The sequence below is a fragment of the Pantoea sp. CTOTU50773 genome, from assembly GCF_032082325.1.
In the GTDB taxonomy this organism is placed as follows: Bacteria; Pseudomonadota; Gammaproteobacteria; order Enterobacterales; family Enterobacteriaceae; genus Pantoea; species Pantoea communis.
The window spans coordinates 1-115,343 of sequence record NZ_DAMDQC010000001.1 but is presented as its reverse complement, the minus strand read 5'-3'; the positions used below and the strand labels follow the sequence as shown (position 1 = coordinate 115,343).

Annotated in this window: 101 protein-coding genes (1 of these 101 running past the window's edge); 57 read left to right on the top strand and 44 right to left on the bottom strand. The window is 55.4% G+C overall.

The annotated features are described in order from the left end of the window. The 7 genes from RT340_RS00505 to RT340_RS00475 all read left to right on the top strand — a co-directional run. Nucleotides 1–49: the final stretch of an HD-GYP domain-containing protein gene (locus RT340_RS00505; protein ID WP_313373414.1), read on the top strand. Its footprint begins 1,115 nt before the window's first position; 49 of the gene's 1,164 nt are visible here — the last part of the coding sequence; the start codon falls outside the window, past its left edge; it ends in the stop codon at nt 47–49. Nucleotides 50–157: 108 nt separating this feature from the next. Next, nucleotides 158–247, top strand: a complete 90-nt coding sequence (gene kdpF / locus RT340_RS00500; RefSeq protein ID WP_100701897.1) for a K(+)-transporting ATPase subunit F — start codon at nt 158–160, stop codon at nt 245–247. Then, the gene (gene kdpA / locus RT340_RS00495) at nt 247–1,926 is read left to right on the top strand and encodes a potassium-transporting ATPase subunit KdpA (protein ID WP_313373409.1); all 1,680 of its coding nucleotides are present in this window, start codon (nt 247–249) and stop codon (nt 1,924–1,926) included. The genes kdpF and kdpA overlap by 1 nt, the downstream gene beginning before the upstream one ends. A 7-nt stretch (nt 1,927–1,933) precedes the next feature. Then, nucleotides 1,934–3,982 carry a potassium-transporting ATPase subunit KdpB gene (gene kdpB / locus RT340_RS00490; RefSeq protein WP_313373407.1) on the top strand — a complete coding sequence of 683 codons (2,049 nt, stop codon included), beginning with the start codon at nt 1,934–1,936 and terminating at the stop codon, nt 3,980–3,982. 11 nt (nt 3,983–3,993) lie between these two features. After that, nucleotides 3,994–4,566, top strand: a complete 573-nt coding sequence (kdpC, locus tag RT340_RS00485) for a potassium-transporting ATPase subunit KdpC (protein WP_034819833.1) — start codon at nt 3,994–3,996, stop codon at nt 4,564–4,566. Between the two features lie 45 nt (nt 4,567–4,611). Further along, on the top strand, nt 4,612–7,287 hold the full coding sequence (gene kdpD / locus RT340_RS00480) for a two-component system sensor histidine kinase KdpD (RefSeq protein ID WP_313373404.1): 2,676 nt from the start codon (nt 4,612–4,614) through the stop codon (nt 7,285–7,287). A gap of 54 nt (nt 7,288–7,341) precedes the next feature. Beyond that, nucleotides 7,342–7,839: a TIGR00645 family protein gene (locus RT340_RS00475; protein ID WP_034819827.1), complete on the top strand. Its 498-nt coding sequence runs from the start codon at nt 7,342–7,344 to the stop codon at nt 7,837–7,839. Between the two features lie 39 nt (nt 7,840–7,878). Here the strand turns inward: RT340_RS00475 and RT340_RS00470 are convergent, their stop codons facing one another. Beyond that, entirely contained in the window at nt 7,879–8,808 is a 930-nt protein-coding gene (locus RT340_RS00470; protein ID WP_313373402.1) for a LysR family transcriptional regulator, read from the bottom strand. A 92-nt stretch (nt 8,809–8,900) separates the two neighbouring features. Between RT340_RS00470 and RT340_RS00465 the strand changes: the two genes are divergently transcribed. The 4 genes from RT340_RS00465 (at nt 8,901) to RT340_RS00450 (ending at nt 13,130) form a co-directional block, all read left to right on the top strand. Further along, entirely contained in the window at nt 8,901–10,109 is a 1,209-nt protein-coding gene (locus tag RT340_RS00465; protein WP_097119416.1) for an MFS transporter, read from the top strand. 53 nt (nt 10,110–10,162) lie between these two features. Beyond that, complete coding sequence (locus RT340_RS00460) at nt 10,163–11,512, top strand: cation:proton antiporter (protein ID WP_313373399.1); 1,350 nt, start codon at nt 10,163–10,165, stop codon at nt 11,510–11,512. A 26-nt stretch (nt 11,513–11,538) separates the two neighbouring features. Further along, nucleotides 11,539–11,886, top strand: coding sequence for a hypothetical protein (locus tag RT340_RS00455; RefSeq protein WP_313373397.1), 348 nt, complete (start codon nt 11,539–11,541; stop codon nt 11,884–11,886). Between the two features lie 398 nt (nt 11,887–12,284). Then, nucleotides 12,285–13,130, top strand: coding sequence for an alpha/beta hydrolase (locus tag RT340_RS00450; RefSeq protein ID WP_034819812.1), 846 nt, complete (start codon nt 12,285–12,287; stop codon nt 13,128–13,130). Between the two features lie 120 nt (nt 13,131–13,250). Here the strand turns inward: RT340_RS00450 and RT340_RS00445 are convergent, their stop codons facing one another. Continuing rightward, entirely contained in the window at nt 13,251–14,168 is a 918-nt protein-coding gene (locus tag RT340_RS00445; RefSeq protein ID WP_097119412.1) for a bestrophin family protein, read from the bottom strand. 254 nt (nt 14,169–14,422) lie between these two features. On the opposite strand from RT340_RS00445, the gene RT340_RS00440 reads away from it, so the two are divergent. Next, on the top strand, nt 14,423–15,064 hold the full coding sequence (locus RT340_RS00440; protein ID WP_034819796.1) for a hydrolase: 642 nt from the start codon (nt 14,423–14,425) through the stop codon (nt 15,062–15,064). A 1-nt stretch (nt 15,065) separates the two neighbouring features. Here the strand turns inward: RT340_RS00440 and RT340_RS00435 are convergent, their stop codons facing one another. Continuing rightward, nucleotides 15,066–15,968, bottom strand: coding sequence for a LysR family transcriptional regulator (locus RT340_RS00435; RefSeq protein ID WP_313373394.1), 903 nt, complete (start codon nt 15,966–15,968; stop codon nt 15,066–15,068). A 95-nt stretch (nt 15,969–16,063) separates the two neighbouring features. On the opposite strand from RT340_RS00435, the gene RT340_RS00430 reads away from it, so the two are divergent. Together RT340_RS00430 and RT340_RS00425 are read left to right on the top strand one after the other, a co-directional pair. Next, nucleotides 16,064–16,885, top strand: a complete 822-nt coding sequence (locus tag RT340_RS00430; protein ID WP_211729207.1) for an SDR family oxidoreductase — start codon at nt 16,064–16,066, stop codon at nt 16,883–16,885. A 134-nt stretch (nt 16,886–17,019) separates the two neighbouring features. Next, complete coding sequence (locus RT340_RS00425) at nt 17,020–18,036, top strand: NAD(P)-dependent alcohol dehydrogenase (RefSeq protein ID WP_313373391.1); 1,017 nt, start codon at nt 17,020–17,022, stop codon at nt 18,034–18,036. Nucleotides 18,037–18,080: 44 nt separating this feature from the next. Here the strand turns inward: RT340_RS00425 and RT340_RS00420 are convergent, their stop codons facing one another. From RT340_RS00420 to RT340_RS00405, 4 genes are all read right to left on the bottom strand, one after another. Next, entirely contained in the window at nt 18,081–18,860 is a 780-nt protein-coding gene (locus RT340_RS00420; protein WP_167142119.1) for an L-threonylcarbamoyladenylate synthase, read from the bottom strand. Between the two features lie 259 nt (nt 18,861–19,119). Then, a complete protein-coding gene (locus RT340_RS00415) occupies nt 19,120–20,052 on the bottom strand; it encodes a nucleoside recognition family protein (RefSeq protein WP_034819784.1) in 933 nt (310 codons plus the stop codon). A 230-nt stretch (nt 20,053–20,282) separates the two neighbouring features. Further along, a complete protein-coding gene (locus RT340_RS00410) occupies nt 20,283–21,896 on the bottom strand; it encodes an FGGY-family carbohydrate kinase (protein WP_313373387.1) in 1,614 nt (537 codons plus the stop codon). Nucleotides 21,897–21,915: 19 nt separating this feature from the next. Beyond that, complete coding sequence (locus RT340_RS00405) at nt 21,916–22,665, bottom strand: SDR family oxidoreductase (protein ID WP_283003403.1); 750 nt, start codon at nt 22,663–22,665, stop codon at nt 21,916–21,918. Nucleotides 22,666–22,773: 108 nt separating this feature from the next. Between RT340_RS00405 and RT340_RS00400 the strand changes: the two genes are divergently transcribed. After that, on the top strand, nt 22,774–23,772 hold the full coding sequence (locus RT340_RS00400) for a substrate-binding domain-containing protein (protein WP_313373383.1): 999 nt from the start codon (nt 22,774–22,776) through the stop codon (nt 23,770–23,772). A gap of 27 nt (nt 23,773–23,799) precedes the next feature. Here RT340_RS00400 and gorA read toward each other — a convergent pair whose 3' ends face one another. Beyond that, nucleotides 23,800–25,152 (bottom strand): glutathione-disulfide reductase, encoded by a 1,353-nt coding sequence (gorA, locus tag RT340_RS00395; RefSeq protein WP_211729211.1) that lies wholly within the window; start codon nt 25,150–25,152, stop codon nt 23,800–23,802. A gap of 125 nt (nt 25,153–25,277) precedes the next feature. On the opposite strand from gorA, the gene rnz reads away from it, so the two are divergent. Next, entirely contained in the window at nt 25,278–26,189 is a 912-nt protein-coding gene (gene rnz / locus RT340_RS00390; protein ID WP_211729212.1) for a ribonuclease Z, read from the top strand. Here rnz and RT340_RS00385 read toward each other — a convergent pair. Both RT340_RS00385 and RT340_RS00380 read right to left on the bottom strand, forming a co-directional pair. Then, entirely contained in the window at nt 26,186–27,001 is an 816-nt protein-coding gene (locus RT340_RS00385) for a CPBP family intramembrane glutamic endopeptidase (protein WP_313373380.1), read from the bottom strand. The two genes, rnz and RT340_RS00385, sit on opposite strands and share 4 nt — an antisense overlap. Before the next feature lie 62 nt (nt 27,002–27,063). Next, nucleotides 27,064–27,906, bottom strand: coding sequence for a 23S rRNA (adenine(2030)-N(6))-methyltransferase RlmJ (locus RT340_RS00380; protein WP_313373378.1), 843 nt, complete (start codon nt 27,904–27,906; stop codon nt 27,064–27,066). Nucleotides 27,907–28,129: 223 nt separating this feature from the next. Here RT340_RS00380 and prlC point away from each other — a divergent pair, with 223 nt between their 5' ends. Next, entirely contained in the window at nt 28,130–30,172 is a 2,043-nt protein-coding gene (prlC, locus tag RT340_RS00375) for an oligopeptidase A (protein WP_313373376.1), read from the top strand. Nucleotides 30,173–30,180: 8 nt separating this feature from the next. Next, nucleotides 30,181–30,930 carry a 16S rRNA (guanine(1516)-N(2))-methyltransferase RsmJ gene (gene rsmJ / locus RT340_RS00370; RefSeq protein WP_283216388.1) on the top strand — a complete coding sequence of 250 codons (750 nt, stop codon included), beginning with the start codon at nt 30,181–30,183 and terminating at the stop codon, nt 30,928–30,930. A gap of 102 nt (nt 30,931–31,032) precedes the next feature. Here the strand turns inward: rsmJ and uspA are convergent, their stop codons facing one another. After that, nucleotides 31,033–31,470, bottom strand: a complete 438-nt coding sequence (gene uspA / locus RT340_RS00365) for a universal stress protein UspA (RefSeq protein ID WP_034819767.1) — start codon at nt 31,468–31,470, stop codon at nt 31,033–31,035. 421 nt (nt 31,471–31,891) lie between these two features. On the opposite strand from uspA, the gene uspB reads away from it, so the two are divergent. Beyond that, complete coding sequence (gene uspB, locus RT340_RS00360) at nt 31,892–32,227, top strand: universal stress protein UspB (protein WP_034819764.1); 336 nt, start codon at nt 31,892–31,894, stop codon at nt 32,225–32,227. Between the two features lie 63 nt (nt 32,228–32,290). Here uspB and pitA read toward each other — a convergent pair whose 3' ends face one another. Beyond that, nucleotides 32,291–33,790, bottom strand: a complete 1,500-nt coding sequence (pitA, locus tag RT340_RS00355; RefSeq protein ID WP_097119400.1) for an inorganic phosphate transporter PitA — start codon at nt 33,788–33,790, stop codon at nt 32,291–32,293. A gap of 243 nt (nt 33,791–34,033) precedes the next feature. Here pitA and RT340_RS00350 point away from each other — a divergent pair, with 243 nt between their 5' ends. Beyond that, the gene (locus RT340_RS00350) at nt 34,034–35,218 is read left to right on the top strand and encodes an NAD(P)/FAD-dependent oxidoreductase (protein ID WP_097119468.1); all 1,185 of its coding nucleotides are present in this window, start codon (nt 34,034–34,036) and stop codon (nt 35,216–35,218) included. A 66-nt stretch (nt 35,219–35,284) separates the two neighbouring features. Here the strand turns inward: RT340_RS00350 and RT340_RS00345 are convergent, their stop codons facing one another. Beyond that, the gene (locus tag RT340_RS00345) at nt 35,285–36,277 is read right to left on the bottom strand and encodes a glycosyltransferase family 32 protein (RefSeq protein ID WP_211729215.1); all 993 of its coding nucleotides are present in this window, start codon (nt 36,275–36,277) and stop codon (nt 35,285–35,287) included. Between the two features lie 280 nt (nt 36,278–36,557). Here RT340_RS00345 and RT340_RS00340 point away from each other — a divergent pair, with 280 nt between their 5' ends. Next, entirely contained in the window at nt 36,558–36,905 is a 348-nt protein-coding gene (locus RT340_RS00340) for a hypothetical protein (protein WP_034820073.1), read from the top strand. Here RT340_RS00340 and RT340_RS00335 read toward each other — a convergent pair whose 3' ends face one another. Further along, complete coding sequence (locus RT340_RS00335; protein WP_160833795.1) at nt 36,906–37,601, bottom strand: cysteine hydrolase family protein; 696 nt, start codon at nt 37,599–37,601, stop codon at nt 36,906–36,908. A gap of 88 nt (nt 37,602–37,689) precedes the next feature. On the opposite strand from RT340_RS00335, the gene RT340_RS00330 reads away from it, so the two are divergent. Then, nucleotides 37,690–38,691: a GlxA family transcriptional regulator gene (locus RT340_RS00330; protein WP_166935218.1), complete on the top strand. Its 1,002-nt coding sequence runs from the start codon at nt 37,690–37,692 to the stop codon at nt 38,689–38,691. 196 nt (nt 38,692–38,887) lie between these two features. Here RT340_RS00330 and RT340_RS00325 read toward each other — a convergent pair whose 3' ends face one another. Continuing rightward, the gene (locus RT340_RS00325; RefSeq protein WP_211729216.1) at nt 38,888–39,376 is read right to left on the bottom strand and encodes a helix-turn-helix domain-containing protein; all 489 of its coding nucleotides are present in this window, start codon (nt 39,374–39,376) and stop codon (nt 38,888–38,890) included. A gap of 322 nt (nt 39,377–39,698) precedes the next feature. On the opposite strand from RT340_RS00325, the gene RT340_RS00320 reads away from it, so the two are divergent. Further along, nucleotides 39,699–40,724 (top strand): alpha/beta fold hydrolase, encoded by a 1,026-nt coding sequence (locus RT340_RS00320; RefSeq protein WP_211729217.1) that lies wholly within the window; start codon nt 39,699–39,701, stop codon nt 40,722–40,724. Nucleotides 40,725–40,764: 40 nt separating this feature from the next. Here the strand turns inward: RT340_RS00320 and RT340_RS00315 are convergent, their stop codons facing one another. From RT340_RS00315 to proP, 3 genes are all read right to left on the bottom strand, one after another. Continuing rightward, the gene (locus RT340_RS00315) at nt 40,765–41,739 is read right to left on the bottom strand and encodes a sensor domain-containing diguanylate cyclase (RefSeq protein WP_034819748.1); all 975 of its coding nucleotides are present in this window, start codon (nt 41,737–41,739) and stop codon (nt 40,765–40,767) included. Between the two features lie 114 nt (nt 41,740–41,853). Next, nucleotides 41,854–42,831: a porphobilinogen synthase gene (hemB, locus tag RT340_RS00310; protein WP_313373365.1), complete on the bottom strand. Its 978-nt coding sequence runs from the start codon at nt 42,829–42,831 to the stop codon at nt 41,854–41,856. 117 nt (nt 42,832–42,948) lie between these two features. Next, on the bottom strand, nt 42,949–44,454 hold the full coding sequence (proP, locus tag RT340_RS00305) for a glycine betaine/L-proline transporter ProP (RefSeq protein WP_313373364.1): 1,506 nt from the start codon (nt 44,452–44,454) through the stop codon (nt 42,949–42,951). 573 nt (nt 44,455–45,027) lie between these two features. On the opposite strand from proP, the gene RT340_RS00300 reads away from it, so the two are divergent. After that, nucleotides 45,028–45,495 carry a hypothetical protein gene (locus RT340_RS00300; protein ID WP_211729218.1) on the top strand — a complete coding sequence of 156 codons (468 nt, stop codon included), beginning with the start codon at nt 45,028–45,030 and terminating at the stop codon, nt 45,493–45,495. Here RT340_RS00300 and RT340_RS00295 read toward each other — a convergent pair. Continuing rightward, nucleotides 45,487–46,446 (bottom strand): D-2-hydroxyacid dehydrogenase family protein, encoded by a 960-nt coding sequence (locus RT340_RS00295; protein WP_211729219.1) that lies wholly within the window; start codon nt 46,444–46,446, stop codon nt 45,487–45,489. The two genes, RT340_RS00300 and RT340_RS00295, sit on opposite strands and share 9 nt — an antisense overlap. Beyond that, the gene (locus RT340_RS00290; RefSeq protein ID WP_211729251.1) at nt 46,421–48,025 is read right to left on the bottom strand and encodes an EAL domain-containing protein; all 1,605 of its coding nucleotides are present in this window, start codon (nt 48,023–48,025) and stop codon (nt 46,421–46,423) included. Before RT340_RS00290 ends, RT340_RS00295 begins: the two co-directional genes overlap by 26 nt. 238 nt (nt 48,026–48,263) lie before the next feature. Here RT340_RS00290 and RT340_RS00285 point away from each other — a divergent pair, with 238 nt between their 5' ends. Both RT340_RS00285 and RT340_RS00280 read left to right on the top strand, forming a co-directional pair. Further along, complete coding sequence (locus RT340_RS00285) at nt 48,264–49,028, top strand: class II aldolase/adducin family protein (protein ID WP_313373363.1); 765 nt, start codon at nt 48,264–48,266, stop codon at nt 49,026–49,028. 9 nt (nt 49,029–49,037) lie between these two features. Beyond that, entirely contained in the window at nt 49,038–49,985 is a 948-nt protein-coding gene (locus RT340_RS00280) for an ABC transporter substrate-binding protein (protein WP_211729220.1), read from the top strand. A 114-nt stretch (nt 49,986–50,099) separates the two neighbouring features. Here RT340_RS00280 and RT340_RS00275 read toward each other — a convergent pair whose 3' ends face one another. The 4 genes from RT340_RS00275 to RT340_RS00260 all read right to left on the bottom strand — a co-directional run bounded on the left by RT340_RS00275 (nt 50,100) and on the right by RT340_RS00260 (nt 54,549). After that, nucleotides 50,100–51,146: an AI-2E family transporter gene (locus RT340_RS00275; RefSeq protein ID WP_097119391.1), complete on the bottom strand. Its 1,047-nt coding sequence runs from the start codon at nt 51,144–51,146 to the stop codon at nt 50,100–50,102. A 90-nt stretch (nt 51,147–51,236) separates the two neighbouring features. Continuing rightward, the gene (locus tag RT340_RS00270; RefSeq protein WP_176505806.1) at nt 51,237–52,889 is read right to left on the bottom strand and encodes an ABC transporter permease; all 1,653 of its coding nucleotides are present in this window, start codon (nt 52,887–52,889) and stop codon (nt 51,237–51,239) included. Further along, a complete protein-coding gene (locus tag RT340_RS00265; protein WP_313373362.1) occupies nt 52,890–53,861 on the bottom strand; it encodes an ABC transporter substrate-binding protein in 972 nt (323 codons plus the stop codon). Further along, nucleotides 53,839–54,549 (bottom strand): ABC transporter ATP-binding protein, encoded by a 711-nt coding sequence (locus RT340_RS00260; RefSeq protein ID WP_313373361.1) that lies wholly within the window; start codon nt 54,547–54,549, stop codon nt 53,839–53,841. Before RT340_RS00260 ends, RT340_RS00265 begins: the two co-directional genes overlap by 23 nt. Before the next feature lie 228 nt (nt 54,550–54,777). Here RT340_RS00260 and RT340_RS00255 point away from each other — a divergent pair, with 228 nt between their 5' ends. Beyond that, on the top strand, nt 54,778–56,001 hold the full coding sequence (locus tag RT340_RS00255) for an MFS transporter (protein ID WP_283216376.1): 1,224 nt from the start codon (nt 54,778–54,780) through the stop codon (nt 55,999–56,001). Between the two features lie 312 nt (nt 56,002–56,313). Here the strand turns inward: RT340_RS00255 and RT340_RS00250 are convergent, their stop codons facing one another. Continuing rightward, on the bottom strand, nt 56,314–57,129 hold the full coding sequence (locus RT340_RS00250) for a TIM barrel protein (protein WP_313373360.1): 816 nt from the start codon (nt 57,127–57,129) through the stop codon (nt 56,314–56,316). 413 nt (nt 57,130–57,542) lie between these two features. On the opposite strand from RT340_RS00250, the gene RT340_RS00245 reads away from it, so the two are divergent. Next, nucleotides 57,543–59,048: a CoA-acylating methylmalonate-semialdehyde dehydrogenase gene (locus tag RT340_RS00245; protein ID WP_313373359.1), complete on the top strand. Its 1,506-nt coding sequence runs from the start codon at nt 57,543–57,545 to the stop codon at nt 59,046–59,048. Between the two features lie 25 nt (nt 59,049–59,073). Further along, nucleotides 59,074–59,892: a 5-deoxy-glucuronate isomerase gene (gene iolB, locus RT340_RS00240; RefSeq protein WP_313373423.1), complete on the top strand. Its 819-nt coding sequence runs from the start codon at nt 59,074–59,076 to the stop codon at nt 59,890–59,892. Nucleotides 59,893–60,051: 159 nt separating this feature from the next. On the opposite strand, the gene RT340_RS00235 is transcribed toward iolB, so the two are convergent. Further along, nucleotides 60,052–60,897, bottom strand: a complete 846-nt coding sequence (locus tag RT340_RS00235; RefSeq protein WP_034819711.1) for a MurR/RpiR family transcriptional regulator — start codon at nt 60,895–60,897, stop codon at nt 60,052–60,054. A gap of 208 nt (nt 60,898–61,105) precedes the next feature. Further along, nucleotides 61,106–63,019, bottom strand: a complete 1,914-nt coding sequence (iolC, locus tag RT340_RS00230) for a bifunctional 5-dehydro-2-deoxygluconokinase/5-dehydro-2-deoxyphosphogluconate aldolase (protein ID WP_313373358.1) — start codon at nt 63,017–63,019, stop codon at nt 61,106–61,108. Nucleotides 63,020–63,566: 547 nt separating this feature from the next. Between iolC and iolD the strand changes: the two genes are divergently transcribed. The 3 genes from iolD to iolE all read left to right on the top strand — a co-directional run bounded on the left by iolD (nt 63,567) and on the right by iolE (nt 67,607). Continuing rightward, nucleotides 63,567–65,501: a 3D-(3,5/4)-trihydroxycyclohexane-1,2-dione acylhydrolase (decyclizing) gene (gene iolD / locus RT340_RS00225; protein ID WP_034819705.1), complete on the top strand. Its 1,935-nt coding sequence runs from the start codon at nt 63,567–63,569 to the stop codon at nt 65,499–65,501. A 149-nt stretch (nt 65,502–65,650) separates the two neighbouring features. Continuing rightward, the gene (locus RT340_RS00220; protein WP_038644253.1) at nt 65,651–66,664 is read left to right on the top strand and encodes a Gfo/Idh/MocA family protein; all 1,014 of its coding nucleotides are present in this window, start codon (nt 65,651–65,653) and stop codon (nt 66,662–66,664) included. A gap of 46 nt (nt 66,665–66,710) precedes the next feature. Further along, nucleotides 66,711–67,607 carry a myo-inosose-2 dehydratase gene (gene iolE / locus RT340_RS00215; protein WP_034819699.1) on the top strand — a complete coding sequence of 299 codons (897 nt, stop codon included), beginning with the start codon at nt 66,711–66,713 and terminating at the stop codon, nt 67,605–67,607. A gap of 99 nt (nt 67,608–67,706) precedes the next feature. Here the strand turns inward: iolE and glpD are convergent, their stop codons facing one another. Beyond that, nucleotides 67,707–69,215 carry a glycerol-3-phosphate dehydrogenase gene (gene glpD / locus RT340_RS00210; protein WP_313373357.1) on the bottom strand — a complete coding sequence of 503 codons (1,509 nt, stop codon included), beginning with the start codon at nt 69,213–69,215 and terminating at the stop codon, nt 67,707–67,709. Between the two features lie 228 nt (nt 69,216–69,443). On the opposite strand from glpD, the gene glpE reads away from it, so the two are divergent. From glpE to malQ, 5 genes are all read left to right on the top strand, one after another. Beyond that, complete coding sequence (gene glpE / locus RT340_RS00205; RefSeq protein WP_313373356.1) at nt 69,444–69,770, top strand: thiosulfate sulfurtransferase GlpE; 327 nt, start codon at nt 69,444–69,446, stop codon at nt 69,768–69,770. 32 nt (nt 69,771–69,802) lie between these two features. Then, nucleotides 69,803–70,627: a rhomboid family intramembrane serine protease GlpG gene (gene glpG, locus RT340_RS00200; protein WP_160833803.1), complete on the top strand. Its 825-nt coding sequence runs from the start codon at nt 69,803–69,805 to the stop codon at nt 70,625–70,627. Nucleotides 70,628–70,668: 41 nt separating this feature from the next. Continuing rightward, on the top strand, nt 70,669–71,427 hold the full coding sequence (locus tag RT340_RS00195) for a DeoR/GlpR family transcriptional regulator (protein WP_034819687.1): 759 nt from the start codon (nt 70,669–70,671) through the stop codon (nt 71,425–71,427). Between the two features lie 187 nt (nt 71,428–71,614). Beyond that, the gene (gene malP, locus RT340_RS00190) at nt 71,615–74,020 is read left to right on the top strand and encodes a maltodextrin phosphorylase (protein ID WP_313373355.1); all 2,406 of its coding nucleotides are present in this window, start codon (nt 71,615–71,617) and stop codon (nt 74,018–74,020) included. A gap of 91 nt (nt 74,021–74,111) precedes the next feature. Beyond that, entirely contained in the window at nt 74,112–76,157 is a 2,046-nt protein-coding gene (gene malQ, locus RT340_RS00185; RefSeq protein WP_313373354.1) for a 4-alpha-glucanotransferase, read from the top strand. A 37-nt stretch (nt 76,158–76,194) separates the two neighbouring features. Here the strand turns inward: malQ and nfuA are convergent, their stop codons facing one another. Both nfuA and gntX read right to left on the bottom strand, forming a co-directional pair. After that, nucleotides 76,195–76,770, bottom strand: a complete 576-nt coding sequence (gene nfuA / locus RT340_RS00180; RefSeq protein WP_034819678.1) for a Fe-S biogenesis protein NfuA — start codon at nt 76,768–76,770, stop codon at nt 76,195–76,197. A gap of 58 nt (nt 76,771–76,828) precedes the next feature. Then, entirely contained in the window at nt 76,829–77,506 is a 678-nt protein-coding gene (gene gntX / locus RT340_RS00175; protein ID WP_313373353.1) for a DNA utilization protein GntX, read from the bottom strand. A gap of 34 nt (nt 77,507–77,540) precedes the next feature. On the opposite strand from gntX, the gene bioH reads away from it, so the two are divergent. Together bioH and RT340_RS00165 are read left to right on the top strand one after the other, a co-directional pair. Continuing rightward, nucleotides 77,541–78,317, top strand: coding sequence for a pimeloyl-ACP methyl ester esterase BioH (gene bioH / locus RT340_RS00170; protein WP_313373352.1), 777 nt, complete (start codon nt 77,541–77,543; stop codon nt 78,315–78,317). A gap of 150 nt (nt 78,318–78,467) precedes the next feature. After that, nucleotides 78,468–78,737: a DUF1471 domain-containing protein gene (locus tag RT340_RS00165; protein ID WP_160833808.1), complete on the top strand. Its 270-nt coding sequence runs from the start codon at nt 78,468–78,470 to the stop codon at nt 78,735–78,737. Here RT340_RS00165 and RT340_RS00160 read toward each other — a convergent pair whose 3' ends face one another. Further along, nucleotides 78,738–80,426, bottom strand: coding sequence for an alpha-amylase family glycosyl hydrolase (locus tag RT340_RS00160; RefSeq protein ID WP_211729231.1), 1,689 nt, complete (start codon nt 80,424–80,426; stop codon nt 78,738–78,740). A 127-nt stretch (nt 80,427–80,553) separates the two neighbouring features. Then, nucleotides 80,554–82,884, bottom strand: coding sequence for a Tex family protein (locus RT340_RS00155; RefSeq protein ID WP_313373421.1), 2,331 nt, complete (start codon nt 82,882–82,884; stop codon nt 80,554–80,556). A gap of 204 nt (nt 82,885–83,088) precedes the next feature. Here RT340_RS00155 and greB point away from each other — a divergent pair, with 204 nt between their 5' ends. Continuing rightward, nucleotides 83,089–83,577, top strand: a complete 489-nt coding sequence (gene greB, locus RT340_RS00150; protein WP_097119380.1) for a transcription elongation factor GreB — start codon at nt 83,089–83,091, stop codon at nt 83,575–83,577. Nucleotides 83,578–83,700: 123 nt separating this feature from the next. On the opposite strand, the gene yjbE is transcribed toward greB, so the two are convergent. Beyond that, a complete protein-coding gene (gene yjbE, locus RT340_RS00145) occupies nt 83,701–83,943 on the bottom strand; it encodes an exopolysaccharide production protein YjbE (RefSeq protein WP_097119379.1) in 243 nt (80 codons plus the stop codon). A gap of 514 nt (nt 83,944–84,457) precedes the next feature. Between yjbE and ompR the strand changes: the two genes are divergently transcribed. Then, the gene (gene ompR / locus RT340_RS00140; protein WP_001157751.1) at nt 84,458–85,177 is read left to right on the top strand and encodes a two-component system response regulator OmpR; all 720 of its coding nucleotides are present in this window, start codon (nt 84,458–84,460) and stop codon (nt 85,175–85,177) included. Beyond that, nucleotides 85,174–86,532: a two-component system sensor histidine kinase EnvZ gene (gene envZ / locus RT340_RS00135; protein ID WP_058960579.1), complete on the top strand. Its 1,359-nt coding sequence runs from the start codon at nt 85,174–85,176 to the stop codon at nt 86,530–86,532. The genes ompR and envZ overlap by 4 nt, the downstream gene beginning before the upstream one ends. A gap of 144 nt (nt 86,533–86,676) precedes the next feature. On the opposite strand, the gene pckA is transcribed toward envZ, so the two are convergent. From pckA to RT340_RS00110, 5 genes are all read right to left on the bottom strand, one after another. Next, complete coding sequence (gene pckA, locus RT340_RS00130) at nt 86,677–88,296, bottom strand: phosphoenolpyruvate carboxykinase (ATP) (protein ID WP_313373351.1); 1,620 nt, start codon at nt 88,294–88,296, stop codon at nt 86,677–86,679. Nucleotides 88,297–88,565: 269 nt separating this feature from the next. Beyond that, nucleotides 88,566–89,438 carry an Hsp33 family molecular chaperone HslO gene (hslO, locus tag RT340_RS00125; protein ID WP_313373350.1) on the bottom strand — a complete coding sequence of 291 codons (873 nt, stop codon included), beginning with the start codon at nt 89,436–89,438 and terminating at the stop codon, nt 88,566–88,568. Between the two features lie 25 nt (nt 89,439–89,463). Next, a complete protein-coding gene (gene hslR, locus RT340_RS00120) occupies nt 89,464–89,865 on the bottom strand; it encodes a ribosome-associated heat shock protein Hsp15 (RefSeq protein WP_160833813.1) in 402 nt (133 codons plus the stop codon). 13 nt (nt 89,866–89,878) lie between these two features. Further along, nucleotides 89,879–90,547, bottom strand: coding sequence for a GMP/IMP nucleotidase (gene yrfG, locus RT340_RS00115; protein ID WP_038644273.1), 669 nt, complete (start codon nt 90,545–90,547; stop codon nt 89,879–89,881). A 51-nt stretch (nt 90,548–90,598) separates the two neighbouring features. Next, nucleotides 90,599–92,740, bottom strand: coding sequence for an intracellular growth attenuator family protein (locus RT340_RS00110; RefSeq protein WP_313373349.1), 2,142 nt, complete (start codon nt 92,738–92,740; stop codon nt 90,599–90,601). A 398-nt stretch (nt 92,741–93,138) separates the two neighbouring features. Between RT340_RS00110 and nudE the strand changes: the two genes are divergently transcribed. Beyond that, the gene (nudE, locus tag RT340_RS00105; protein WP_211729238.1) at nt 93,139–93,705 is read left to right on the top strand and encodes an ADP compounds hydrolase NudE; all 567 of its coding nucleotides are present in this window, start codon (nt 93,139–93,141) and stop codon (nt 93,703–93,705) included. A gap of 50 nt (nt 93,706–93,755) precedes the next feature. Here nudE and mrcA read toward each other — a convergent pair whose 3' ends face one another. Then, nucleotides 93,756–96,305: a peptidoglycan glycosyltransferase/peptidoglycan DD-transpeptidase MrcA gene (mrcA, locus tag RT340_RS00100; RefSeq protein WP_313373348.1), complete on the bottom strand. Its 2,550-nt coding sequence runs from the start codon at nt 96,303–96,305 to the stop codon at nt 93,756–93,758. 242 nt (nt 96,306–96,547) lie between these two features. Between mrcA and pilM the strand changes: the two genes are divergently transcribed. The 12 genes from pilM to trpS all read left to right on the top strand — a co-directional run bounded on the left by pilM (nt 96,548) and on the right by trpS (nt 106,648). Then, nucleotides 96,548–97,357, top strand: a complete 810-nt coding sequence (gene pilM / locus RT340_RS00095; protein WP_097119711.1) for a pilus assembly protein PilM — start codon at nt 96,548–96,550, stop codon at nt 97,355–97,357. Beyond that, nucleotides 97,354–97,899: a PilN domain-containing protein gene (locus RT340_RS00090; RefSeq protein WP_313373347.1), complete on the top strand. Its 546-nt coding sequence runs from the start codon at nt 97,354–97,356 to the stop codon at nt 97,897–97,899. The genes pilM and RT340_RS00090 overlap by 4 nt, the downstream gene beginning before the upstream one ends. Continuing rightward, on the top strand, nt 97,892–98,386 hold the full coding sequence (locus RT340_RS00085; protein ID WP_313373346.1) for a hypothetical protein: 495 nt from the start codon (nt 97,892–97,894) through the stop codon (nt 98,384–98,386). The genes RT340_RS00090 and RT340_RS00085 overlap by 8 nt, the downstream gene beginning before the upstream one ends. After that, the gene (locus RT340_RS00080) at nt 98,376–98,636 is read left to right on the top strand and encodes a HofP DNA utilization family protein (protein ID WP_313373345.1); all 261 of its coding nucleotides are present in this window, start codon (nt 98,376–98,378) and stop codon (nt 98,634–98,636) included. The genes RT340_RS00085 and RT340_RS00080 overlap by 11 nt, the downstream gene beginning before the upstream one ends. A gap of 68 nt (nt 98,637–98,704) precedes the next feature. Beyond that, complete coding sequence (gene hofQ / locus RT340_RS00075) at nt 98,705–99,964, top strand: DNA uptake porin HofQ (RefSeq protein ID WP_160834628.1); 1,260 nt, start codon at nt 98,705–98,707, stop codon at nt 99,962–99,964. A gap of 481 nt (nt 99,965–100,445) precedes the next feature. Continuing rightward, nucleotides 100,446–100,967 (top strand): shikimate kinase AroK, encoded by a 522-nt coding sequence (gene aroK / locus RT340_RS00070; RefSeq protein ID WP_034820046.1) that lies wholly within the window; start codon nt 100,446–100,448, stop codon nt 100,965–100,967. A 39-nt stretch (nt 100,968–101,006) separates the two neighbouring features. Continuing rightward, nucleotides 101,007–102,095 carry a 3-dehydroquinate synthase gene (aroB, locus tag RT340_RS00065; protein ID WP_313373344.1) on the top strand — a complete coding sequence of 363 codons (1,089 nt, stop codon included), beginning with the start codon at nt 101,007–101,009 and terminating at the stop codon, nt 102,093–102,095. Between the two features lie 173 nt (nt 102,096–102,268). Next, nucleotides 102,269–103,309 carry an SPOR domain-containing protein gene (locus RT340_RS00060; protein WP_313373343.1) on the top strand — a complete coding sequence of 347 codons (1,041 nt, stop codon included), beginning with the start codon at nt 102,269–102,271 and terminating at the stop codon, nt 103,307–103,309. A 96-nt stretch (nt 103,310–103,405) separates the two neighbouring features. After that, nucleotides 103,406–104,218: an adenine-specific DNA-methyltransferase gene (gene dam, locus RT340_RS00055; RefSeq protein ID WP_034819614.1), complete on the top strand. Its 813-nt coding sequence runs from the start codon at nt 103,406–103,408 to the stop codon at nt 104,216–104,218. Between the two features lie 65 nt (nt 104,219–104,283). Then, nucleotides 104,284–104,967 carry a ribulose-phosphate 3-epimerase gene (gene rpe, locus RT340_RS00050; protein WP_034819612.1) on the top strand — a complete coding sequence of 228 codons (684 nt, stop codon included), beginning with the start codon at nt 104,284–104,286 and terminating at the stop codon, nt 104,965–104,967. Further along, the gene (locus tag RT340_RS00045) at nt 104,951–105,628 is read left to right on the top strand and encodes a phosphoglycolate phosphatase (RefSeq protein ID WP_313373342.1); all 678 of its coding nucleotides are present in this window, start codon (nt 104,951–104,953) and stop codon (nt 105,626–105,628) included. Before rpe ends, RT340_RS00045 begins: the two co-directional genes overlap by 17 nt. Before the next feature lie 15 nt (nt 105,629–105,643). Next, nucleotides 105,644–106,648, top strand: a complete 1,005-nt coding sequence (trpS, locus tag RT340_RS00040) for a tryptophan--tRNA ligase (RefSeq protein ID WP_034819607.1) — start codon at nt 105,644–105,646, stop codon at nt 106,646–106,648. A 58-nt stretch (nt 106,649–106,706) separates the two neighbouring features. On the opposite strand, the gene cysG is transcribed toward trpS, so the two are convergent. From cysG to nirB, 4 genes are read right to left on the bottom strand one after another with little or no spacing between them, the layout of a single operon-like run. Then, the gene (gene cysG / locus RT340_RS00035; protein ID WP_313373341.1) at nt 106,707–108,071 is read right to left on the bottom strand and encodes a siroheme synthase CysG; all 1,365 of its coding nucleotides are present in this window, start codon (nt 108,069–108,071) and stop codon (nt 106,707–106,709) included. A gap of 43 nt (nt 108,072–108,114) precedes the next feature. Continuing rightward, nucleotides 108,115–108,918, bottom strand: a complete 804-nt coding sequence (gene nirC, locus RT340_RS00030) for a nitrite transporter NirC (RefSeq protein ID WP_313373340.1) — start codon at nt 108,916–108,918, stop codon at nt 108,115–108,117. Nucleotides 108,919–108,948: 30 nt separating this feature from the next. Beyond that, a complete protein-coding gene (nirD, locus tag RT340_RS00025) occupies nt 108,949–109,275 on the bottom strand; it encodes a nitrite reductase small subunit NirD (protein ID WP_038644290.1) in 327 nt (108 codons plus the stop codon). Then, nucleotides 109,272–111,812, bottom strand: a complete 2,541-nt coding sequence (gene nirB / locus RT340_RS00020) for a nitrite reductase large subunit NirB (RefSeq protein WP_313373339.1) — start codon at nt 111,810–111,812, stop codon at nt 109,272–109,274. Before nirB ends, nirD begins: the two co-directional genes overlap by 4 nt. Nucleotides 111,813–112,109: 297 nt before the next feature. On the opposite strand from nirB, the gene RT340_RS00015 reads away from it, so the two are divergent. Next, entirely contained in the window at nt 112,110–113,393 is a 1,284-nt protein-coding gene (locus RT340_RS00015) for a cytosine deaminase (protein ID WP_313373338.1), read from the top strand. A 92-nt stretch (nt 113,394–113,485) separates the two neighbouring features. On the opposite strand, the gene tsgA is transcribed toward RT340_RS00015, so the two are convergent. After that, nucleotides 113,486–114,664, bottom strand: a complete 1,179-nt coding sequence (gene tsgA, locus RT340_RS00010) for an MFS transporter TsgA (protein ID WP_097119703.1) — start codon at nt 114,662–114,664, stop codon at nt 113,486–113,488. Between the two features lie 262 nt (nt 114,665–114,926). Here tsgA and RT340_RS00005 point away from each other — a divergent pair. Next, on the top strand, nt 114,927–115,343 hold a 417-nt coding region (locus tag RT340_RS00005; RefSeq protein ID WP_313373337.1), incomplete at its 3' end, for a peptidylprolyl isomerase.

Sequence of the window (115,343 nt, the reverse complement as noted above, 5' to 3'; positions counted from 1 at the left end):
GTGGCAGAACATCGACCTCAATCGCATCTGGGCACTGGAAACCGCCTAATTCGACAGCATTTTTATACTTTCTTTACGCCGGATTCCCGCCTTTTTACCCCTTCTTTATGCCGCGCCGCGCATGCTTGCAGCACTACCAAATCCTCTGGAGGTTGCTGTGAGCGTGGGCGTGATTGCCGGCATCGTGCTGGTGTTTATCTTGTTGGGCTACCTGATTTATGCCCTGCTTAATGCGGAGGCATTCTGATGGCTGCGAATGCGTTTTTACTGATTGCGGTCTATCTGCTGGTGCTAATGGTGCTGGCACAACCGCTGGGGCGTTTTCTTGCGGTGTTAGTGGCCGACAAGCCGCTGCTGCCGCGTACCGAGCGGGCGCTGTGGCGGCTGGCCGGTGTGGAGAGTGGCGCGATGCGCCGGCCGCACTATATGCAGGCGATCCTGCTGTTCAACGCGCTGGGGTTCTTATTATTGCTGGCGATTTTGATGTCGCAGGGGTCGCTGCCGCTCAACCCGCAACACCTGCCTAATCTAAGCTGGGACCTGGCACTCAACACCGCCGTCAGCTTTGTCACCAACACCAACTGGCAGGCTTATGCGGGCGAAAGCACGGTGAGCTATTTTAGCCAGATGGCGGGCCTCACGGTGCAAAACTTCCTGTCGGCGGCGACCGGTATTGCAGTGGCTTTTGCGCTGATCCGTGGTTTTGCCAATCGCTCACTGGATACGCTGGGCAACGCCTGGCGCGACCTGACACGCATCACGGTGTATGTGCTGCTGCCGATCAGCCTGCTGATAGCGCTGTTCTTTGTTTATCAGGGCAGCATCCAGACGTTTGAGCCTTATCACGCACTCACCACGCTGGAAGGGGCGAAGCAAACGCTGCCACTCGGTCCGGTGGCTTCGCAGGAAGCGATCAAAATGCTCGGCACCAACGGCGGCGGCTTCTTTAACGTTAACTCAGCCCATCCGTTTGAAAACCCGACCGCGCTGACCAACTTCGTGCAGATGCTGAGTATCTTTCTGATCCCGGCGGCGCTGTGCTTCACCTTCGGTCAGCATCTGGGCGACCGCCGTCAGGGCCACATGCTGCTGTGGGCGATGACCATCATGTTTGTGCTGGCGGTGGTTACCGTGATGTGGGCAGAGCTGCGCGGTAATCCGCACTTCCTGGCACTCGGTGCAGACAGCGCCATCAACATGGAAGGCAAAGAGACGCGCTTTGGCATCCTCAACTCCAGCCTGTTTGCGGTGATCACCACCGCAGCCTCGTGCGGTGCGGTGAATGCCATGCATGACTCCTTTACTGCACTGGGCGGCATGGTGCCGATGTGGCTGATGCAGCTGGGTGAAGTGGTGTTCGGCGGCGTCGGTGCTGGGTTGTACGGCATGCTGCTGTTCGTGCTGCTCGGGGTATTTATCGCCGGTCTGATGATTGGTCGCACGCCGGAATACATGGGTAAAAAAATCGACGTGTGGGAGATGAAAATGACCGCACTGGCGATTCTGGTGACGCCTACCCTGGTGCTGCTCGGCACTGCACTGGCAATGATGACGGATGCAGGGCGCGCCGGTATGGCGAATCCAGGCATCCACGGCTTCAGCGAAGTGCTGTATGCCGTTTCGTCTGCATCTAACAACAACGGCAGTGCTTTTGCCGGTTTGAGCGCCAACACCCCGTTCTGGAACCTGTTGCTGGCCTTCTGCATGTTGGTGGGACGCTTCGGCATCATCATTCCGGTGATGGCGATCGCTGGCTCACTGGCGGCGAAGAAAATCCAGCCGGTGGGCAACGGTACGTTACCGACCCACGGTCCACTGTTTATCGCGCTGCTGATTGGCACCGTATTGCTGGTGGGGGCACTGACCTTTATCCCCGCGCTGGCTCTCGGCCCGGTGGCGGAACATCTGCAATTAATTCAGGGATAACGGAATCATGAGTCGTCAACAACTGGCGCTGTTTGATGCAGCGCTGACGAAAACCGCGGTGCTGGATGCGGTGAAGAAACTCGATCCGCGCGTGCAGTTTCGCAACCCGGTAATGTTCCTGGTGTGGCTCGGCAGCGTGCTGACCTCGCTGCTGGCCATCGGCATGCTGACAGGCCATCGGAGCGGTAACGCCGGGTTCACCGCCGGTGTCGCCATCTGGCTGTGGTTCACGGTACTGTTTGCCAACTTCGCTGAAGCGCTGGCGGAAGGGCGTAGTAAGGCGCAGGCCAACAGCCTGAAAGGCATCAGCAAAACCAGTGATGCGAAAAAGCTGGCTGAGCCACGTCATGGCGCGCAGTGGCAGCCGGTAGCGGCAGACACCTTGCGTAAAGGCGACATGGTGCTGGTGGAAGCGGGTGACATCATCCCGTGTGACGGCGAAGTGCTGGAAGGCGGCGCGTCAGTGGATGAGAGTGCGATTACCGGCGAATCGGCTCCGGTGATCCGTGAATCCGGTGGCGATTTTTCGTCGGTAACGGGCGGTACGCGCATTCTGTCCGACTGGCTGGTGATCCAGTGCAGCGTCAATCCGGGCGAAACCTTCCTTGATCGCATGATTGCCATGGTCGAAGGTGCCAAACGTCGCAAAACGCCGAACGAGATCGCGCTGACCATTCTGCTGGTGTCGCTGACCATCGTGTTCCTGCTGGCGACGGCCACCCTGTGGCCGTTCTCGGCCTACGGCGGCACGCCGGTGAGCGTGACGGTACTGGTGGCATTGCTGGTGTGTCTGATTCCGACCACTATCGGCGGCTTGCTGTCGGCGATTGGCGTGGCGGGGATGAGCCGCATGCTCGGTGCTAACGTCATCGCCACCAGCGGTCGTGCGGTGGAAGCAGCGGGCGACGTCGATGTGCTGATGCTGGATAAAACCGGCACCATCACGCTGGGTAACCGCCAGGCGACGCAGTTTATGCCTGCACCTGGCGTCACCGAGCAGCAGTTAGCGGACGCCGCGCAGCTGGCCTCGCTGGCGGATGAAACCCCGGAAGGGCGCAGCATCGTGGTGCTGGCGAAGCAAAAATTTAACCTGCGCGAACGCGATCTCAGCAGCATGGGCGCGAGTTTTATTCCGTTCTCGGCACAGACGCGCATGAGCGGCGTCAACGTGCAGGATCGTCTGATTCGTAAAGGGGCCGTTGACGCGGTTCGCCGCCATATCGAAGCCAACAATGGCCGTTTCCCGGCAGAAGTGAACGCCAGCGTCGAAGAAGTGGCGCGCGCGGGTGGCACACCACTGGTGGTGGCCGAAGGCGCACAGGTGCTGGGCGTGGTGGCGCTAAAAGATATCGTCAAAGGCGGCATCAAAGAACGTTTTGCCGAGCTGCGCAAAATGGGCATTAAGACGGTGATGATTACCGGCGATAACCCGCTGACGGCGGCGGCCATCGCGGCAGAAGCGGGCGTGGATGATTTCCTCTCGGAAGCCACACCAGAAGCCAAGCTGGCACTGATTCGTCAGTATCAGGCGGAAGGGCGTTTAGTGGCGATGACCGGCGACGGCACCAACGACGCCCCCGCACTGGCACAGGCGGACGTGGCAGTGGCGATGAACTCGGGCACGCAGGCGGCGAAAGAGGCTGGGAACATGGTCGATCTCGACTCCAACCCAACCAAACTGCTGGAAGTGGTGCACATCGGTAAACAGATGCTGATGACACGCGGTTCACTGACCACCTTCAGTATCGCCAATGATGTGGCGAAGTACTTTGCCATTATCCCGGCGGCGTTTGCGGCCACCTATCCGCAGCTCAATATGCTCAACGTGATGCATCTGCACTCACCGAACTCAGCGATTCTGTCGGCGGTCATTTTCAACGCGCTGGTGATTGTGTTCCTGATTCCGCTGGCGCTAAAAGGGGTGGGCTACCGTCCGATGAGTGCTGCCGCGCTGCTGCGTCGCAACCTGTGGATTTACGGTGTCGGCGGATTAGTGGTGCCGTTTATTGGCATTAAAGCCATCGACCTGCTGCTGACGCTGTTTGGCCTGGTTTAAGGAGAAGAGAAATGAGTCAGTTACGTCCGGCTATTGTATTGTTAATACTGCTGACGCTGTTAACCGGCGCGGTCTATCCGCTGCTGACCACCGGCTTAGCGCAGTGGTGGTTTCCGTCACAGGCCAACGGTTCGTTGATTGAGCAGGATGGCGCGGAGCGCGGTTCCGATTTGATTGGTCAGGTATTTACGCAGCCCGGCCATTTCTGGGGCCGTCCATCGGCAACCGGCGATGCGCCCTATAACGCATTGGCTTCCAGCGGCAGCAACCTGGCGGCGAGCAATCCGGCACTGGATAAAGCGGTGGCCGAGCGCGTGGCTGCCCTGCGCACCGCCAATCCACAGGCTCCAACTGCGGTACCGGTTGAGCTGGTGACCGCATCGGCGAGTGGGCTCGATCCGGATATTTCGCCGGAAGCGGCACTGTGGCAGGCACCGCGTGTGGCGGCAGCGCGCAATATGGCGCTGAAGGATGTGGAAGCGCTGATTGCCCGTAATACTGAGCGTCCGCTGCTGCCGTTTATCGGTGAAGAGACGGTGAACGTGTTGCGGCTGAATATGGCGCTGGATGCGCTGCAGGGATAATTGATTGATAGCGCGATTTATCGCGCTTTTCTCGACGGATAACTGATGAACGATGAAATCACCCGCCCCGATCCCGATGCGCTGTTGCTGAATCACAGCGACAGCCATCGCGGTAAGCTGAAAATCTACTTTGGCGCCTGCGCGGGCGTGGGGAAAACCTTCGCCATGCTGCAGGAGGCGCAGCGTTTACGTGCGCAAGGCCTCGATGTGCTGGCGGGCGTGGTGGAAACCCATGGACGTGAAGAAACCGCTGCGCTGCTCAATGGCCTGGCGGTATTGCCGCGTCGCGCCACCGGACGTTCGCGGCACGCGGAATTCGATTTGGATGCGGCACTGGCGCGTCATCCGGCGGTGATTCTGATGGACGAACTGGCGCACACCAACGTACAGGGTTCGCGTCATCCCAAGCGCTGGCAGGACATCGAAGAGCTACTGGAAGCGGGCATCGACGTGATCACCACCGTCAACGTGCAACATCTGGAAAGCCTCAACGATGTGGTTGGTGGTGTGACCGGCATTCAGGTACGCGAAACCGTACCCGATCCGTTTTTCGATAGCGCCGATGAGGTAGTGCTGGTGGATCTGCCGCCGGACGATCTGCGTCAGCGGCTGAAAGAGGGCAAAGTCTACGTCGGCGATCGCGCCGAGCGCGCGATTGAAAACTTCTTCCGCAAAGGCAACCTGTTTGCCCTGCGCGAACTGGCACTGCGCCGCACCGCAGACCGCGTGGACGACCAGATGCGTGCCTGGCGCGACCAGCAAGGCCGCGACAAAGTCTGGCACACACGTGACGCCATTTTATTGTGCATCGGCGATGACACCGGCAGTGAAAAACTGGTGCGCACCGCCGCGCGTTTAGCCGCGCGTCTCGGCAGCGAGTGGCACGCAGTATACGTAGAAACGCCGCGTCTGAATCGCCTGCCGGAAGCACGTCGTCGTGCCATTTTACGCACGCTGCAACTGGCCCAAGAGCTGGGTGCGGAAACCGCCACCCTGTCCGATCCCGATGAAGCCCGCGCCGTGCTGCGTTACGCGCGCGAGCATAATCTCGGCAAAATCGTCACCGGTCGTCAGCCGCAACGGCGCTGGCGGCGCGACAGTTTTGCCCAGCGTTTGGGCCAGCTTGGCCCAGACCTCGATTTGCTGGTGGTGGCACTGGACGAACCGGTGCGCGACGCGCCGCATCCGATGGGCGGTAAACAGGCCAACAGTGATAAGTGGCGGCTGCATCTGCGCGGCTGCCTTATGGCGATTGCGCTGTGTATTCTGGTGACGATCGTAGGTCGCTGGCTACTGGTGGAGTTCGATCCGGCCAACGGCGTGATGATTTATCTGTTAGCCGTGGTGTTAGTCGCGCTGCGCTTTGGCCGCTGGCCCTCGGTGTTTGCCACGGTGATCAACATCCTGGCTTTTGACCTGTTTTTTGTCGCCCCGACCGGCACCGTGGCGGTATCGGATTTGCAGTATCTGGTGACCTTCGCGGTGATGCTGGCGGTAGGGGTGATCGTCGGGAACCTGACAGCAGGCGTGCGCTATCAGGCTAAAGTCGCGCGCTATCGTGAACAGCGTGCGCGGCATTTGTATGAGATGGCAAAATCGCTCGGCAGCGCGCTCACGCCGCAGGATATCGCCGCCACCAGCCAGCGCGTGATTGATGTCACCTTGCAGGCACGCAGCCAGCTGCTGCTGCCGGATGAGCAGGGCGAGTTACAGGCGGTGGGTGAGAGCAGTATTGGTACGCCGCCCGATCTCGGCATCGCCAAATGGAGCTTTAGCAAAGCACAGCCCGCCGGTGCAGGCACCGATACCTTGCCAGCGGTGCCGTATCAAATTCTGCCGTTGAAAAGCGGGAATCACTGCCGTGGACTGTTGGTGGTAGAGCCGGAAAATCTGCGCCAACTGATGATCCCGGAACAGCAGCGTTTAGTTGAAACTTTTACGGTGCTGATCGCCAACGCGCTGGAGCGCATGGCGCTGTCACAGAGTGAAGCGGCGTCTCGTTTGGCGGCAGAGCGTGAGCAACTGCGTAATGCCCTGCTATCGGCACTTTCACACGACCTGCGAACCCCGCTGACGGTGCTGTTCGGTCAGGCGGAAATGCTGATGCTGGATTTGGCCGGCGATAACTCAAAATATGTCGGCCAGGCGAACCAGATTCGGGAACAGACGTTAAGCACCATTCGGCTGGTGAGCAATATGCTGGATATGGCACGTATTCAGTCTGGTGGACTCAACCTGCGCGAGGAGTGGGTGGCGCTGGATGAAGTGATTGGCGGGGCGCTGAGCAGTATGGGCCCCTCATTGAAAGGACACGATTTTGCACTCGATTTGCCGCCGGAACTGGTGCTGATCAAAGGCGATAGCGCGATGCTGGAGCGGGTGTTCACCAACCTGATCGAGAACAGCCTCAAATATGCCGGCAACGCCGCGCAGCACGGCATTCGCGCCTGGCGTGACAAAGAGCGGCTGGAGATTGCCGTCTGGGACAACGGCCCAGGGATCGCCGAAGAGAATATGACGCGCATTTTCGACAAATTTGCGCGCGGCGATAAGGAGTCGGCGGTGCCGGGTGTCGGGCTCGGTCTGGCGATCAGTAAAACCATTATTGAATCCCATCGCGGGCGTATTTGGGCGGAAAACCGACCGGAAGGGGGCGCAGAGTTTCGCTTGTCACTGCCGCTGCCAGCGGCCCCTGAAATTTCTGAAGAAGCGCTGAAATAACTTCACACAAGTTCGGTTATAATCGACCACTTGTCTGTTGATTAATGGGAAATTATGGAACGTTTTATCGAGAACCTGATGTATTCATCGCGCTGGTTGCTGGCTCCGGTTTACATTGGACTTTCGCTGGGGCTGCTGGCGCTGACCGTTAAATTTTTCCAGGAAATTTTTCACCTGTTGCCCAACATACTCAGCATTGCTGAGAACGATCTGATTCTGCTGCTGCTGTCGCTGGTGGACATGACGCTGGTCGGCGGATTGCTGGTGATGGTGATGCTCTCTGGCTATGAGAACTTTGTTTCTAAGCTGGATATTGATGAGAACAAAGAGAAGCTGAGCTGGTTGGGCAAGATGGATTCCGGCTCGCTGAAGAACAAAGTCGCGGCTTCGATTGTAGCGATTTCATCGATCCACCTGCTGCGCATCTTTATGGACGCGCGCAATGTCGATGACAGCAAGCTGATGTGGTACGTGATTATCCACCTGACCTTTGTGCTGTCGGCCTTCGTGATGGGCTGGCTGGATAATATGTCGAAGGTCGAGAAGAAGTAATTTGGTGTGCCAGGTGCGCCATTATGGCGCCCTGGCCCCTCACCGCACCGGCTGTGTGCCCGCCAGTTTCGGCATCACCTCTCTGATCATCGCAAAAAACTGCCGCATACGAGCGGGATAATAGCTGGCCCACGGATAGGTCAGCCACACCGGCAGCGGCGGCGCTTGCCACTCGGGCACCAGCTGAATCAAATCCCCTTTTGCTAAGTCCTCCTGTACTACCCACGACGACACAATCGCCGCACCCATGCCCGCCAGCGCGGCTTTGCGGATGGCGTATAAGCTGTCGCTGGCGAGGCGAGGCGCAATCGGCAGATTCATCGGCTGCCCATCACTTAAGCGCTGTAGTGCAAGCTCATTGCGGTAAAAGCTGGTCAGTGCCAGCCAGGGTAATTCGGTGAGCTGGCTGACATCCTCAATCGGCACATGCTGTGCCAGCAGTGAAGGTGCGGCGACCACAAAGCGCGGCACTTCAGCCAGCAGAATCGCCACCAGCGAGGGATCGTTTACTACACCCACCTGAATCGCACAGTCGACGTTTTCACTGATAAAGTCCGGCGTGCGATCATTGAGCATCCACTCCACCGTCAAGCGCGGGTAGCGCTGCAGGTAATCCACCAGCGGATCGATCAACTGGTCTTGTCCAAATGCATGGGGTGCACGCACGCGCAGTGTGCCAATCGGGTCGTCACTGGAACCTGTTAGTTCATCCTCTAGCGCGTGCCAGGTCGCCAGCAACTGCCGCGCCTGCGCATAGCAACGTTCGCCGTCATCGGTGAGTTTTAGTGCATGGGTGGTGCGCAGAATCAGCTTCAGTCCTAACCGCTGTTCCAGTGCCTGCAACCGGCGGCTGATGGTGGGTTGTGTCGTGCCCAACTGCGCAGCGGCGGCTGACAGCGATCCACTTTCGACAATACGTATAAAGGTCTGCATCAGTTCAATGCGGTCAATACTGGTTGGATTGCTCATACGCACCGTGCATAACAGTTCTGTGTTTAATGAGTCTACCGCGTATGGCCGTGACGCGCTTTAATAAGCGCACTTTCACGGGGGAATTCACTATGTCAGCCATTTCGCAATCTACTGCATTGCCAGCTGAAAAACTGCCAGCGCCGCTGGTGTTTACGCTCGCCGCAGGAGCCGGGCTTAGCGTGGCATCGATTTACTACAGCCAGCCGATGCTGGATATCATCAGCAAACAATTTAACGTTGGAATTGGTAGCGTCGGCATGGTGCCGATGCTGACGCAAGCGGGATACGCGCTGGGTATTCTGCTGCTGGCACCGCTCGGTGACCGTCACGATCGCCGCACCATTATTCTGATTAAAGGCCTGATGCTGGTCGCCGCGCTGCTGTTGTGTGGCTTCTCGGGCGGCATCAACGCGTTACTGATCGCCAGCTTTGTCACCGGCTTAACCGCCACCGTGGCGCAGGACATCGTGCCAGCTTCGGCGGCGTTAGCGCCGGAGCGCAGTCGCGGTAAAACTGTTGGCACGGTGATGACCGGCTTGCTGGTCGGTATTCTGCTGTCACGCGTGGTGAGCGGCGTGGTGGCGGAATATCTGGGCTGGCGCACCATGTACATGGTGGCGGCGGTGGCCGTGCTGTTGATTAGCCTCGCACTGTGGCGTGTGTTGCCGCGCTTTAAACCGGGCACCTCTGTCAGCTATCCACGTCTGCTGCTGTCGCTGGCGCACCTGTGGCAACATCATCAGACGCTACGTCGTGCCGCACTGGCACAGGGCTTGCTGTCGGTGGGTTTCAGTGCCTTCTGGTCAACGCTGGCGCTGATGCTGAGTGAGCGCTTTCATTTTGAAAGTGCAGTAGCAGGGGCGTTTGGTCTGGCGGGTGCGGCTGGGGCCCTGGCGGCACCGCTGGCGGGAAGCGTGGCGGATCGCATCGGCCCTGCCCGTGTCACCCAGTATGGTGCCACGCTGGTGATGGTGTCATTTGCGCTGATGTTCCTGCTGCCACTGTTACCGGTTCCGGCTCAGATTGGCCTGATCATCATCAGCACCATTGGCTTCGATTTGGGCGTGCAGGCCACACTGGTAGCGCATCAGACGCTGGTCTACAGCCTGGCACCAGAAGCGCGTAGCCGACTGAATGCGTTGATGTTTACCGTGGTGTTTATTGGCATGGCGACCGGTGCGGCACTTGGAAGCCTGGCGCTGGCGCACTTTGGCTGGACCGGCGTGGTGGCGCTCTCCACACTTGCCGCTGCGCTTGCGTTGCTGATTCGTCTGGCGAGTCGTCACCTGAAAAACTGATCGTCAATCCTGTGCCAGGCTTAAGGGAGAATGTTATTTAAAAACGGAGCGTTATGAACTTCCTGGCCTGGACTGCCGCTACCGGTGGTCTGTTACTTCTCATGTCACTGGCTTCCGGTTGGATTCACCGTGGGCCAGTGACCGCATTTGGACTTTACCTGTTCGCGGGTATTCTCTGCGGCCCATGGCTGCTCAATCTGCTGCAACTCGATATTCTCGGGCACGCCGAACTCGCCGCCCATCTCACCGAAATCGCCATGGCAGCCTCGCTGTTTATCACAGGCCTTAAATTACGCGTGCCACTCACGGCCCATGCCTGGCGCCTGGGGGTGCGGCTGGCGTTTCCTGCCATGCTTCTCACCGTAGGCGGCATGACGCTGCTGGTGCAGTGGATGACCGGTTTTGACTGGGCGCTGTCGCTGGCATTTGGCGCCATTGTGGCACCGACCGATCCGGTGCTGGCCAGCCTGATTTCCGTTAACGATGCGCGCGATGATGACGCATTACGCGTGGCGCTTTCCAGCGAAGCGGGCATGAACGATGGATCGGCGCTGCCGCTGTTGATGCTGGCGCTGCTCATGATGCAGTCCGATACGCTGAGTATCAGCCATTTGAGTGAATGGGCGTTGAGAGATGGGCTGTGGGCCATCGGCGGCGGGGTAGCCATTGGCTATCTGCTCGGTCGCTTGATTGGCCAACTGGCGACCCAGTTGCGCAGCGCGCATCAGGATATTGCACCCAATGATTTTCTCGCGCTGGCACTCATCGCGCTTAGTTATGCGGCGGCGCAAGCGGTAGATGCATCCGGCTTCCTCGCCACCTTTGCGGCGGGTGTTGGGCTACGTCGCGCTGAGCTGCGTGTGGTAAAGCACTATCCGCAAGACGAGTTGTCAGAAGAGGAGCAATACTTGCCCGCTGAGGCGCGCGTCAATCCCAATCAACGACTGGCGCACGGTGGCAGCGGTATGGTCAAATCAATGGGGTTGGTAGTCGGCGATGCGTTGTCGTTTGGCGATACCATCGAACGCCTGCTGGCTGCCGGCCTGATGGTAGTACTGGGTATCACGCTGGCGCATCACTGGAATCTAACTGGCATTGGCCTCGCGCTGCTGCTGTTTGTGGTCGTGCGTCCGCTGGCGGTATGGATCACCACCTGGCGCTGTGAGATACCGCTCATGCGCCGTTTGCTCATTGGCTGGCTGGGGATTCGCGGCATCGGCAGTATCAATTACATTGCTTACGCCTGGGTGCACGGCATGCGTGGCCCACAAGCAGAGCAAATGGTGGATATGGCGTTGACGTTAGTGGTGTGCAGCATCGTACTGCACGGCATCACGGTGACGCCGTTATTAAACTGGCGTGCCGCCCGTCAGGCGGCACGTGCGCAACATAATCAAAAGTGATTTTCTGGAAATTACTGGAGTCTGTTATGAAAGCCATATTAATCGCCCTCGTTGGGCTCTCGCTTTCCGCCCCTCTCTTCGCCGCTGACGGTGATAACACCAGCGAAGAGAATGTGTATGCCAGCCAGCTGTGCCATCTGGTAAGCAGCGAAAAAAAGACCAGCGATCTGGATACCTATACCGCGAAGATGAAGTCTCAGCTGGCTGCCAGCCAGTCTTCTTCGGCGATGGATAAGACTGAATTCAATGAAGAAACGGCGCAGGAAGTGATCAGCGCCTGGATGGAACTGGGCGAGGATGAACGCACGCAGCTGCGCCATAATCAGCAGCAGTGCGAGCAAACAGTTATGACCCAATTCCAGCAACAGGATTAAATCCCCGTCATACTTCGAACTGTAGCGGCGTTGGCTGCGTTTGTTCGCCCCGGTCACTTACTGAAGTAAGCTCCCGGGGACTCACGCACTTGCCGCCTTGCTACAGCTCGAATTATTTAGGGGATTTCAGCGTCTAACCAATTACGTGATCTCGAGTGTTCTCTTTCATTTAGCGGAAAAATTTGGCGGATTCACTATAAAATAAGCGCCTTTATAGGCGCTTTTTCTATGGATCTTTTGTACAAAATGCGTACATAATCGCCAGCGTTGAAAGTTGACACGTATCACATAACGAGACGCAGCCCACAAGGCTGACATGTTTATTTCAATACTGGCTACTGGGCATGAAACTTACACGGCGTCACTTATTGTTGGCAACCGGGGCAACCGTCCTCTCAATGACCACAGGCAAACTGTTTGCCCGTGATGACATCATCCCATTGTGGCCAGACGATCCGCCAGGCGGCGGTGGGCCGTCTGGGCTGTTGAAAGTCAGTATGAACGGCTCCTGGACCAACATCGTTTCTCCGGCGATTCAACGATTTCGCCCCGAGAATCCCAACGGTGAAGCGGTGATCGTGGCGGCTGGCGGCGGCTATCGTTTTATCGGCATGGGACGTGAAGCCTGGCCGGTGGCGCGCTGGTTAAATGCCAACGGTTACACCGTGTACGTACTGAGTTACCGCTTGCCGGGAGAAAAGTGGCAGGCGGGCAATCTCGCGCCGCTGCAGGATGCGCAGCGCGCCATTCGTCTGGTACGTTCTATGGAGAGTAAAGTGCATCTGCTCGGCTTCTCCGCTGGCGGACATCTGCTTGGCATGGCTGCCGCACGTCCTGATTTCGAAACCTATCCGGCGCAGGACCCGCTCGATCAAATCCGACCTACGGCCGATAGCGTTGGCCTGATCTATCCGGTCATCACCCTTGAAGCGCCATATCAGAACACCAAGACGCACCTGATGATGGTAGGCGATCACGCGACACCCACTCAGGAAGCGAACTGGTCAGTGCAGAATTATGTCACCCGACAATATCCACCGACGTTCCTGGCGCAGGCGGAAGATGATCACACCTCCAATCCCCATAACACTGAAATGATGCGCGATGCCTGCCGTCGGATGCAGGTTCCAGTGGAGTTGATTGAACTCAGCAGCGGTGGGCATGGCTTTGGTCTGGGGAAAGCGGGTACGCCTGCTGCGCTCTGGGATCAGGCGTATGTGCGCTGGCTGGATCTGCACAGTTAATCGGGCAAAAAAACGTATTATCCGAAGAGACGGACCACAAAAGTGTTAGCTATGTGGTCGGTCTGATCTGTTAGCCATATGCCCGGCTGTGTTGTTATGCGCGCCAGGCAAATGGACGCATTACGTCAGATTAAAATGCTCATCCGGCTGGCGCGGTTCCGGCAACGGGAAATCATTGTTCATCGCCTTCAAATTACGTTCGATATTCACGCACAGCGCATCCAGTGGCAGATGGTTGGGCGCAGTGCCGAACGGATCTTCCAGCTCTTCCGCCAGTGACTCCAGCGACAGGAAGGTGTACGAGATAAACACCGACACCAACGGCGTCATCAGATGCAAATCCGCCACCAGCGCAAACGGTAGCAGGGTACAGAACAGGTACACGGTGCGATGCAGAATCAGGCTGTAGGCAAACGGAATCGGCGTGCTGGCAAGGCGATCGCAGCCGCCCAGATAAGCCGACAGATGATTGAGATTGTCATCGATACTCTGCCAGACAATATCCGACACCAGACCCTCATCGCGCCGCTGCGCCAGCCATTCGCCCATGCATAACAAGGTCTGTGAGGTCGGCATCGGATGGCTCAATACGGCACTGTGCCACTTCTCCGGCAGCAAGCGCGCCAGATCGGCCTGCGCATCGGTTTTACGCAGCCGATGTTTCATTGCCCAGCTAAATGCCAGCTGCAGCCCTACAAACTCCTGCACTTGCGCTTCACTGATGCCGCGAATGCATTTTATCTGGCGCAGCAGTGAGCGTTGCGTGATGTGCATATTGCCCCACAGCGTGCGCGCTTCAATAAAACGCGCATAGCTGGCGTTATTGCGGAAGCCAAGAAAGATGGCAATCGACACGCCAATCAAGCTGAACGGTGCAGTCGTGAGGTGAATGCCGAAAGTGGAGTACCACGGATAGCCGATAATGGCGATCACCGACATCAGCAGGTTGAGCGACAGGCGAAACACAATGCTAACCAGCACCGAGCCGTGCCAGTCAAACAACCTGATGAACCAGTGTTGACGAGGACGTACGATCATTTTGCGATGGTGTTTTTTTATGATTTTGTTGGCACAGGTTACGCCTGCTGATACACCGGAAGCAATGTGAAAAACAGCGCATTTGAGGCTGAAATTGCTGTGTTGAGTGTTAATTTATCTTTTTAAATCAGTCTTCTAAAAACAGTTTGAATAAGTTGTAAAATTCTTTGCGTTATCTCTTAGCGGCCCCTTTCTCTAAAGTTCATTCCAGCAGCACAACACACAAATTTAAAAACACTTTAGAGGAATACATCATGTCTAAACTCGACCTGCTCGACCCACAGAACTCAACTCTGATCTTTATCGACCACCAGCCGCAGATGGCTTTCGGCGTCGCCAATATTGATCGCCAGCAGCTCAAAAATAACACCGTCGCTTTGGCAAAAGCGGGCAAAGTTTTCGACGTGCCGGTGATTTATACCTCTGTAGAAACCGAAAGTTTTAGCGGCTATATTTGGCCAGAACTGCTGGCGGTGCACCCGGAATCGAAGCCGATTGAGCGTACTTCGATGAACTCATGGGAAGATGCCAAATTCGTTGAAGCGGTGAAGAAAACCGGCCGTAAGAAATTGATTATTTCAGCGCTTTGGACGGAAGTTTGTCTGACTTTCCCGGCCCTGATGGCCTTGAAAGAGGGCTTTGAAGTGTATGTGGTGACCGATACTTCAGGCGGCACCAGCGTCGATGCCCACGAACGTTCCATTCAGCGCATGGTGCAGGCCGGTGCCGTGCCGGTGACCTGGCAGCAAGTGCTGTTGGAATACCAGCGCGACTGGTCACGCAAAGAAACCTACGATGCGGTGATGGATCTGGTGCGTGAGCACAGCGGCGCATACGGCATGGGCGTGGATTACGCTTACACCATGGTGCACAAAGCGCCACAGCGTCAGGCTTGAATTACGACTGGCGCGGCAGGCTGTTTTTCAGAGCATCGATAAACAGCCGCAGCGCCATCGACTGATGCTGGTTGGGCGGGAACCACAAGGCCAGACCTGCCGACTGCACCCGCCAGTCGGCGAGCAGTTCCACTAACTGGCCGGATTGCAGCGCCGCTTCGGCGTAAAGCGACGGTACATAAGCAATGCCCAATCCGCTGATGGCCGCGCGGGTCATCAGCGCGTTATTATCTAAGGTGATCGTGCCCGGTACATCCAGTTCATAGCGTTTCCCCGCATTCTCATACTCCCAGCGATAGCGTTTCCCGCTCGGCAGACGATGGCGAATGCACTGCTGCTGCAACAAATCCTGCGGCTGCTTGATGGGGGCGTGTGCGGCGAGATAGGCCGGTGAAGCCACGGTGATAAAATTCAGCGGGCCGCCCAGCGCAATCGCCACCATATCCTGCGGCACATCTTCAATCAGCCGAATGCCGGCATCAAACCCGGCGGCTGTGATATCCACCAGTTCACCCTGCGCGGCAAAATCGAGCTGAATGTTCGGGTAATCAGCGCAAAATCCCGGCACCACTTTTTCCAGCAGGATGCTAATAGCCGCATCGCTGGCACTGATGCGTAAGGTGCCTGCGTGCTGCTGGCGGCGGGCGCTGACATCGTGTAGCACTTCATCCATTTTATTCAGTAGTGGAGCGAGGCGATCGATTAACTGTTGCCCGGCATCAGTGAGCGATACGCTGCGGGTCGTGCGCTGAAAAAGCTGTACCCCCAGATTCTGTTCCAGCGCTTTCACCAGATGGCTGAGTGAAGAGCGCTTCAGGCCGAGCATCTCAGCGGCACGGCGGAAGCTGCGCTGCTCGCCCAACGTTTTGATGGCCTGAAGTTCATGCCAGGAAGGTCTTCTCATTGGTGGTATTTACTCACCAGGTCATGCGCGATTAGGGAGATTATGACCACCAGTAAAGCGATCTATCATCGGGTTTTCAACCGGAGGACGACAAAATGAAAACCTGGTTAATTACCGGTGCCAGCAGTGGGCTGGGCCGTTTGATGAGTGAAGATTTACTGGCACGTGGCGATCGCGTGCTGGCCTGCGTACGTCGCACTGAGGCAATGGCGGATCTGCAAGCGCGATACGGTGGGCAGTTACAGGTCATGATGCTGGATTTGGCGAACACCGCCAGCATTGCGCCAGCCATCGCGCAGGCATTTGCCAACGTTGAGCGCGTCGATGTGGTGGTCAGCAATGCCGCCTATGGTCTGTTTGGCGCGGCGGAAGAGCTGAGCGATACGCAGATTGATCGTCAGATCGCCACCAACCTCACCGGCTCAATCCAGCTAATTCGCGCCGTGATTCCGCTGCTGCGCCAGCAGGGCGGCGGGCGCATCGCGCAGGTTTCCTCGGAAGGCGGGCAGGTGGCTTATCCCAACTTCAGCCTGTATCACGCCAGCAAGTGGGGCATCGAAGGATTTGTTGAAGCGGTACGCCAGGAAGTTGCCAGCTTTGGCATCGATTTCCTGCTGGTGGAGCCGGGTCCAACCGCCACTCACTTTGGTGCCGGGCTGGATATTGCTGAGGCGCAGGATGTTTATCGGGACACCGCCTCCGGTGAAGTGCGCCGCGCGATTATGTCTGGCGAGTTCGCGATCAAAGGCGATGCCGCGAAATCTGTCACCGCGATGATCGCCACGCTGGATCAACCCGCCATGCCGCTGCGTCTGGCACTGGGCAGCACGGCGTATGACAATATCGAAGCCGCGCTGGAACGACGCCTGGCAGAGCTGCGTTTGCAGAAAGAGATAGCCTATCGTGCGGATGTGTAAAAGCTTTTCGCATAACCGCACGGAGTAACAGGCAGGGAAGCGGCATCGCTGCCAAACTTAGCGCACAAAAGAAGGCATGCACGTTTCGCAGCGGCATGCTTTGTATTGAGCGTTTTGCTAAGGAGAAAGTGGTTATGAAAGCGATGATCCTGAAACAACCCGGCGGTTTAGAGCACTTGCAGCTGGCGGATCTGCCCGATCCCGGTAAACCGGGCGCCGGAGAGATCCGCGTGGCGAGCCATGCCACCTCACTTAACTTCCACGATTTGCTGGTGGCTAACGGATCGATCCCCACCGAGCAAGATCGCATTATGATGGCGGACGGTGCGGGCGTGGTCGAAGAGGTCGGTGCAGGCGTCACCGACTTTAATCCCGGCGACCATGTGGTGTCCTGTTTCTTCCCACAGTGGCAGGATGGGCTACCGTTTGCTCAGGTCGGCAATTTCACCCAGACACCCGGCGATGGAAAAGACGGCTTTGCCGCCGAAGTGGTGGTGCGTCCTGCGCATCACTTTACCCTCGCACCGCGCGGCTGGCGGCATGCCGAAGCCGCGACGATTACCACATCTGGCCTGACGGCATGGCGCGCACTGGTAGGCGATGCGCAGATTAAATCGGGCGATACCATCGTCACGTTGGGCACCGGCGGCGTGTCGATTACTGCGCTGCAAATTGCCAAAGCGATGGGCGCACGAGTGATTGTCACATCTTCATCGGATGAGAAGCTGGCCAGAGCCAAAGAGCTGGGGGCCGATGCGGGCATCAACTATCGCACCACGCCGGAGTGGGGCAAAGCGGTTCAGCAGCTGACTGAGGGCAAAGGCGCGGATGTGGTGATTGAACTGGGCGGGCCGGGCACCATGGCACAGTCGATTGAAGCGGTGCGCGTGGGCGGTCATATCGCGTTAATTGGTGTGCTGACCGGGTTCGAAGGCGTGATACCCACCTCGCTATTGATGGCAAAGCAGGCGCGTATTCAGGGGTTGATTGTCGGCCATCGTCGTCAGCAGCAGGATTTCGTGCGCGCGTTAGAGCAAACGGGTATTCGCCCGGTGATCAGTGACAGTTACGGTGCGCTGAACGATCTGCCTGCGGCCTTCCAGCATCAGCAGTCGGCGGGACACTTCGGCAAAATCACCGTGGAGTGGTAACGCGAATTAGCCTGTTTCCCAAACCAGGAAACAGGCTAGTGACATCAGTAGTAATCGCCGTGACGGTAATCCCAGGACGGGAAGATGTCCGACAGCAACGCCATGATTTTATCGACATCAAGGCCTTTGCGAATCAATACCGGGCACGGGGTGATTTTACGCTCGCCGTTTTGCTGTGGAATCAGACGACCTTCGCTATCGACCATCGACACCATTACGCCTTGTTCGTAGCGCACTTTATTTTCGTCGTTAGGCTGAATGGATTTCACGTAGTCATTGGCTTCAATAATTAAATCAGCACGCGCTTCAATACGTTCGCCAATACCCTCAACCAGACCACGGTTTCCCTGACCCGATGGGTTGGCGGAACTGGCGAAGGAGAATTTCCCGTGCTCTTCCCACAGCGCTTTCGCAATATTTTCACCGGGGCGGCCAAATTTAATCACGAAGCAACTGGTCTGGCGGCCATCCATCATCAGCTCTTTTGAACCGTCAGCCGGAATACGCGCCAACGCATCTTCGCGCCACGGTAAAATACAGCCCAGCAAAATATCCTGATCCCAATGCTGCTGATAAAGCTGGTCAATTTCCGGCGTCAGTTGAGCCAGTGAACGCAGTTGTTCCAGCGAGCCACATAGTACCACGCCTGGCTTGTTGCGCTTGCGCTGCTTGGCTTCAAACTTACGCTCTAACCCGGCTTTATCGGAGGTCATGATGATGTAACCGACTTTCGTTGGGCTCACAATCATGCCGCCGTCCTGGGACAAAATCTCGATGGCTTCAGGTTGTAACCCGCCATTCCACGTTATTTGCTTACCGCTCATGGATCTACCCTATCTGCGTATCAATAGATGACGTACAGGAATATTACCTGCAATGTAATTAAGGAATTAATTAACCGGATAATTCATCGGGATTAATGGGTTTGTGCAAAACCATGCTGGTGATAATAGTACGATAATTAAAGGTGATGCAACTGATGAAAATAACGATGAAAGGAATAGGGTTAATTTAAAATAACACGCGGGAATTGTAGTGTTATTTAAACAAGGCGCTGAATAAGTCTTTCAGCGCCAGGGTTAATTAAAATATCAGAGCGTGTGCCACACCGCGCAGTGCAATGCCGAGGATGATGCCCGGCACGGCGAAACGGAACAGACGCGGGAAACGACTCGACAGGCCAAGGAAGATACCAATCCCCGGTAAATCAAAGGTCTGAATAAACCAACCCGCCGAGGCGTTGATGTTGTGCGCACTGTATAAACCTTTTTCGACCAGCCCGGCTACCACGCCGTAGTAGGCGGTGCCGCCTGCCAGGCATTTGGTCAGTGCAGGCAGAATATACACTTCAGAGATGTTGAATCTGTCCAGCAGCGGAGAAACCAGCCGGGTAAGCATCTCAATCCCGCCGGACTCTTTCAAAATCCCCACCACCGACAGTGAGAGAATCAGCATCGGCAGCGATCCCAGCGCCAGACGAATCGCGTCCGCACCCGCGCTGTTGATGATGGCGATCAGTCCCATTTTGCTTTCATTATTCGCAACGGCTTCATCTTCATTGAGCAGCGCTGCATCCGAGAGCTTGCGCCCAAAGAAATGATAAGTGGTGGCTGCCGCCAGCACCCCGCCGCAGATGGAGATGAGTATCGCGGCACTCCAGTTGAGCCCGGCAGGAATCAGCGGATAAAAAGCGTTGGCTTGCCCCATGGCAAACAGCATCGCCAGCGTGGCCGCCATATGGCGATCGGAAGTGCCACGTTTTTCCATAATCGCTAATGCCGCTAACGGCGCGGCGAAACTGACAAAGTTCAGCTGGATCAGCGCAAATAATGCCAGTCCGGTAATACCTAAAGGTTTTAATAACGGTGTGGAATGACGTACCACAAAATCCAGCACGCCTTTCACTTCCAGATATTTCATGATGAATAACATCACCACCATGATAGGAATAAGCGTGTACAACGCGACATCCACCGAGGCTTTGCCTGCAGACATAATGATGCTGATGATATTCATGCGGTTGCCTGAACCTCGAACCACGGCTTAATACCGGTAAACATGTTGCTCCCCTTGCCTTAAAAAACGCATAAAAATGCCAGCGCGAAGGGCGCTAGCTAAGGGATAAATAGTATCCCGGTGGTGTAAACTTGAGTAGTGAAGAAATTAAATTTTATCTTGCAGGAAATGGCAGGGCAAAATAACCGTGCGCCGACGTTTGTGCGGCGCACGGAAATATTATTCGACGTTTATTCGCTTATCTGACGAATATTACGCGCGGTGCTCTGCAATAATTTAAATGCATCATAACGGTGCTGATGCAGTGGCGAAACCGACGGCTCAGGATGCCAGCGCTTTTCATCGGTGGTCATGTTGGCCATCGCCGAGGTGACGTCGGAATATACGCCACTGGCGGCAGCGGCAAGAATCGCTGAACCCAGTAATACCGGCTCAGGGCAGTGGGTGGATTGCACAGGAAGCTGGCAGCTGTCCGCCAGCAACTGGCGTACCAGCGAGTGTTGCCCGGCACCGCCGCTGATGACAATCGACCGCGTGACGATACCCTTGCTGGTTTGCGCCTCAATGATTTGGCGCAGGCCGTAGCCGAGGCTGCACAAGCCGGCGATATACAGTGCGATCAGGCTGGCTTCGTCATTGTCCATACCCAGACCGCAAATCACCGCTCGCGCGTAAGGGTCGCCAAAAGGTGCACGATTACCCGCAAATTCCGGCACGATATGCAGACCTTCGACTAAATCCACCGTTGCTGATTCACTGCGAGATTGCTGCAAAGCCTGTTCCGCAAGGTACACCGGCAGTGAAAGGCCAGCGGCATCGGCAGCCTGCTGTGCCCTTGCAGCCGCTGGATGCATCTCCAGCAGGCGGTCGATGGCGGCGCCTGCCGCGCTTTGTCCGCCTTCACTCAACCATAAACCCGGCACCATCGCCGAGTAATACGGACCCCACACACCTGGCACAAACGCGGCTTCACGCGTCGGCGTCATGGTGCAGGACGAGGTGCCAAACACATAGGCGAGTTTATCCTCCGGGCTGCCATCTGCGCCCAGCGTACCGACGCCGCCTGCATGGGCATCGATTAACCCGGCGGCCACGGGCGTGCCAGCAGATAAGCCAAAGTCGGCGGCGGCCTGCGCGGTTAAACCTGTGCCGCACGGTGTGCCTGGCTCGACGATCTGCTGTCCGATACGCGCAAACTTCTCCTCGGCAAACTCCGGCAGGCCAATGGCACTGAAGTAGTCGGCATCCCAGCGCTGCTCATGCGCAAGATAGTTCCATTTACAGGTGACGGTGCAGGATGAGCGCGCCGTATCGCCTGTCGCGCGCCAGCTGAGGTAATCGGTGAGATCGAAAAAGTGTGCGGCGTTCTGGAATGTCTGCGGGTTGTGGGTTTTCAGCCACAGCAGCTTTGGCATCTCCATCTCCGGTGAGATGCGTCCGCCCACATAGTCGAGCACCGGATGTTTCGTCGCGTTAATGGCATCGGCCTGCTGCGTGGCGCGGTGATCCATCCACACAATAATATTGCGTTCCGCCTCTCCGTTTGGGCTGACGGGCAACGGTTGCCCCTGTTCATTGATCACCACCAGCGAGCAGGTGGCATCGAAGCCAATGCCAGCCACCGCAGCGGGATCGATAGCGGCAGTGGCCACTGCCTCGCGCACGCAGTGACTGACCGCCTGCCAAATCTCATTGGCGGATTGCTCAACCACATGACCGTGGGCACGGAAGGTGGTGATGGACTGTTTTGCATGGCCTAACAGATTTCCCGCGCGGTCAAACACGCCCGCGCGAGCGCTGGCTGAACCAACATCGACACCAATCAGATATTTTTCGTTACTCATGCTGCTGCACCTCGTCTTGTTACAGGTCAACGCTGTTGGGAAGGATAACAATATCGCGCACTGTGACACCCGGCGAACGTGTCACCATAAACAGCACCGATTCCGCCACTTCAATGGGCTGCATCAGGCTGCCATTGGCCAGCGCGTCCTTCAGTTTCTCCTGCGGCCAGTCATCGAGCAGGGCAGTGACCACCGGGCCCGGCAGCACCGCACCGACGCGCACACCATGCTGTGCCACCTGTCGACGGGTTGAATGCACAAAAGCCTGCACTGCAAATTTGGATGCGGTGTAGATCGGTTCCCAGACCACGGGCACCACGCCCGCAATCGAACTGGTGAAAATGATGTCACCCGATTTCTGCGCGATCAGATGCGGCAGCACCGAACGCACGCAGCGAAAGGCCGCGCTGGTGTTGAGTTTCAGTACGCGATCCCAGATATCGGGATCGCCTTCCGCCACTGGCCCGCCAATGTAGGCACCGGCGTTGGCGTGGAAAATATCGAGGCGGCCCGCCAGCTTGAGAATGTCGTCGAGAATCCCGTCAACCTGTTTGCCGTCCATCAGGTCAATTTGCAATGGCAATGCCTGAGGACCCAGTTCCGCCACCAGCTGCTGCAACTTGTCGCCATCGCGATCGATCAGGACGACTTTAGCCCCGGCCTGCAGCAGCACTTTGCTGCATTCCAGACCGATACCGGAGGCAGCGCCAGTAATGGCGGCAACTTTTCCGTTGAGTGGGTTATGCATGGAGAAGAGGTTCGTGTTCATCTTATAATCCTTTATCAATGGCGTTTTAGGTGGTGCTCAATCGATGAAGCACAACTATCACCCCGACTTTTAACCAGCAACAAAAAGAGCAATAAAGGGATGGGTTCTGTGACGCGGATCGGCAAAAACAAGAAAACCACCATTTATGACCTCGCGGAACTCACGGGGGTTTCGGCAAGCGCGGTGAGCGCGATTTTAAGCGGCAACTGGAAGAAGCGGCGCATCAGTGCCAGCACTGCTGAGAAGGTGAGCCGGATTGCGCAAGAGCAGGGTTATGCGCTGAATCGACAGGCCAGCATGCTGCGAACCACGCGCTCGAAAACCATCGGTATGATCGTGCCCAAATACGACAACCGCTATTTTGGCTCAATCGTGGAAAGTTTTGAGCAGATGGCGCGCGATCGCGGCCTGTTCCCGGTCATTACCTGTACGCAGCGCGATCCTGATTTGGAACTCGAAGCGGCGCGCACCATGCTCTCCTGGCAGGTGGATTACATGGTGGTGACCGGGGCCACCGATCCAGATCGCATCACTGCACTTTGTCAGGCCGCGGACGTTCCCTCGCTGAATCTTGATCTGCCCGGTTCGCTGGCGCCTTCAGTGATTTCGGATAACTTCAATGGCGCATTGAGCCTGACGCTTAGCCTGCTGGAGAAGTGCCCGCAGCCGCTGATTTTTATCGGGGGGCGTGCCAGCGATCATAACAGTAAAGAGCGCCTGCGCGGCTTTTTGGCGGCACATCAGGAACGAGGCATTTCTGTGCCGGAGGAAAATCTGCTGCTGTGTGGCTACGAGCCAGAAAAAGCGCAAACGGCGTTGAAAAATCACTTTCAGCAGTATGTAACGGGGCAATTTGGCCTGTTTGTGAATTCGACCATTTCGCTGGAAGGGGTGGTGCAGTTTCTGCGTGCTGAGGATCTGTTATCCGATGATAAACACCCGGCGATTGGCTGTTTCGACTGGGACCCGTTCGTCGCGCTGTTGTGTAAAGACATCAGCATGGTGAAACAGGATGTGGCAGGCATGATGGAAACGGTGTTCCGCCTGATGGAGAGCGGTGAGCAGGACGTGGCGGTGGTGGAAGTGCCGGTGTTGCTGATGCAGTAAAAAGGGCGGCAAATGCCGCCCCATTGATCAACGCATGGTGACAAACTCTTCCGCCGCCGTCGGATGAATCGCCACGGTGTTGTCGAAATCTTTCTTGGTAGCGCCCATCTTCAGTGCCACAGCGAAGCCTTGCAGCATCTCGTCCATACCGTTACCGATACCGTGAATGCCGACAATCTTCTCTTCCGGGCCAACACACACCAGCTTCATGCGGCACGGCTGGCGATGCTGGGTGACGGCGGTGTACATCGCGGTGAAGGAAGATTTATACACTTTCACCTGGTCGTCGCCGTACTGCTCGCGCGCCTGCGGTTCGGTCAAACCAACGGTGCCAATCGGTGGATGGCTGAATACCACGGTCGGCACATTGCTGTAATCCAGGTGCTCGTCCGGTTTGTTGTTAAACAGACGTTCCGAAAGACGACGACCGGCGGCCACCGCGACAGGCGTCAGTTCCACCGCGCCGGTGTTATCGCCCACCGCATAGATGCCTTTCACGTTGGTGTTCTGGAACTTATCAACGTTGATATAGCCTTTCTCGTTCAGCGCCACGCCGGTCACGGAGAGGTTGAGATTGTCGGTCGCCGGCTCGCGACCAATCGCCCACACCAGGCAATCGACAGTTTGCTCATGGCCATTTTCCAGCTGCAGCGTCAGGCTGCCGTCGGCGTTCTTGATCACCGCTTTCGGGATCGACTCGGTATGCAGCGTTGGGCCTTCGGCCTGCATCACTTCTACCAGCGTATCGATAATCAGTGGATCGAAGCTGCGCAACGGCGCGTGTTTGCGCACAAACAGATGGGTTTCGGCACCCAGTGCGTTGACCACACCGGCCAGTTCCACCGCGATATACCCTGCGCCGACCACCGCGACACGCTTCGGCAGCGCATCAAGCTCAAAGAAACCGTCAGAGTCGATACCGTATTCCCCGCCAGGCACTTTTGGATGGCTTGGACGACCGCCTGTGGCGATCAGGATGTGATCGGCCGTGATGGTTTCGCCATTCACTTCCACGGTGTTGGCATCGATAAAGCGGGCGAAGCCCTTGATCACTTCGACGTTGTTTTTACCCAGCACGTTGTCATACGAGGTGTGGATGCGATCGATATAGGCGCTGCGGTTTTTCACCAGCACTGACCAGTCAAAATTGTTCACGGTGGTATCGAAACCGTAGTCCGGGCCGTACAGGTGAATAGCTTCGGCAATCTGCGCCGCATGCCACATCACTTTTTTCGGCACGCAGCCAACGTTGACACAGGTGCCGCCCAATTCTTTCGCTTCGATCAGCGCGCATTTCTGGCCATGCATCGCGGCACGGTTAATTGAGGCGATACCGCCGCTGCCGCCGCCGATGGCGAGGTAGTCAAAATGTCGGGTCATGCGGAATGTCCATCTTTTGGGAGAAAATTGGCATAGAGTGTAACGCTGCTTGCGCAAGAGGCGCAAAGGTTCAGCCTATGTTTGTGATAGGGTTAAATCCAGGTTCCGCTTACATGGAAGACATTATGCATCTGACTTTTCTCGGCACCGGCGCGGGTGCGCCGAGCCTGCAACGTAACGTCACGGCGATTGCACTGACGCTGTCGAAACGGGGCGACACCTGGCTGTTCGACTGCGGTGAAGCGACGCAGCACCAGTTTATGCGCTCCGCACTCAAGCCGAGCAGGCTGGAAAAAATCTTTATTACCCACTTGCACGGTGACCACATCTTCGGTCTTCCGGGCTTGCTCACCAGCCGTTCGATGGCCGGGCTGCTGGAGCCGATGACGATTTACGGTCCAAAAGGCATCAAACAGTTTGTCGAGACGGCGCTCAGTCTCAGTGGTTCTTACACCGGCTTCCCACTTGAGATCATAGAAATTGAAGCGGGCGAAGTGCTGGATGATGGTGAGTTCCGCGTCATCGCCTATCCGATGAATCATGTGGTGGAGTGTTATGGCTATCGTATTGAACAGCATGATAAACCGGGCTTCCTCGATGCGCCGCGCCTGAAAGCGGAAGGGGTACCGCGCGGGCCCTGGTATCAGGATTTGAAAGAAGGTAAACGCATCCGGTTGGAGGATGGGCGCGAAATTAACGGCGCGGCGTATCTCGGCCCGGCGACCAGAGGCAAAGTGGTGGCGATATTCGGTGATACCGGCCCGACCGAAGTGGCGCTTGCGCTGGCGGCTGATGCGGATGTGATGGTGCATGAAACCACGCTGGAAGCTGCAATGGCCGAAAAAGCTAATGGTCGCGGCCACTCCACGACGATTCAGGCCGCCGAAGTGGCAAAACTGGCAGGTGCAAAACGCATGATCGCCACGCACTTCAGTTCGCGTTATTTGTCGAGCGATCGAGAGAGACTGCTGGCGGAGTGCCAGTCGGTGTTTGCAGCGACCGAGCTGGCACGGGATTTCGCGGTGTTCGAAATTTAGTGCTGTAACGCCGGATAGGTAAAGAACAGCAGGTGCATCATGTTGAACAGGAAATGGACGCCGGTGGCGACCCACACACGCCCGCTCCAGTGCCACGCCAGGCCGTAAATTAACCCGGCCAGAGTGGCGAAGACCACCAGCATCATGCCGCCAGGGAAGTGCGCCAGACCAAACAGCAGTGCGGTGAGCAACAGTGCCGCTACGCCACCGATTTTCTGGCGCAGGCGCTGTTGCACATAGCCACGGAAGAACGCTTCTTCGGCCAGCGAAACAAAGAACAGGTTTGCCAGCATAAAGCTGCCGAGCCAGTCCGGCCAGTGTGGCTCAATCGCCAGTCCACCCAGCAGCACCGCGACGTACAGCAGCAGCGGGATCGCCGCCAGTAACAGCAGCCACAGAATCTTGTGCGGCGCAGGAAACTGCTGCGCACGGAACAGCGTGGGCAAGGCAGCCAGCAGCACAAAGGGAATCAGCGCTTTATCAAAGTTGTAGTAGAAGCTGAACGGCACACTGTTGGGGCCAACCTGCATCTCCTCGATCTGGCGCGGGTTGTTAAAGCCAGGCAGCAGATGCAGGAACAGGCCACCGGCGATCAGCACCAGCAGCGCTTCGCTGATCAGCAGCAAGGCACGGTTGGTGGGATTTTCCACCCGCACCCACGCCAGCAAAGCGATGGCACCTAAAATGGCGAGAGCAGGCCAGTCCAGCACATCCTGGAACAGGCCCATTATCGTCGCCAATAACAGCAGAAGTACGGCAAGGCGTTTGGCAGGTGACAGCACAGTGAGTGCGCCAGCCAGAATGATCCACATAAAAAGTGTCCTTAGAAGGGCAACGGCAAGGTGCTGCTCAGAAACCGCACCCTATAAGCCCGCTATTCTGTAACGATCTGCGTCACGCTGTAGTGACCGGTACCCGCCGGCACCAGCTTCTGATGCAGCCACGGCAGCAGCTCTTCCATCTGCGCTTTCAGCTTCCACGGCGGGTTAATCACGATCATGCCGGAGGCAGTCATGCCGCGTTGATCGCTATCCGGACGCACCGCTAGTTCGATCTGCAAGATGTTGCGGATGTTGCTGGCTTCCAGGTCTTTAATCATGTGTTTGATTTGCTGGCGCAGCACCACCGGATACCACAGCGCATACACACCGGTAGCAAAGCGTTTGTAGCCTTCCTGAATGCCTTTCACCACATCCTGATAATCGCTTTTCATTTCGTACGGCGGATCGATCAGAATCAGACCACGACGGCTCAGCGGAGGCAGTTTGGCTTTTAACTGCTGATAGCCGTCGCCACGCGCTACGCGTGCACGGGCATCTTTGCTGAATTCGGAACGTAGCAGCGGATAGTCGCTGGAGTGCAGTTCGGTCAGCTCCAGCTTGTCCTCTTCACGCAGCAGATAGCGGGCGATCAGCGGCGAGCCTGGATAGTAGCGCAAGGTGCCATGCGGGTTGAGGTTGCGAACGGCCGTCAGATAAGGCTTCAGCAGTTCTGGCGCGTCCGGCTGCTGCCAGATGCGCGCAATGCCTTCCAGATATTCACCGGTACGCTCGGCGTGCTCTCCGCTCAGCTGGTAACGTCCGGCACCGGCGTGGGTATCCAGATAGAGAAACGGTTTTTCCTTCTCCATCAGGGCGGTGAGGATCAGGCTTTCAACGGTATGTTTGAGCACGTCGGCATGGTTGCCGGCATGAAAACTGTGGCGATAACTCAGCATAAAAAAGAGGGGTCCGCGGTTGGATCAAAGGAGATAAAAACATCGTGTGTGGCGCGATTATAGCCGCGCTGCGTAAAAATTGCTGACGTTTCGGCGCTCGCGCTTTTTTCTTTACGGGTCCATTCTCAGTAGCATTGATTTTCACGTTAACTGACCGCATGTTAGAAAGATTGCGTCGCGCCATTGCGCGCCACCCCCACTCCATGAAGAAAGGACTGCGCTTATGACCAATCCGTTACTCACCCCTTACACGCTACCGCCGTTTTCCGCGATTAAACCTGAGCACGTGGTTCCCGCTGTGACTGAAGCGCTGAACAACTGCCGCGCTGAAGTTGAACGCGTTGTAGCACAGGGTGCACCTTACACTTGGGACAATTTAGTGCAGCCACTGGCAGAAGTGGATGACCGTCTGAGCCGTATTTTCTCGCCGGTGAGCCACCTGAATTCGGTGAAGAACAGCCCGGAACTGCGTGAAGCTTATGAGCAGACGCTGCCGCTGCTGTCAGAATACAGCACCTGGGTGGGACAGAACGAAGGCCTGTATCAGGCTTATCGCGATCTGAAACAGGGCGACAGCTATGCCGCGCTGGATATCGCACAGAAGAAAGCGGTGGATAACGCACTGCGTGATTTCGAACTCTCCGGTATCGGTCTCGATAAAGAGAAGCAGAAGCGCTACGGCGAAATTGCCGCGCGCCTGTCTGAGCTGGGTTCGACCTACAGCAACAACGTGCTCGACGCCACCATGGGCTGGAGCAAGTTGATCACCGATGAGGCCGATCTGGCGGGCATGCCAGAAAGCGCGCTGGCTGCGGCCAAAGCGCAGGCCGAAGCTAAAGAACAAGAAGGCTGGCTGCTGACGCTGGATATTCCAAGCTATCTGCCAGTCATGACCTACTGCGACAATCAGGCGCTGCGTGAAGAGATGTACCGCGCCTATTCAACGCGTGCTTCTGAGCAGGGTTCCAACGCCGGTAAATGGGATAACGGCCCGATCATGGCCGAAGAGCTGGCATTGCGTCACGAACTGGCACAGCTGCTGGGCTTTGACTCCTTCGCGCACAAATCACTGGCGACCAAGATGGCTGAGAACCCGGCTCAGGTGATCGACTTCCTGACCGACCTCGCCAAACGTGCGCGTCCGCAGGGTGAGAAAGAGTTAGCTCAGCTGCGCGCCTTCGCCAAAAAAGAGTATGGCGTTGACGAGATGAATCCGTGGGATCTCACCTATTACGGCGAGAAGCAGAAACAGCATCTCTACACCATCAGCGATGAGCAACTGCGTCCGTACTTCCCGGAAGAGCGTGCGGTGAGCGGCCTGTTTGAAGTGGTGAAACGCATTTACGGCATCACCGCCAAAGAGCGTAAAGACGTGGATGTGTACCATCCAGATGTGCGCTTCTTCGACCTGTTTGATGAAAGCGGCGAGCTGCGCGGCAGTTTCTATCTTGACCTGTATGCGCGTGAACACAAGCGTGGCGGGGCGTGGATGGACGACTGCGTCGGCCAGATGCGTAAAGCCGATGGCAGCCTGCAGAAGCCGGTGGCGTACCTCACCTGTAACTTCAACCGTCCGGTACAGGGCAAGCCCGCGCTGTTTACCCACGATGAAGTCACCACCTTGTTCCACGAGTTTGGTCACGGCCTGCACCACATGCTGACGCGCATCGAAGCGCCGGGCGTGTCGGGTATCAGCGGTGTGCCGTGGGATGCGGTCGAGCTGCCTAGCCAGTTTATGGAAAACTGGTGCTGGGAGCCGGACGCGCTGGCGTTTATCTCCGGCCACTACGAGACCGGCGAACCGCTGCCGAAAGACCTGCTGGATAAGATGCTGGCAGCGAAGAACTATCAGGCGGCGCTGTTTATCCTGCGTCAGCTGGAGTTCGGCCTGTTCGATTTCCGTATGCATACCGAGTTCAATCCGGAAAAAGGTGCGCAAATCCTCGAAACCCTGCGTGAAGTGAAGAAACAGGTTGCCGTGGTGCCAAGCCCGGAGTGGGGCCGCTTCCCGCATGCGTTTAGCCACGTCTTCGCCGGCGGTTATGCCGCAGGTTACTACAGCTATCTGTGGGCCGACGTGCTGGCGGCGGATGCCTATTCGCGCTTCGAAGAAGAGGGCATCTTCAACCGTGAAACCGGCCAGTCGTTCCTCGACAACATCCTGACGCGCGGCGGTTCCGAAGAGCCAATGGAGCTGTTCAAACGCTTCCGTGGCCGTGAACCACAGCTGGATGCGATGCTGGAACACTACGGAATTCAGGGATAAGCCTGCTTGTGAAAATCGGTTTAATCGATGAATCAGGCGCCGGAGACGGCGCCTTATTACATCTGGCGCAGCGCTGGGGCTTACAGCATGACGATCAGGCTGTAATGGCCCTGGTGCTGACGCCGGAGCGCCTTGAGCTGCGCAAACAGGATGAGCCTAAACTGGGTGGCATCTTTGTGGATTTTGTCACCGGAGCTATGGCGCATCGCCGCAAGTTTGGCGGTGGGCGCGGCGAGGCGGTGGCGAAAGCGGTGGGCATCAAAGGTGGCTATTTGCCGGACGTGATCGACGCAACGGCAGGATTGGGGCGCGATGCCTTTGTGCTGGCGGCGCTGGGTTGCCGGGTGCGCATGCTGGAACGCCATCCGGTGGTTGCGGCTCTGCTCGATGATGGCTTACGTCGTGGCTATGAAGATGCGGAGATTGGCGGCTGGCTGCGCGAACGTCTGACGCTGCTGCATGTGGTGAGTCAGCAGGCGTTGAGTGATATCACGCCCGCGCCAGATGTGGTGTATCTCGATCCGATGTATCCCCATCGTCAAAAGAGCGCGATGGTGAAGAAGGAGATGCGGGTGTTTCAGTCGCTGGTGGGGCCCGATGAGGATGCCGATGCGCTGCTGGAACCCGCTCGTCGTCTGGCGAAGAAGCGCATTGTGGTGAAACGCCCGGATTACGCGCCGCCGTTAGCGGGCGTTGCAACCCAATCGGCCGTGGTCACCAAAAGCCATCGCTTTGATATTTATCCGCCATTGGTATGATTCTGCATAATGGCGTTGCGGCGTGATTTATCGCGCGGGGTTTAAAGACGCGCGATGTATTACGCCGCTACCAAAAAAACAGGGCCATTACTGGCCCTGTTTTTATTCGTCTTCTTCGTCACGCAGCGGCACAATCAGCATATCGATATGCACGGTGTTGATCAGCTGGCGCGCTGATGACATCAGCTTGCTCCAGAAATCCTGATGGTGGCCACAGACCACTAAATCCACATCGTATTTCTTAATCGCATCCACCAGCACCTGGCCGAGATCGCCGCTGCCGCTCAGGGTTTCACTGATCGGATAACCGGCGTTGGTAGAAAGTTCTTTCAGCGCGGTGTGCGTCTCCTCAGAAATGCGTTTCTGCATGTCGCCCAGATTGACGTCAATCAGCCCGGTATAAAGGTCTGAGTAATTCACATCAACGTGGATCAGCGAGATTTTTGCATCATAAGGGCGGGCCAGTGAAACGGCTTTATCAACCAGCAACTGGCTTTCCGGGGAAAGGTCTACTGCAATCAGGATGTGTTTATAAGCCATGATAAAACTCCTTCTCAAGATTCTGGGGCTACCTGAATTCCCGCCGCTCGGCGAGCGAAATCCTTTGCGCGAAACAGCGATGAAGCGCCACCAACCACAATTTATGCCCTGCAGGCGTTCTGTTGTTATGACCTGAGTATAGCCAGAGTTGTTAACAAATGCTGCAATCCACGGCTCGCTTGTGAGGAAGATCAAGCGCTATCGCAATTTTCACTCGCGGTGAACGAAAATCATCGCTGGAAAAAAATTGAACAGATCTCCTACACTGAAAATGAGTGCCACTGCCGTCTGGGTAACGCGCTCGGGTTCGCATAACAACAATGCAATTCGATTCATCTGTGGCTGGTTAATTTCCCGTGGGGCGTCTACAGCATTTCCCCGCTGCCTTCGACGTCATTGCGGCTCCAGCTGGGAGGGGAACATGATCAGCACTATCGCGCTTTTTTGGGCTCTGTGTGTGGTTTGTCTGGTGAATATGGCGCGCTACTTCTCTTCTTTACGCTCGCTATTGGCTGTGCTGCGCGGTTGCGATCCGCTGCTGTATCAATATGTGGATGGGGCGGGTTTCTTCACGTCTCATGGTCAGCCGAGCAAGCAGGTGCGGCTGGTGCGTTATATCTGGGATAAACGCTATCGCGATCATCACGACGACGAATTTATTCGCCGCTGCGAGCGCGTACGCAGGCAGTTTGTCCTGACCAGCGGGCTCTGTTTTTTGGTGGTGGTGAGTCTGGTTGGCCTGGCGATCTGGCATTAAATAGCGGCAATAAAAAAGGGCGATCTGTGTTGAACAGTCGCCCTCTTGTTTGCCGTTAAAGGCTTAGATAATTTTCAGCGCGATCCAGTAGAGCGAGCCTGACAGCACAATACAGACCGGCAGGGTGAACACCCACGCCATGGCGATGTTTTTGATCGTACGGCTCTGTAATCCACCGCCATCCACCAGCATGGTACCGGCAACGGATGATGACAGAATATGCGTGGTCGAAACCGGCATTCCGGTATAGCTCGCGATACCAATCGACACTGCCGCAGTGACCTGCGCTGACATGCCTTGCGCATAAGTCATGCCTTTCTTACCGATTTTTTCGCCGATGGTGGTTGCCACACGACGCCAGCCAATCATGGTGCCGATGCCCAGTGCTAACGCCACCGCCATGATGATCCAGATCGGCGCGTACTCGACGGTGCCCAGCAAATCGCCCTTCAACTTGTTAAGGAAGCGCTTATCGTCCGGGGTGGTCTCTGGCAGTTTCGCGGCTTTATCGGCCGTGTCCGAGACGCACATCAACAGGCGACGCATCTGGCTGCGCTGATCCACCGTCAGTTGGTCATAGCTGTTCAGATTGGTCAGCAACACTTGTGCACGATTGATAGCCTGCAGCGCACGACTGCTGTCGCAATGGAACTCATGCGGCCCGCCCACAGACTCTTCCGGCGTTGGCACCGCAGGCGGCGCCATCTGGACGATATGGGTGAGTGAATCGCTGTGCTGCTGATAATACTGTTCCAGATGATTCACCGCATCGCGAGTACGGGTGATGTCATAACCTGAGGCATTCATGTTGACCACGAAACCCGCAGGCGCAACACCGATTAGCACTAACATAATCAGGCCAATGCCTTTCTGACCATCGTTCGCACCGTGGGAGTAGCTCACGCCAATCGCCGAAACGATCAAGGCAATACGCGTCCAGAACGGTGGCTTCTTCTTGCCATCGATCTTTTCACGGTCAGCCGGTGTCATGTGGATGCGCGAACGTTTAGGGGTTCCGCTCCAGTAACGACGCAGGATGAAAATCAGCGAGCCCGCAATCACCAGGCCGACAATCGGCGACAGGATCAGTGACAGGAAGATATTAATGACTTTCGGCAGGTTGAGGGCATCAACCACCGAGGTGCCGGTCATCAGCGCATTGGTGAGACCAATACCGATAATGGCGCCAATCAGGGTGTGAGAACTGGACGCAGGCAAACCCAGATACCAGGTACCTAAGTTCCAGATAATCGCCGCCAGCAGCATGGAGAACACCATGGCCAGGCCGTGCGCGGAACCCACATTCAGCAGTAAATCAGTTGGCAGCATATGCACGATGGCATAAGCCACGCTCAAGCCGCCCAGCAAAACGCCTAAGAAGTTGAAAACACCCGCCATCACAACCGCCAATTGCGCCCGCATCGCGCGGGTATAGATGACGGTAGCGACTGCGTTAGCAGTGTCGTGGAAACCGTTGATTGCCTCATAGAACAATACAAACAGCAGAGCGATAACCAAAAACAGGCCGGTACTGAGGTCAAGACCAGCGAACAGATGTAGCATAAACGTTACGCCATTTTTTGGAGGACATGAACGCGGCGCATTATCGGCGACAACCCGCATGATGTGAAAGGAAAATATAGTCCTTTTTTGTCTTAAAATTGCCACAAACCCCATCAGACAAGGTAAAAAGACTGAAAAATAAGCGAGTTACAATATGACACATTTACGGCATTTTTTTGACGCTGGCGCGAAATGCCGCAGATCTCTACAATCACCGCCTTTCAATTATGTGGATTAGACGCTGTGGACAAGTTTGACGTTATCGTAATAGGTGCAGGCGCTGCCGGCATGTTCTGTGCGGCGCAGGCAGGGCAGTTGGGTCGTCGGGTGCTGTTGCTGGATAACGGCAAAAAGGCGGGACGTAAAATCCTGATGTCCGGTGGTGGCCGCTGTAACTTCACCAATATGTACACCGAACCGGCCGCCTATCTCTCGCACAACCCGCATTTCAGTAAGTCGGCATTGGCGCGTTACACCCAGTGGGACTTCATCGATCTGGTGAATCGCCACAAGATTGCGTATCACGAGAAAACCCTCGGCCAGTTGTTCTGCGATGAGTCGGCGCAGCAGATCGTGGATTTGCTGTTAAAAGAGTGCGAAGACGGGCAGGTTACGTTGCGCTTGCGCAGTGAAGTGCTGAGCGTGACGCGTGATGAAAATGGCTACAGGCTGCAACTGAATGGCTCCGAGGTGCAGGCTGAGAAATTGGTGATCGCCAGCGGTGGCTTATCGATGCCGGGTCTGGGCGCGACACCATTCGGGTATAAAGTGGCCGAGCAGTTTGGTTTGAAAGTGTTCCCGACGCGCGCAGCCTTGGTGCCGTTTACGCTGCATAAGCCACTGCTTGAGCAGCTGAATTCCTTATCGGGTGTGTCATTGCCCACCACCATCACCGCGCAGGATGGCACGCTGTTTAAAGAAGCGATGCTGTTTACCCATCGCGGTTTGTCGGGTCCGGCGGTATTGCAAATCTCCAGCTACTGGCAGCCGGGTGAGTTTGTCACCATTAACCTGTCGCCGGAAACCTCGCTGGAAGAATTCATCAACGTGCAGCGCGAGGCGCATCCGAATCTCAGCCTGAAAAACAGCCTGGCGAAAATCCTGCCGAAGCGTCTGGTGGAAGTGTTGCAGGAGCTGAAGCAGATCCCGGATGTGACGCTGAAGCAGCTCAATAGCAAGCAGCAGGCCGAGTTGGTCATCACGTTGCATCAGTGGCGCGTGCAGCCGAATGGCACCGAAGGTTATCGCACTGCCGAAGTGACGATGGGCGGCGTCGATACCACGCAACTCTCCTCCAAAACCATGGAAGCGCGCGATGTGCCCGGTTTGTACTTTATTGGTGAAGTGGTGGATGTCACCGGCTGGCTCGGCGGATACAACTTCCAGTGGGCGTGGAGTTCAGCCTGGGCGTGTGCGCAGGCGCTGTGAGTTATCACGTCGCCATCAAAGGCGACGCCAGTGTACGAGGTTCAGCTTTATGCTGAGGTTGCAGCGCTAATGCCTGGCTCTGCGTAACGGCGTCACTGCAGGTGTCAGGTTTTTCGGCTGGTCGTGCAGCAATACTTGCCCCAGCAGGCTATCGCTGTTGACCACGCCATACTTCAGATGCGTTGCGATATATTTGCGGTCAAAGCTGGTGAGCTTATACACCGGTGGCAACACCTCCGGTAAAGCGTCCACCATCAGCATGCGGCTCAGCTTCACCGGACGCCAGCCGCTCAGCGTTTGATACAATAACGCACCGGCTTCCGCTTTGCGTAAGTAGAAGTTGTAGTGATTCTCTTCCCGCAGCGCCTGCTGCTGAGCGATATACACCACCAGATAATCCGGCGTCTTGATGCCCTGCAGAATTGTGTCGTAGTTCGGCAGCGCCAATAATTGCTGGAAGAAGGCTTCAGAGCCTAACTCCACAATCGGACGGAAGCAGTGCAGCCAGCGGCCGATAAAGGCATTGTTTTTCGGCGCGGCGAGAAACCAGGATTCCATAACCGGATAAGCGCGATCGCGGGTGGATTCCTCGCGATAAAAAGCCACCAGGTCATAACGCTCATCCGCATTCACCGCTAACAGCTCATCGAGGCTGCGATTGAGGATAATGGTGGCATCCATCCAGATTCCGCCATAACGATGCAGCAGCTCCAGGCGAATCACATCGCTTTTGTGCGAAGCCCGCATCCCCGCGTGGACAAACTTCAGGTCTGGTAAATAGTCATGCAGATTGAGATTGTTAATTACCGTCAACGCATAGCCAGGGTTTTCACGGGCAATCTTATCGACAAAAATCTGGACTTCAGCCGGGAGCTTTTCACTTTCCCAGTACATCCAAACCTGACGCGGAATGGGCGCAGGCGGATTAGCACGACCCTGCAGGTTAATATCCTGTTCGGCTGCGGCTTGATAGGCGGGAAGGCGTTTGCGTGTGGTCAGCTTTTTTTCCGCCAGCAACGCCAGCGAAATCAAATGCATTTTAAGTTTATGGTTGGACATGATCATTCCTGTAACCCTGTCGGCCGCTATCCCAGCTTCTGCCGCTTTAGGGCGAAAAACTGGCCCTGTGACAGCGGGCACGATGAAGCGCAATGGCGCGAAAAGTGGCTCAAAATTAACAAACAGCGCCGAGCTGCTCAATAAATAAACTCTGAAAACGTTACTTTCAGAGAATACGCAGGCGCATTCACTTGCCGTACCGTTGCCGTGGGTGTTTAAGGGCTGTTAACCGATGAATCTGTTAAGATCGCCGCGTTTTTTCCAACAGGCCCATGATTCCATGTTCAAACTTAAATTCCTTCTGCCCGTGCTTATCGTCATCAGCGCGGCTGTCTGGTGGCTGATGCCGCACTATAGCGATGAAGATAAAGGCTATTACATCGCCATGTTCTGCACCTTGACCCATGATGGGCGCGACAACTCACCCCTGGCGATGCAACAGATTATTGAAGGCAGCAACTCGGACTATGCGCTGCAGAAAATTCATTTCCAGTCAGGTCTGGCAGAACATCTGCAAAGCGTGTGGCAGGATTTGTCAGCGGAGCAGCAACAGCAGGCGCGGCAGGAGAGTCTGTCCTGCCGCAAGGTGATGTCTGAAAAGTTATTACCGGGTAAAGCAGTGCAGTGATTAATGCACGGGCAGCGCTAATACCGCGTCGGTGGTTTTGATCTCGGCAAACACATCAGCAACGCCTGTCAATGCGCTCTGCTGCAGCACCTTGTGATCGACTACCTTGTTATCCCAGGTCGCCAGATCGCGCGTGGCGGTGGCATCTTCCGGGATAATGACCGAGTAGCCAAGCGGTACGGCATCACGTGCGGTGGACGACACGCACATATGGGTCATTAGACCGGTGACAATTAACTGCTTGATGCCCAGACTGTCGAGTTGTTGTTTCAAATCGGTTCCCACGAAAGAACTCGGTGTGGCTTTGGTAATGACACGATCATTTTTGCCCGGCTGCAAATCCTTGTGGAATTCAGCGAAGCGGCTGCCTTTGGCGAACAGCGGGCCATCTGCCGCGCCTTCATGGCGCACGAAGAACACCGGCATGCCATGCTTGTGTGCAAATTCAACCAGGCGCTTGCTGTTTTGCAGTGCTTTCATACCGTCTGGAATGGGCATTTTGCCGCCAGCGAAGTATTCGTTCTGAATATCAATCACGATGACCGCGGTTTGATTGGCCGTCAGCTGGGGGGTGGCGGTGGCACCGCTCATGGTACGAATGGTCGGTGCATTTTCAGCTTTGTGTTCTTCGGCAATAGCGCTGCCTGAAATTGCCATCGCTAATGCTAAGGTGCCTGAAGCAAAAAGGGTTTTCATCACTAATCATCTCTTTGATTGGGAAGTCAGGGTGACTTCCGATGCACTGCAGTATGGCGATTGTGCCGAAAGTGAAGGAGTACTGCGCATGACAAATAACGTTCACTTTGCGCCAAAAATGGCGCACCTGGATGCGCCCATTAAGGTCGGTATTGTGGTGTTTGACGACATCATCCCGTTTCATCTTTCCGTTCCCTGTGCGGTGTTTGAGAAGGCGGAACGCGAAGATGGTCGAGCTTGCTACCAATTAATGATCTGTGCCACCCACGCCGGTCCGCTTCGCACCAACAGCGGTTTTTCGATTGTCGCGGAGCATGAACTGGCTATGCTGGCCGAAGCGGATATGGTGGTGGTGCCCAGCTGGAGCGATCCTGCCGTTGCGCCACCGCCCGCGTTGTTGCAGGCGTTACAGCAGGCTGCCCAGCGTGGGGCTCAGATTGTTGGCTTGTGTCTTGGCGCCTTTGTGCTCGGAGCCGCTGGCTTGCTGCATCAGCAGCGCGCCACGACACACTGGCGTTGGATGAGTGATTTTGAACGGCTTTACCCCGATGTGACGATTGACCGTGACGTGTTGTATATCGACGAAGGGCAGATTGTGACCTCGGCGGGCACTGCAGCGAGTATCGATTGCTGCCTGCATCTGGTGCGTGAACAGTGTGGAGTGGATGTGGCCAACAGTGTGGCGCGCATGCTGGTGGTACCGCCGCATCGGCAGGGCGGCCAGGCACAATATATTGAGCAGCCGGTCTATCACTCGGCGGGCAACGATCGATTTATGTCGGCGCTCAGTTGGGCCACCGAAAATTTGCAGCAGGCCCTCACGCTGGATCAGTTGGCGGAGAGAGCGTTGATGAGTCGTCGCAGTTTTACGCGCCGTTTTAACCAAACCACCGGCAGCTGTTTCAGTGATTGGTTAGTGAATCAGCGTCTGGCATTGGCGCAGCGATTTTTGGAAAAAACCGACCAGCCGATTGAGCTGATCGCAGAAAAAGCCGGATTCTCTTCGCCATTAATGTTAAGGCGACATTTTAAAAAGAATTTGAATACGTCTCCGTTACAATACCGGAAAACATTTCGTGGTCGGGTGTGAATTAATGGTTTGTAAATCAACCTATTGATAAGAATGCATTGAAAATAGGACGGGTAAAATTATTCCCGGATCATTTTGACAGGCTATCTGATGAGAAGAATATTTCAGCGTGGCCAATGAGGGCTATTCTTAACAACGGATGGCGAACCATCCGTTGTTATGCAAATCCTGCAAAGAAAAATAGTGACGCGAATTATTAACGCATCACACAATCAATACGTGAGGGAAATTGACCTGAGCGCAGCGCTGGCGTTCTCACTTCTTCCATTTTCTCACTGCTGTTAAATCCATGCTTACGGCAAATCACGCATGGATCAGTGCTCTCTTTCAATTGCTGCTCGGCTTCGCTCCCCAGCTGACGCTTACGGCAGTAGAGTGGGGTGCAACCCATCACTTGCTTAAAGGAGCGAGTGAACGATTGCTGGCTTTCAAAATGGTATTTTACGGCCAGACTGATGATCGGTGCGTTGCTGTATTTCAGCTCGCTGACACAGCATGCCAGTTTCTTTTTACGGATATACCGTGCCAGCGTTTCATTATGATAGCGGGCAAATAATTTCTGCAAATACCATTTAGAATAACCCGATTTCACGGCGATATCATCAATGCTTAAGCGCTGATCCAGATTGCCCATAATCCATTTGGTCACCGAATCAATAACCCCTTCGTTGTATTTTTGCGGCATCTTTTTGATCCTCCATTAACTGGACACAGTGTAAAATAATTAATCTTTCCATTCATCCGATTAACGTAAAGTTTTATAAGGAATTGGCTTTTTTATTATTTGTCATCAAGGCTGGTCTTGCTTTTAGTGAAATTAAGGCCGCTTTTGTTGAATCGATGTTGAATATTTAGCGTAATCACGCCCGTTATTTTTAACTCAAATTTTCCATCACTTTGCCGAGCTTAACAGTATGAGAAAACGTGGCGCTGGCACACCTCATCAATACGCACTGGCGATTAACGTGCCAGACTGATGGTTTTTTCATAGCTCAGGAGCAGTGCGCATGGCTTTTCGTTTCCCGCTGAAACAGTCACTTGCCGTGATTTTGACGGCGATGGCTGCGCTACCCACCACCTCCGCGTTAGCGGCCAATGTGTATGGCGAGCAGTTGGAAGGTTTTCAGTATCCCTACCCACTTGAACACTTTAATTTCTCCTCACAGCAGCAACCGCTGAGCATGGGGTACATGGATGTCAAACCCGCGCAGCAGGCTAATGGTCAAACGGTGGTATTACTGCACGGTAAGAATTTTTGTGGTGCAACCTGGGAAGACACCATCAAAGCGCTTAGCCAGCAGGGATATCGGGTGATTGCGCCGGACCAGATTGGCTTTTGCAGCTCGACGAAACCCGCCAATTACCAATACAGCTTCCAGCAACTGGCGCTGAATACCCATCAACTGTTAGCGCATCTTGGCGTTGCTAAGGCGGTGATTATCGGGCATTCAACCGGTGGCATGCTGGCGACGCGCTATGCGCTGATGTATCCACAGCAGACACAGAAGCTGGTGCTGGTGAACCCGATTGGACTGGAGGATTGGAAAGCCAAAGGCGCACCGTGGCGCTCGGTGGATCAGTGGTATCAGCGCGAACTGAAGCTCAGTGCGGCGGGTATTAAAAAGTATGAGCAGACGACTTACTACAGCGGTCAGTGGAAGCCGGAGTACGACAAGTGGGTGGATATGCTGGCAGGTCTCAACAGCGGGCCAGGCCACAAGAAGGTGGCGTGGAACTCTGCGCTCATTTACGACATGATTTTCACCCAGCCGGTCTATTACGAATTCAAAGACCTGAAAGTGCCGACAACGCTGATGATCGGAACCGCCGATACCACCGCGATTGGCAGCGATATTGCTCCCGCTGCGATCAAAGCGCAGTTAGGTCATTACAATGTGTTGGGCAAACAGGTGACAAAGATAATTCCGGAGGCACATTTAATTGAGTTCCCAGGTATGGGACATGCGCCGCAGATGGAAGAGCCGCAGAAGTTTAATCAGACGCTGATTAGCGATCTGGCGCGTCCATTGTAAGATGCGGTGGCAAATGGGCGTGCTTATGCACGCCCTGGCATTACTGTGCCTGCTTTTTTTTGCCGTTTTTGGCTTCGTACATACGCGCATCGCTGCCTTCCAGCAGCTGTTCCAGCGACAGCGGATGGTCGGGATCAAACTCCACAATGCCTGATGAGAAGTGCAGTGCGTAGCGGCGGTCGAGATCCTGAGTTTGCTTTTGCAGGAAACGATCAAAGCGCGCCAAAACGCCCTCGGCATCGGCCTGCTGCAAGCCGTTAAACAGCACCACAAACTCATCACCGCCCAGGCGGGCAAAGATATCAGCGTGGCGGAAACTCACTTTCATCGCATCCGCAAAATCCATCAATGCACGATCCCCCTCGCGGTGGCCGAGCGTATCATTGATAGCTTTGAAACGGTCGAGGTCGAGGAAGGTCAAACTGGCCGGGAGTTGCCTGACTTCGCACTCATTCAGCGCGAGCTGTCCCAGCGTCATAAATCCGCGACGGTTGGTGATTTGTGTCAGTTCATCCGAGGTCGCTGTCTGGAACGCCACCAACTCTGCTTCGGCCATCGCGGCCAAATCGCGCAGCGTATTCATGTCATCCGCATTAAATTCGCGCGCATGGTGGTCGACGATACAGAGCGTGCCCACTTTGGCACCCGCTGGCGTACGCAGCGGACAACCCGCGTAAAAGCGCACGGGATTCTCTGAGGTTTTCACTAACGGATTATCGTGGAAACGCTCATCTTCAAGGGCGTTTTCGACCACCATCACATCGTCTTGCAGGACCGCGTGGCCACAGAACGACGTATTACGGGGTGCGGTCGCCGCGCTTTGGCCAGCGATAGATTTGAACCACTGGTGGTCCTCCTCCAGCAGGCTAACCAGCGCAACCGGCACGCCGAACAAACGACGAGCAAGGCGGGTTAAACGATCAAAACGCTCTTCTGCAGGCGTGTGCAGAATGTTGAGCGCACGTAACTGGGCCAGACGACGTGACTCGTCCGCAGGCAGTGCAGGTGCTTTCATCGCGTTACTCTTTCTTTTAAATTATTCGGGTACAACTTGACTGGTGCTTTGCTGCCATAACGGCATAAAGCGCTTAGCAACGGTTGCGATATCCATTGCTAAGCGTAACGATTTTCAGAGCACTTTTTGCTCGGCAAGATCAAGGGCAAAATAGCTGAAAATCAGGTCAGCACCGGCACGTTTAATCGCACCAAGGCTTTCCAGAACCACATTACGTTCGTCGATGGCACCCGCCTGCGCGGCGAATTTGATCATCGCGTATTCACCACTCACCTGGTACGCAGCCAGCGGCAGAGTAGTGCGTTCGCGGATATCACGCAGAATATCGAGGTAAGCACCCGCCGGTTTTACCATCAGTGAATCAGCCCCTTCGGCTTCATCAATCAGGGACTCGCGAATCGCTTCACGGCGGTTCATCGGATTCATCTGATAAGTTTTACGATCGCCTTTTAATGCCGTTCCTGCTGCTTCCCGGAACGGACCGTAGAATGAAGAAGCGAACTTGGTGGAGTAAGACATGATGGCCGTATCGGTGAAGCCTGCGGCATCCAGCGCCTGACGAATGGCTTTCACCTGGCCATCCATTGCCGCTGAAGGGGCGATAAAATCCGCACCGGCTTGCGCGGCGACCACGGCTTGTTTGCCGAGGTTAATCAATGTCTGGTCGTTATCCACGCCGTGATCGCACAGCACGCCACAGTGGCCGTGGCTGGTGTATTCGCAGAAGCAGGTATCGGACATCACGATCATTTCTGGCACGGTGTCCTTGCGTATACGCGACATACGCGCCACCAGGCCATTCTCATTCCATGCATCGCTGCCGGTTGCGTCCGTGTGATGCGAGATACCGAAGGTCATCACAGAGCGAATACCGGCTTTGGCGATACGCTCAATCTCATAGGCGAGACGTTTCTCAGGAATACGCATCACACCCGGCATGGCGTTAATCGGCACGTAATCGTCCACGCCTTCTTCAACGAAGATTGGCAGGGCCAGATCGCTCAGACGAAGGTGGGATTCCTGGAACATTTCACGCATTGATGCGCTTTTGCGCAGTCTTCTTGGACGTTGGAGAAGATTGAATTCAGACATGTTCGTACAACTTTTGCTGGTGAAAAAAGTGACAACAGTTTACCCCTTTTCGCCAGCGGGGATGAAGGATTGTGTGCGGAAACGAAAACTCCCGCCGGGCGGCGGGAGTGGGGAAGATTACTCGTTGATGTCCGGGTGCTGCTGCACCAGGTTTTTACGTTTCGCCTCGAGCTTAGCGATCTCTTCATCAATATCTTCGATTTTCTGCTCAATGTTGTCGTGATGCTCCTGCAGGATTTCACGCGCTTCTTCAATATCCGACGCCGCCGGTGTGGCACCGCGCAGCGGCTTGTTGGCGGTCTCTTTCATATAGATACCCGTGATCAAACCAATCACCGCGACCACCATCAGATAATAAGCCGGCATATACAGATTGTTGGTTGTTTCAACCAACCACGCGGCGAAGGTCGGGGTTAAACCGGCAATCAGTACCGAGATATTGAAGGCACTGGCCAGCGCACTGTAACGAATGTGCGTTGGGAACATCGCCGGCAGCGACGAAGCCATCACGCCGGTAAAGGCGTTAAGGATCACCGCCAGCAGCAGCAGACCCGCAAAAATCAGCCCCAGCACGCCGCTGTTAATCAACATAAAGGCCGGAATCGAGAAGGCGAACAGCGCGATACTGCCGATGATGATAAACGGGCGACGGCCAAAGCGGTCACTTAGCATGCCCATCACCGGCTGCACAAACAGCATACCCATCATGATGGCGATAATGATCAGCACGCCGTGATCTTCCGAGTAGTGCAGGTTATGCGACAGGTAGCTCGGCATGTAGGTCAGCAGCATGTAGTAAGTCACGTTGGTGGAAATCACCAGACCGATACAGGCCAGCAGACTTTTCCAGTGCTTGGTGGCGATCTCTTTGAAGGATACTTTCGGGCCGTCACGCAGACCTTCACGATCGCCTTGTTCCAGCTTATCAACGTGCTGCTGGAACGCCGGTGTCTCTTCCAGCGCGTGACGCAGATACAGACCGATGATCCCTAACGGTAGCGCGAGGAAGAACGGCAGACGCCAGCCCCACTCCAGGAATTTCGCTTCACCGATGACGGTGGAAATCAGCACCACGACGCCCGCACCCAGCACGAAGCCGGCTATGGAGCCGAAGTCGAGCCAGCTGCCCATAAAGCCACGCTTACGGTCCGGCGAATATTCCGCGACAAAGATCGAGGCACCGGTATATTCACCGCCCACCGAGAAGCCCTGCGCCATTTTCGCCAGCAGCAGCAGAATCGGTGCCCAGATGCCGATGGTGGCATAAGAGGGGATCAGGCCGATACAGAAGGTACTGATCGACATGATGACAATGGTGATAGAGAGGATTTTCTGACGACCGTATTTGTCGCCGAGCATACCAAAGAACAGACCGCCTAATGGACGAATCAGGAAGGGAACCGAGAAGGTACCCAGTGCAGCAATCATCTGCACACTAGGCGATGCATCCGGGAAGAACACCTTACCCAGCGCATACGCCACAAAGCCATAAACACCGAAATCAAACCACTCCATCGCGTTGCCCAGAGACGCAGCGGTAATGGCTTTACGTAAACGGGCGTCATCGATAATCGTGACGTCATCCAGCCCGATAGGTTTTACACGCTTCCTACGTAGTTTCATGTTGTAACCCTGTATTGGAATTCGAAAAATCCTCAACGCTGCAGACTACATTTTGTGGCCAGTCCACGGCGTTGAGAAGATTTAAGCATAGCCGTGAAAGAGGGATTTATCCGGCGTAGCAACGGTAATAATTAGGGGCGAAATGATTACGTCCCGCGACAGAGTATACCGATTTTGTGTGATATTTGTCATGTTTCAGCCAGCAACTGGCTATTTTTTGGCTAAAACTCTGGCTGAATGACAAGGAAAACGCAGCTTATAAAATCCTGGTTATCGCGCGTCAGGCCGCGTAATGCGTGCGTTTCAGCCAGGAATGCTTCAAAAGGGTGGCAAAGGGTGTCATTTATTTTTTTTTTGAAAAAACGCGGGGAAAATTTTGATGATTATCAGCGATATCAACTGCGCATCGCTGATTGATTAATCCATTGTTCTGACAAGTGGCGGCTTGATTGCTATACCTGATTGTTGCGCAAATAAATAAGAAATTCTTATCATTAATCGAAGCGGTAAGCTTTGCTTGCCAGCCTGTCATCATTCGGTAATACTCTGCCGCCTGGCTCAGGTGGAGTGTTCATGTCGAGAAAAAACGCCCGATTGTTTGAGAATCCCTGGCTGTCGCAAATTGACAGTGTAGAAAGGAATCTTATCAATTATGCGCCTGATGCACGGCGACCGTTCACCGATCCTGTGGCACCGATTGGTTGGATCGACTGCGGTGAACGTGCCGATGCCCAATTGGCATTACTGGCCCAACAACCTGATGAACTGCTGAAACGCCTGAAAACCTGGCGGCAGGCGGGATTGCTCACCAGCCAGGCGGCCGAGAGTTTGCGGCAGCTGCAACGCCTGACGCAAACCAGCATCGCGCGTAATCAACCCATTACCCAGCTTGATGAGTATCAGCAGTTGGTGGGACAGCTGACGCCGACCTTAGAACGTATTAACCAGCGCCTGAATGGCCAGCGCCCGCCAGTCACGCTGGCGGATGACACACTGGAAGTGGCGCTGCGTATCGCCGAAAAACGCCGTCGCTCAGAGTAGCGATCGCAGTGGTGCGCCGCTTATCCATCCCTGAATATCTTCCACTGCCTGCGTGAAGTAGGTGCGGTAATTGCTGTCGGCGACATAGCCAAGGTGCGGCGTGGCCAGCATATTGGGCAGATGGCGCAACGGGTGGTCAGCAGATAGCGGTTCCTGTTCGAACACATCGATTCCGGCGCCAGCCAATTGACCGGATTGCAGCGCGGCAATCATCGCTTGCTGGTCGACAAGTGCGGCGCGTGAGGTGTTGATCAACAGCGCGCCTGGCTTCATCTGCGCCAGTGCAGCGTGGTCAATCACGTGGCGCGAGCGCTCGCTGAGCACCAGGTGCACCGACACAAAATCGCTCGCTTGCATCAAGGCGTGCAGCGAAGGCATCCGTTCTGCGCCACATTCGGTCGCGCGTGAGTCGGTGAGATTTTGACTCCATGCGCATACGCGCATCCCAAAGGCCTGCGCCACTTTGGCCATCTCGCCACCGATTTTACCCAGCCCCACTAAGCCCAACGTTTTGCCCTGCAAACCGAGCCCCAGCGTTTGCTGCCACGGCCCGTTATTGCGCATTGCCTGATTTTCTAACCTGATGTGGCGTGCCAGCCCAATCAGCAAACCCCAGGTGAGCTCCATCGGTGCAGCGCTGCTGCTGGCGGTGCCGCACACGGCGATATAGCGCTCGGCACAGGCGTGCAGATCAATCGAGGCATTACGCATGCCGGAGGTGACCACCAGTTTCAGGTTAGGCAAGCGACCAATCAGTTCGGCCGTGAGCGGTGTGCGCTCGCGCATAACAACGAGGATATCGGCGTGTTCGATATGGCGCACCCGCTCATCTTCATTGTCAAAATGCCGGGTCAGTGCGGTGGTGTGTACGGTTGGTTGCAGCGATGCCCAATCGGCCAGCGACAGGGCAACGTTTTGGTAATCATCAAGAATGACGCAATTCAGGCTCATGGGATTCCTCAACGAGAAGTGGCTGACGCCCTTGCTCATTGAGCCAGGCGCGAAGCCGGTCATTATCCATCGGACGGGCATAATAGTAGCCCTGAATGTAGACAACGCCACGTTGCTTCAGGTAGTCGAACTGCAACGAGGTCTCCACACCTTCACCGAGCACATCCAGCTTGAGTTTGTGGCACAGATTTATGATGGCATCCAGCACCGGCGTTTCTACCTCCAGACCTTCAATGGCGTTAATAAAGCCGCGATCGATTTTCAGGTAATCCAGCGGGAAGGTCAGCAGATAAGAGAGTGAGCAGTGGCCGGTACCAAAGTCATCAATCGCCACTTTCATGCCGTGTGACTGCAGGTAGCGGAGTTTACGCGCCACCAGTTCGCCGTCATCAATCAGGCTGCGCTCAGTGAGCTCCAGCGTCACCACCATCTGCTTGTCTTTAATGCGGCGGGCAAAGCGCTGAATGTCCTGCACGAAATCGGCATGTTGCAAGTGTTCTGCCGCCACGTTCAGGCCAATATGGAAACCGGGCTCAACCTGCCAGCCCTGAATATCTTCCGCCATCAGATCCAGCAAATGCTGGGTCAGCTGCACAATGATCCCTTCAGATTCGGCGTGGCTGATAAAGATATCCGGACGGATCATCTCACCATTCGGCAATTGCCAGCGCAACAGGGCTTCCGCGCCTTTGCAGCGCTCGATTTCCGTGCTGTAAACCGGCTGGTAATGGACCGAGAATTGACGGCTTCGCATCGCGCGGCGGATTTCATCGGCCCACGAAATGCGGCGGCGCAGCCAGTTGGCGGTCAATACCATCAGCAGGATAGAAAAAATCGCCGCCATCGGCAGGAAGATAAACAGCGCCTGACGCCAGGCTTTCAGCAACTCGGAGGCAGGCACGGTGACATTCACGCTAATGGGGTAGCGGCCGGATTCGGCCTGATAAGGCTCACTTTTCAGATACAGTTCGGGTTCGATATCGGCCGGGCCGCTGGTAATGGGTGCACCGCCGCTAAAGCGCATGCTCATCTGATAGCCACGCGATTCGCCAATCGCGTGCATAAAGTCCATCAGATACTGACCATCAATCACCGCCCAGAAGCCGGTGCTATCTGGCAGTTGACGCACAAACACCACGGCGGGCCGATTGGGCACGCCGTAAGTGCCACGAATGGAGAGGCTCCACCAGGCTTTACCCGTGATCGGCGGTGGTTGCATCATCATCTGGGTCAGGGTGCCATGCACCAAACCAAACGCTGATGAGCAGCTGATGTTCTCGCCACTCAGCAGACCGACGGAACGGAAATAGGCGTTGAGGGTGCCAGCGCGCTGCAGTTGATCCTCGATCTTCGCACAAGGCTGATAATGGTACTGACGCAGCTGGGTGATCATATCCCAGGCGTTATCACTCATTTTTTCGGCTTGAGTGAGTAAGGAGTCAGCGGTGGAGATCTGCTGCTGGCTCACCGTGTGCCGCGCTTCAATGGCCGTACAAAGGATGCCCAGTACCAGTGGTAATAACCCGGCACAGACAATTAACAGCCAGCCAAAATCGCGATTTTTTCTTTGCGGTGGCACCTGACTTTCCTCGGTCATTTTAAGCAGCAGATGAGGGCTAAGCTGCGGCGTCAGCAGCATAACACTTCCAGGGGCCGTGCATATTAGCCTTTTGATTTTGCTCTGGGCTGACTCAGGTCAAATATCGGCGTCGCTTTGCGTTAATTGACAATGTTTTGCCGTTATTGGCATTTCCCAGCGGGAAAAGCGCTGTGCCACGATGATGGGAAAGCATATTGACCTGAAATGAGGAGCGAAAATGAGCACTGAAACCCTGGATGTGGCTTCCCTGCGCCAACGCATCAGCGAAGGCGAATGGCAGGCGCGTGTGAAGCTGGCGCAGGCCTATCACCTGGCGGCCAGGCTGCGCTGGACCGACCATATCTACACCCACTTTTCTCTGCGTGTGCCGGGCGATCAGCCCCATTTTCTGATTAACGCTTTCGGTCAAACCTTCGATGAAATCTCGGCGGAGACGCTGGTGAAAATTGATATCGACGGAAACATCATTGATGACCCGACGGGGCTGGGGATTAACCACGCGGGATTTGTGATTCACAGCGCAATTCACCGTGCACGTCCGGATGCGCATGCCGTGCTGCATACGCATACGGCGGCGGGCATTGGTGTCTCTGCGCAGCGCAACGGGTTGCTGATGATTTCGCAGCACAGCACGCGCTTCCACCATCGTCTTGGCTATCACGATTACGAAGGCATTGCGCTGGATCTTGATGAGCAGCAACGCATTGTGGCCGATCTCGGCGATCTTAATGCGCTAATCCTGCGCAATCACGGCCTGCTGACCTGCGGCGGCAGTATTGAAGAAGCGTTCTATAACCTTTACTACCTGGAGCGTGCTTGCCAGGCGCAACTAGCGGCTCAGTCGGGCGGTGCGGATTTGATCATCCTGCCTGATGAGGTATCCGAGAAAGCGGCGCAAGCCTTCGACAACAGCATCCGTAACCACAAATATCAGCTGCACTGGGATGCCTACATCTGCCAGCTCAACCGCAACGCACTCTGAGAATCCCTTATGAAATGGCTGAAACTGGTAGTTTCGACGCTGTTGCTGTGCGCGGCGTTTAGTAGTCAGGCGGCACCTGATTTGAGCAAAGTCACTCTGGTGCTGGGCGATCAGGCGCGCAATTTGCGTTCGCTGATTGAGGCCGCCGATGTCATGAAAGATGCGCCCTATCAATATCGCTGGGCGAATTTCCAGGGGGCGGCACCGCTGTTTGAAGCACAGCGTGCGGGGGCGGTCGATACCTCCTACGCCGGAGATTTGCCGGTATTGATGGCGGCGTCCGGTGGCGTACCGTTGAAGATCATCGCCACCAACGTCGGCGATGCCGGTTCGAACGGATTGATCGTTCCGGCGGATTCGCCAATCCACAGCGTAAAAGATCTGGCCGGAAAAGAAGTGGTGGTGTCATCGGCGCGCGGCAGCATTTCGCAGCATCTGTTGTATGAAGCGCTGGAAGAAGCGCAGGTCAAACGCGATACGGTGCCGGTGCGGTTTGTTTTGCCAACCGATGCCAGTGCAGCGTTTAATTCCGGGCAGATTGCCGCCTGGGCCACGTTTGATCCCTATCTGGGGATTGCTGAACAGCACGGTGCACGCCTGCTGCGCGATGGCAAAGGGTTAACCACGGCACTGTCGTTTGTCACTGCCACGCAGAGTTCGCTGGACGATCCCGCTAAGCGGGCGGCGATTGTCGATTTCACCCATCGTTTAGCCAAAGCCCGCGAATGGGCACTGGAGCACCCGCAGCAGTACAACGCAGTCTATGCCCAGTTAACACGTCTCTCGCCGGAAGATGCGCAGAAAATTACGCCGCGCATTTCACACGGCGTTCGGGGTGTAACGGCAGAAGATGTGGCGAAAGTGCAGAAGGTGTCAAATCTGTTTAGCGAGCTGAAGATTTTGCCGAACAAAGTCGATGTGCAGGCGATTACCGATAACAGCGTCTTTACTCAATAATCGCCAATCCTGCGCAATAATCGCGCCGTTACACTTATGTGCACATCAACCTGCGCGAAGCCTCTCGCCGCGACGCTGATGTGCACATGCTGTAGCGGTGCAAACCCCTGGCTATTAACGTGGACGCGATCCCGGTCGGCCGTTGCCTAACATAATCGCCAGTCGGCTGCCACCCGGCGTGGTCTCCATCAATATCTTAGTGACGCTGGTCAGTGGTACTGACAGCAGCATGCCCACCGGCCCCAACAGCCAGCCCCAGAATATCAGCGACAGAAACACCACCAGCGTCGAGAGCCCCAATCCGCGCCCCATCAGCTTTGGCTCCAGCATATTGCCAAACACCATATGAATCGCACTGAACAGCGCGACCACGAACAGCGCATCGTAGACGCCATTTAACACCAGAGCCTGAATAAACGGCGGGATGCCGGCGATGATGGGGCCGATATTGGGCACGAAGTTGAGGATAAACGCCACCACGCCCCAGAACAGCGCGAATTTCACGCCGATCAATTCCAGCACCAGCCATACCGCGAGCCCGGTGATGACGCTGACCAGGGTCTTTAGCGCCAGGTAGTGGGTCACGCCTTTGAATGCGCGGTGTAACCCCGCAATGCGGATTTGCGGATTGATCATCGCGTTGCGCATTTTGTAGGGCAGATGGCGCACTTCGAACAGCATAAACACCACGGTGAGGATCAGCAGCAGCACGTTGGTCATGGCACCGGAAAACTGTTTCAGCAGCGTGGTGGCCAGATCCATCATCACATTCGGGTCGAGCCGGGCAGCTAAGGCTTCCGTTGAGACATTGATATGAAAGCGAGCGGCAAAGTGCTGCACCACGCCGAGCTTTTGTTCCAGCATGCTGCGGATTTGCGGATAGGTGTCGCTGAAGTCACTGGCCGAACTGGCCATCACGCCAACCAACAACAGGATGACGATAAATATCACGCTGATCACCGCAGTGATGGCCAGACCACGTGGCACGCCTCGACGCATCAGCAGGGTGACCAGTGGATTCAGCACAATCGCCAGAAAGCTGGCGAGCAGGAAGGGCACCAGAATTTCTGACGCAGCACGGATGCCCGCCAGAATAATCACCAGCATCGCCATTTTGACCAGCATGTTCTGGCCAATTTTTTCCTGGGGCAGGTTGTTCATTTACTCTCCTGAGTCATCAATGGCTCAGGAGAGTGTAGTTGAACGAAAGTAAGTGATTGTTTATTTAGGAATAAGCGAAACGTCAGTGTGTTATTTCCCCTGACGTTGCATTAGCGCTGTGGCGCCCAGCATCAGGGTGAGGCTGGCAAGCAGTGTCACGGTGGCCATCGCCATCCCTTGACCCACGGAACCTTGCTCGAACTGACGCCAGATAAAAATCGCCACGGTTTGCGTCCCGGCGGGTGCCAGCAGCAGCGAGGTCACCAGTTCGCGTGATGCCACGGCAAACACCATCATCATCGCGGCCAGCAGACTCGGTGCGACCAGCGGCAGGACGATCAGGCGCAGCGCCTGTAAGCGTGACGCGCCGTGCACGCGCGCCGCCGGTTCCAGCGTGGGGGCCAGTTGGCGTAGCGCACTGCTGACATAGCGTACCGGCCACGGCAGGAGCAGGCAGCTGTAGGAAAGCAGCAGAATAAACATTGTGTTGTAAGGGGAAACCGGCCAGAAGCCGCGGTTCCACAGCAGAATCAACCCGACGCCGACCACCACGCCGGGCATGGCGGCAGGCAGCAGCGCCAGGCCATCCATCATCGCCAGCAGGCGCGTTTTTCCTTCTGACACGCGCCAGGCAATCAGGAAACCGAGCAGCCCAGTAAGCAGTGCTGCGCCCAGCGCCAGCCCAATGCTGGTGGAGAAGGCCGCTAACGCATCCCCTTGCTGACTAAATAGCGCGCCGAAGTGGCGCAGCGTCAGGTTATCCAGATGCAGGCCGCCGGAAAGGGTATTCAGTAATCCACTCAGCGTCATTGCGCCCAGCGGCAGTACCACGGCGAGTAAAACGGTGAGGATAAACGGCAGCAACATCAGCGGCAGCCAGCGCCCGCCCTCGGCAAGCTCCTGCACCACCGGTTTGCCGTTAACGGCCGTGACATCGCTGCTGCCGGTCAGTTTGCGTTGCAGGAACCAGGCGGTGAGCGCCACCAGGCTCAGCATCAACGAGAGCGATGCCGCGCCCGGTAAATCGATTGGCCAGTCCGCCAGTTTGGTTTCGATACCTACCGTCATCAACGTCAGATGCGCCTGAGTGCCGAGCGCCGCAGGCACGCCGTACTCTTCAATCGCCAGCGTGAATGCCAGCAGCACGCCACCGGCTAACGCTGGCAGTGTCAGCGGCAATGTGATCTGGGCAAAAGCGCGCCAGGCTGATGCGCCGTGCACGCGAGCCACCCAGGCGAGGCGTTGACCGCTCGCCATCAGCGAACGCGATACCGCAAAGTAGACCACCGGGAAGATATTCAGCGTCATCACCAGCGTCATGCCGGTGCTGCTAAACAGCAGGCTATCAAGGTTGAAGCCAGTGAGTTGTTGCAGATAGCCGTTGCGTTGCAGTGCCAGCGTCCATGACAGCGCCACGATATAGGGCGGGGTGAGGAAGGGGATCAGAAACAGCAGATCCCACATTGCCGCCCCCGGCAGACGGAACAGGCCGCGCAGTGCGCCGAGCGGTAAGCCCAGCAGCAAACTGCACAGCGCCACGCCGCCGCCGATTTTCAGCGTGCCCAGCCACATCGGAACCAGCTGGGGATCTTCAAACAGCGCCGGTAACGCGCTGAAAGCCCCACTCCAGTTCCCCTCGCCAAGCTGTGGAAACAGTGCCTGTAGCACGATAAACAGCAGCGGCAGTGCCACCAGCAGCATCAGCGCCAGCAGAATCAATCCATTCAGGGCACGCGACATCATTTACTGTCCGAACAGAGCGCCAAAGCGCTTCAGCACCGCCGAGCGCTCGATGCTGCCATCGCTATTGGCGGGCAGCAGTTTGATCTCGGTGAACAGCGGACGCTGGGCTTTGATGTCGGTACGTGCAGGCATCAACCAGGCCTTCGCGACCTGCTCCTGGCCTTCATCCGACAGCACATAATCGACGAACTTCTTCGCATCATCGGCATGTTGGCTGCTTTTCAGAATCATCATCGGACGCGGGGCCACCACGGTGCCGTTTTCCGGGAAGATCACTTTGACGCTTTCCCCCTGCGCAATGTTGTTATAGGTGACGTAATCCACTGCACCAAACACCGCCGCTTTCGCACCCTGCAATACTGGCGTCACCGCCTGGGCATTCGGGCCGCTCATCACCATGCCGTTGGCTTTTAACTGGTCAAACAGCTGCCAGGCTTTTTCACCTTCGCTATTTTGCAGGCCAATCAGCAGATCGAGTGAAGCACCAGAGAGTGCCGGATCGGGGGTGGTGACTTTGTCTTTAAACGCGGATGCAGTCAGATCCTGCCAGGTTTTTGGCTCTGGCGTGCCGCTCTTGGTGTTCCACACGATGCCGAGCGCGGAAATGCCCTGTGCCACGTAGTTGGCCGTTTTGAACTGATCCGGCACTTTAGCGGCATTGGCGCTTTCGTACGGCAACAGCCAGCCACGATGTTGCAGATCTTCAGCGGTATCCCATGAGGCAGAGATCAGCACATCGGCTTGCGGATTAGCCTGTTCGGCTTCCAGACGCGCCATCACTTTGCCGGTGGTGGCCTGGAAGATATTCACTTTAATACCGGTTTGCTTTTCGAATCCGGTGGCCAGACTTTTTGATAGCGAACCCGGACCGGCGGTGTACACCGTCAGTGCCTGGGCATCGTTGATCATCATAGCGGAGGTCAAAATCATCGCGCTGATGGCTCCTGTTTTAACTGACTTGAGAGATGGCATTGCGGTCCCCTGAGAGGTGAGTAACGGAAATAATCTGGCCCTGTGCCAGGTGAATAATGCGGTCGGCGAGCGTGTTGGCTTCCTCGCGGTCATGCGTGACATAAACAGCGGTAATGCCCGCGCTGCGCAGTAAATCCGCCATGGTGTGCAGCAGGGTTTCACGCAGGTCGCGGTCAAGATTGGAGAGCGGTTCGTCGAACAACAAAATCGCCGGTTTAGCGACCAAAGCGCGGGCGAGGGCGACGCGCTGCTGCTGTCCGCCAGAGAGCAACGCCGGTTTGCGATCGCCAAAATCAGCCAGGCCGACCTGCGCCAGCGCCGCATCGGCCTGTTCACGTGCAGCCGCTTTTTTCACACCGCGCATGCGCAGCGGAAACGCCACGTTTTGTGCCACGGTCATATGCGGCCACAGAGCGTAATCCTGGAAAACCATGCCGAGGTTGCGCAACTCCGGCGCATCGCAATGACGCGCGGAGGCAGCGCAGCGATCGCCAATCCACAACTCGCCTGCCGTGGGTTGCAGCAGGCCCGCCAGTAGTTTCAGCAGCGTGCTTTTGCCACAGCCGCTCGGGCCGAGTAGCGCAAGGATTTCGCCTGCGGGAATCGTCAGGGACAGATCGTGCAGAATCGTCAGATTGTTCACTGACCATCTGAGATTTTTCAGTTCGATAGGCACGGCATGCGTCACTGGCCACCTCCGGCAAAGGAGTGGCACTGTGGCACGCGCGCCTGACAGCAAATCAGGAGCAGCATCAGATTGTGTATCCTCTTTGGGATTTGATGGGCGCGAGTGTAAGTGGGCGATATGACGAAATGATGACCACAAATTAGGGCGATCACCGGATGCAGTACGCAGGAAAAGGCGTATAGTTAGCCTTCTATACAAATATTTAGTCACCCACGAGCGCAATCACTCATGCCTGACCAGCCTGCCGCGGCCCCTGAACACGGCCGACTTCGCCTGAATCTTCTGATCCTCTCCATTGTGAAGTTCAACTTCGCCAGCTATCTCACGATTGGCCTGCCGTTGGCGGTGCTGCCGGGCTTTGTCCATGACGGATTGGGCTACAGCGCCTTTTGGGCTGGGGTCGTGATCAGCCTGCAGTACATCGCCACGCTATTAAGCCGTCCGCATGCGGGTCGCTATGCAGACATGTGGGGGCCAAAGAAAGTGGTGGTGCTGGGGCTGGTGGGTTGCCTGATCAGCGGCATCTGTATTTTGCTCTCGGCACTGACTGAAGGGCAGGGCGTGCTCAGTCTGATTTTGCTGTGTCTGGGGCGCGTGATACTGGGCGTGGGGCAAAGTTTCTCGGGCACCGGCACGTCACTGTGGGGTGTGGCGCGCGTTGGGTCGCTGCATATTGGCCGGGTGATTTCCTGGAACGGTATTGTCACCTACGGCGCGATGGCGATCGGTGCGCCGCTCGGTGTGGTGATTTTCCGCAGCGGCGGTTTACTGCTGCTTTCGGGCATTATTATCACCATCTGCGTGCTGGCGATTGCGCTGGCGCTGCCGCGTGCGCCAGTGAAAGGCAGCAAAGCCAAACCGCTACCGTTCCGCGATGTGCTGGGAAAAATCTACGGCTTCGGCCTGATTCTGGCGATGGGATCGGCAGGTTTTGGCGTGATCGCTACCTTTATCACCCTGTTCTATCAGGATAAGGGCTGGGATGGTGCCGCCTTTGCCTTAACGATGTTCAGCGCCGCCTTTGTCGGTACGCGTCTGCTGTTCCCCAACGCGATTAATAAGCTCGGTGGCTTGCGCGTCGCCAGCATCTGTTTTGCCGTTGAAGCGGTCGGACTGTTTCTGGTGGCGGGATCGTTCGATCCGTGGATGGCGAAAATGGGGGCGTTTCTGACCGGTGCAGGTTTCTCGCTGGTGTTCCCGGCGATTGGTGTGGTGGCGGTGAAAGTGGTGCCCCAGCAGAATCAGGGCAGCGCGCTGGCGACCTACACGGCGTTTATGGATTTGTCGCTAGGTATCACCGGACCGATTGCGGGTTTTATCATGAGTTACGCCGGGGTGTCGCTGGTCTATCTGCTCACCGCGCTGCTGGTATGTCTGGCGCTGTTCTGCACGCTACGCATGATGAAGCGGCAGCCACAAGAAGCGGCTGTGGAAATCAAAGAAAATGCCTGACTTCTATGAATAAAGCACCCTCACATCATTCATCCCAATCGCTCAGGCGCATCTAAACAGGGTCTTCAATCGCTCAGGCATCCTCTAAATAGTTTACGTCAGAGCAAGGCGGCAAGTTTGTAAGTCCTCAGGAGCTTACGTCCGTAAGTGACTGGGGCGCACAAACGCGGCCAACGCAGCTATGACGTAAAATATGACGAGGATGGAAAAAAGGGCCTCCGACCGAGGCCAACACTAACAAAGTGTGTCTTGTTATGGACACAGATAAGGGTAGGGGAAACGGCGGCACACACCCTCGGCCGCCGTTATAAATCAGGCTTGCAGCAACTCAATACTCTGGCGAATCTCGCGCTCAATCTCTTTCGCGCCCCACTTCTCCAGCTCCGAGGAGAATGGCTCAAAGGCGTAAATGCCCTTATAGCCGAGCATCTCCAGACGCTTCACTTGCGCCACGCTGTTCAGCACATCGCGGTCGCTCAGCATAATGCGCTCTTCATCCGTCAGTGCCGCCGTTGGGCGGGTATCTTCCACGCCTGAGAGATGCACTAAGCCAATCTGGTTCACCTCAATCTCCTGCGGGAACTCCTGCTCGGCGTTCTCGTAAAGGTGATGATGGAAGGTATCCAACAGCAATTTAAACGGCACGCCCGCCTGCTTAATCAGCTTTTGCGTCTGCACCGCAGAGCGCAGTGAACTCACCGGGAAGCCCAGTGGCTCAACCAGCCCCTGAATACCGTATTCAGCGAAGCGCGGTGCCAGGATCTGCAACGCCTCCAGCGTTTTCTCTGGTGCGATGGCAATACCCTCGTTCAATGGGCACATCACCAGCGCTTTGGCACCAATGGCTTTCGCTTCTTGCAACATCGCTTCGGCTTTGCTCAACAGCGTGTCATCAGGGCGGTTAAACGGATAAAGCGCGTTAATGGTCTCTATCTCGATGTGATACTTATCCGCCAGCGATCGCAGCTGCGATGCGCTCAGACCATCGGTGACCTTGCCGCCCGGCATATCGTTACGCAGTTCCACTTTGCTCAAACCCAGTCGCTGAACTAACTGGAAAAAGGCTTCAAGTGAGAGCGCGGGCGCAATTTTACGGTTGATACAGAAACGGGTTGGATCGATGGCCATGTGTGGCTCCTGTAATAGGATACGGTTCAGATGCTGCAAAGAAAACATTTATTTCATTGTTAGTGAATTATGAAATATCAGATATTGGATCTTCCTCGCAAAAATTTCATGTTTCGTTTCGCGTAACATCATGCTGGCGTGATCTCAGTGGAAATTGTGTGGTCACAAAGGGTTATGATTGCGTGTCGGCAAGAGAGGCAGGGCGCCGATCGAGCGAGGTTTGCGGCCTTGCTGCAGGGAAGGCGGGAAAAATGCGATCCATGCCGCTAAAAGGAAATTTTCCAAAAAGAAGTATTTGAAAAATTTATTTCATTGTAATAGCTTCATAGCACGCTTTTCGTATTGCCTGGTCAGGTGGCGTTGCAGTGATAACCGACTGCCTGCAGGGAACTTCACATCAAAGAGGCAACGACATGACTATCGTAGGAAACTTTATCGGCGGCAAGATTACCCACAGCGCCAGCAATGAAACCATCCCGGTATACGATCCAGCCACCGGCAAGGTCGCGCGTGAACTCACGCAGAGCACCGCTGCTGAAGTGGAAAAAGCGATCGAAATCGCCCATGCCGCGTTCCCTGAATGGTCGAAAACAGCGCCGCTGCGTCGTGCCCGTGTGATGTTCAACTTCAAAGCACTGATGGAAAAACACCGTGACGAACTGGCTGCGCTGATCGTGTCTGAGCACGGTAAAGTGTGGTCGGATGCGTTGGGTGAGCTGACGCGCGGTATCGAAGTGATCGAGTTTGCCTGCGGAATCCCGCATCTGATCAAAGGTGAAAACTCACCAAGCGTCGGCACCGGCGTGGATAGCTACTCGCTGATGCAGCCGGTTGGTGTGGTGGCGGGTATCACGCCATTCAACTTCCCGGCGATGGTGCCACTGTGGATGTTCCCTATCGCCCTGGCGTGCGGTAACACCTTTATCCTGAAGCCACCGGCGCTGGATCCATCAGCCTCTGTGCGTATGGCTGAACTGCTGAAAGAAGCGGGACTGCCGGATGGCGTGTTCAACGTGGTGCACTCCTCTAACGAAGATGCTGAGCAGCTGTACAAAGATCCGCGTATTGCCGCAGTGAGCTTCGTCGGTTCTTCCGGCGTGGCCGAGCACATCTATAAAACCGCCAGCGCCCACGGCAAACGTGTGCAGGCGTTTGGTGCGGCGAAAAACCACGCCATCGTAATGCCTGATGCCGATCTGGATGCCACCGTGAATGCCATCATGGGCGGCGCGTTTGGTTCTGCCGGTGAGCGTTGCATGGCGCTGCCTGTGGTTGTTGCAGTGGGCAATGATACTGCTGACAAACTGATTGCGCGTCTGACGCCGCTGATCAAAGCGCTGCGCATCGGCCCCGGTATCCAAAAAGGTGCTGAAGTGAACGAAATGGGCCCGGTGGTTTCTGCCGCGCATCAGAAGAAAGTCCTGGGCTACATCGACAAAGGTGAAGCCGAGGGCGCAAAACTGGTGGTGGATGGTCGTGGCGTAAAAGTCGCAGGCCATGAAGAGGGTTATTACGTGGGCGGCACCCTGTTTGATAACGTGACCCCGGACATGGTGATCTGGCGTGAAGAGATCTTCGGACCGGTATTGAGCATCATGCGTTCTACTGATTTTGACAGTGCACTGAAGCTGGTCAACAGCCATGAATTCGGTAACGGCAGCGCCATCTTCACCAGCAACGGCCACACCGCGCGTGAGTTTGTGCAGAACGTGGAAGCGGGCATGGTGGGTGTTAACGTGCCGGTGCCAGTGCCAATGGCGTTCCACAGCTTCGGTGGCTGGAAGCGTTCGGTGTTTGGTGCGCTGAACGTGCACGGTCCAGACGGTGTGCGTTTCTACACCCGCATGAAAACCGCCACCGTGCGCTGGCCGAGCGGTCAGCAGACTGTTTCAGAGTTCAGCATGCCAACGCTGGGCTAATCTCGCTTAACTTAGGAGATCGATGATGTCTTTGATTTCGAAAGCGCAGCAGCCAGACAGTAATGGTCGTATCCAGCACGTCACGCCAGAAAGTGCGGGCTGGGAGTACGTCGGCTTTGATGCCTACCTGCTGAAGAAGGGCCAGAGCCTAAAGCTCAGCAGCGGCGATAAAGAACTGTGTCTGGTGCTGGTGGCGGGGTTTGCCTCGGTAAAAACCCGCAACGCGGAGTTCCCGAACCTGGGTAAGCGCCTGTCACCGTTCGAGCGTATTCCACCGTACTCGGTGTATGTGCCGCACGATGATGAAGTAGAAGTCTACGCCGATAGCGATCTGGAGCTGGCGGTGTGTAATGCACCCAGCAGTGGCAACTTGCCTGCGCGCCTGATTGCGCCGGAAGATGTGGGTGTGGAGCAGCGTGGTAAAGGACGCAACCAGCGTCTGGTGCACAACATTTTGCCGGACAACAAAGAAGCGGACAGCCTGCTGGTGGTGGAAGTGTATACCGACGAGGGTGCGACCAGTTCGTACCCCAGCCATAAGCACGACCAGAAAACCAGTCCGGATGAGACCTATCTGGAAGAGACCTACTATCACCGTTTCGATCCTGAGCCAGGCTTCGCGATGCAGCGCGTGTATACCGACGACCGTTCACTTGACGAGTGCATGGCGCCGTATAACCGCGATGTGGTGACCGTCCCGCGTGGCTACCATCCGGTGGCCACCATTGCGGGTTACGACAATTACTATCTGAACGTGATGGCCGGTCCGGTGCGTTTGTGGAAGTTCACCTGGGAGAAAGACCACGCCTGGGTGAACAGCGATAAGTACCCGCGCAGCAAATAAAGTCGCAGGTCGCCATAATGGCGACGCTACCGACTAGCGATACGCTTGTCGTTGGGTGCACAGTGATGTGCATCTGGCAGCACACCGCAAGATATGAATGACAAATGTAAAAAGGGCAGCCAAATGGCTGCCCTTTTTGATGTACAACATCTGGCGAAGTTATTCGCCGGTGCCGGTATTATTGAGCGCTAATGAAACCGCCAGCGTCTGTGCCAGGCAGAGGGAGGCAACCTGCGAACGGAAGCCATCCACCTGCGCTTCGCGCACCACAAAGCACACATCGCTGAAGGCGGCCAGTGGGCTCACCTGGCTGTCGGTAATAGCAATCAGATGTGCGCCGCGCTTGGCACCCAACTCAACCAGCTCAACCGCTTCACGCGCATACGGCGAGTAGCTAATGGCAATCACCACATCTTTGGGATTCACCATGCTCAACTGCTCGGTGAACATGCCGCCGAGGCCGTCGATCAGGAATGCACGACGCTCCAGATGGCGCAGCGCATACACCAGATAGGACGCAACGCTGAATGAACGACGCAGGCCAATGATGTAGATATTCTCCGCTTCATCCAGCATCTTCACCGCTTTGTTCAGCTGGTCCGGATTGACCTGCATCGCTAACTGCTGCAATGCCTGGCTGTTCACCATAGTAAAGACGTTGAGGATTTCTACCGGGCTTTCAGGCGAGCTGGCGCTGTCATCAGTGGCAGTCTGGCGGAACAGGCGAGCACGCTCGGTGTAGTTCACGGTTTCTTCCATCAGGTGCTGACGGAAAACCTGTTTCATTTCGTTGAAACCGCTGAAACCAAAGGCGTTGGCAAAGCGGATCAGCGTGGAGGGCGGCACATCGGCCTGTTGCGCGATGGAAGCCACGGTATCGAATGCAATGCTGTTGCTGTTATCAAGAATATAACGAGCCACCTGCTTCAGGCGTTTACTCAGCGTCTCATAGCGACGACGGATATCGTCCTGTAACAAGGTTAATTGGGTTGGATTGTTGGTCATGACTTCGGCCCGTCAAAAAATGAAAATATGGCTGGATAATGAGCGCTATAGTACCAGATGGATGGAAAATTTCATTTGTTTGACGCTATCGTGACGCTTATTTCATCGGTTTATGAAATGCCTCACAAAAAGAAGTGATTAGCGGCAGTGCTGATGCCCATAAAAAAAGCGGCCCTTATGAGCCGCTTTGGTACTGCTTTAACGCCAATCAGCCACGCGCGGCGCGCCAGTAACCAATCAGTCGCAGATAGTTGCCTTTCACCGTTTCAATCAGCGCTTTGTCATCCAGCTCGCCGTTGAGCCACTGACGTGACGGTTGACCGAAGATGGTACGGCCGACGGCGAAGCCTTTGACCCACGGTGCCTGCGCTGCAGCGGCGAAACCGGCTTTCAGCGTCTCTTCCGGCGCATCAAGGCCGAGCAGCAGAATGCCGCGGCAGTGGGGATCGTTCTGTTCGATCAACCCGCTGATAGCCTGCCAGCTCTCTGCCGACAGCGGTGGCAGTTTCCACCAGTCCGGCTGAATGCCCAGGCTATAGAAGTGGCTCAGCATGTCGTAATAGTACGATTCATTACGGTCCGGATTGCTCTCCGGCAGAATCAGTTCCAGCAGCAGCTCATGCCCGCTCTTGTTACAGCCGTTCCACACATCAAGTACCAGTTCATCCTGCTCTTTACGCAGCTCGGCGCTGTCGTGCGGATGGTAGAACACCAGGCATTTCACCACGTGCTCTGCTGGCCAGTCGACCAGTTGCGAGCCGATGTTACCGTGCTCCAGACGCAGGGGACGCGAGCTTGGCAGTTCGATCGGACGGCCAATCCACCAGTTTTTACCGGTAATCGCGTTCAGTGCTTTCTGGCCGTAGGTGGTATCCGCCAGAATCCCACTCTTCTCATTTAAGCCTGCTTCGTTGGCCGCTTCCTGCGCCGCCTGCAATAGCAGCAGTTTCAACTGTGGGATCTTATCTTCACTGACGCCTGCTTCACGGGCCATATCGGCCAGCTGTTTGCGATGGTCGAACGCGAACACGTTGAGTTCTGGCCACTGCTGTTTACGCGTGGTGACGCGGTGCAGCTGGTTGAGACGCGCATCCAGATCCGGGCGTTTTACGTCTTTGTCGCGAGCGAGGAAATCGTCCAGCTCTTCTTTGGTTGGCATCGCTGGCGCGCAACCATGGCGTGAGACCACCAGCGCACCACAGGCGTTGGCGTAGCGGCAAGCCTGTTCCCAGCTTTCATCATTCAGCCAGCCGCGCAGCAGGCCAGACATAAAGGCATCGCCTGCACCCAGCACGTTCAGGACTTCAACGCGAACGCCGGTTTGCAATTTTGTCTGCTCCCAGCTGTCCGGGATATCACCTTCAAACACCACGCACCCCAGCGGTCCACGTTTACAGACCAACGTGGCTTTACTTGCCTGGCGCACATTTTTCAGTGCTGTCAGCGTATCCGTACTGCCGCCGGCAATGTGGAACTCTTCTTCCGTTCCTACCACCAAATCGAAATAGTGCAGCACTTCCTGCAATTGTTTCGTGACTTCACCGGATTCAACGAAACGCGTTTCGCCATCGCCCAGTGACGTCAGCCCCCACAGCACCGGACGATAATCGATATCCAGTGCGGTGCGCAGACCATTTCGCTTGGCGATATCCAACGCTTTCAGTACTGCCGCGCGGGTTTGCGGATGTGAAAGATGCGTACCGGTGACCGCGACAGCGCGAGAAGAGGTGATGAATTCCTCTTTAATGTCATCCGGCACCAGGCCCATATCGGCACAGTTGTCGCGGTAGAAGATCAGTGGGAAGGTATCCTCATCTTTAATACCGAGGATCACCAGACCGGTCAGGCGGTTTTTATCGGTGATCAGCCCATCGGTGTTACAACCCACGCGCTGCAATTCTTCTCGCAGAAAGCGGCCGTTATGTTCATCCCCTACGCGCGCCAGCATGGCTGATTTCAGGCCCTGAATGGCTGTTCCATAGGCCACGTTACCGGAAGAACCGCCCAGATATTTATTAAAGCTGGTCATATCTTCCAGACGTGATCCGATTTGCTGACCGTAGAGGTCGACGGCGATGCGTCCGATACAAATCACATCAAGCCGCTTCTGTTGTGTACTCATACCTGTGGTTTCCTTCTGTGATAAGCAGACACTGGGGCGAAAACGCCCAACATCAAGCGCTATGCTTCCGGGTTCTCAAGGTGCCTGATTGGCTATGGTGGCAGTATGAGGAATAAAAATTCCAAATACAATATGAAATGAAACATCCATCGCGATTTTGTGACCGAGGTAAAACTCTGCACGATGCGCTATCACGGCATGCTGTTTAGCATGGGTTTCACTGATGCTATGGCTTGTGAGCCAGGTCGCAGGAAAATAGCTGTGAATAAAGGAAGCTACTGAAGTGAAATGAAATTTCGCTATCTTGTTAAAATGCTATTTTGTCATTTCACTTTTTCCCCTGCAACGGCCTTCGCTGGCAACGTTTCATCGCTGAATTTGATCTCCATCGCAAAATGAAATGTTTCTTCTGTAATTACGTTTAATGAAAAAAATATTTGTTTATAATCGCCACACGTTTCACTTATCCGCGGGTGCCGTCACGGCAGCGAAAACCCGAACCGCGTTGTACCTCACGTCAGGTACCAGCATGTAAAGGAAGAAGCATATGGGCACAATCAGACTTACCACGGCACAGGCGCTGGTGAAATTTCTTGATAACCAGTATCTGAACGTTGACGGCGTTGAAACCAAATTTGTGAAAGGCATTTTTGCCATTTTTGGCCACGGTAACGTGCTGGGACTGGGGCAAGCGCTGGAGCAGGACAGCGGCGATCTGGTGGTGCATCAGGGTCGTAATGAACAGGGCATGGCGCATGCGGCGATTGGTTTCGCCAAGCAGTCGCTGCGTCGTCAGATTATTGCCTGTACCTCTTCAGTGGGACCGGGCGCGGCGAACATGATCACCGCAGCTGCTACGGCGACCGCGAACCGCATTCCTTTACTGCTGCTGCCGGGCGATGTGTTCGCCACGCGTCAGCCCGATCCCGTTTTGCAGCAGATCGAGCAGAGCCACGATCTCAGCATCAGTACCAATGATGCCTTCCGCGCGGTGAGCAAATACTGGGACCGCGTTAGCCGTCCTGAACAGCTGATGACTGCCTGTATTAATGCCTTGCGTGTGCTGACCGATCCGGCGGAAACCGGTGCCGTGACCATCGCGCTGCCGCAAGACGTGCAGGGTGAGGCCTGGGACTTCCCGGAATATTTCTTCCAGAAACGTGTGCACCGTCTGGATCGCCGTCTGCCGACAGCTGCTCAGTTGGAAGATGCGCTGTCGCTGATTGCGCGTAAACACAAGCCGCTGATTATCGTGGGTGGCGGTCTGAAATATTCCGATGCCGGTGCCGCGCTGCTGAAATTCGCGGAACGCTTTAACATTCCGTTTGCGGAAACACAGGCCGGTAAAGGCACCATTGTTTCTGATCATCCGCTGAATGTGGGTGGCGTCGGCGAAACGGGCTGCCTGGCAGCTAACCTGTTGGCGAAAGAAGCCGACCTGGTGATCGGGATCGGCACGCGCTACACCGATTTCACCACCGCTTCGAAATGGATTTTCCAGAATCCTGAAGTGAGCTACCTCAACATCAACGTCAGCAATTTCGACAGCTACAAGCTCGATGCAGTGCAGCTGTTAGCGGATGCTCGCGAAGGTTTGACCGCACTGGAAAGCGGACTGAAAGGCTTTGAGAACCACTGGGGCGGTCAGGTTGAGCAGGCACAAAGCAAGCTACTGAAAGAGACGCAGCGTGTGTATGCCGCCACTTATAACACCGACGATTTTATTCCCGAAATCGCCGATCACATTGACCGTGAAGCGCTGTTTACTGAGTTTGAGCGCCTGACGCAGTCAGTGCTGACGCAGAGCAGCGTGCTGGGCACCTTAAACGAGCAGCTCCCAAAGGATGCAGTGATTGTCGCGGCAGCGGGCAGTCTGCCGGGCGACCTGCAACGCATGTGGCGCACCAAAGATTACAACTCGTACCACGTTGAATACGGCTATTCCTGTATGGGCTACGAAGTCAATGCCGCGTTGGGCGTGAAGCTGGCCCAGCCGCAGCGTGAAGTCTATGTGATGGTAGGAGATGGCTCGTTCATGATGTTGCACTCCGAGCTGGTCACCTCGATTCAGGAAGGCGCGAAAATCAACGTGGTGCTGCTGGATAACATGACCAACGGCTGTATTAACAACCTACAGATGGAACACGGCATGGACAGCTTCACCACCGAGTTCCGTTTCCGCAACCCGGAAGGCGGCAAGCTGGATGGCGGCTTTATTCCGGTCGATTTCGCGGCGATTGCGGGCGGTTACGGTTGCAAAACCTATCGCATTACCACGCTGGAACAGTTGGAAGCTGCACTGATTGACGCGCAGAAACAGACCGTTTCAGTGCTGTTCGACATCAAAGTGCTGCCAAAAACCATGATTCACAAATATTTCAGCTGGTGGCACGTTGGTGTGGCTCAGACTTCAACGTCTGAACGCACGCAGGAAGTGGCCGACAAACTTAACGTGCATATCGAACAAGCACGTAAGTACTAACACCCTTTTTAGGCCGGCGTTCGCCGGCCTTGTTTAACCCTATGTCCCCCAAATAATTCGAGAATCAGGAAGGCGGCCAACGAGAGCAGCCAACGCACCTGCATCTTGAAATATGAAGGGCATACTTATCCGACTCTACAGGTGTAATTATGACGCTCAAACTCGGTGTAATTGGTACCGGTGCAATTGGTCAGGATCACATTCGTCGCTGCAACAATGTGTTGCAGGGCGCGAAAGTGGTGGCGGTTTCAGATATCAACGTGGAAGGGGCCCGCGCGGCGCTGCAGCGTTTGAATATCGAAGCTGAGGTGTATCAGGATGGTCATCAGGTGATTAACTCGCCGGAGGTGGATGCCATTCTGGTGACATCATGGGATCCGACCCACGAAGAATTCACCCTTGCCGCCATTGCTGCTGGCAAGCCCGTGTTCTGCGAGAAGCCGCTGGCGATGAGCGCCGAAGGCTGCCGTCGCATCGTTGATGCCGAAATCAAACACGGTAAACGCCTGGTGCAGGTGGGCTTTATGCGTCCGTACGATTCAGGCTATCGCGCGTTGAAGAAAGTGATCACTGACGGTGAAATCGGCGAGCCGCTGATGCTGCACTGTGCGCACCGCAACCAGAGCGTGGGGGAAAATTACACCACCGATATGGCAATCACCAACACCCTGATTCACGAGCTGGACGTGCTGCGCTGGTTGACCGAAGACGATTATAAATCGGTGCAGGTGGTGTTCCCGCGTTCCACCTCGAAGAGCCATGCCAAATTGAAAGATCCGCAAATCGTGCTGTTCGAAACCCAGAAGGGCATTCGTATTGATGTCGAGATCTTCGTGAACTGCGCATACGGCTACGACATTCAGTGTGAAGTGGTGGGCGAAGAGGGCATTGCCAAACTGCCTGAGCCTTCATCTATTCAGATGCGTAAAAACGCGCGTCTCGGCAATGCGCTGCTCACTGACTGGAAAGACCGTTTTATCGAGGCTTACGACGTTGAGCTGCAAGCTTTCATCAATGACGCCACAGCGGGCAAGTTGACCGGGCCTTCCGCCTGGGATGGTTTTGCTGCCTCCGTTGCGGCGGATGCCTGCCATAAAGCCCAGAATAGCGGCGCTATCGAGCCGGTGACCATGCCAGCGCGTCCAGACTTTTACGCCAAATAACTGAGCCTGTGCGCTAACACTTCTCTCTCAGAATCAGGGAATTGAAATGAACAAAGACAATGTAAAACTGGCGATTGCGCCAATCGGCTGGACCAACGATGACATGCCAGAACTGGGCAGCGAAAACACCTTCCAGCAGACCGTCAGTGAAATGGCGCTGGCAGGCTTTACCGGCAGTGAAGTCGGCAGCAAATATCCGAAAGATCCGGCAGTGCTGAAACCGATGCTGGAAATTCGCGGTATTCAGATCTGCAATGCCTGGTTCAGCACCTTCTTCGCCAACGGCGACAAGGCGAAAACCATCGACGAGTTCACCCAGCACATGAACTTCCTGCACGCCATGGGCGCGCGCGTGATTGGTTGCTCTGAGCAGAGTAAAAGCATTCAGGGCACCACGCTGGCAGTGCTGGAGCAGAAGCCGATCTTCACCGATGAAGAGTGGCGTCTGACAGCGGAAGGCTACAACGAGTTGGCTGAGATCGCGGCGAAGAAGGGCATGCGCGTAACGCTGCACCATCACATGGGGACCGGCATTCAGACCCCAGCGGAAATCGATCGCTTTATGGAATCAACCAATCAGAATGTCGGCCTGCTGTATGACACTGGCCACATCTACTACTCCGAAGGCTCACAGCAGGCGATGCTGGATGTGCTGACCAAATATCTGCCACGTATTTTCCACGTGCACCTGAAAGATGTGCGTGACAGCGTGGTGGCTGAAGTGCGTGAAAAATCACTGTCATTCCTCGATGGCGTGAAGAAAGGCACCTTCACCGTGCCGGGCGACGGCGTGATTGATTTCAAACCGGTGTTCAAAATCCTCGACGATTACGGTTACAAAGGCTGGATGGTGGTGGAAGCGGAGCAGGATCCGGCGCTGGCCAATCCGTTCGAATATGCGGTGAAAGCGCGTAAATATATTCGCGAGAATACCGGCTTATAAGTTCAATGATGCGCGATTTATCGCGCTCTTTTGACCATCAGACACAATAAAAAAGGCCGTTATCCCTTACAGGATAACGGCCTTTCTATTTGGCCTGGATTATGAAGCCAGCGACAGCGCCGGTTTCTGACCGTTGACCGCCAGCCACTCACGAATGCGTGCCTGCTCGGCTTCTGTCAGCCACATACCTTGTTTGGTACGACGCCAGATTGCGTCATCCAGTTCGCGCACCCATTCATTTTTCACCAGGTAGCGCAATTCAGCTTCATAAAACTCGTGACCGAAGTTCTCGCCCAGATCCGCCAGACTGCTTGCGCCTGCCAGCAGTTCTTCGGTGCGGCTACCGTAGGTACGGGCAAAGTGGCGCGCCATGCCTTCGCTGATAAACGGATAACGACGACGCAGACCTGCGGCGTAATCTTCACGGGTGCCAGAGAAATCACCGCCTGGCAGTACTGCTGATTTAGTCCAGGCTGGACCGGCGTTGGGATAGTACTTCGCCAGTTTTTCCAGCGCGTGCTCTGCCAGCTTAAGATAGGTGGTGAGCTTACCGCCAAATACCGACAGCAGCGGCGCCTGGCCATTGTCGTCATGCACATCCAGCGTGTAATCACGGGTGATGGCCTGCGGTGAATCCGATTCGTCATCACACAGCGGACGCACACCAGAATAAGTCCAGACGATGTCATCTTTGCTCAGCTGCTGTTTGAAGTGTCCGTTAAACACTTTCAGCAGATAGCTGATTTCGTTGTCATCGATCTTCACGTCTTTCGGATCGCCTTTGTACTCCACATCCGTCGTACCGATGATAGAGAACTCGTCCATCCACGGAATCACAAACACGATACGGTTATCTTCGTTCTGCAGGATATAAGCCTGCTTTTCACGGTGTACGCGCGGCACCACAATGTGGCTGCCTTTGATCAGGCGAATACCGTACGGCGATTTCAGCTTCAGGCCATCATCAAAGAATTCTTTTACCCAAGGTCCAGCGGCATTGACCAGGCCTTTGGCACGCCACGTGAAGGTTTTGCCGGTATCAATATCTTCCGCTTCCACCATCCACAGGCCACTCTCACGCCATGCACGGGTCACGCGGGTGCGGGTGCGCACTTCGCCGCCCTGTTTCACCACTTCCTGCGCGTTGAGCACGACCATACGCGCATCATCCACCCAGCAGTCAGAATATTCGAATCCGCGCGTGATCTCAGGCTTAAGGGCCGATTCCGCGCCAAAACGCAGGCCTTTACTGCCCGGTAAAGTGGTGCGTTTACCCAGACGGTCGTACATAAACAGGCCAAGGCGAATCATCCACGCCGGACGCAGATGCGGGCGATGTGGCAAGCGGAAGCGCATTGGGAAGGCAATGTGCGGTGCCATTTTCAGCAGCACTTCACGTTCAGCCAGCGCTTCGCCCACCAGACGGAATTCGTAATGTTCCAGGTAGCGCAGGCCACCGTGGATTAATTTAGAGCTGTTGGAGGAGGTTGCACAGGCCAAATCCCGCGCCTCCAGCATCAGCACTGACAGTCCGCGTCCTGCAGCGTCCACTGCAATGCCGGCTCCGTTAATGCCGCCGCCGATCACGATCAGGTCTTTGGTTTCCACGTCATCTCCTCCGATGTTCGGAATAGTTCTAAAATGTTCGTTTTCGAGCGTAATGATAATCGGAAACCAACATTGATGCCAGCGCTTAACTCAATAAAAACATTTTTGCGTGATATAGCTAACATTCCTGCAGGAAAAAAAATCCATAGCCATAACTTTTGTCAGGTTATCGCGACGGATTCTCAGGTTAAACTAGGCGCTAATTGTGACGACCTTATGAGAGACACCATGGAAAACTTCGAATGTATTTCGGTTCAGCAGGCTAACGAGCACCTGGCACAAGGCGCGCAGCTGGTGGACATTCGCGACCCACAAAGCTATGCCATGGGCCACGCGACAGGCTCGTTACATCTGTCGAACGACAATCTGGCGGACTTTATCGCGCAGGCGAATCATGAGCTGCCGGTGCTGGTGATGTGCTATCACGGCAACAGCAGCAAAGGTGCAGCACAGTTCCTGTTAGGGCAGGGTTTCAGCGCTGCCTATAGCATTGATGGTGGTTTCGACGCCTGGCGTAATGCGTTTCCAGCGCAGGTTGCGACTGGCAGCGTCTGAGCCGATCCCTAAAAGGAAGGAGAGCACGCACGATGCGCATTACCCAGTTTAACCATCCCCGCATGGCACAGGCATTTGTGGACTATATGGCCACACGTGGCGTCACGCTGCGTATTGAGCGCGAAAGCCACTATGTCATTATGCTGGATGACGAAACGCAGCTTTCAATGGTTGAAAACGAACTCGCACAGTTCATTCGCGATCCCAACCATCCGCGTTATCAGGCGGCCAGTTGGCACACCGGCAGTACCGAGAGTGGCTTGCGCTACGAGCGCAGCAATATCTGGGCGAATATTCGTGAACGCGCAGGTCCGCTCACCATGACGATCATGATCGCCTGCGTGGCGGTGTTTATCATGATGCAGATTGTTGGCGATGATGTGGCGCTGGATTGGCTGGCGTGGCCTGCTGACTCCTCACAGTATTTCCAGGTGTGGCGCTGGTTTAGCCATGCGTTGTTGCACTTCTCACTGCTGCACATCCTGTTCAATCTGATGTGGTGGTGGTATCTCGGTGGCGCAGTGGAAAAGCGTATTGGCAGCGGTAAGCTGTTTGTGATTATGCTCATTTCCGCGCTGTTGAGCGGCTGGATGCAGGCCAAATTCAGCGGTGTGCTGTTCGGCGGACTATCGGGCGTGGTGTATGCGCTGATGGGTTATTGCTGGCTGCGTGGCGAGCGCGATCCCGAAAGTGGCATTTATCTGGAGCGTGGTCTGATGGGCTTCGCTATTGTATGGCTGATTATTGGCTGGTACGGCGCTTTTGGGCTGTCGATTGCTAACGCTGCACATGTCACCGGCTTGCTGGTCGGCCTGGCCATGGCGTTTGTCGATACGCGCAATGTGGCTCGTCGGTAGCAGGTATAAAAAGAAAACGGCTCTGAGCCGAGGAGAGAGATGTGAAGCAGACGCAACGTCATGACGCCATTATCGATTTGGTGCGACGCCAGGGATATGTCAGTACGGAAGAGCTGGTGGATCACTTTGAGGTGAGCCCGCAAACCATTCGGCGTGACCTGAACGATCTGGCCGATCAGAATAAAATTCAGCGTCATCACGGCGGCGCGGCGCTGCCTTCCAGCTCTGAAAACACCGCATGGCAGGACCGCAAAATGATGTGGTCAGCGGAAAAAGCGCGCATCGCCGAGCGTGTGGCGAGCCAGATCCCGGATGGTGCCACGTTGTTTATCGATATCGGCACTACGCCGGAAGCGGTGGCGCATGCGTTGCTGAATCACAACAATCTGCGCGTGGTGACCAACAACCTCAATGTGGCGATTTTGCTGATGGCGAAGCCGGATTTCCGCGTCATCATCGCTGGCGGCGAAGTGCGTACGCGGGATGGCGGCATCATGGGTGAAGCGACGCTGGATTTCATCTCCCAGTTTCGCCTCGATTACGGCATTCTCGGCATCAGCGGCATCGATATGGATGGCTCACTGCTGGAGTTCGATTACCACGAAGTCCGCACCAAACGCGCGATAATCGAAAACTCACGCTGCGTGATGTTGGTGGTGGACCATTCGAAATTTGGCCGTAATGCGATGGTGAACCTGGGGAATATGAGCCTGATTGACTACATGTATACCGATCAGACGCCGCCTGCCAGCGTGCTGAAGGTGATTGAGCAACACGAAGTCCATCTCGAACTCTGCTAATCCATCCTGTCGGGGCGGTTGCTATGCCGCCCGCAGAATGGCATCAGGTTGCGCGCCACGCGTAAATCCACTTTTTTTCCCTCCATCCGCATTTCCCTGTCGCTTTTTTCTTCGCCCCCGGCTTTACTTATCCTTTCTGGTTATGCGCTCGCCCATCTTTACCGTTAACGGACTCGAAGGGATTGATATGTCGCAGCAAAAATTTAATAAAACACGTTTCGACGCCGCACTTACCCGCCAATGGCAGCACCTTGGACTCACCTCCGCACAGCAAATGACACCGCATCAGTGGTGGCAGGCATTAAGCCGTGTGCTGACCGAGATGCTCGCCACGCAGCCGCCCGCCACACCGCGCGCAGGCCAACGCCATGTGAACTATCTGTCGATGGAGTTTCTTATCGGCCGCCTGACCGGCAACAACTTGCTGAATCTGGGTTGGTACGACGAGGTGAAGGAAGCGCTGGCCGCGCATCAGGTAGAACTCAGTGAGTTGCTGGAGGAAGAGGTGGATCCGGCGCTTGGCAACGGTGGATTGGGGCGCCTGGCCGCGTGTTACATGGACTCGATGGCCACTGTCGGGCAGGCCGCGATGGGACATGGCCTTAATTATCAGTACGGTTTGTTCCGCCAGACCTTTGACGATGGCCAGCAAAAAGAGGCGCCAGACGACTGGCAGCGCAACAGTTATCCGTGGTTTCGCCATAACGCCGCACAGGATGTGCAGGTTGGCATCGGCGGCAAAGTGAAGAAAAACAGCGATGGCTCGCTACAGTGGCGACCTAAATTTCAGCTTAAAGGTGAAGCCTGGGATTTGCCGGTGGTCGGCTACCGTAATGGTGTGACGCTGCCGTTACGTTTGTGGCAAGCCACCAGCGTGCACCCGTTCGATCTCACCCTGTTCAATGATGGCAAGTTCCTGCAGGCCGAACAGCCCGGCATTGATGCTGACAAACTCACCAAGGTGCTGTATCCCAATGATAATCACGCAGAAGGTAAACGCCTGCGCCTGATGCAGCAATATTTCCAGTGCGCGTGTGCGGTGGGCGATATTCTGCGCCGCCACCATCTTGCCGGGCGCTCGATCCACACCTTGCCCGATTTTGAAGTCATCCAGCTCAACGACACGCATCCCACTATCGCCATCCCGGAGATGCTGCGTATCCTGCTGGATGAGCATCAGTTGAGTTGGGATGAAGCCTGGCACATCACCAGCCGCGTTTTCGCCTATACCAATCACACCTTGATGCCGGAAGCGCTGGAGCGTTGGGATGAGTCGCTGGTGCGCGATCTGCTGCCGCGCCATATGCTAATCATCCGCGAAATTAACCAGCGTCTGAAAAAAATCGTCAAGAAGCAGTGGCCCGGCGATAGCGCGACATGGCAAAAGCTGGCGGTGGTGGCTGATGGACAGGTGCGTATGGCGAACCTGTGTGTGGTGAGTTGCTTTGCCGTGAATGGCGTGGCTGCGCTGCACTCTGAGCTGGTGGTGAAGGATCTGTTCCCGGAATACCACCTTCTGTGGCCAAACAAATTCCATAATGTGACCAATGGCATCACGCCGCGCCGCTGGTTGAAGCAGTGCAATCCATTGCTGTCGAACCTGATTGATGAAACGTTGCAGGTGGAGTGGGCCAACGATCTGGATGCGCTGGAGTGGCTGGCGCCCTATGCGCGTAAAAAAGCTTTCCGTCAGCAGTTCCGCACCATCAAGCAGCAGAACAAGCTGCGCCTGACCGTATACATCAAACGCGTGACCGGCATTGATGTGAATCCTGATGCGCTGTTCGATGTGCAGATTAAGCGGCTACACGAGTACAAACGTCAGCACCTCAGCCTGCTGCATATGCTGCACTGCTATCGTCAGCTGCGGGACAATCCTGATAACCCCGACTTTGTGCCGCGCGTATTCCTGTTCGGTGCCAAGGCCGCGCCGGGCTACTACCTTGCCAAGAACATCATCTACGCCATTAACAAAGTGGCCGAGGTGATCAATAACGACCCGAAAGTCGGCGATCGGTTAAAAGTCGTGTTTATCCCTGACTATCGCATTACCGCCGCCGAGTTGATGATTCCGGCAGCCGATCTCTCGGAGCAAATCTCGACTGCCGGTTATGAAGCTTCCGGCACCGGGAATATGAAGCTGGCGCTGAACGGCGCGCTGACCATTGGCACGCTGGATGGTGCGAACGTCGAAATCGCCGAAGCGGTGGGCGAGAAGAACATCTTTATCTTCGGCAATACCGTGGATGAGGTTAAGGCGCTCAAAGCCAACGGTTACAGCCCGAAAAAACTGCGCAAGCAAAATAAGTATCTGGATGGATTGTTGAAAGATCTGGAGAAGGGCAAGTTCAGCGAAGGTGATAAGCAGGCATTCGATATGCTGCTCACCAGCCTGACCAAAGGTGGCGATCCCTGGCTGGTGCTGGCCGATTTCGAGGCGTATCTCGACGCGCAGCAACAGGTTGAAGCCTTGTGGAAGAACCCGGAAGCCTGGACTAAAGCGGCGATTCTCAACACCGCGCGCACCGGGCGATTCAGTTCCGATCGTTCGATTCGCGATTACCAGCAACGCATCTGGCAGGCCGTGCGCTGATTTCCAGCTCGCTATTGATGGCCGCTCGACATGGTTTCGATAAGGTTTTCGTCGGATACGTATTGATACGCACTGCACCTAAGGAGACGTGATGACGTTAAGCAAACTGGATCAGGCCGCGCAGGAAGCGGGTATTGCGGTAGATTTTACCAATGCGAACGGTGAGCGGGTGCGCATTAGCGACGACACCAAACGTGCACTGCTGGCGGTGATGAATACGCCGGAAGGTAAAACGCCACCACTGCCACCGGTGCTGGTTTTCACTCCGCGCCGTCCGCGTCAGTGTTGCCCGCAGGGCAAAGGCGAGTTTAGCTGGCAGTTTGAAACCGAACACGGCAAAACTTACAGCGGCACGCTACAGGCGGGGGAAGCCTTCGCGTTGCCGCCGCGTCTGGCGCAGGGTTATCACCGTTTGACCTTGCGGCAAGGACGTCAGCAGTGGCACTCGCGCATTATTATCGCGCCACGTCGCTGCTATTTATCCGAACCGCTAGCGCAAGGCGACAAACGCTGGGGAGCGCTGGTACAGCTTTATACGCTGCGATCCGACCGCAATTGGGGGATCGGTGATTTTGGCGATCTTGCGCAAATGCTGGAGCAGATCGCCGCTCACGGAGGCGATTTTGTTGGCCTCAACCCGCTACACGCGCTTTATCCTGCGCAGCCTGACCACGCCAGCCCTTATAGCCCCACCTCGCGTCGCTGGCTGAATATGCTGTATATCGACGTTAATCAGGTGGCGGCATTCGCTCAAAGCGCTGAAGCACAGCGCTGGTGGAAACTCGCCAAAACGCGCAAGGCTGTGCAAGCCGCTCGCGCCACTGACTATGTCGATTATCGAGCGGTGGCTGAGTTGAAAATCACCGCGCTACGCCTGTCCTGGCAGCATTATCAGCCTGAGCAGGAATTCCTGCAATTTGTCGCCGAGGGCGGCGATCATCTGCGCTATCAGGCGGCGTTTGACGGCATTCTGGCAGAACGCAGCGCTCAGCAGGAGAAGGAGTGGGGGTGGGCATCGTGGCCGGAAACCTGGCGCAATGCCCATCAGCCAGAAGTTCAGCAGTGGTGTGCTGCACATGAGGACGAGATTCAATTCTGGTGTTGGTTGCAGTGGCTGGCGCAGCAGCAATTTGCCGCCTGCTGGCAGCGTAGCCAGCAGCTCGGCATGACGGTGGGATTGTACCGGGATTTGGCGGTCGGTGTGGCGCAGCACAGCGCAGAAACCTGGCAGGACCCGCAATTGTATAAGCTGGGGGCTTCGGTGGGGGCACCGCCGGATCGCCTGGGGCCATTGGGGCAAAACTGGGCGTTGCCGCCGCTTGATCCGCATGAGATGCGCGCGCGCGGCTATCAGCCTTTTATCGATTTATTGCGCGCCAATATGCGTGATTGTGGCGCGTTGCGTATCGATCACGTGATGGCGTTATTGCGGCTGTGGTGGATTCCGTATGGCGAGACAGCAGACAAAGGCGCCTATGTGTCATATCCGGTGGACGATTTGATGGCGATTCTGGCGCTGGAAAGTCAGCGCCATTGCTGCATGGTGATCGGCGAGGATCTGGGCATTGTGCCGCCGATCATCGTTCGCATGATGCGCAGCCACGGCATTTTCTCGTGGAAAGTGCTGTTCTTCGAACAGGAGCGCGATGGCCGCTACCGCCAGCCTGCGGCTTATCCTCGACAGTCGATTGCCAGTGCCAGTACTCATGATTTGCCCACGTTGAGCGGATTCTGGCAGGCGGAAGATTTGGCATTGGGTGAAAAGCTTGGCATGTATCGCGATAGCGTGCTGCACTCCCTGCAACAACAGCGCACAGCACAAAAGCAGGCTTTGCTGGACGCCTTACAGCAGGCGGGGGCCATGCCAGCTCGCAGTCGTCAACCTGCGTTGAAGCAACCGCTGACGCCGGCGATCAATGTGGCGATGCACCGTTACCTGGCCCGCACGGAGAGCGCATTACTGGGATTGCAGCCGGAAGATTGGCTCGGCATGACAATGCCGGTCAACGTGCCTGGCACAGTGGATGAGTATCCCAACTGGCAGCGCAAGTTATGTGTCACGCTGGAAGAGATGTTTGCCGACAAAGCCGTGAAGCAAGTTCTGAAAGCGGTGAATGACGGACGCAAAGCGAGGTAGAAATCTGCGGCAGCGCGGGTGCGCTGCCGCAAGAAAATCAATAGTAAGAGTGCTCGCCGCGCTGGTGTTCAGTGAGGTCACGCACACCTTTCAGCTCAGGGAACGCTGCCAGCAACTCTTTCTCGATGCCATCTTTCAGCGTGACGTCGATCATTGAACAGCCGTTACAGCCGCCGCCAAACTGCAGAATCGCGTAACCGTCATCGGTGATTTCCATCAGGGATACACGACCACCGTGACCCGCCAGCTGTGGGTTGATCTGCGCTTGCAGCAGATACTCCACGCGCTCAACCATTGGCGCATCATCAGACACTTTACGCATCTTGGCGTTTGGCGCTTTCAGCGTCAGCTGGGAACCGAGGTTATCGGTGACAAAATCGATCTCAGCATCTTCCAGATAAGGCGCGCTCAACTCATCAACATAGGCTGACAGCTTTTCGAACTTCATTTCAGTATCAGTGGCTTCTACTGCATCGGGTGGGCAGTAAGAAACACCGCATTCCGCGGTTGGCGTACCCGGATTAATGACGAATACGCGAATTTGTGTGCCATCTTCTTGTTTTGACAGCAATTTTGAGAAGTGCTCTTGCGCAGCATCAGTAATAACGATCATGGCGATTGCTCAATAGTTGACTAAATTACTTGGTTATATTACGCCCAACGCCGCCGCTCTACAAGGTACGGCACAGGCAGCCAATATGCACGCTGGCCGCGCCTTGCGCCAGCAAAATGCGGCTGATTTCTGCCACCGTGCTTCCGGTGGTAACCACATCGTCGATGAGCAGGATATGGCGTCCGCGCACTGGCATTTCAAGGGAAAAGGCCCCGCGCAGATTCTTTTTCCGCGCCGAAGCGCGCAACGCATGCTGGACCAAGCCCCGCCGTCTGCGGCGCACCTCCGCACGATATTCACAACCTAGCCAGTGTGCCAGCGGTTTTGCCAGCAGCTCAGCCTGATTATAGCCACGCTGCCAGGCACGACGCCGATGTAACGGCACACTCAACACCAAATCGATGCGCGGCGTAAGGTTATCGCGGCGACTGTTTAACAATTTTAACAAAAGGAGTCGTGCCAGCATCACTCTGAGTGCGGTTGCCCGAGAAAATTTCAGCTGGATGACCCAATCGCTCAGCGGCGGCAGGTAATCACTCACGCAAGTCAGGCTGTGCCACGGCGGTGGACAACGCAGACAGCGGCCGCACAATCGGGTGCCGCTGGCCGGCAGTGCACAGCAGGGGCAGATCGCGGGCAGCGCCGGGATTTGTTGCGCACAGCGGCTGCATAGCCCGTGTCTGGCAATCTGTAATGGCAGGCGGCATAGCCAACACAGGGCAGGGATTGATAGCATAGCGGCCTCTTTTCACTTTTCGGGAGTGTAACCGATGAGTTCGCTTTACTGGCACACCACAGGCACAGGCGATCGCGATCTTGTGCTGCTGCACGGCTGGGGATTGAATGCCGAAGTGTGGCAGAACATTGTTCCACGACTCAGCCCGCATTTTCGTCTGCACCTGGTGGATCTGCCCGGCTTTGGCCGCAGCCAGGGATTTGGTGCACTGACCTTAGCCGACATGGCTCAACAGCTGCTTCCGCAACTTCCTGAGCGTGCAGTGTTGCTCGGTTGGTCGCTGGGGGGACTGGTTGCCAGCCAGATTGCACTGATGCAGCCTGAACGTGTCACCGCGCTGATTAGCGTGGCGTCGTCGCCCTGTTTTACCGCGCACGAGGATTGGCCGGGCATCAAGCCTGAGACGCTGGAGAGCTTCCAGCAGCAGCTGAGCAATGATTTCCAGCGCACCGTAGAACGTTTCCTGGCCTTGCAAACCATGGGTACGGAAAATGCGCGCCAGGATGCACGTCAGCTCAAAGATGTGGTGCTATCGCAGCCAATGCCTTCGGTCGCGGTGCTGGAAGGTGGACTGGAGATATTGCGCGAAGTGGATCTGCGCGCGCAGCTGCCGCAGTTGGCAATGCCCTTGATGCGTTTGTATGGATCGCTGGATGGATTAGTACCACGTCGAATTGCAAAGCAGTTGGATGAAGCGTTACCGCGTTCACCTTCAATTGTGATGGAAAAAGCGGCGCATGCGCCATTTGTCTCGCATCCTGACACATTTTGCCAGCATATTATCGAGTTCATCCAAGCGGTTACCTGTTAAATCTGTTGCGGCAGTGGAAATTCTTTCACCAGCGGTAATACTTTTGACGTGAGCTGAGCTGCTTCGCGGTGTGTTCTTTTGCTATCTCGCCTGTTGTGCTTCGCGGCCGCTGACATCCCAATAATGCAAAAAATGGATGAGGGTAATGCTATGAAGATGATGAAATTGGCTGTGGCTTCTCTGGTGATGAGTGCGGTGTCGTTTTCAGCGTTCGCCGCAAAGGAAGTGACTAAAGAAGAAGTGCAGAAAATGAATCTGGAGAAAATCGGTACGGTGACCACCACGGCGGAGACCACCTCACCGATGGATGCGAAGCGCGAACTCTCCAAAGCGGCCGATGAGAAAGGCGGCAAATACTTTCTGGTGATTGCGGGCCGCGAACATGGCAAGTTCAGCGCCACGGCGGATGTTTACAAATAATCAGCCACGCAACCACATAAATTGCCACGCAGCCAGCGTCATTGGCTGGCTGCCATCGATTTTCTCGCCACTGATCACATCCTGATAATGTCGCGCCTGCGGCAGATGCGTGGTCACTTCCCGGCTGCTGAGATTAAACACGCACAATAAGCCCTCTTCACTGCCTGACGGATGTCGCCGCAACATCAGCAGGGTATTTTCACTCTCCAGCAGCGTCATCGCATTATCCGGATGGAACGCGCTCTGGCGGGTGCGCAGCTGGATCAATGCGCTGAGTCGTTCATACACCTGCTGACGCAATGGGTCATCGCCGCTGATCCACTGTTCCATTTCACGCAAACTGTATTTCTGGCGATTGATGGCGCGGTTGTGTCCTGCCGCGCGCACGCCTTCATTGTCGTTGCGCGATCCCAGAATGCTTTGGATATAGATCGCCGGCACGCCCGGAAAGGCGAGCAGAATGGCGTGTGCCAGCAGGAATCGGCGCAGACGCGTGTCATCGTCATCATTCTGCTGGTTGAGAGCATCGAAATAGGTGACGTTAATTTCGTAAGGGCTGGTGGTGCCATCGGGATTGTTTTTATAAGACACCAACGCCCCTTCCAGCGCCAAATCTCGCACCAGTGCTACGATCTCCACTTCAGACAAAATACCGCGCGCAGGATTGAGGCCAATGCCATCGTGCGAGGCAAGGAAGTTGAAGAACGTGGTGGTGCCGTTACCGGTGCCCAGCGTGCTGGCCCATTGACGCAGCGCGCGTGCGGATCCTGAATGAATGGCATGGAGCACCAGCGGCGGCAGTGAAAACTGATACACCATCTGCGCTTCATCGTGCCCGTTACCAAAATAGCTGATGTTGTCTTTATGCGGCACATTAGTTTCGGTGACGATCACTGTGCCCGGTGCCACTTCGTTGGAAATGGCGCGAAACAGCTTCACCAGCTGGTGGGTTTTCGGCAGGTGAATGCAATTTGTACCCGGCGTCTTCCACATATACCCCACCGCATCGAGACGAACATAATCGGCGCCCTTGTTCAGGTAATCCAGCAATACGCCCACCATGCGAATCAGCACGTCAGGATTGGCAAAGTTAAGGTCGATTTGGTCGGCGCTAAAGGTGGTCCAGATAAAGCGCGTTTCACCATCAGCCATCTCAAACGGCGTCAGTAATGGCGAGGTACGAGGGCGCGTCACGGCGCTGAGATCGGTGGCCGGTGGCATGCTGATAAAGAAGTCATCCCAGCCAGGATCCTGCGCCAAAAAGTGGCGGAACCATTGGCTGTGCGCCGACATATGATTACAGACAAAATCGAACATCAACCGGGTTTCACTGTGCAGCGCCGCAATATGCTGCCACTCGCCACAGAGAGGATTCACCTGGTGATAATCAATCACGGAGAAGCCATCGTCGGAAGAATAGGGAAAGAACGGCAGCAAATGCACCAGGTTGAAAGTGGATTGCAGATGCTGCTGATAGAAGTGCGAGAAGCTGGCGAGCGTGGGCTGATCGGGTTCACGGAACTGATCGGCGTAGCTGATCAGCACCACATCCTTCTCGTCCCAGTGGGCTTTGCGCGGCAGTTTAGCGGTATCGTGCGCTGCACGAATGTGGGAAAGCAGACGCTCACGTGCGGCGACGGGGAAGCGGCCTTCGTAAATCTCATCAAGTAGGGCGTTGATTATGTCCATCAGATCGTTGGGCCACGCGGAAGGTCATTTTTTCACACGGATTTTTTCAGCGTAGACGGATGAGGGGATTTATCAAATGTGTACGCGCGGAGCGAAGCTGTCTCCGCGCGTTATTCAGGGCTGGGCGTTAGCGTTTTTTGCCAAATGCTGCTGCCAGCGCATCACCCATCGCGCTGTTACCTGCAGGTGCATTGGCAGGTTTACCGCGTCCTTTGCTGTTAGCGGCGGGACGTGCATTCTCTTTGCCGCTGCTGCGATTATTGCCGCCGCGCGCATTGCTCTCGCCGGGCTGTTCGTCAAGACGCATGGTGAGGGCGATGCGCTTACGCTGCATATCCACTTCCATCACCTTCACTTTGACGATATCGCCCGCTTTCACCACCTGATGGGGATCTTCGACGAACTTGTCTGACAGTGAAGAGATGTGCACCAGACCATCCTGATGCACGCCGATATCCACGAAAGCACCAAAGTTGGTGACGTTGGTGACCGCGCCTTCCAGAATCATGCCCGGCAGCAGGTCGTTCAGCGTTTCCACGCCTTCGGCAAACTGCGCGGTTTTGAACTCCGGACGGGGATCGCGCCCCGGTTTCTCCAGCTCTTTCATGATGTCGGTGACGGTTGGCAGACCAAAACGCTCGTCGGTGAAGTCGCGCGCGTTAAGATCTCGTAACCCACCCGGGTTGCCCATCAGTTCGCTCAGCGCCTGTTCAGTCGCGGCCAGAATACGTTCGACCAGCGGGTAAGCTTCCGGGTGCACGGTGGAGGCATCCAGCGGGTTATCGCCGTGATTGATGCGCAGGAAGCCGGCGCACTGCTCGTAAGCTTTTGGCCCAAGACGGCTGACTTTCAGCAACTGCTGGCGATTCTGGAAGCGGCCGTTCTCATCACGCCAGGTGACAATGTTCTGCGCCATCATGCGGGTTAAGCCTGCCACGCGCGTCAGCAAGGCGACTGAAGCGGTATTCAGATCCACGCCGACGGCGTTTACGCAGTCTTCCACCACCGCATCCAGCTTCTTCGCCAGTTGGCTTTGGCTCACATCATGCTGATACTGGCCGACACCGATGGATTTCGGATCGATTTTCACCAGCTCGGCCAGCGGATCCTGCAAGCGACGCGCTATGGAGACGGCGCCGCGAATGGAAACATCCAGATCCGGGAATTCCAGCGCGGCCAGTTCCGATGCGGAGTAGACCGATGCACCAGCCTCACTGACAATCACTTTCTGCGCGTTGATCTGCGAGAACTGCTTCTGCACGTCGAGGAAGAAACGCTCGGTTTCACGTGAAGCGGTACCGTTACCAATCGCCACCAACTCCACCTGGTATTGGATGCACAGTGCTGCCACAACCGATGCGGCTTTCGCCACCTGCCCGGTGTGCGGATAGATGGTGTCATGTGCCACCAGTTTGCCGGTGGCATCCACCACGGCGACTTTCACGCCGGTACGCAGGCCAGGATCGAGGCCCATGGTGGCGCGCATGCCTGCCGGAGCCGCCATCAACAAATCGTGCAGGTTGCGGGCGAATACGTTAATCGCTTCATCTTCTGCGCGTTCGCGAATGGTGCCCATCAGTTCGGTTTCGAGATGCAGCAGCACTTTGATGCGCCAGGTCCAGCTCACCACCGCTTTACGCCAGCTGTCTGCCGGAGCATTGTTCAGACGCAGTTGCAGGTGATCGGCGATCAGCGTTTCACCGTGGCTTTCGCGCGGCGCTTCTTCGAATTGTGGATCGGCGTTCAGAGAGAGTTGCAGCACGCCTTCATTGCGACCACGGAACATCGCTAGCGCACGGTGAGAAGGAACGGTACTGAGAGGTTCGTGGTGATCGAAGTAGTCGCGGAATTTCGCGCCTTCTTCCTCTTTACCTTCCACCACACGCGCTACCAGATGCGCGTTTTTCCACAAATAATCACGCACTTTTGCCAGCAGCGTGGCGTCTTCGGCAAAACGTTCCATCAGGATATAACGTGCGCCATCCAGCGCTGCGCGCACATCGGCGACGCCTTTATCCGCATTCACATAGCTTGCAGCCAATGACTCGGGTTCCTGAGAAGGATCGCTCCATAGCGTTTCAGCCAGTGGCTCCAGGCCCGCTTCGATGGCGATCTGCCCACGCGTGCGACGTTTCTGCTTATAAGGCAGATACAGATCTTCCAATTCAGTTTTGTTCAGCGTGCCATTGATGGCCGTGGCGAGTTCTGGGGTGAGTTTGCCCTGCTCGTCGATGGATTTCAGAATTGACTGGCGGCGATCTTCCAGCTCACGCAGATAGCCAAGGCGGCTCTCCAGCTGACGCAACTGGGTATCATCCAGCCCACCGGTCACTTCCTTACGATAACGTGCGATAAACGGCACGGTGTTCCCTTCATCCAGCAAGCTTACAGCGGCGTCAACCTGGTCGGCGCGAGCCTTCAGCTCACTTGCGATAATCTGGCTCAGTGAATCTTTCATCATCATTAACAATGCTTACACAGGGTTGGAAAACAGGGGACAGTTATACGGATTGGGGCGGCAAATTGCCAGCCGGGGACAGGTGAATCCGTCTTTTTCTGAATGCAGCGCGCACATCGCTGTGCACACCTTGCTGAGAGCAAAGCAGTCGCTTATTGTTGGTCTCTTTGCAGTAACGATACCTTGTTATCACGAGTAGACGTCATGAAAACCCAACTGATTACCCGCGAAGGCTATAACAAATTACGTGCCGAACACGACCATTTGTGGAACGAGAAGCGTCCGGAAATCACCAAAATTGTCTCCTGGGCGGCCAGCCTTGGTGATCGTTCAGAAAACGCCGATTACACCTACAACAAGCGCCTGTTGCGGCAGATAGACCGCCGTGTGCGCTATCTGCGCAAATGCCTCGCCGATCTGAAAATTGTCGATTATGCGCCGCAACAGGAAGGAAAGGTGTTCTTTGGTGCCTGGGTTGAGGTGGAAAATGAACAGGGTGATGCAAAGCGATTCCGCATTGTGGGGCCGGATGAAATCTATGGCGATGCGGTTAAGGATTACATCTCCATTGATTCACCGATGGCCCGTGCGCTGATCAAAAAAGAGGTGGATGACGAAGTCGTGGTGAATACGCCGGAAGGACAGAAAGTCTGGTTTGTTAACTGCATCGAGTATGTGAAGAACCCAGAGTAAAAAAGAGGCGGAGAATAATGGCTTGGGTAAAAAAGCCTTGGGTGCAACTTATTCTCCGGTGGCGAAATGGGCTGGCGTAGAAGGGGGGAGCGCCGCAGCATTGCCGCGCCTGAAAGATTTGGATTATTTGCCTGGCGTTGTCGCGGTGGTGGTCGATGTGCTGCTGGTGCCTTTGTCACCGCCGCCCATGGTTGCCAGTGCCACCCCTAACAGTGCACCCACGGCACCCACACCCATCGCGTCTGAATTGCCTTTGGCGGTAGTGGAGGCCTCGGCTCCCGCCGCTTCACCCGCGCTGGTGGCCGCATGAGCCTGAGAAAGGCTGACCAGCACCAGTACACTCAGCAAGACCGCAGTTTTTTTCATTTTTTTCTCTCCAAAGATGCGCAATATCAGCAGGAACCCTTGCAGTTTCTGAGATCGTTGTGCAGGAAGAAAGTGCTGATTACTGTCTGATTAATCAGACTTTATTTAACACTGGCATTATCTGGCGCGAGATGCGTATTGTTCCGAGAGCAGATGAGCACTGAAAACGAAAAGAGCCAGATATTATGCTGCGAATGATCGCCCATCGAATGATTCTGGCCTGTCGACTTAAGCCAAATGGCCCCAAATGCTGTGATAACCAGCGGTCTTCGGCCCAGTGATCCATTTTCGAAAAGAAAACCGCGTAAATTTTCGGATTAGCGCTAAGCGGCTGGAAAGCCCCGATAAAAAGCGGGAGACAACGCGCATTTCAGGGCTTAAATTAAATATAAGCTGCTGTTTAATATGCTTTGTAACAATTTCGGCTAGAATATAAACCATTAATAACTGTCACATGCAGGCATCTTTTTTACACAATATTGACTCAGGCAATGGCGCCTTTGGGAGTTGAACAATGCAAGAGAACTACAAAATTCTGGTCGTCGATGATGATATGCGTTTGCGCGCACTGCTCGAACGCTATCTCACCGAGCAGGGCTTTCAGGTGCGCAGTGTCGCCAACGCCGAGCAGATGGATCGTCTGCTAACTCGTGAATCATTCCATTTAATGGTGCTGGATCTGATGTTGCCAGGCGAAGATGGCTTGTCCATTTGCCGCCGTTTGCGCAGCCAGAGCAACCCGATGCCGATCATTATGGTGACGGCAAAAGGCGAAGAAGTGGATCGTATCGTTGGGCTGGAAATCGGCGCTGATGATTACATTCCGAAGCCGTTTAACCCACGTGAACTGCTGGCCCGTATTCGTGCCGTGCTGCGCCGTCAGGCCAATGAATTGCCAGGTGCGCCTTCACAGGAAGAAGCGGTTATCGCCTTCGGTAAGTTCAAATTGAACCTCGGCACGCGTGAAATGTTCCGTGAAGATGAGCCAATGCCGCTGACCAGCGGTGAGTTTGCAGTGCTGAAAGCACTGGTGAGCCATCCGCGCGAACCGTTATCACGCGATAAGCTGATGAACCTGGCGCGTGGTCGTGAATACAGTGCAATGGAACGTTCTATCGACGTGCAGATTTCCCGTCTGCGCCGCATGGTAGAAGAAGATCCGGCGCATCCACGCTACATCCAGACCGTTTGGGGTCTTGGCTACGTCTTCGTTCCGGACGGCAGTAAAGCATGAGGCGATTGCGCTTCTCTCCTCGCAGTTCGTTTGCCCGCACCCTGTTATTGATCGTTACCTTGCTGTTCGTCAGCCTGGTAACGACCTATCTGGTGGTGTTGAATTTCGCCATTCTTCCAAGTTTGCAGCAGTTCAATAAAGTCCTCGCTTACGAAGTGCGTATGTTGATGACCGATCGACTGCAGCTGGAAGATGGCACGCAACTGGAAGTGCCACCTGCCTTCCGGCGTGAAATTTATCGTGAACTGGGTATTTCGTTGTACACCAACGCAGCGGCAGAAGAGAGTGGCCTGCGCTGGGCACAGCATTACGAATTCCTTAGCGAGCAGATGGCGCAACAGCTGGGTGGCCCGACCGATGTCCGTGTCGAGGTTAACAAGAATTCCCCCGTGGTCTGGCTGAAAACCTGGTTGTCGCCAGACATCTGGGTGCGTGTGCCGTTGACTGAAATCCATCAGGGCGATTTCTCGCCACTGTTCCGCTACACCCTGGCGATTATGTTGCTGGCGATCGGCGGTGCCTGGCTGTTTATCCGCATTCAGAACCGACCCCTGGTCGACCTGGAGCATGCAGCGCTTCAGGTCGGTAAAGGCATCATTCCTCCTCCGCTGCGTGAGTATGGCGCATCGGAAGTGCGTTCCGTAACGCGAGCCTTTAACCAGATGGCGGCGGGCGTCAAACAGCTTGCCGATGACCGTACGCTGCTGATGGCGGGTGTCAGTCATGATTTGCGCACCCCTTTAACACGCATTCGTCTCGCCACCGAGATGATGAGTGAACAGGATGGCTATCTGGCCGAGTCGATCAATAAAGATATCGAAGAGTGCAACGCCATCATCGAGCAGTTTATCGACTATCTGCGCACCGGGCAGGAGATGCAGACCGAGCGCGCCGATCTCAACAGTGTGTTGGGTGAAGTGGTGGCGGCGGAAAGCGGCTATGAGCGTGAGATTGAGAATGCGGTGATGCCGGAAGAGTTGATGCTGGATATCAATCCGCTGTCGATTAAGCGTGCCGTGGCGAATCTGGTGGTGAATGCCGCGCGTTATGGCAACGGCTGGATCAAAGTCAGCAGCGGCCAGGAACTGAATCGCGCCTGGTTCCAGGTGGAAGATGATGGTCCGGGTATTAAGCCCGATCAGCTTCAGCATCTGTTCCAGCCTTTTGTACGTGGCGATAGCGCACGCAGCACCAGTGGCACCGGCTTAGGGTTGGCGATTGTGCAGCGTATTATCGACGCGCATGAAGGCTCGCTGGAGATAGGTGAGAGCGAGCATGGCGGATTGCGCATTCGCGCGTGGTTGCCGATACCGGAGAATAACGGTACGGCGTTAGTCAGCACGCATCACAGTTAACGCTTCGCTCAGATAAATGTGGAGCGATGACTGTTTCGCCTGCAGGCATCCGCGACTGGCTGCGTAGCCCTCAGCACCACAGTTGAAAAATCACGCCGCTTAAGACTGAGTATCAATGAGCCGCCATTTGGCGGCTCATTCACTTCACAACTGCGGGCCAGCCTGAACCAGCGCTTTGCCGGCATCGTTATCGGTATACTTCTCAAAGTTGGTGACAAAACGCTGCGCCAGACCCTGCGCGGCCTCATGCCACGCGGCTTCATCCGGCCAGCTGCGACGTGGATCCAGAATCGCATCATCGACTTTTTCCAGGGTCGCAGGCATCTGCAGGTTAAATACCGGTAGCGTTTCCATCGCTACGTCGTCCAGCTCACCCGCCAGAATCGCATTGATGATGGCGCGGGTATCTTTCAGTGAAATACGTTTACCGCTGCCATTCCAACCGGTATTCACCAGATACGCTTTTGCACCCGCCGCTTCCATACGCTTCACCAGCGCATCGGAATATTGCGTTGGATGCAATGTCAGAAAGGCCGCGCCAAAACAAGCTGAAAAAGTCGGCGTTGGCTGGGTGACACCACGCTCGGTGCCGGCCAGTTTGGCGGTAAAGCCCGACAGGAAGTGGTACTGGGTCTGTTCTGGCGTTAAGCGCGAAACCGGCGGCAGTACACCAAAGGCATCAGCGGTCAGGAAAATCACGCGCTGCGCATGGCCCGCTTTGGATACCGGCTGCACGATGTTTTCAATGTGCTCAATCGGATAGGAAACGCGCGTATTTTCTGTTTTGCTGGCATCGGCAAAATCAACGCTGCCATCCGCTCGCACCACCACGTTCTCCAGCAGGGCATCGCGGCGGATGGCGCGATAGATTTCCGGCTCGGCTTTCTCTGACAGATTGATGGTTTTGGCATAGCAGCCACCTTCGAAGTTAAACACGCCATCATCATCCCAACCGTGTTCATCATCGCCAATCAGCTGGCGATCGGGATCGGTGGACAGCGTGGTTTTGCCGGTGCCAGACAGGCCGAAAAATACCGCAACGTCACCCGCTTTACCCACGTTCGCCGAGCAGTGCATTGACGCGATGCCTTTCAGCGGCAGCAGGTAGTTCATGATGGCGAACAGGCCTTTCTTCATCTCGCCGCCGTACCAGGTGCCGCCAATCAGCTGCATGCGTTCGGTGAGGTTAAAGGCGACAAAGTTCTCAGAGTGTAAACCCTGAGCCTGCCAGTCCGGGTTGGTGCATTGCGCGGCGTTCATCACCACAAAATCCGGCTTAAAGGAGGCCAGCTCGGCTTCATCAGGGCGGATAAACATGTTTTTGACGAAATGCGCCTGCCAGGCGACTTCCATCACAAAACGCACACTCAGGCGGGTGCCGGGATTCGCACCGCAGAAAGCGTCGATGACAAACAGACGTTTGTCAGAGAGTTGTGCGGTGCAGCGATCTTTCAGCGCCTGCCAGGTTTCCTGCGACAGCGGCTGGTTGTCATTTTTACCGTTGCCGACATCATTCCACCACAAGGTGTCACGCGTGGTGTCATCGCGCACGATGTACTTATCTTTTGGCGAACGTCCGGTAAAGATACCGGTATCCACGGCAATGGCGCCGCTCTGCGTCAGGGTGCCTCGCGCATAACCTTCAAGTTCCGGGCGGGTTTCTTCCTGAAACAGCGTATCAAAGTCAGGGTTGTACACCACTTCTGTGGTGCCGCTAATGCCCAAAGCGGCAAGGTCTTGCGATGTCAGGCCGTGAACGCGCATGTGGCTGCTCCTTAGATCGATGCTTCATAGCATTTTTATGAGGGGGTCTGCGTCCTGTCGTGCATGGCCGGACAGGGCAGATCGCGCGCAGCGTACACGTCTGAGCAGGGCGTAAAAGTGAAGAGAGGTAAAAATGCGAGCTGGAACGTGACAAGCAGTGAATTCTGCCAGTTAAGAAACTAAAGTCAGTGTAAGTTAGTTAAATTACGCGGAAGTTGATGGGTTAATTCCTGACAGAAATGCGGGCGGCGATGCCGCCCGTAGGGGAATTAGTGCAATTGATCGCTGTTATTTGTAGGTGAATTACGAATCGCAGCAATGTCTACGGCATCGTAAACATAATGCGAACCGCAATAGTCGCAGTGCATATCGATCTTGCCATCCTCTGCAAGGATTTCGTCCACTTCTTCAACCGGCAGTGTGTTCAGTACTTCGCCACAGCGCTCGCGTGAACAGGTGCATTTGAAACTGACCGGGGTCGGATCAAACACCGTGGCCTCTTCCTGATGATACAGGCGCCACAGCACATCCGTCGCGGGCAGCTCAATCAGCTCTTCGCTCTTCACGGTTTCGGTCAGAGTGGCCAGATGATTAAAATCATCCTGGCTCGGCTCTTGTGCAGGCAGTACCTGCAACAGAATACCGGCGGCGCCTTTATCGCTGGTACGAATAAACAGGCGAGTTGGCAACTGCTCAGAACGCATGAAGTAATCTTCCAGGCAGCCAGCCAGCGTATCGGCTTCCAGACCAACAACACCCTGATAACGCTCCCCCTTTTCTGGTGAAATGGTAATCACCAGATAACCGTTACCCACCATCTCTTTTAGGCTGCTGCCCGGCGCGATGACGGCATCTTCCTTCACGCGTGCAACGCCACGCAATTCCTGCTTGTTGTTGCCATTGATCACCGCCAATGTCAGTGGACCATCGCCCTGTAACTGAACGGTGATGTCGCCATCAAATTTCAGCGTTGCGGTCAACAAGCTGGTCGCGACCAGCAATTCACCCAGCAGGTTTTTCACCGGTTCGGCGTAGTCGTGGTTTTTGACAATCTCACGCCAGGTTTCGGATACGTTGACCAGCTCGCCGCGCACGGCGACATTTTCGAACAGGTAACGGTGCAGTTGATCTTGAACAGACATAGTGTTTCTCTCGTTGGGGCGACGGTTATTCATCGCCCGACAATTTAAATTTCATCAGATCGCGGCGCTCTTTTTTATCCGGGCGGCGATCGGGGTGCGGCATGGTCAGAGCATTCATTTTGCGTGCCAGCGCCGTTTTTTCACGCTTCTCAATGCTGGCGGCGGTCTCCGCATACATCTCTTGCGCCTCAGTAGCAGGGCGACGTTGATCGCCAATGGCGGTGATCACCACCGTTCGCTCATCGTTGCCCTGACGCAGCGTTAACTCGGCATGCAATTCCACGGTTTTACTCGGCTTGCTACGCTGGCCGTTGTAATGCACTTTACCGCCTTCGATCATTTCGCGAGCCAGCGCGCGCGTTTTATAAAAACGTGCAGCCCACAGCCATTTATCGAGGCGGACACCTTCGCTGGTTTTTTCTTTCATTGCGGCTCCTGCTTTAACGCAGCGTTTCACACAACTGGCGATAGTCTCGCACTGCAGCATGACGCTGGAAAGATTGATCGGGCCGACCGGAATCCGGATTGCTGACGCCTAAACACCAGCGAATGCCCCAGCGTGCCGCCGCATCGAGGATCGCTTCGCTGTCATCTATGAACAGCGTGCGCTCGCTATCGAATGCAGTTTGCTGCTGAACGGCCTGCCAGAGACGTGGATCCTCTTTCGGATACCCAAAGGTATGGGTAGAAAGTAATAAATCAAGGTGGGGAGCCAAACCGGTTTGCTCCAGCTTTACCTCGAGATTGTACGGATGCGCATTGGTCAGCAAAATGGTGCGTTTACCCGCAGCACGTAGTGCCTGGAGTAGCGGCAACGTATCCTCGCGCATGGCGGCACGGTGACGTTTTTCCCATGTCATGGCCCGGATATCTAAGGCCAGTTCTTGCGACCAGTAATCAAGACAATACCAGTTTAGCGTATGCACCACGGCTTGATACTTTTGCTGAATCAGCTGATGTGCCTCGGCCAGCGTGATATCACGCTCGCGGCTCAGGGTTTCCGGAACGTGTTCCAACCAGAAATGGCGGTCGAAGGCGAGATCGAGCAGCGTGCCATCCATATCCAGCAGCACGGTATCAATCCCGGACCAGTTTAGCGTCATCGTCATACTCTCTCGCCCTAAAAAATAGGGCGACAGGGTAGCACAGAAGGGAAGGGCTCAGAACAGTGAGCGCACGCTCTGCATAGTGCTCAGATTGTGATTGAAGCACTTGTCGTAATACTGCTGAATTTCCACCATGCGCAGGCGATTACGATGCACACGTCGCAGGGCCAGTAGCCCATTGGTGATGCCGCAGAGGATCAGCACCAGCATCAATAATGCGGTACCGAGGTATCGCCATTGCGCCATCGCATCCGGTTCATTGTGCAACGCAATGTGGCGTGTGCCGTTAGCGTCAGTGGTGATGCTGGTAATGATGCCGTTGGCAGCAAACGGCGTGTGCAACAGCATGCCGGACATGCGTTGCAATTCGCGCCATTGCGACGGTGCATCAAGATCAAACAGCGACACGGAAGGCTGTGGCTGATTCACCATCTGACGACCCTCATCACTCACTATCAGGAAGCCGCCCGGTGGTGGGCTATTCAGATTTTCTGCTGCACGACGGGTTTCACGCGAGAAGAAGGTCGAGGTCGCGGTATTCACCAGGTTCTCCAGCGCTTCCGCACTGACCGGGCGTAACAGCACGTTCATGCCGTTAAGCTTGCCGGAATCTGCGCGGTGGATCAGTGAATCCCAATCCTTAGCATTGCCCAGATTCACCAGGGCATTTTTCAGCCGGACGCAATCTTGCTGCTGGCTGCACAGATCCTGTGTTTTCAGCACTAAATCAGAGAAATCATCCAGCAGAATCATGCCCGATTTCTGTATCGCGGAGGCGAGCTGTGGGTTGAGTTTCGGATCGGTGTTGGTTTCCGGATGCAGCTGACGTGTGGTGGTATCAAGCAGAGCGGCAGCTTTATCGATGATATCCGACTGCGGCTGCGGCAGAGGTGCTGCGTTATTCCAGTAAATGGCTGAGCAATCGAACGGCATATACGCATAGCTGCGATTGCTTTGATAGTTGCCCGGTACGGAACACATGCCGGTTCCGCTCACCTTCAGGTTGTCACCGATGTGCAGCGGCAGGGCGTTGAGTTTATCCACGCTATTCACTTCAATGCTTTCGGTGCCTTTTACCCATGCGAGGCTGAGCTTGATTGGCATACTGAGCGGAATCCAGGTAAAGAGCATCACCAGCAGCACCAGCGAACCACATGCCAGCACCAGATTTTTGCGCCAGCGCTGAACTGGGAAGTTGCGAACTTCATCGTGCAGGGAGAGGAAACGCCCCTGTCGCACCACTTGCCGATTCAGATAGATGTCGACATCCGTCACCTGGCCCAAATCGTGCGCCACATAGGGTTGCCAGTGGGCGGGATAAATTAAATCGATAATGCCCAGCGAGATATTGCTCTGCTCCTGATTGGATTCACCAAACAGGCCCCAGCGTTTCGGTGCTCCGCGCAAGCAGTGCACATCGCGCAGCCCTTTTTCACCCGGGAAGCGGTAAAGGAACCACAAGCTAACCGCAATCATTGCGCAGGCTGACAGGGCAATCCACAGCATCAGGCTTCCGGGCAGCACCAGGCTGAGTAAGAACAGCAGGAAGGCAAAGCAGATAACAATGGCCTCGCGCGTGCCATCCGGCCGCGATAGACGGTACTCTTCCGGCGACTCTTTACGCACTTGCAGCAACTCGACATTTTCGCTCTCCTCTTTACGAATAGAGGCGTTGGTCGACATTGAGCGCACCAGCGGCGGCAAGGCGGGTTGTTCTACGGCATAGTTTACTAACGAGTGACCGTTGAGTGAGATCACCAGCGGCAGCGTTTGAGTGCGGATCAGCTCAACATAATTCTCTTCCGCAATGTACTGCTCCCACAGCGGTGGCAGATGCACTTCCACTTCATCGAGGTAGTAGCGCCATTGATGCGCATCATCCGTTGAGAGACCATAGCGAGTGATGGAACGTGTGACAGGATAAACATTGCTGCTCTGCGCCGTGAGCGTCAGGGATTCGGTTTCACGCGACTTCTTTGAGGAGCGGGCAGTACTCTGTTTTTGCTGTTTCGCCAGGGACGCAATGTACGCTTCAATAGCATGACGTTCTTCATCAGTGAGTTTGCGGCAGGGGGGGCTTATAAACGGCAGCGGTTTCGCCAACGGCGGACGATGCCGCATAGCGTACCAATAACCTATTCCTGCTATCAGAGAGCAGGCCAGCATGACAGCCAGAATGGTGATAAAAGTGCTCATGCTTTGCTCAATCCAGCCAAAAAACTGCCTTCACGTTTACGATGTGCTCCCGATGGAACCATTATTACCAGTCAATTTTGGCGAGCAGAAGTCATTCTTACAAGAAAAAACTCAGATAAAATAACGCGCAAAATCATTGAATTATAATTTATTAGATTATTCCTTAATGGGATGTTAACCACAGGACACTCAATTAAATATCGGTATTTTCTGAATTTAACAAAACCCCATTGACTTATTGTGAATAATTTAAGTGTATAGATAACAATAAGTTGTTAGCAGGCGTAAGCAAATGTGTGTCACGATGCTTTCCCTGCGCTGCGTGTCGCACATTGCTGCGGGCTTCGGTATGCTGGCGTCATCGCGATTCACATGGCTGTGCTAAGTTTGAGGCTGATATGAAAACTCCAATGAAAAAACCTGACATCCTCAACGTGGAAGCGGTGGCCCGCTCCCGCTTGTTTACTATTGAAGCGGTTGATCTCGCTTTCAGTAACGGTGCACGCCGTGTCTATGAGCGTATGAAACCTTCCAACCGGGAAGCGGTGATGATTGTGCCGATTCTGGGTGATGATGTGATCCTGATTCAGGAATATGCCGTGGGGCTGGAAAGCTATGAGTTGGGTTTTCCTAAGGGGTTAATTGACCCAGGCGAAAGCGTGTTTGAAGCCGCAGACCGTGAGTTAAAAGAAGAAGCCGGCTTTGGTGCCCGAAAACTCGAAGCGCTGGGTAAACTCACTATGGCTCCGTCTTACTTCTCCAGCAAAATGAACATTGTGGTGGCTGAGGGGTTGTATGAAGAGAAGCTGGAAGGGGATGAACCTGAACCGCTGATTGTGCACCGCTGGCCGCTCAATAACCTACTGGCGTTGCTGGACGAGCCAGATTTCGGCGAAGCCAGAAATGTCAGTGCACTGTTCCTGGTGCGTGAGTGGCTGGTGAAGCAGGGACGATTGACCTACTGAATACGACAAGTGCGCAATAAAAAAGCCGGCGAATACGCCGGCTTTTTTGATCAGAACAGTTCGTGGCTTTGGCCGTTGTCCATGAGTGTGGTGCCCACATCATGCACTGAATACTCCGTTGGCTGAGTGCCATTGATGAAGTACTCCTGACGGGTATTGCCGCCACCGTTGGCCAGCTTGCCCGTACCGCGATCGATCGTCACAGTGACAACGCCATCTGGCGGTGTCAGCGGCTGTACCGGCACGCCATCCAGCGCAGATTTCATGTACTCATCCCAGGCAGGCTGAGCACTCTTCGCGCCGCCTTCATAGCCAGAAATCTGGTCAGGAATCGCGCCTGACATGGTCGAGCGGCCCAGCGCGCGTGAATCATCAAAACCAATCCACACTGAGGTCACGACACCAGGGCCGTAACCCGAGAACCACGCATCCTTTGAACTGTTGGTGGTACCGGTTTTTCCGCCAATATCGTTACGCTTCAGGTCACGACCCGCACGCCAGCCTGTCCCCATCCAGCCTGGCTCACCGAACACGTTGGAGTTCAGTGCGCTTTTGATCAGGAACGACAGCGGTGTATTAATCACATGCGGTGCGTATTGCTGGTCACCTGCGGGTTGCGGCTGAGCAGGCACTTGCTCCAGCTCCGGCTGTGGCACCGCCTGATTCTGCGATTGATCGGAGGTCGCGACGTTTTCCACGCTCTCTTCGCTCAACGCCAGCGATTTTTTGGTATCACCGTAGATCACCGGCAGATTGCACTGTGGGCAGGCAATCTTCGGTTTCTCTTCGAACACTACGCCGCCTTGTTCATTCTCAATTTTGGTAATGAAGTAAGGATCGACAAGGAAGCCGCCGTTAGCCATCACGGCATAACCGCGCACCACCTGCATTGGGGTAAACGAAGCCGCACCCAGTGCCAGCGATTCGGTATGGATGATGTTCTGTGCTGGGAAGCCGAAGCGCTGCAGATACTCTGCGGCGTAATCCACACCCATCGCACGCATCGCACGTACCATCACTACGTTTTTCGACTCACCCAGGCCCTGACGCAAGCGGATAGGCCCCGCATAGGTCGGCGGTGAGTTTTTGGGGCGCCAGTCGGCTCCGGCACCCGCATCCCAACGTGAAATAGGCACATCATTCAGAATGGAAGCCAGCGTCAGTCCACGGTCCATCGCGGCGGTATACAAGAACGGTTTGATGTTTGAACCAACCTGACGCAGTGCCTGTGTCGCACGGTTGAACATACTCTGGTTGAAGTCGAAACCACCGACCAGCGCGCGTACCGCACCGTCTTCTGGATTGAGCGAGACGAGGGCCGAGTTGACCAGCGGCACCTGACCTAACCACCAATCGTTATCGACTTTACGCACCCAAATCTGCTGGCCTGCCTGCAGTACCTGCGTCACGCTGCGGGGCGTCGGGCCTTGTAGCGTGTCGGATTTGTAAGGACGCGCCCAGCGAACGCCCGCCATACTCAGAGAGACGCTGCTGCCGTCTTTCATCATCGCGGTGGCTTCATCGGCCGTGGCAGTGGTCACCACGGCGGCATTCAGTGGACCGTAGGTAGGCAGATCTTTCAGCGCGTTTTGAATGCGGCTCTTATCCCAGCTTGCTTCGCCCACTTTCCACAGCACGTTGGTCGGGCCGCGATAACCATGACGCATGTCATACGCCATCACGTTATTGCGAACAGCTTGTTGTGCGGCCTCCTGCAGATGACGCGTGACGGTGGTATACACTTTGTAGCCATCATCGTAAGCGGCATCACCATAGCGTTTCACCATCTCCTGACGCACCATTTCGCTCAGATAAGGTGCGGAGAAGGCATTTTCGGGACCATGATAGGTTGCGACCAGCGGCGTGTTGCGCGCGGCATCATATTGCTGCTGCGTGATGTAATTCTGGTCAAGCATACGCGCCAGTACCACATTACGACGCGCCAGCGCGCGCGCATGAGAGTAAAGCGGGTTAAAGGTTGACGGTGCTTTCGGCAGACCGGCAATCATCGCCATCTCACTCAACGAAAGCTGATCAACCGGCTTACCGAAATAGACCTGTGCAGCCGCTCCGACACCATAGGCGCGGTAACCCAGATAAATTTTGTTGAGGTAGAGCTCGAGGATTTCATCCTTGCTCAGCAGTTGTTCAATGCGAATCGCCAGGAACGCTTCCTTGATCTTACGCATCAGCGTGCGTTCAGGGCTAAGGAAGAAGTTACGCGCCAGCTGTTGCGTAATGGTACTGGCACCCTGCGAAGCATGGCCGGACACCAGCGCGACGCTGGCAGCACGGAAAATGCCCACCGGGTCGACACCATGGTGCTCATAGAAACGGCTGTCTTCGGTTGCAATGAACGCTTTGATCAGCTCAGGCGGCATCTGTTGCAAGGTGAGCGGCACGCGGCGCTTCTCACCGTACTGGGCGATCAGTTCGCCATCCGCGCTGTAAACCTGCATTGGGGTTTGCAAACGCACGTCTTTCAGCGTGTTCACATCAGGCAGCTGCGGCTCTATGTATTTGTACAAACCATAAACCGTGCCTGCTCCCAGCAGAATGCAACACACTGTAAGAATCAATAAATACTTTACGAACTTCACCTGAGAATTCCCATCTGTTGTCGTTTGGGCAGTTTATAAACAATCGCGCGGTAGTATAAAGGCAAGCCTGACGCTTTGATATACCCGTCATACTTCGAGCGGCAGCTACGTCGGCTGCGCGAGCTCACCTTAGACGCTGACTTCGGTAAGCGCCTGAGTAATAGTTCGTTTTCCGCCTTGCCGCCACTCGAAAGATTGAGGGTCTCTCTTTTTTTACCTTAAAAGATAAGGAGATCGCGCATATGGCTTTTCAGCGCTGGCAAATTGGATTGGACATCCAAAACGGGCAACTTTGCGCCCTGGGCATTGAACGCCGACGTCATGGCTGGCAGTTACGCCATTGGTGGCAGCAACCGCTGCCGCACGATACGTTACGCAACGGCGTGTTGCAAACTACCCCACTGTTACAGGAGATGTTGACGCGCTGGCAGCGCCATCTGCCGAAACGCTATTCACTGCGAGTTGGCTTGCCCCCGCAACTGGTGTTGCAGCGAACATTGCCGCTGCCAGAAACCTCGCTCAGTGAGCCAGCAATGAGCCGTTATGTGGCATCCTCGGCGCCACGCTTGTTTCCGGTTGAACCCGCCACGCTGTCGATTGACTACCGCTCGGCACGCAATGCAACGCAACTGTGCATTACGGCGGCTCGGCGTGAAGTGATTGCGCAGTGGCTGGCGCCGTTAAAGGAGGCTGGCCTGCGACCCGATGTCTTTGAACTGAGCAGCCTGGCGTTGACCCAAATCGCCATGCGCATGCCGCTGCATCGTGACCAACTTTTAATCCATCCGCTTAGCGATCACTGGCTATGGACGTTAGCCGGTGAGCCGGGCACATCAGGCGCGGCCACAGAGCCTCTAACGCTGGCGAAACTGCGTGATACCTTCCCTCAGGCATCCTCCATCTTTTGCACCTCGACCTACAGCCTGGCTGAACCCAGCGTGGCGCACTGTCAACCGCTTTCATTACTGCATTACCGGCAGCCGCCATTGCCCGCGCACGAAGGGGAATTTGCCATTGCGCTGGGTCTGGCGCTGCGCCCGGAGGATGCATGATGCTGGCCGTCAATTTATTACCCTGGCGCGTCCGGTTGCAGCAGCGCCGCCGCCAGCAAAGTTTTTCCCTGCTGGGATGCGTCCTGCTGGCGACTGTAATGATGGTGCTGTCGTTATGGTGGCGCGGAAGCCAGACACAGGGCCAGATGCACAGGACGTTGGCGGATATCAGCCAACAGCATGAAGCGTTGCAACGCCAGTTGACGCGACAGCAACTGCTGCTGCAGCAACGCGATGAGCTATTAGAGAGGCAGCGGATACGGCAGCGTAAAAAGGATGAGCATCAGCGCTGGCAACAGTTCTGGCTGCGCTTGCCAATGTTGATGCAGGACACGCTTTGGCTCAAACGGGTGGAGCGGCGCCAGGGCGTCTTGCTGTTCGAGGGGCAGGCGCAGAGCATGATGGCGATCCAGGATTTTCGTCATCAATTGATGCGGCAGCCGCTGTTTGCCACGGTTAAACCGGCCAGCGTGCAGCGGCAAACCGCTGGGCACTATCGATTTGTCTTGCGCGCGCGGATGCAGGAGAACATCGGTGAATGATGCATTACAGCGCTGGCTCGCTTTAGCCCTGATGTGGCGGATTGCCTGCCTGTTAGGCATGTCTCTGCTGCTGATGCTTATGGCGTGGTGGATTTTGCTTCGCCCGCAGCAACAGGTCCATGCTGCCCAATTACGCCAGCAGGTGGTGATGTCACAACAGGTGATGCAGCGTCAGCAGCAATTGGCTGCACGACCTGCCATCAACGAGCTGGAACAGGAAATCGCACGGTTACAGCAACCCATGAGTGGCGTCACTGAGCAAGCTACGCTTGAAGCTTTGATCACCGCGCGCGGCGATCAACTGGAAAGCTGGCTACCGGATAATCAGCCGCAGCAGTTACAGCTGCGGCTCGGCTGGACGCAATTTGTTCCGCTGTTTTCTGAGCTGTCATTGACTCGCCTGCCTGTACCGCAGCGCTTTGAACTCAAAGAAGAGCAGGGAGCGCTGAACACACAGCTGTGGCTGGAGGATGGAGATGCGCCATAGTGCATGGCTGTTAGTGCTGTGGAGCGGCTTTACGCTGGCACGCGATCCCTTTCAGCCGCTGCCCGAGGTGCAATGTCGGATGCAGGTAGCTGAACCTGATGGCTGGCGGTTGCAGGGCATTATCGGTACTCCCACGCGCTATGTTGCCTGGCTACGCTCACCAGAAGGAAAAAATCATCGGCTTGGCCCTTCGGCTCGGTTACCGCGCTCAAGCTGGCAGGTGGCAGGTGGCAGCATTAACCGCGAATAGCATGACCTTGCATGTCGCGCAAAGCTGCCCGCCGCAGCAAATCATCTGGTCTATAAAAGGAGGATATTATGAAATGGATGACACTACTGCTGTGCCTGAGTTTGAGCCTGCCCCTGCAGGCAAATGAAGAACGCTTAAGCCTGGTGTTTGATGATGCCCCCGTTGAACGTATTTTGCAGGCGCTGGCAGATTATCAACAAACCAACCTGCTGATTGCACCTGGCGTTGAAGGGCGCTTATCACTGCGCCTGGAAAATGTAGGATGGGAACGCGCACTGGCGCTGGTGACCCGGCTGGCAAAACTCACCGTAGTGCAGGAAGAGGGCGTGCTGCTGGTTTATCCCGAAAGCTGGCAACAGATGCAGACACAACAGGCGAAAACAGAACATGAGGAGCGGCAACAGCAACTTCCTCTCGAACAGCAGTCCGTCACGCTGCATTACGCCAATGCCAGCGATGTCTATCGTAGTCTGCAAGCGGAGCGTTCACTCCTCACTTCACGCGGCAGTGTCACGGTCGATAGCCGCACCAACAGCTTGTTATTGCGTGACACCGCCGCCGCGTTGCGTGACGCCTCGCGCTGGTTGCGCGCGCTGGATATGCCACTCGAACAGGTCGAGTTGTCTGCCCACATCATCACCATCAATGAAGAGCATCTGCGTGAGTTGGGAGTGAACTGGCACACCGCACCTGCCCAAAGTGTGACGGCAGCCTTGCATCATCCACAGCTGGAGATCCCATTGGCGGTAAATAATCCTGCTTTGCGCGCGGGCGTTACGCTGGGTCAGGTCAGTGGCGGATTGCTAAATCTGGAACTCAGCGCGCTTGAGCAGGAGAACCAAATTGAAATCATCGCCAGTCCGCGGCTTTTTACCTCTCATCAGCAAACCGCTTCCATTAAACAGGGAACCGAAATTCCTTACGAGGTGAAGTCGGGCAGCAGTGGTGCAACGGCGATTGAATTTAAAGAGGCAGTGTTAGGGATGGAAGTGACGCCCATGGTGCTGGGGAATGGACGGATTCAGTTAAAACTGCGCTTAAGCCAGAACATGCCGGGGCGCAGCCTGAACGTGGGTGAAAGCAGCGTGCTGAGTATTGATAAGCAGGAAATTGAAACCCAGGTGACGCTGCGTGATGGCGAAACGTTGGCGCTGGGCGGGATTTTTCAACAACAGCGCATGCAGACCGAGCAGCGGGTACCTTGGTTGGGTGAACTGCCCCTATTGGGAACGCTGTTCCGTCAGCAAACCAAAGAACATAAAAAGAAGGAGTTGGTGATCTTCATTACCCCCAGACTGGTCAGGGAAGCAGCGCTTACAGCCGGATAAAGCGGAAAATTCACTCTGATTTGCCATCTGCGTTGACGCAGGGCAGGAATTAGCTTACAAGGTTTAGCGATTTTTAAAACGGTGTAGCGGAACGCGGCAGGATAACCTTCCGATGGGCGTCAGTCACAAGCGATACTGGCGTCAGAATATATTTTCCTTAAATAATTTGAGTTAAAGCGCGGTGGTGAAAGCGTTCATTTCTAAGCTTATTTCTGTAAGTTTCAGGGATGAAAAGACACAGCCAACGCGCATGCTGCTTGAAGTGTGAAGGAAACAGGAGGGGCGTTACCGTCTCGCGAACCACAGACCGGTCCTGTTACAAGGTCGCCGGGGGCAATTTATTCGGTTGCCAAACGGCCATGAGTGTTGAGATAATTTTCCGTCTGACTCTTGTTAATGCTCATGAGGTCTCAGTTCCTGTCCCGCCAGCACTATGCTGAACGCGGGGTATCATCAACGAATTCTTAGTAATACCGATAAAATGGCAGAGAAACGCAATATCTTTCTGGTTGGGCCGATGGGTGCCGGCAAAAGCACTATTGGTCGTCAGTTAGCTCAGCAACTCAATATGGAATTTTTCGATTCCGATCAGGAAATTGAGCGACGTACCGGAGCGGATGTAGGCTGGGTATTTGATGTGGAAGGCGAAGACGGTTTCCGCGATCGCGAAGAGAAGATCATTAATGAACTCACCGAGAAACAAGGCATTGTCCTGGCGACCGGTGGTGGTTCTGTCAAATCCCGTGAAACCCGCAATCGTCTCTCCGCCCGCGGCGTGGTCGTTTATCTTGAAACGACTATCGAGAAGCAACTTGCTCGTACACAGCGTGATAAAAAACGTCCGTTGTTGCAGGTTGAAGAGCCACCGCGCGAAGTACTGGAAGCTTTAGCTGGCGAACGTAATCCACTTTATGAAGAGATCGCTGACGTCACTATTCGCACTGACGATCAAAGTGCAAAAGTTGTCGCCAATCAGATCATCAACATGCTGGAAAAAAATTAATCCAGCGCCCTGACGGCTCAGCAATAGGTATCGGTCATCATGGAGAAGATCACTGTCTCACTCGGGGATCGTAGTTACCCCATCACCATCGCTGCCGGACTGTTTAACGATCCGGCTTCTTTTTGGCCGCTAAAAGCAGGCGATAACGCCATGCTGGTGACCAATGAGACGCTTGCCCCGATCTACCTCGACAAGCTGTCAGCACTGCTTTCGCAGGCGGGCGTGAAGGTGGATCAGGTGATTTTACCTGATGGTGAAAAGTACAAGACGCTCGCTGTGATGGACGATGTCTTCACCGCGCTGCTGCAGAAACCGCATGGACGTGATACCACGTTAATTGCGCTCGGCGGCGGTGTGATTGGTGATCTCACTGGGTTTGCTGCTGCGAGCTATCAACGCGGTGTGCGCTTTATCCAGGTACCGACAACGCTGCTGTCTCAGGTCGACTCTTCGGTCGGCGGTAAAACAGCCGTCAACCATCCGCTGGGCAAAAACATGATTGGTGCCTTCTACCAGCCAGCCTCAGTGGTGGTCGATACCGATTGCCTGGCTACGCTGCCGGCGCGCGAATTAGCGTCTGGTCTGGCGGAAGTGATCAAATACGGCATTATCCTCGATGGCGAGTTCTTCCAGTGGCTGGAGCAGCATCTTGATGCTCTGCTGGCACTGGATCAGCAAGCCCTGGCCTACTGCATCCGTCGCTGCTGTGAACTCAAAGCTGAAGTGGTCGCCGCCGATGAACGTGAAAACGGTCAACGCGCGCTGCTCAATCTGGGCCATACTTTTGGTCATGCGATTGAAGCACACATGGGCTATGGCAACTGGTTGCATGGCGAAGCGATTGCGGCAGGCATGGTGATGGCTGCGCGTACCGCTGAACGTCTGGGACAGTTCTCTGCAGCGGATACCGATCGCATTATCGCGCTATTTCTGCGTGCCGGTTTACCGATGCACGGCCCGGCAAGCATGCAAGCAGAAGCGTATCTACCGCACATGATGCGCGATAAGAAAGTGCTGGCGGGTGAAATGCGTTTGGTGCTGCCTCTCGCAATTGGCCGCTCTGAAGTGCGCGCAGGTGTGGCACATGATATGGTGCTGGCTGCGATTAACGATTGTATAAAATACTGAAGGTATCCGGAATAAGTTGAGCTGCAGCAAGGTGAGCATTGCATGCATTCCAGGCGCTGATGTGAGTGAGCGTCTGGATAATAAAGTGCAACCAACGCCGTTTCAGCTTGAGTATGACGGGTAGAGTGGTGATGCGGTGCGTGGGAAGCGTGCCGTTTTACGGAGGAGGCTAGATGGATGAGTTCAAACCGGAAGACGAGTTAAAACCTGATGCCAGTGACCGCCGTCCTACGCGGCCACGCAAAACGTCTTCTGCGCCGAAAGTGAAGGTACCTGTTTCTCGTCAGCATATGATGATGGGGATCGGCATACTGGTTCTGCTGTTGGTAGTACTGGGCATCGGTTCGGCATTGACCGGTCCAGATGAAAAGAAACCAGCGACCACTGCTAATACTGGCAATGCGGCGCCGACGGCAACCGGTGGTGAAAAGAACATCGACCTTTCCGGCTCGACGTCCATGAGCGGCCAGCAAAACGCCACGCCTTCAGCGGAAGGAAACGCACCACAGACGTCAGCTGCATCATCCTCGCCAGCAAGCAGCGATTCCAACTCGATTTCTATGCCAGCGGTGTCTTCAACACCGACACAGGCTGCGCCTGTCGATACGCCAGCCAATCAGCAACGTGTGACGCTGCCGGGCGATCTCAACAGTGCGTTGAGCAACCAGCAAGGTCAGGTTGATAACGCCGCACAGGGTGCGCAAGGCAACAGTTCACTGCCCACTGCGCCTGCTACGGTGAGCGGTAACGGTAAAGCGATAACGCCTCCGGCGATGCGCTCTGAAATACCTGCGCGTGCTAATAGCAACGGTTCACGTGAAACGCACAGCAACACCGCGCATAAAGCGCCGGCCACGTCGAAACCAGTCGCCGGAGCAAAAGAGAATAAAACACATACCACCGCCGCACACAATGCACCTGTGAGTGCCAGCAGCGGTGCCAGTAAGTCACTGCCAACCGGTGGCAGCTACACGCTGCAGTTGAGCGGTGCGTCGAAAGAAGAGAGCCTGAATGCCTGGGCGAAGAAACAAAATCTGAGCGGTTATCATGTGTATAAAACCACGCGTAACGGTCAGCCCTGGTATGTGTTGGTCAGCGGTGCTTACGCTACGCCAGCCGATGCCAAGCGCGCAGTGGCATCACTGCCTGCTGAAGTTCGTGCGGCAAATCCGTGGGTAAAACCGTTGAGTCAGGTGAAGAAAGAAAGTCAGTAATTGATGTGGGGCTGCGATCATGCGGCCCCGTTTAAAGCGCAAAGCTGCTGTCGGTTCCACCACAGCCCATAATTAAGATGTAATAACCACGACAGCATGAAGAAAAATCGCGCTTTCCTTAAATGGGCCGGAGGGAAATACCCGCTGCTTGACGATATCCGTCGTCATTTGCCACAAGGTGACTGTTTAGTCGAACCTTTTGTGGGTGCCGGTTCCGTGTTCCTCAACACCGATTATGATCGCTATCACCTGGCGGACATCAACGGTGACCTGATCAATCTCTATAACATCGTTAAAAACCGCACGGTTGAGTTTATTGAAGACGCGCGGCAGCTGTTCACGCCTGAAGGTAATATCGCAGAGACTTATTACGCGCAACGTCTGGCCTTTAACGCCAGCAAAGATGAATATCAGCGTGCATTACTGTTTCTCTATCTCAATCGGCATGGCTATAACGGTTTGTGCCGTTACAATCTGCGCGGTGAGTTCAATGTGCCTTTTGGTCGTTATCGCAAACCTTACTTCCCGGAAGCGGAGCTGTTGTGGTTTGCCGAACGGGCGCAAAAAGCGACCTTTGTCTGTGAATCGTACGATGTTACTCTGAACAACGCCCCTGCTGGCTCAGTGGTTTATTGCGATCCGCCGTATGCGCCCTTGTCGGCGACGGCGAACTTTACCGCGTACCACACCAATAGCTTTAGCCTGCGCGAGCAGCAGCATCTGGCCGAGCTGGCAAATAAGCTGGCACATGAAAACAGCATACCGGTGCTGATTTCCAACCACGACACGCTGCTCACGCGTGAGTGGTATCAGAATGCGGTTTTACACGTAGTCAAAGCCCGGCGTTCCATCAGCCGAAGCATAAGTGGTCGCACTCAGGTTGACGAACTGCTGGCGCTTTTCCGCTAGCCTGTTTCGTCCGCGACCAACGCATTACGCCAGCTCTGGCTGGCGCACAAAATTGGGAGAATCGGATGAAACAATTTTTGCTGGCCCCTTCAATTCTTGCTGCTGACTTTGCTCGCCTGGGCGAAGATACCGCCAAAGCGCTGGCAGCAGGCGGGGATGTGGTGCATTTCGACGTGATGGATAACCACTATGTGCCTAATCTGACCATGGGGCCAATGGTGCTGAAAGCACTGCGCGACTATGGCATTACGGCACCGATTGATGTGCATCTGATGGTGAAGCCGGTGGATGCACTGATTCCAGAGTTCGCTAAAGCGGGCGCGACTTACATTACCTTCCATCCTGAAGCCAGTGAGCACGTTGACCGCACACTGCAACTGATCAAAGAGCACGGCTGTAAAGCGGGTCTGGTGTTCAATCCGGCGACGCCGCTCGATTACCTCGACTACGTGATGGATAAACTCGACATCATTCTGCTGATGTCAGTGAACCCTGGCTTCGGCGGTCAATCCTTCATTCCCGGCACGCTGGACAAATTGCGTCAGGCGCGTCGTCTCATTGATCAAAGCGGTTACGATATCCGTCTGGAAGTGGACGGTGGTGTAAAGATCGATAACATCGGTCAGATCGCGGCGGCAGGTGCGGATATGTTTGTGGCCGGTTCAGCCATCTTTGGTCACCCCGATTACAAAAAAGTGATCGACGAAATGCGCGGCGAACTGGAGAAAGTTAATGGCTCATTTCACTGATATCCGCGCGCTGGCGTTTGATCTCGATGGCACGCTGGTCGATAGCGCACCGGGTCTGTCACAGGCCATCGATCATGCTTTAGGTGATTTGCAGTTGCCGCCTCCTGGCCTGGCGCTGGCTTCCACCTGGATTGGCAACGGCGCAGATGTGATGATGACGCGCGCGCTGACCTGGGCCTTAGGCCGTGAACCGCATGCCGAAGAGCAGCGTGACGCACGTACGCTGTTTGACAAGTATTACGCCGAAACGGTGGAAGCGGGCAGCACGCTGTTCCCGCAGGTGAAAGAGACGCTGGCTGCTTTGCACGCCAAAGGCTTGCCGATGGCCATCGTCACCAACAAGCCGACGCCGTTTGTCGCGCCACTGCTGCAATCGCTGGGCATTGCCGATTTCTTCACGCTGATTATTGGCGGTGATGATGTGGTGGTGAAAAAGCCCCATCCGGCAGCGATCTTCCTTGTTTTGGGTCACTTTGGCGTACTGCGAAAAGAATTACTGTTTGTTGGTGATTCTCGTAATGATATTCACGCAGCTCAGGCTGCGGGTGTACCTAATGTCGGTATGACATTTGGCTACAACTATGGCGAGCCGATTGCCGCCAGCCAACCCGATCTCACTCTCGATACTTTTAGCGAACTTTTGCCCGCTCTCGGGCTGTAATTATCAGGATATAACATGAGCAAACCCATCGTTTTCAGCGGCGCCCAGCCTTCCGGTGAACTGACCATTGGCAACTATATGGGTGCGCTGCGTCAGTGGGTGCAGATGCAGGATGATTTCCACTGCATTTACTGCATCGTCGATCTGCACGCTATCACCGTTCGTCAGGACCCCGCAGCGCTGCGCAAAGCCACGCTGGATACCCTGGCGCTGTACCTTGCCTGCGGTATTGATCCAGCAAAAAGCACCATTTTTGTACAGTCGCATGTGCCTGAGCACGCGCAGCTGAGCTGGGTACTGAACTGCTATGCCTACTTTGGCGAGCTGAGCCGTATGACGCAGTTTAAGGATAAGTCCGCGCGTTATTCTGAAAACATCACTGCAGGTTTGTTCGATTACCCGGTGCTGATGGCGGCCGATATTCTGCTGTATCAGACCAACCAGGTACCGGTGGGCGAAGATCAGAAGCAGCACCTCGAACTGAGCCGCGATATCGCCGGCCGTTTCAACGCGCTGTATGGCGATGTGTTCAAAATCCCTGAGCCGTTTATTCCGAAATCAGGCGCACGCGTGATGTCGCTGCTGGAACCGACCAAGAAGATGTCGAAGTCGGATGACAACCGTAACAACGTGATTGGCCTGCTGGAAGACACCAAAGCGGTAGTGAAAAAGATCAAGCGCGCGGTCACCGATTCCGCCGAGCCGCCAGTGGTGCGTTACGACGTGAAAGAAAAAGCCGGTGTTTCTAACCTGCTGGATATTCTTTCTGGTGTCACCGGTAAGTCGATTCCGCAGCTGGAGCAGGAATTCGAAGGCAAGATGTATGGCCACCTGAAAGGCGAAGTGGCGGAAGCGGTTTCCGGCATGCTGACTGAGCTGCAGGAGCGCTATCACCGTTTCCGTAACGACGAAGCTTTCCTGAATCAGGTGATGCGTGATGGCGCAACCAAGGCCCGTGCGCAGGCGCAGGAAACGTTGAAGAAAGTTTATGAAGCGGTGGGTTTTGTGGCTCAGCCTTAATCAGCTAGCTGCCTGACCTATGAACGGCGAGTTGTGATGACTCGCCGTTTTTTTATGTTTAAAACCAGCGCAACTGGCGGCGCAGGCTGACCACGCGCCCGACGATAATCAGCGCCGGGCTGGCAAACTGCTGCGCCAGCGTGCTGAGTTCGGCTAACGTCGCGGTTTCCACCTGTTGTTCTGGCGTGGTGCCGTTCTGCACGATGGCGACCGGCATCGTCGCATCCATGCCATGCTGCAACAGCTGGCGCTGGATCTCGGGTGCCTGATTCAGCCCCATATAGAACACCAGCGTTTGCTGCTCTGCCGCCAGCTTACTCCACTCAATTTCGCCCTGTTGTTGCAGATGACCGGTGACAAAGCGCACGCTCTGCGCATGGTCGCGATGCGTCAGCGGAATGCCGCTGTAGGCGGCACAACCGGAGGCGGCGGTAATACCTGGCACCACGCTGAACGGAATGTTGTGCTGTGCCAGTACTTCTAGTTCCTCACCACCGCGACCGAAAATAAAGGGATCGCCGCCTTTCAGCCGTGCCACGCGCTTGCCGCTCTGAGCCTGCTCTAACAGTAACTGGTTAATTTGCGACTGCGGCACGCAGTGATGTCCGGCCTGTTTACCGACGAAGATGCGTTCAGCATCGCGGCGCACCAGGTTGAGAATGGGTTCGGACACCAGACGGTCATACACCACCACATCGGCCTGCTGGATACACTGCAAACCTTTCAGCGTTAATAATCCGGCATCGCCTGGACCCGCGCCCACCAGCACCACTTCACCTTGTTGGGAGAGCGGCGCATCGAACAGCGTATTAACGATATGATCGGCGCGTGGCTTGTCACCATTCGCCAGCGTTTGCGCCAGACGATCGCTGGCAAAGAAGCGCTCCCAAAATGCCCGGCGCTGTCCCATGCTGGCGAAGGTTTTCTTCACCCGGCTGCGCAGTGTGCCAGCGAGTGAAGCCAGTTGGCCCAGATGCTGCGGCAGCATCGCTTCCAGCTTCTCACGCATCAGGCGCGCCAGCACCGGAGCGCGGCCACCGGAGGACACCGCAATCATCAGCGGGGAGCGATCGACAATCGACGGCATGATAGCGCTGGCTTCCTGCGGTGCATCCACCAGATTGCAGAAGATGCGGCGTGCTTCGGCGGCATCGCCCACTTGCTGATTCACAGCGTCATCGTCGGTGGCGGCAATGACCAGCCAGCAGCCCTCCAGCCACTGCTCTTCAAATGTGCCGGGCAATAGGTGCAACTTTCCCTGTTCAGCCCACTGCTGAAACGCAGGAGAGAATTGCACTGCGCCAACGTGCAGATCGGCACCGGCATCCAGCAGCAGGCGCGCTTTGCGCTCGGCTACATCGCCGCCGCCGACCAATAAACAACGCTTGCCTCGCAGACGGCAAAACAGCGGAAAATAGTCCATCGCTCATCCTCAAAAAAGCCCGCAATGTGCGGGCTTAAAAACGTTAAACCGATTTGAGCGCAGTGGCTTGTGGCGCCACTTGCGGCCGCTGAGCCTGTGGCGTGGCGTACCAGTATCCAAGGCCCATCAATACCATGCCAGAGAACATGTTACCCAGCGTCACCCACAGCAGGTTATGACCGATGCCGCTCAAGGTCAGGTCGGCATTATGCTGACCAAACCACGACAGTGCAAAGACCGTCATATTCGCGACGGAGTGTTCATAGCCGGAGGCGATAAAGGCCAGCAGGCACCACCAGATGGCAATGAATTTTGCCGTGCCTTCGGTGCGCACTGCCATCCAGATCGCCAGACACACCAGCCAGTTACACAGCGCACCCTTGAAGAACAGCGCCATGGCGGGCTGCGTGGTTTTTGCCAGCGCGGCACTGTGAATCAGTGCGCCTGCATTGGGTAGCATCGCACCGGCTGCGTAGTAGTAGAGCAGGGCGACAAACACCGAGCCAATCAGGTTGCCCAGCCAGGTTTGCGGCAGTACGCACCACATCTGGCCCTGGCTAATGGTTCCGGCTTTGACGCCGACGGTGAGGAACATCGTATGGCCGGTAAACAGCTCCGACCCGGCAATGATCACCAGCGTCAGAGCGATACCAAAGGTGGCGCCCATGATCAGCGGCCGCCACGCAGGATCGGCCAGGTTGCCGAGAGTAAAAATCAGGATGATAGCGAGGCCGACGTAAGCGCCTGCCATCGCCGAGCTGATCCAGAAGGCCAGCGGGCTGTGCTGCGCCGTACGCACAATGCGCGCCGTGTTGGCGGCGCAGGTATTCAGGGTGTCAGTAAACATAGTGACGTCTCATAAAGTAAAAGAATTCTGTCAGGCGCACACTTCGACCTGGCCCGCAGTAACGCGCACCGGATAGCTCGCCACGGAACGGGCGGCATCTTCCAGGCAGACGCCGTCGCTTAAGCGGAAGCGCTGTTTTTTCAGTGGGCTGGCGACCCACAGCGTGTGCTGATGTTCGGCAATCAGGCCGCGTGACAGCACGCTGGCTGCGGAGAAAGGATCGATGTTACTCAGCGCATAGAGTTGCTCATCATCATGCGGACGGAAGATGGCAATCTGCTGGCCTTTTACCAACGCGCAGACGCCGGTGGCAGGCAGGATTTGTTCGAGTTCACACACGGAATGCCACTGGCTCATGCGTCTATCTCCTCAATCTGGGTGATGGCAATACGCTCGGCAGGGCTTGCCGGACGGTGCTGATCGCGCTGAGCGACGTGCTGCACCAGCGGATCGCGCTGATCGCTGTTGATGAAGGTGCTGAAGTGGATATGCTGCCGGGGATCGTTCACCGTCGCAGCCCATTCACACTCGACTTCAGCCCGCAGTCGCGCCAGTTCAGCTTCCAGTTGCGTATTCAGGCTGAGTTTGTCATCGATAATCACGCTGCGCAGATAGTCGATACCGCCTTCCATGCTTTCCAGCCACAGCGAGGTACGTTGCAGGCGGTCACCGGTGCGAATATAGAACATCATAAAGCGGTCGAGATAAGTCAGCAGGGTATCGCGATCCAGGTCCGCGGCCAGCAAATCGGCGTGGCGTGGCTTCATGCCACCATTGCCGCACACATACAGATTCCAGCCTTTTTCCGTCGCGATAATGCCGACATCTTTGCCCTGTGCCTCCGCACATTCGCGCGTGCAGCCCGAGACGCCAAACTTCATTTTGTGCGGTGTACGAATGCCTTTGTAGCGGTTCTCGAGCTCGATACCGAAGCCGAGGCTATCGCCGACGCCATAGCGACACCAGGTGCTGCCCACGCAGGTTTTTGCCATGCGCAACGCTTTGGCATATGCCTGGCCGGTTTCAAATCCGGCATCAATCAGCTGCGACCAGATGGCAGGCAGGTCATCACGCTGGGCACCAAACAGGCCAATACGCTGTGAGCCGGTGATTTTGGTGTAAAGGTTGTACTGGCGCGCCACCGCTCCAATCGTCATCAACCCTTCTGGCGTGATTTCGCCCCCGGGTGAGCGCGGGATCACCGAGTAGGTGCCATCTTTCTGGATATTGCCGAGGAACAGATCGTTGCTGTCCTGAAGTGGCGCGAGTTGTGGCTTGAGCACATAGTCGTTCCAGCAGGATGCCAGCAGCGAACCCACGGTGGGTTTGCACACTTCACAGCCATAACCCTGACCGTATTTCGCCAGTAAGGCATCGAAGGAAGTGATCTCTTCGACACGAATCAGGTGATACAACTCCTGGCGTGAATAGGGGAAGTGCTCGCACAGGTGATTGTTGACTTCGATACCCTGACGGCTCAGTTCCGCGTTGAGCACCTGAGTGATCAGCGGAATGCAGCCGCCGCAGCCGGTGCCGGCACGGGTTTCGCTTTTCAGCATCGCCACGGTATGGCAACCGGCTTGCACCGCGTTGACGATATCGCCTTTGCTGACATCGAAGCAGGAACAGATTTGCGCGCTGTCCGGCAGGGAATCGACTCCCAACACCGGCTTCTCGCCACTGCCTGCTGGCAAAATCAAACCTTCAGGATTATCGGGCAGCGCGATGTTATTCAGCGCCAGCTGTAGCAGATTGCCGTAATCGCTGGTGTCACCGACCAATATCGCGCCGAGCAGCGTGCGATTGTCTTCACTGACGATCAGGCGTTTGTAAATGTGTTTCTGTTCGTCGAGCCACATATAGCTGCGCGCGCCCGGCGTGCGGCCATGCGCATCGCCGATACCACCGACATCCACGCCCAGCAACTTAAGTTTGGCGCTCATATCGGCACCGGAAAAGGCACTGTCGCGTCCCAGCAACGCATCGCTGGCGACCTGTGCCATTTTGTAGCCCGGCGCGACTAAGCCGAACAGCCGGTTTTGCCAGGCTGCGCATTCGCCGACGGCATAAATTGCCGGATCGCGCGTCTGGCAGCGGTCGTTGATGGCGATGCCGCCACGCTGGCCGATTTCCAGCCCACACTGTTTTGCCAGCTTGTCTTGCGGTCGAATGCCAGTGGAGAACACGATGAAATCGACATCCAACGCGCTACCATCGGCGAATTCCAGCGTCTTACCGCCTTTTGCGTGGTGCACAATTTGCTGGGTATTTTTGCCGGTGTGTACACGCACACCCATTTGTTCGATCTTACGACGCAGTTGCTCGCCACCTTGCGCATCCAGCTGTTCCGCCATTAATCCGGGCGCGAACTCAATGACATGGGTTTCGATGCCGAGGTTTTTCAGTGCGCCTGCCGCTTCGAGACCTAGCAGACCGCCGCCAATCACGGCACCGCGTTGGCTGCGGCGGGCACAGGCTTCTATGGCGTTGAGATCTTCGATGGTGCGATAGACAAAGCAGTCACTGCCTTCGGCGCCTCTTATCGGCGGTATCCACGGATAAGAGCCGGTGGCAAAAATCAGCGTGTCGTAATGCACCGCGCGACCGGTATTGGAGTGAATCAGTTTTTCATCGCGGTTGATGGTAATCGCCCGCTCACCGATCAGCAGGTTGACCTGATGTTTTTCGTAATAGCCGGGGCGAACCAGTGAAAGCTCTTCAGCGGTGTGATGGGAGAAGTAGGCGGAAAGGTGGACGCGGTCATAGGCGACGCGCGGTTCTTCACAAAAGACGGTAATGGCAAATTGGCCGGGTTCGGCTTTGTCGATCAGTTCTTCTATAAAGCGGTGGCCGACCATGCCGTTGCCAATAATCACGACACTGTGCTTGCTCATGCTTACCTCAAAAATTGCGGTATCTGCGCTTACGATAGCGCGCAATATCAGGCGCTTATTGATGCACATCAAGCGCACGGCCATATACCTATTTAGAGGTATGTAATTGATTTTGAACGAAAATGATAAGTGGCTTATTTGATTGGATATTGTGCAGCATCGATTGCCATCAGTGTCGCTGCTACAAACTGAGCTGAGGGCTTTTTTGCATTGTCATTTTGGCAGACTAAAAACCTATGGCACAGACGGAAAGATTTTCATGCTAGCTTAACCTGTGGCTTAAAACGGGAGGAAGGCATGGCGAATCGCACACTAAAGTGGATCAACAACCTGCGTCTGGCCGGCCAGCAGGGTCTGTGGCAGATGGAAATCAACGGCGGCAAAATAATGGCATTACGCCCCCAGCCACCGCAAATCACGCAGCAGGATGATGCGCTGGATGCCGAAGGAGGGCTGGCAAGTGCCCCCTTTATCGAACCGCATATCCATCTCGACACCACGCAAACCGCCGGGCAGCCTGCCTGGAATCAGTCCGGCACCCTGTTTGAAGGCATTGAACGCTGGGCGGAGCGCAAGGCGCTGCTCAGCCATGACGATGTCAAACAGCGCGCACAGCAGACGCTGAAGTGGCAAATTGCCAACGGTATTCAGCATGTGCGTACCCATGTTGATGTTTCCGATCCCACTCTCACCGCGCTGAAAGCGATGCTGGAAGTAAAGGCGGAAATGGCGCCATGGATCGATATTCAAATCGTGGCGTTTCCGCAGGAGGGGATTCTCTCCTATCCAAATGGTGAAGCGCTGCTGGAAGAGGCATTGCGTCTCGGTGCCGATGTGGTGGGCGCCATCCCGCACTTCGAGTTCACACGCGAGTATGGCGTGGAATCGCTGCATAAAACCTTCGCGCTCGCTAACCGTTATGACCGCATGCTGGATGTGCACTGTGATGAGATCGATGATGAGCAGTCGCGCTTTGTCGAAACCGTGGCGGCACTGGCCCATCGTGATGGCAATGGCGAACGTGTCACCGCCAGCCACACCACGGCGATGCACTCCTACAACAACGCCTACACCTCGCGCTTATTCCGCTTGCTCAAGCTTTCAAAGATTAATTTTGTCGCTAACCCACTGGTGAACATTCACCTGCAGGGCCGTTTTGACAGCTATCCCAAACGCCGTGGCATCACGCGGGTGAAGGAGTTGCTGGAAGCCGATATTAACGTCTGCTTTGGCCATGATGATGTGTTTGATCCCTGGTATCCGCTCGGCACCGCCAGCATGCTGCAGGTGCTGCATATGGGATTACATGTCTGTCAGTTGATGGGCTACGAGCAGATCGACAATGGCCTGAGCCTGATCACCACTAACAGCGCGAAGACGATGCAATTGAAGGATTACGGTCTGGCGGTAGGTGACCATGCCAGTCTGATTATTCTGCCGGCTGAAAGTGGCTTTGATGCGGTGCGCAGACAAGTGCCTGTGCGCTATTCGATACGGCAGGGAAGCGTGGTGGCGGCAACGCAGCCCGCGAGCAGTGAAATCTATTTGGGTGAGGCGGAAGCGGTGACATTTCGACGATAGTCGCTGAATAAAAAAAGAGTGCGCATCACTGCGCACTCTCTTGCTACTGAGCCAGGCAACAGAGGTGAACGTTCACCCCTGCACGTCACCGATTAGTGCGTAATATGGCCGTGCTGGCGATGTTTGGTCACAAAGCCCAGCAGCACGCACATCACAAACACCACGGCATACAGGCCATTGGCGGTAGAGAGCGCTGCATGTGCGCCGCCTTTCGCCACAATCGGGCCGGTGACCACGAAGGTCAGCATGGTGCCGACGGTGCCGCAGGTGAGGATAAAGTTCACCAGCTTCGGCGAAGAGACTTTGGTTTGCAGCGAGCCCAGCGTAATGATGGTGGTGTAGATAGCGCTGGAGCTGAAGCCGAGAATCATAATGATCCAGTGCAGCATGCTGGCGTCACTGGTGGTGACAAACCAGTACATTAAACCGGTCGCCAGAGCCGCCAACACCATCAGGATGCGCTGCAGATCGAAGAAGCGCAGCAGGAAGCTGAACACCCACATACCGACCATGTACGCGGTCCAGAAGTTACCGACGAGCTGACCAGCCGCCGCAATATCCATGCCCATCGATTTGGTGGCGTACTCTGGCACCCAGGAGATAAAGCCCAGCTGACCGAGGATATAGCACAGCGCCGCGATAGACAGGAACAACACGCCGATGCCCCATTTCTCTTTCTCGCCGCCTTGTACGGCTGCTTCGCTTTTCAACTCCGGGAATTCCACCATCAGCGTCAGGACGAAGATCGCGATATAAATCACACCGATGCAGGCGTATACCCAATACCACGGCAGCATGCGCGCCAGCAGTACGCCAGCGATGATCGGGAAAATGGTACCGGCCATGCTGAAGAACGAGTCGGTAAACAGCAGGCGCGAACCACGCTGACGGCCATCGTACAGATGGGTAATCAGGAAGGTACCGATCGACATGGTGATACCGCTGACCACACCGAGCACAAACATGCACAGCGAGAAGACGGTCAGGTTATGGCTGGTCATCAGGCCTGCCACCGCGAGGATCATCAGCACAAAGCCAAAAATCAGCTGGCGTTTCAACGGCACAATCACCATCAGCCAGGCGTTAAGGAATACCGCGACCAGGATACCGGCATTCAGGAAGGTGAAAGTGTTGCTCATTTCTGAGATGGGCAACTGGAAGTATTGGGCAATATTATCCAGTACCATACCGGTAACGATCACCAGCGCGCCGGTGAGCGCGTAGGAGAAAAAGCTGATCCAGGTAAGGCCAATGCGATTACGGTTTGTCATGTTCTGAACCTGTGATGCGCCGGGATTGGCAAAAAGTGTCATGAATTGTAAATGCAACTGTGATCTTAATAAACAACGAGTGTAACGAGCGCTAAATATTTCATTAATAGTGTGATTTTCGTCACGCAAATGATTGCGCACCTCAAAAAGTATGACAATCGCAACATCAGCGTAAATATCGGTAAAACGCTGGCTCTTGTATAACTTGCTCTTTACAATCGATCTCGTTTTTGAGCTTGCACTCCATGGTAAGGAATCTTTCATGTTTAAACGTACTTTGACAGCGGCAGTCGCCCTGTTAGCGCTCTCTTCTGTATCCGCTACCGCTCTGGCAGCCAAAGGGGATACCCATGTGCTGCTCACCACCTCTGCGGGCAATATCGAACTCGAACTGAACAACCAGAAAGCCCCGGTTTCGGTGAAAAACTTTGTCGACTACGTCAACAACGGTTTCTACAACAACACTATCTTCCACCGTGTGATCCCGGGTTTTATGATCCAGGGCGGCGGTTTCACCACGGATATGCAGCAGAAGCAGACCGTGGCACCGATCAAAAACGAAGCCGACAACGGTTTGCGTAACCTGCGTGGCACCATCTCTATGGCGCGTACTGCAGATAAAGATAGTGCGACCAGCCAGTTCTTCCTCAACGTCGCGGATAACGCCTTCCTCGATCAC

What these genes read in the sequence shown, in the direction of transcription:
- kdpA (WP_313373409.1), top strand. Translation starts at nt 247, where the DNA reads ATGGCTGCGAATGCGTTTTTACTGATTGCGGTCTATCTGCTGGTGCTA.
- kdpB (WP_313373407.1), top strand. Translation starts at nt 1,934, where the DNA reads ATGAGTCGTCAACAACTGGCGCTGTTTGATGCAGCGCTGACGAAAACC.
- kdpC (WP_034819833.1), top strand. Translation starts at nt 3,994, where the DNA reads ATGAGTCAGTTACGTCCGGCTATTGTATTGTTAATACTGCTGACGCTG.
- kdpD (WP_313373404.1), top strand. Translation starts at nt 4,612, where the DNA reads ATGAACGATGAAATCACCCGCCCCGATCCCGATGCGCTGTTGCTGAAT.
- RT340_RS00475 (WP_034819827.1), top strand. Translation starts at nt 7,342, where the DNA reads ATGGAACGTTTTATCGAGAACCTGATGTATTCATCGCGCTGGTTGCTG.
- RT340_RS00470 (WP_313373402.1), bottom strand. Translation starts at nt 8,808, where the DNA reads ATGAGCAATCCAACCAGTATTGACCGCATTGAACTGATGCAGACCTTT.
- RT340_RS00465 (WP_097119416.1), top strand. Translation starts at nt 8,901, where the DNA reads ATGTCAGCCATTTCGCAATCTACTGCATTGCCAGCTGAAAAACTGCCA.
- RT340_RS00460 (WP_313373399.1), top strand. Translation starts at nt 10,163, where the DNA reads ATGAACTTCCTGGCCTGGACTGCCGCTACCGGTGGTCTGTTACTTCTC.
- RT340_RS00455 (WP_313373397.1), top strand. Translation starts at nt 11,539, where the DNA reads ATGAAAGCCATATTAATCGCCCTCGTTGGGCTCTCGCTTTCCGCCCCT.
- RT340_RS00450 (WP_034819812.1), top strand. Translation starts at nt 12,285, where the DNA reads ATGACCACAGGCAAACTGTTTGCCCGTGATGACATCATCCCATTGTGG.
- RT340_RS00445 (WP_097119412.1), bottom strand. Translation starts at nt 14,168, where the DNA reads ATGATCGTACGTCCTCGTCAACACTGGTTCATCAGGTTGTTTGACTGG.
- RT340_RS00440 (WP_034819796.1), top strand. Translation starts at nt 14,423, where the DNA reads ATGTCTAAACTCGACCTGCTCGACCCACAGAACTCAACTCTGATCTTT.
- RT340_RS00435 (WP_313373394.1), bottom strand. Translation starts at nt 15,968, where the DNA reads ATGAGAAGACCTTCCTGGCATGAACTTCAGGCCATCAAAACGTTGGGC.
- RT340_RS00430 (WP_211729207.1), top strand. Translation starts at nt 16,064, where the DNA reads ATGAAAACCTGGTTAATTACCGGTGCCAGCAGTGGGCTGGGCCGTTTG.
- RT340_RS00425 (WP_313373391.1), top strand. Translation starts at nt 17,020, where the DNA reads ATGAAAGCGATGATCCTGAAACAACCCGGCGGTTTAGAGCACTTGCAG.
- RT340_RS00420 (WP_167142119.1), bottom strand. Translation starts at nt 18,860, where the DNA reads ATGAGCGGTAAGCAAATAACGTGGAATGGCGGGTTACAACCTGAAGCC.
- RT340_RS00415 (WP_034819784.1), bottom strand. Translation starts at nt 20,052, where the DNA reads ATGAATATCATCAGCATCATTATGTCTGCAGGCAAAGCCTCGGTGGAT.
- RT340_RS00410 (WP_313373387.1), bottom strand. Translation starts at nt 21,896, where the DNA reads ATGAGTAACGAAAAATATCTGATTGGTGTCGATGTTGGTTCAGCCAGC.
- RT340_RS00405 (WP_283003403.1), bottom strand. Translation starts at nt 22,665, where the DNA reads ATGAACACGAACCTCTTCTCCATGCATAACCCACTCAACGGAAAAGTT.
- gorA (WP_211729211.1), bottom strand. Translation starts at nt 25,152, where the DNA reads ATGACCCGACATTTTGACTACCTCGCCATCGGCGGCGGCAGCGGCGGT.
- rnz (WP_211729212.1), top strand. Translation starts at nt 25,278, where the DNA reads ATGCATCTGACTTTTCTCGGCACCGGCGCGGGTGCGCCGAGCCTGCAA.
- RT340_RS00385 (WP_313373380.1), bottom strand. Translation starts at nt 27,001, where the DNA reads ATGTGGATCATTCTGGCTGGCGCACTCACTGTGCTGTCACCTGCCAAA.
- RT340_RS00380 (WP_313373378.1), bottom strand. Translation starts at nt 27,906, where the DNA reads ATGCTGAGTTATCGCCACAGTTTTCATGCCGGCAACCATGCCGACGTG.
- prlC (WP_313373376.1), top strand. Translation starts at nt 28,130, where the DNA reads ATGACCAATCCGTTACTCACCCCTTACACGCTACCGCCGTTTTCCGCG.
- uspA (WP_034819767.1), bottom strand. Translation starts at nt 31,470, where the DNA reads ATGGCTTATAAACACATCCTGATTGCAGTAGACCTTTCCCCGGAAAGC.
- uspB (WP_034819764.1), top strand. Translation starts at nt 31,892, where the DNA reads ATGATCAGCACTATCGCGCTTTTTTGGGCTCTGTGTGTGGTTTGTCTG.
- pitA (WP_097119400.1), bottom strand. Translation starts at nt 33,790, where the DNA reads ATGCTACATCTGTTCGCTGGTCTTGACCTCAGTACCGGCCTGTTTTTG.
- RT340_RS00345 (WP_211729215.1), bottom strand. Translation starts at nt 36,277, where the DNA reads ATGTCCAACCATAAACTTAAAATGCATTTGATTTCGCTGGCGTTGCTG.
- RT340_RS00340 (WP_034820073.1), top strand. Translation starts at nt 36,558, where the DNA reads ATGTTCAAACTTAAATTCCTTCTGCCCGTGCTTATCGTCATCAGCGCG.
- RT340_RS00335 (WP_160833795.1), bottom strand. Translation starts at nt 37,601, where the DNA reads ATGAAAACCCTTTTTGCTTCAGGCACCTTAGCATTAGCGATGGCAATT.
- RT340_RS00330 (WP_166935218.1), top strand. Translation starts at nt 37,690, where the DNA reads ATGACAAATAACGTTCACTTTGCGCCAAAAATGGCGCACCTGGATGCG.
- RT340_RS00325 (WP_211729216.1), bottom strand. Translation starts at nt 39,376, where the DNA reads ATGCCGCAAAAATACAACGAAGGGGTTATTGATTCGGTGACCAAATGG.
- RT340_RS00320 (WP_211729217.1), top strand. Translation starts at nt 39,699, where the DNA reads ATGGCTTTTCGTTTCCCGCTGAAACAGTCACTTGCCGTGATTTTGACG.
- RT340_RS00315 (WP_034819748.1), bottom strand. Translation starts at nt 41,739, where the DNA reads ATGAAAGCACCTGCACTGCCTGCGGACGAGTCACGTCGTCTGGCCCAG.
- hemB (WP_313373365.1), bottom strand. Translation starts at nt 42,831, where the DNA reads ATGTCTGAATTCAATCTTCTCCAACGTCCAAGAAGACTGCGCAAAAGC.
- proP (WP_313373364.1), bottom strand. Translation starts at nt 44,454, where the DNA reads ATGAAACTACGTAGGAAGCGTGTAAAACCTATCGGGCTGGATGACGTC.
- RT340_RS00300 (WP_211729218.1), top strand. Translation starts at nt 45,028, where the DNA reads ATGTCGAGAAAAAACGCCCGATTGTTTGAGAATCCCTGGCTGTCGCAA.
- RT340_RS00295 (WP_211729219.1), bottom strand. Translation starts at nt 46,446, where the DNA reads ATGAGCCTGAATTGCGTCATTCTTGATGATTACCAAAACGTTGCCCTG.
- RT340_RS00285 (WP_313373363.1), top strand. Translation starts at nt 48,264, where the DNA reads ATGAGCACTGAAACCCTGGATGTGGCTTCCCTGCGCCAACGCATCAGC.
- RT340_RS00280 (WP_211729220.1), top strand. Translation starts at nt 49,038, where the DNA reads ATGAAATGGCTGAAACTGGTAGTTTCGACGCTGTTGCTGTGCGCGGCG.
- RT340_RS00275 (WP_097119391.1), bottom strand. Translation starts at nt 51,146, where the DNA reads ATGAACAACCTGCCCCAGGAAAAAATTGGCCAGAACATGCTGGTCAAA.
- RT340_RS00270 (WP_176505806.1), bottom strand. Translation starts at nt 52,889, where the DNA reads ATGATGTCGCGTGCCCTGAATGGATTGATTCTGCTGGCGCTGATGCTG.
- RT340_RS00265 (WP_313373362.1), bottom strand. Translation starts at nt 53,861, where the DNA reads ATGCCATCTCTCAAGTCAGTTAAAACAGGAGCCATCAGCGCGATGATT.
- RT340_RS00255 (WP_283216376.1), top strand. Translation starts at nt 54,778, where the DNA reads ATGCCTGACCAGCCTGCCGCGGCCCCTGAACACGGCCGACTTCGCCTG.
- RT340_RS00250 (WP_313373360.1), bottom strand. Translation starts at nt 57,129, where the DNA reads ATGGCCATCGATCCAACCCGTTTCTGTATCAACCGTAAAATTGCGCCC.
- RT340_RS00245 (WP_313373359.1), top strand. Translation starts at nt 57,543, where the DNA reads ATGACTATCGTAGGAAACTTTATCGGCGGCAAGATTACCCACAGCGCC.
- iolB (WP_313373423.1), top strand. Translation starts at nt 59,074, where the DNA reads ATGTCTTTGATTTCGAAAGCGCAGCAGCCAGACAGTAATGGTCGTATC.
- RT340_RS00235 (WP_034819711.1), bottom strand. Translation starts at nt 60,897, where the DNA reads ATGACCAACAATCCAACCCAATTAACCTTGTTACAGGACGATATCCGT.
- iolC (WP_313373358.1), bottom strand. Translation starts at nt 63,019, where the DNA reads ATGAGTACACAACAGAAGCGGCTTGATGTGATTTGTATCGGACGCATC.
- iolD (WP_034819705.1), top strand. Translation starts at nt 63,567, where the DNA reads ATGGGCACAATCAGACTTACCACGGCACAGGCGCTGGTGAAATTTCTT.
- RT340_RS00220 (WP_038644253.1), top strand. Translation starts at nt 65,651, where the DNA reads ATGACGCTCAAACTCGGTGTAATTGGTACCGGTGCAATTGGTCAGGAT.
- iolE (WP_034819699.1), top strand. Translation starts at nt 66,711, where the DNA reads ATGAACAAAGACAATGTAAAACTGGCGATTGCGCCAATCGGCTGGACC.
- glpE (WP_313373356.1), top strand. Translation starts at nt 69,444, where the DNA reads ATGGAAAACTTCGAATGTATTTCGGTTCAGCAGGCTAACGAGCACCTG.
- glpG (WP_160833803.1), top strand. Translation starts at nt 69,803, where the DNA reads ATGCGCATTACCCAGTTTAACCATCCCCGCATGGCACAGGCATTTGTG.
- malP (WP_313373355.1), top strand. Translation starts at nt 71,615, where the DNA reads ATGTCGCAGCAAAAATTTAATAAAACACGTTTCGACGCCGCACTTACC.
- malQ (WP_313373354.1), top strand. Translation starts at nt 74,112, where the DNA reads ATGACGTTAAGCAAACTGGATCAGGCCGCGCAGGAAGCGGGTATTGCG.
- nfuA (WP_034819678.1), bottom strand. Translation starts at nt 76,770, where the DNA reads ATGATCGTTATTACTGATGCTGCGCAAGAGCACTTCTCAAAATTGCTG.
- gntX (WP_313373353.1), bottom strand. Translation starts at nt 77,506, where the DNA reads ATGCTATCAATCCCTGCCCTGTGTTGGCTATGCCGCCTGCCATTACAG.
- bioH (WP_313373352.1), top strand. Translation starts at nt 77,541, where the DNA reads ATGAGTTCGCTTTACTGGCACACCACAGGCACAGGCGATCGCGATCTT.
- RT340_RS00165 (WP_160833808.1), top strand. Translation starts at nt 78,468, where the DNA reads ATGAAGATGATGAAATTGGCTGTGGCTTCTCTGGTGATGAGTGCGGTG.
- RT340_RS00160 (WP_211729231.1), bottom strand. Translation starts at nt 80,426, where the DNA reads ATGGACATAATCAACGCCCTACTTGATGAGATTTACGAAGGCCGCTTC.
- RT340_RS00155 (WP_313373421.1), bottom strand. Translation starts at nt 82,884, where the DNA reads ATGAAAGATTCACTGAGCCAGATTATCGCAAGTGAGCTGAAGGCTCGC.
- greB (WP_097119380.1), top strand. Translation starts at nt 83,089, where the DNA reads ATGAAAACCCAACTGATTACCCGCGAAGGCTATAACAAATTACGTGCC.
- yjbE (WP_097119379.1), bottom strand. Translation starts at nt 83,943, where the DNA reads ATGAAAAAAACTGCGGTCTTGCTGAGTGTACTGGTGCTGGTCAGCCTT.
- ompR (WP_001157751.1), top strand. Translation starts at nt 84,458, where the DNA reads ATGCAAGAGAACTACAAAATTCTGGTCGTCGATGATGATATGCGTTTG.
- envZ (WP_058960579.1), top strand. Translation starts at nt 85,174, where the DNA reads ATGAGGCGATTGCGCTTCTCTCCTCGCAGTTCGTTTGCCCGCACCCTG.
- pckA (WP_313373351.1), bottom strand. Translation starts at nt 88,296, where the DNA reads ATGCGCGTTCACGGCCTGACATCGCAAGACCTTGCCGCTTTGGGCATT.
- hslO (WP_313373350.1), bottom strand. Translation starts at nt 89,438, where the DNA reads ATGTCTGTTCAAGATCAACTGCACCGTTACCTGTTCGAAAATGTCGCC.
- hslR (WP_160833813.1), bottom strand. Translation starts at nt 89,865, where the DNA reads ATGAAAGAAAAAACCAGCGAAGGTGTCCGCCTCGATAAATGGCTGTGG.
- yrfG (WP_038644273.1), bottom strand. Translation starts at nt 90,547, where the DNA reads ATGACGATGACGCTAAACTGGTCCGGGATTGATACCGTGCTGCTGGAT.
- RT340_RS00110 (WP_313373349.1), bottom strand. Translation starts at nt 92,740, where the DNA reads ATGAGCACTTTTATCACCATTCTGGCTGTCATGCTGGCCTGCTCTCTG.
- nudE (WP_211729238.1), top strand. Translation starts at nt 93,139, where the DNA reads ATGAAAACTCCAATGAAAAAACCTGACATCCTCAACGTGGAAGCGGTG.
- pilM (WP_097119711.1), top strand. Translation starts at nt 96,548, where the DNA reads ATGGCTTTTCAGCGCTGGCAAATTGGATTGGACATCCAAAACGGGCAA.
- RT340_RS00090 (WP_313373347.1), top strand. Translation starts at nt 97,354, where the DNA reads ATGATGCTGGCCGTCAATTTATTACCCTGGCGCGTCCGGTTGCAGCAG.
- RT340_RS00080 (WP_313373345.1), top strand. Translation starts at nt 98,376, where the DNA reads ATGCGCCATAGTGCATGGCTGTTAGTGCTGTGGAGCGGCTTTACGCTG.
- hofQ (WP_160834628.1), top strand. Translation starts at nt 98,705, where the DNA reads ATGAAATGGATGACACTACTGCTGTGCCTGAGTTTGAGCCTGCCCCTG.
- aroK (WP_034820046.1), top strand. Translation starts at nt 100,446, where the DNA reads ATGGCAGAGAAACGCAATATCTTTCTGGTTGGGCCGATGGGTGCCGGC.
- aroB (WP_313373344.1), top strand. Translation starts at nt 101,007, where the DNA reads ATGGAGAAGATCACTGTCTCACTCGGGGATCGTAGTTACCCCATCACC.
- RT340_RS00060 (WP_313373343.1), top strand. Translation starts at nt 102,269, where the DNA reads ATGGATGAGTTCAAACCGGAAGACGAGTTAAAACCTGATGCCAGTGAC.
- dam (WP_034819614.1), top strand. Translation starts at nt 103,406, where the DNA reads ATGAAGAAAAATCGCGCTTTCCTTAAATGGGCCGGAGGGAAATACCCG.
- rpe (WP_034819612.1), top strand. Translation starts at nt 104,284, where the DNA reads ATGAAACAATTTTTGCTGGCCCCTTCAATTCTTGCTGCTGACTTTGCT.
- RT340_RS00045 (WP_313373342.1), top strand. Translation starts at nt 104,951, where the DNA reads ATGGCTCATTTCACTGATATCCGCGCGCTGGCGTTTGATCTCGATGGC.
- trpS (WP_034819607.1), top strand. Translation starts at nt 105,644, where the DNA reads ATGAGCAAACCCATCGTTTTCAGCGGCGCCCAGCCTTCCGGTGAACTG.
- cysG (WP_313373341.1), bottom strand. Translation starts at nt 108,071, where the DNA reads ATGGACTATTTTCCGCTGTTTTGCCGTCTGCGAGGCAAGCGTTGTTTA.
- nirC (WP_313373340.1), bottom strand. Translation starts at nt 108,918, where the DNA reads ATGTTTACTGACACCCTGAATACCTGCGCCGCCAACACGGCGCGCATT.
- nirD (WP_038644290.1), bottom strand. Translation starts at nt 109,275, where the DNA reads ATGAGCCAGTGGCATTCCGTGTGTGAACTCGAACAAATCCTGCCTGCC.
- nirB (WP_313373339.1), bottom strand. Translation starts at nt 111,812, where the DNA reads ATGAGCAAGCACAGTGTCGTGATTATTGGCAACGGCATGGTCGGCCAC.
- RT340_RS00015 (WP_313373338.1), top strand. Translation starts at nt 112,110, where the DNA reads ATGGCGAATCGCACACTAAAGTGGATCAACAACCTGCGTCTGGCCGGC.
- tsgA (WP_097119703.1), bottom strand. Translation starts at nt 114,664, where the DNA reads ATGACAAACCGTAATCGCATTGGCCTTACCTGGATCAGCTTTTTCTCC.